This is a genomic window from Flavobacterium sp. H4147 (assembly GCF_029360735.1).
Lineage (GTDB): Bacteria > Bacteroidota > Bacteroidia > Flavobacteriales > Flavobacteriaceae > Flavobacterium > Flavobacterium endoglycinae.
This window is the reverse complement of the sequence record NZ_JARKNB010000002.1, coordinates 576713-692055: the sequence shown is the minus strand read 5'-3', so window position 1 is coordinate 692055 and position 115343 is coordinate 576713. Positions and strand designations below refer to the sequence as shown.

Below are 115343 nucleotides of genomic sequence, written 5' to 3'. Positions count from 1 at the left end.
CGTCATAAATAGAATGAAAATGCAGTGGAATGACGAAAAACGAATTTCTTTAAGCAATTTTGTTATTAATAACAGTAATCTTAAAATTGCTAGAGAAGAAGTTGTTGAAATTCTTAAAATTTTGAAAATAAAACAAAATCAGTCTTAAATGTTAATATTTGGTTAATGTATTATTTAGTATATTGTTAAAATATTAATTTTGTTTCGATGAATAAATTATTTTTTAGAGTACTTGTTTTACTGATGAGTTTATCCTTGATAGGAATAATTCTAGTGCAGGTATATTGGTTCAATTCTTCGTTCAAAAATAACGACGAACAGTTTAAATACCACGTTACACAGGTTATTGGTAATGTTGCCGATAAATTGGAAAAACAAGAATTGTATAACTACTATGTTGATTATAATAATCTAAAAAAAAGTACAGGCAAAGACCCCAAAAAAGAAGACCTGCTTGAAGTTTATTATGTTCAGAGAAATACAAAAACAAATAAAACGATAGTATACTCAAACACCTTATCATCTGAAGATTACGGTATAAATAATTCATTATTTAACAAAAAATTTTCAAGTGACAGGTTTAAAAGCTTCAATTCAAAAAGAGTAACAGAAGTTTACAGTAACAACAATTTAATCGATCAGAACTCTTTAAGTCAAAGTGTTATTCCAGATTTAAAAATCGAAAAATCAGGAAGCTTAGAAATGTTAAGTAAAGTTCAGAGAGAAATTGCAGTAAAAGATTTTACTGATGTACTTCCAATTGAAGAAAGAGTTTCTAGAGACAAATTGCAAAGTTTATTAAAAAAAGAATTAGCTGAATATGGTGTAAAAACCAAATTTGAGTTTGGCGTACTAAATAATGGTTTGCCAACGAAAATTAAATCAGATAATTTCCATTACGATAAAGATGCAAGTTATCAAGTGCCCGTATTCACGGATAACGAAGGAAATAGTAAATATGAATTGTATATTACTTTTCCAAACAAAAAGAAGTTCTTATTGTCTGAATTGTTGAGTATCACTATTTTATCAATAGTTTTTACTTTGATTATAATTGTGGCTTACACAAGTGCATTAAATCAGTTATTACGTCAGAAACATATTTCTGAAATCAAAACCGATTTTATTAATAATATGACGCATGAGTTTAAAACGCCAATTGCTACTATCAACTTAGCGTTAGATGCAATTAGAAGCCCAAAAGTAATTGAAGATAAGGAAAAGGTATATCGTTACCTTCAAATGATAAGAGACGAAAACAAAAGAATGCATGCACAAGTTGAGAATGTACTGCGTATTTCAAAACTTGAAAAAAGAGAACTTGATATAACTAAAGAACCTACAGTAATTACAGATATAATTGACGACGCTATCGAGCACGTAAATTTAATTCTGGAAGACCGACAAGGTACAGTTGTAAAACATTATAACGCAGCAAGAACAACCTGTTTGATTAATGAAGTTCATTTCACAAACGTATTGGTTAATATTTTAGAAAATGCTATAAAATATTCTCCTGATACCCCGGAAATTGAAATTTTTACAGAAAATGTAAAAGACATGATTCTGATAAAAGTAAAAGATCACGGTTTGGGAATGAGTAAGATAGCTCAAAAACGAGTGTTTGAGAAATTTTACAGAGAACATACCGGTGACCTTCATAATGTAAAAGGGCATGGTTTAGGATTAGCTTATGTAAAAAGAATCGTGGAGGACCACAACGGTCAAGTATATGTAGAAAGCGAAAAAGGAAAAGGTAGCACCTTTATAATAAAAATACCATTAATAAATTAAAATATGGAAAATACTAACAAAAGAATACTTTTAGTAGAAGATGACCTAAATTTCGGGGCAGTTCTTAAAGATTATCTAATGTTAAATGACTTTGAAGTTACTTTAGCTAAAAACGGTATGGAAGGTTTCGAAAAATTCAAGAAAGACGTATATGATTTATGTATTCTTGACGTAATGATGCCTTATAAAGATGGTTACACTTTGGCCAAAGAAATTAGAGAGAAGAACAGTGAAGTGCCAATTATCTTTTTAACAGCTAAATCTATGAAAGAAGATGTGTTAAAAGGATACAAAGCTGGTGCAGACGATTATTTAAATAAACCTTTTGATTCAGAAGTTCTTTTAATGAAAATTAAAGCAATCATCCAAAGAAAATCTGCTGATACAAAAGCTGAACAAGTACAATTTGAATTTAATATTGGTAAATTCCACTTAAATTCAAAACTAAGATTCTTGACTTTCCAAGATGAAGAGCCAATTAAATTATCTCCAAAAGAAAATGAATTGCTTAAAATGCTTATTCTTCATGAAAATGACTTAATGCCGAGAGAATTAGCTTTAACAAAAATCTGGAGAGATGACAACTACTTTACTTCAAGAAGTATGGATGTGTACATCGCTAAATTAAGAAAATACCTTAAATCTGATGAAGATGTTGAAATTTTAAACATTCACGGAGAAGGTTTCAGATTAGTGGTAAAAAGCAAAGTTTCTGAATAATTATTCACCGAAAAATATATAAGCCCTGAGAAATCAGGGCTTTTTTTATGCCATTAACTGAAAATATTTTTTGAACTTTTTTTGATTTAATGTGTTGATTTTTAAAATCTTACTGTTGATTATGAGAACGGTTTAGCTATGCTGGAATTTTATTTTGATGAATTTTCTTAAAAATAATTTGGAAAATCAAAAAAGTATTTTGAATATTTGCACACGAAAAAATTAGTAACCCTTTAAAACGAAGAAATAGTGTTTGTACTTACATTGACATCTCAGAGCTTTACACCAAACGGATTTGGTGAAGCAATTCTTCGTGGCTTATTTCAATCTTAGAAATATACTTTTAGATATATAAAAAAGCCCGAAGACATACGTTTCGGGCTTTTTTTTATTCTAGACTCTTCAAAATTTTCCCGAACATCGATTTTTAGTATTTATCCGTCAGGATAAAATGGTATGCCTTTTTGGCTATTAATTTAATGCACGATAATTTTTTATGGAAAATTATACGGTAGATGAGTATGCTTTGTGCACTCGTTTTAAAAGTAAAAGAAAAAAGAAAAGATTAGTAAAGGAAGATTTTGATAAACAATTAATTCAGTTAAGAAAACTTGAAAAAGAACTTTGGAACAAACGACGTGATTTGCCGTTAGTTCCTCTCGAAGTACCCTATCAAAAAGGTTGGCAGCGAAATTTCAAATTAAGAGATGATATTGTTAGATCAAGTGAGGCTCCATTTTACATAGAATTATTGGAAAAAATAAATACATGGCAGTTTTCATCTGAAAAAGCTTTTAAAAGAAAGAAAAAGAGAAAAAGAAAATATGTTTATATTGAAAAATTCCAAACTGTAAAAGAATTTTCAGAATGGGAATGGAAAAGTTCAAAGTTAGAATTGACCGAAAAAGAAAAAGCGCATTTTTATAGAAGAGAGCGCTGGTGTAGTAACTGGAAACAATATAGAATTCATTATGTATTTAATGAGCCTTGGCGATATGTACTTCGTGTTAGTCCATATATGATAACACACACCAAAATGGTCGATTCGGATTTAGAAAGTCAAATGCAACTTATTGAAAATTATATTGTGAATCATCATTTAAGAGAAAAAATAAACAGATTAGTTAATGGATATTCTAATACTTGGAAATTTTATAGAAAAGAAAACCCAAAAGAGAAAAATCCAATTAAAAATAAAAGTCTGCATGCTTTATATGAGCAGTATGCAGATGAAATGATAGAAAATCATGGGAAATAAACTAACTGGAAAAGACCTGATTAAATTAGGTTTTCCAAAGAACAATTCAATAAATATCGCCTTAGGGCAGATAAACAGATATAGAAAAAGAGAAAAAAAAGAATCTATTCTAACAGAAGCAAAAGACGTGCTGTTAAATCCTGAAAAATATGAAGGAAACGGAACGTGGGGAAAAGTTGCCGAAGGCTTAATCAAACCTGTTCAGGTAAGAATGCATCAGCTGAAAACAACGAGATCGCCTTTTACCATTTTCGGTGAAAATGAAATCGACCAGCAGGCAAAATTTCAATTGTATGATTCTTTGAAACTGCCAATTTCGGTTGCTGGAGCTTTAATGCCAGATGCGCATTCGGGTTACGGTTTGCCAATTGGCGGTGTGTTAGCTACTGATAATGCTGTTATTCCATATGGAGTTGGTGTTGATATTGGATGCCGAATGAGCCTTTCAATTTTTGATTTACCAGCTTCTCATTTTAAAGGAAGAGAACATCAACTAGAAGCCATTTTAAGAGATAATACAAAGTTCGGAATGAACGAAGTACAATCGTCTAGAGTAGATCATGAGGTTTTTCATAAAAGCGAATTTCAAGACATTCCGTTGTTAAAGAATCTTTTACCAAAAGCATATAAGCAATTGGGAAGTTCTGGTGGAGGAAATCATTTCGTAGAGTTCGGAATCGCTAAAATTGACAATCCAGAGAACGAATGGAAACTGGAAAAAGGAGAATATTTTGCCGTTTTATCACACAGCGGTTCTCGTGGATTGGGTGCTAACATAGCCAAACATTACACGTATCTGGCAGCTAAACAATGTCCGTTACCCAAAAATGTGCAGCATTTAGCTTGGCTAGATTTGAATACACACGATGGTCAGGAATATTGGCTGGCAATGAATTTAGCAGGAGAATATGCAAAAGCCTGTCATGATGATATTCACAGACGAATTGCTAAAGCGATTGGAAAAAGAGTAGTGGTTACGATTGAAAACCATCACAATTTTGCATGGAAAGAAATGGTAAACGGTCAAGAATGTATTGTACACAGAAAAGGAGCAACACCTGCAGGCGAAGGCCAGCTTGGGATTATTCCGGGTTCGATGACAGCGCCAGGATTTATTGTGAAAGGAAAAGGAAATGCAGAAAGTTTGAATTCGGCTTCACATGGTGCTGGACGTTTGTTTTCGAGAGCAAAATGTAAAAGCAGTTTTACACAAAGTCAGATTAACAAAGAATTGAAGAAACACGATGTGACTTTAATCGGCGGTAATATTGATGAAGCTCCAATGGCTTACAAAGACATCACAAAAGTAATGGCAAACCAAACGGAATTAGTTGAAGTTTTGGGAACTTTTACACCTAGAATTGTTAGAATGGATCGCTAAAATGAAAAGATTATGGAAAGATTTCAGGATGAAAATAAAATTTTATGGAGTTTTAGTAGTGAAATTTTGGTAAAATGTCCAAAATGTGAATCTAAGGCATCAATTTTAAAAAAGCCTGCAGAAGATTGTAAATGTGGTAAATGTAAAGTAACGTCTTTTGAATGTAAACATTGTTTTACCAAACCTAGGCAGCCAATTATAAAATATGTTGCTTACGGAAAAAGATATTGTATTAATTGCAGAAAATCATATGAGTTTGAGTCACAAGCTTTCAAAAAGAAATCTTTGATTTATAAAACAAGATGCCCACATTGTAATTTTCAGGAAGAAGGAAAAACTAAAATAAAAGAAATTATAGAAGAATCAAAATTTGAGAAAGGATTGATGAGAGAAAGATGGTACAACTTACCACTTTGGTTTCAGAAAGAGTTTGATAACGAGATTTTTTGGGCTTACAATCTGGATCATATTTATTATTTGGAAAGATATATTAATGCAGGTTTAAGAGAACGAAATTCAAAAGTGAATTATACATCAAGTTTAGTGGCTAGATTACCAAAATTTGTAAAAGCAGCAAAAAACAGAGAAAAGCTGCTCAAAATTTTAAAGAAATGGAAAGAATAATTCAAATAACAGCGGGTCGCGGACCTGCAGAATGCACTTGGGTGGTTGCCCAAGTGCTTAAAAAAGTACTCGAAGAAGCGCAGGAACATCGACTAGAAACAGTTTTACTGCAAAGAGAAGCAGGAACTGAAAATGGAACGGTAGAAACAGCTTCGATTGCAGTAAAAGGAAAAAATGCAGATCAGTTTGTGAATTCTTGGATAGGAACCGTTCAATGGATTGGTCAAAGCCAGTTTAGAAAAATGCACAAACGCAAAAATTGGTTTATCGGCATATTTGAAATCGAACATCAAAAAAACAGTTTGTTTTCGGAAAATGATATTCAGTATCAAGCCATGCGAAGCTCGGGTGCAGGAGGTCAGCACGTTAACAAAGTGAGTTCTGCGATTCGAGCGACTCATATTCCAACAGGAATTGCTGTTGTGGCAATGGACAGCCGTTCGCAGCATCAGAACAAAAAACTGGCAACAGAAAGATTAATTAAAAAACTAGAAGACGAGAAATTGCTTCAGCTTAAAAATCATGTGGGAAAACAATGGGAAAATCAGCTTAATGTGCAGCGTGGAAATCCTGTGAGAGTTTTTACTGGAAGTGATTTTAAAAAGAACAAAGTGGAGAAAAGTTACAAAGGAACTCGTCAGAAATTAAAAAATGATTTACGAAATGAAAACAATTGATAAATACCTTTTTCAGGCTTTAGATAATTATCCGTATTCGCTTGAAGAAACTATTGAATCTTTGGATTATGCTTTTTCTTATGATTCGAAAAATACAATGGTTCTGTGTTTGTACGGAAGAATTCAGGCTGAGCATTTGATGAATTATGAAGAAGCTAAATCGTATTTTCAGGAAGCTTTAGCGATTAATATTCATGCTTTTGAAGTTTATCCGCATTATTTGCAGACTTTAATTTTAAACGAAGATTACGAAGAAGCTCAAAAATTAATTGATTTTGCTTTTACTATTAAAGGAATTAATAAGTCGGTAATTTTTGTAAAGAAAGCCATTCTTTTAGAGGTTCAGCATAAATTTAAAGAAGCTTTGAAAGTAATTAAACAAGCAAAGTTATATTCTATTCAGCACGATTATGACACTGGAATTAGCGAAGTTGAAAAGCGAATTAAAGATAAAGTTGATTTGTTGAAAAAGAAGAAGCCTAAAAAAGAGAAGAAAGACTCTAAAAAGAAATCGAAATGATTTTAAATAAAAAACGATGCAATTTGCATCGTTTTTTATTAGGTCCAATTTCCTGCAAGGTTTTTAAAACCTTGTAGGTATTTTTAGTTTTATATTAAAAATTAAATTTGAAGGTCACTATAAAATAATAGACCTACAAGGTTTTTAAAACCTTGTAGGAATCACGTAATTTATTTCCAGTGCAATTCTAATGCAAAGCAATTTTTATCTCCTTTTGTAATACTGAAAGTTGTTGCAGAATGATCTTCATTATCACTTTCGTGAATAACAACTTGATCGTTTAGAGAAAGCTCTTTTAAAAAGTTCATTTCAAAACTTTTTACTTCTTGTTTCAAAATTCTTTTTGCATCAACATGATCGAGACACCATTCTAAGTATTTTACATTATTGGCATGATTTACAATATCTAAATCAGATAAATAAACGGTTTTTTCAAAAACAGATTCTTTTTCAGGATTGATGTTGATTCGAGAAAAACCTTCAATAGTTGCTCTTTGATCTGGGAAAAGTTCAAAATGTTCAAAAGGTAAAGCCAAAGCTTCTGGACGACGTGCTTTGGTATTGAAAACAGCCCAATACGTTTCGCTTCCCACAATCTTTTTGCCGTTTACATACATTTCTAGTGCACGAACAGAACGTGAATTTTCAAGACTGTTAATCCATGTTTTTACCGTTACAACATCCTGCCATTTTGGTAAAGCTGTTATTTCTACACGCATACGGCTTAAAACCCATGCCTGATCAAATTCCTGCATATCTGTAAAACTGATTCCGCCAACTTCAGAATGCGCAGCTGCAGTTAATTGTAAAAGATTGCATAAATCGGTATATTTTAAATAACCGTTTGGTGTACATTGTGTGAAATTGATTTCCCAGTCTTTACTTAAAACGGATGTGAAATTTGGTGATATTGGCATTTCTAAATTTAGATTTTAGATTGTTGATTTTAGATTTTTGGAGGAGAGAACAAAGAATATAGAACAAAGAGAAAAGATTATTTTGTTTTATCTTCAATGTAATTTATGATTTGTTTTCTATCTAACGCATAATCAAACCACTTGGTGTTTTCGTTTCGTTTGAACCAGGTTAATTGTCTTTTTGAAAATCTTCGTGTGTTCTTTTTGATTTCTTCAATTGCGAAAGGCAAGGTGAATTCTCCGTCAAAATAACTAAATAATTCTCTATAACCAACAGTTTGTAAAGCATTTAACTCTTTGTTAGGATAAAGCGTTTCTGCTTCTTTTAGCAAACCTTCATTCATCATGATATCTACACGTTGGTTGATTCTGTTGTAAATTATTTCTCTTTCGGCGTCTAAACCAATTAAAATAGGAGTGAAGTTTCGGTTGTTTTTCTTTAAGTTTAAAAATGAAGAATAAGGTTTTTGCGATCCAATGCAAACTTCTACAAAACGCATCATTCGCTGCGGGTTTTGTAATGTCTGCGGATTTTCAATGGTTATTTTTTGATAATAATCTGGATCTAAACTTTGTAATTGTTCCTGAAGATATTCGATTCCGAATTTTTCGTAGTTGGAATTCACTTCTAAGCGAACTTCTGGTGCTATTTCAGGGAATTCGTCAAAACCTTTTAAAACGGCATCAACATACAAACCTGATCCGCCAATTAGGATAGCAAAATCATTATTTTGGTATAATTCTTCTAGTTTTGAAAGTGCTTCTTTTTCGTAATCACCTACCGTATAGTTTTCAAAAATAGATTTATTTTGAATGAAATGATGTTTTGCAGCATTTAATTCTTCTTGACTTGGAACAGCGGTTCCAATTGTCATTTCTTTAAAAAACTGACGGCTGTCGCAGGAAATAATTTCGCATTTAAAATGTTGTGACAAAGCAATGCTCAGGGCTGTTTTCCCGATAGCTGTTGGTCCGACGATTGTTATTAGGTATTTCATATTTTTTAGCCCAGATGGAAATGGAAACCCCGGACTTATATTTGTTTGTTTTTTTGGAGTAAAAGAGCGACCAGCGGAAGCTCCTTTTATGACTTTAAAAAACAACAAAGATAAGGAGGAGTTGCAATGTACAGCTGGATTAGCTTCATAAATTAATTATTAGATAATTCGGTTCCGCATTCGTGGCAATATTTAGCACTATCGAAGTGTACTTGCGCCTGACATTTTCTACAGGTCTTTTTAGTGTTTACGGAATTGTTATTGAGGCTTTTTTTAGCAAATTCGGCAGTTACTATTCCGGTTGGTACTGCGATAATTCCGTAACCTAAAATCATCACCAATGCTGCAATAAATTGTCCTTGTGGAGTTTGAGGTGAAATGTCTCCGTAACCAACTGTCGTTAAGGTTACAATTGTCCAATAAATTGCCATAGGGATACTTGTAAATCCTGATTCTTTACCTTCCACTAAATACATTATTGATCCAATGATAATGGTACTGATTAAAACGAAGTAAATAAAAACGAGAATTTTTTCTTTGCTGGCATCAATAGCTTCTTTTAATTGTAGTGATTGATGTGAAATTTGAGGAAGATGCAAAATTTTGAATAATCGAAGGAAACGCAATGCTCTGACAATTGATAAAATACTCGCTCCTGGAAAAAATATCGATAAGTACATGGGCAAAACCGCTAATAAATCGATTATTCCGTAAAAGCTGAAAATGTATTTAACGGGTTTTTGGATGGAAATAATTCGCAAAATATATTCGATAGTGAAAAATATCGTAATTACCCATTCGCATATCCACAATTGATAATGATATTTGGAACTTATTCCTTGAACAGTGTCAAGCATTATTAATAAAACGCTCAGTAATATTAAACCTAAAAGAACCAAATCGAACATTCGTCCTAATATAGTATTGGTTCCATATAGAATAATTTTGACCTTTTCTCTGAAGAGTTCGTATTGTGATTTTTTCTTTTTCATATCCTTAAAGATAATGAAAGTTTTGTTTTGTTAAAAGTGAAGTATTTTTAAAGACTTGCTTTTGCGGATATAATTTTGAATGATATTTTTTACATCACGATTGTGCTGCATTGGAATCAAGATGTTTTTTAAAATATCGATATTGGTGATTTGATAATTTAAATCGTAGTAAGCGTATCCTTTATAAGTTCCGTCTTCAATTAAAATTGCGCTTCTTTCGTTCACATTTCGGCCTCTGTCGATTAAGACCATATTTTTGTTTTCGAAACTATTTTCGGCTATGAATTGCTGTACTCTTAAATTGTAAACTTCTGGTGCGATTTCGCCAATGCAGGCTCCATCACATTCTTTAATTTTATATTGAAAACATTCTTTTTTGGTTTCATACAAACCCGTTAATTTTTGGCACAAATGATATTTTGCCGTAAATCGGAAAAGGGTATTTTTGCCTTCCTGTAAAGAAACAAACGATGCGATTTCTTTTCTACGTCCATCTGCTTTTTCAAGCCTTAGATTAATGTATCCATTTGTATCCTTTTCGGCATATAAGGCGAAAGGAAAAACGGTTTTCTTTTGTGAACGATTGTATCTCGGGCGGTTGATTTTTACTTCTTGACTTTCTTTTAAAAGTGCAATTAATTCGCTTCCAGTCTCATCATAGGTTATAGTAAAAACTTCGGCTTGAATTCTTTTACTTTTAGTGGTTATGCCGGTAAAATGCTGATTGATTCTTTTTTTGATGTTTTGGCTTTTGCCAATATAAATTAAAGTACCGCTTTCGTTATAAATGTAATAAACGCCGGTTCTAGTTGGCATTTGAGTTAAAATGTCTAAAAATTTAGGAGCGATTCCTTTTTCAACTTCGAGTTTTATAAAATCTTTTACGATAGTTTTCTCGGTATCTTTTTCTAAAAGCATTTTAAAAAGCTTTGTAGTAGCCATAGCATCTCCGCTGGCGCGATGTCTATCTGCCATTGGAATTCCAAGTGCGCGCACTAGTTTCCCTAAACTGTATGAAGGTTGTTCTGGAATTAGTTTTTTTGCTAATTCTACGGTACAAAGTGTTTTAGCTTCGAAGTCGTAGCCTAAACGTCTGAATTCTGTACGCAGTATTCGGTAATCAAAAGAGGCATTGTGAGCGACAATTACACAATCTGAAGTGATTTCGATAATGCGTTTTGCAACTTCGTAAAATTTTGGAGCAGAACGTAACATAGCATTATTGATTCCGGTTAGTTTTACTACGAAAGGCTGAATCGGAATTTCAGGATTAACAAGGCTGATGAATTGGTCAATTACTTCATGTCCATCAAATTTATAGATGGCGATTTCGGTAATTCCTTCTTCATTAAATTGTCCTCCAGTGGTTTCTATGTCTAGTATCGCGTACAAATTTTAGTGCTCAGTTTTTAGTATTCAGTTTTTGGTGTAGAGGCGCACTGCAGTGCGTCTAACTATTTTTGAATTTTAGCGCCCGCCAAAAATGCTGCTTCCAATTCTCACCATTGTGCTTCCGCATTCTATGGCTAATTGATAATCTCCAGACATTCCCATTGAAATTGTTTTTAAATCAACAATCTGTAGTTTTTGGATAGAGTCAAAAATAGATTTTAAATGTGTGAATTCTTTTTTTATTTGGTTTTGATCTTCGGTAAAAGTAGCCATTCCCATTAAACCTAAGATACGAATATTTTTTAATTCTTTAAATTCCAGAGAAGTTAAAAGTTCATTCAGTTCTTTTTCGTCCAAACCAAATTTGCTTTCTTCTTCAGCGATGTAAATTTGAAGAAGACAATCTATAACTCTCTTGTTTTTTAAAGCTTGCTTGTTGATTTCCTGTAATAATTTCAAACTATCAACACCATGAATCAAACTGACATACGGTGCCATAAATTTTACTTTATTCGACTGAACATGTCCAATCATATGCCATTGAATGTCTTTTGGCATTTGTTCCCATTTTTCAGTCATTTCCTGAATTTTGTTTTCTCCAAATATTCGCTGACCCGCTTCGTAAGCCTGCATCAAGTCGGAAACAGGTTTTGTTTTTGAAACGGCCACAAGAGTTACGTGTTCAGGTAAAGTTGCTTGAATTGTATTTAAATTCGATTGAATCGACATGATATTTCTCTTTTATGAAAGAATAAACTGCTTCGAAATTTTCTCTGCTTTTTTACTTTCGCTATAATCATAAAAACCTTCTCCTGATTTAACGCCTAATTTTCCAGCTCTAACCATATTCACTAAAAGTGGGCAAGGAGCATATTTTGGGTTTTTAAATCCGTCGTACATTACGTTTAAAATAGCTAGACAAACGTCAAGACCGATAAAATCAGCTAATTGAAGTGGTCCCATTGGGTGTCCCATTCCTAGTTTCATAACCGTATCGATTTCGTAAACGCCTGCAACTTTATTATATAACGTTTCGATTGCCTCATTTAGCATAGGCATTAAAATTCTGTTTGCTACAAATCCAGGATAATCGTTTACTTCAACTGGAACTTTACCTAATTTTTCAGATAAGTTCATGATGATTTTAGTTACTTCGTCGCTTGTATTGTACCCACGAATGATTTCAACTAATTTCATAATTGGCACCGGATTCATAAAGTGCATTCCGATAACACGTTCAGGATGTGCTACAACAGCTCCAATTTGTGTAATCGAAATAGAAGAAGTGTTAGTTGCTAAAATGGTATTGTGCGAGCAGTATTCGTTTAATTGTTTAAAGATATTTAGTTTTAGCTCTACATTTTCAGTTGCTGCTTCAACAACTAAATCAACTCCAACAACACCATCTTTTATATCGGTATACGTAATAATATTGGTAATTGTTTTGGTAACATCTTCTTGAGTAATGGTACCTTTAGATAACATTCTATCTAAATTGGCAGCAATAGTTGCCATTCCTTTATCTAATGATTTTTCAGAAACGTCGATTAATTTTACAGTAAATCCGCTTTGTGCAAAAGTATGCGCAATTCCGTTACCCATAGTTCCTGCTCCAATTACAGCTATTGTTTTCATATTTGATAGATATTTTTTTTATGATTTAGCCACGAATTCACTAATTAATTCGTGAATTCGTGGCTAATTTATTTTTTTGAAAATTACTTATTTATTAAAACAATCAATAATTTGATAGGCCACTCGCAATGCGTCAGTTGCCTGTTCAAGCGTTACAACAGGAGTTGTGTTATTATTAATTGCGTCGGCAAATGAATTTAACTCGTCCAAAATTGCATTATTTTGCTCTACATCTGGATTAGTAAAATAGATTTGTTTTTTTACACCTTCGGCATTTTGAAGAATCATATCAAAATCTCCAGGTACTTCTGGTGCATCTTTCATACGTACGACTTCACATTTCTTTTCTAAAAAGTCAACAGAAATGTAAGCGTCTTTTTGAAAGAAACGTGACTTACGCATGTTTTTTAATGAAATTCTGCTTGCAGTTAAATTGGCTACGCATCCGTTTTCGAATTCTATTCTAGCGTTGGCAATATCGGGAGTATCGCTAATTACTGATACACCACTTGCGTGAATGTCTTTTACTTTTGAATTTACAACACTTAAAATGGCATCAATATCATGAATCATCAAATCTAAAACCACAGGAACGTCTGTACCACGCGGATTAAATTCGGCTAAACGATGTGTTTCTATAAACATCGGATTTTCGATCATGTTTTTTGTAGCAATAAAAGCAGGATTAAAGCGCTCTACGTGACCTACTTGTCCTTTTACATTGTATTCTTTGGCCAAAGCAATGATTTCTTCAGCTTCTTCTACAGTGTTGGCAATTGGTTTTTCAATAAAGATATGTTTTCCAGATTTGATTGCCACTTTTGCACATTTATAATGTGAAAGTGTTGGAGTAACAATGTCAATCACGTCAACAGCGTGAATGAGTTTTGCAATTGTGCTGAAGTTTTTATAGCCAAACTCTTTTGATATTCTTTCGGCATTTTCTTGATTTTCGTCGTAAAATCCAACTAGTTCGTATTTGTCAGATTGTTGTAATAAGCGTAAATGTATTTTACCAAGATGACCAGCACCTAAAACTCCTACTTTTAACATGAGAATGTATTTTAAACAAAAATATAATTTATTTGTTTAACGTGAAAATGAATTTAGGTAATTGTGAATTGTGATTTGTGAAATGTTAGTTGTTAGTTGTGTGTTATTGGTCGTTATTTGTTTGTCGTTGGTCGTAAATTTTATCTTCATCTTAAGACTTGTCAGGCTGAGCGAAGTCGAAGGGCGTATAGTTAAAACACAAAGGGCTTTGACTTCGCTCAGCCTGACAATTTATGGCTTTTGACTTTTGACTTCGGACTTTACACTTTATTATTTAAAAATCAATATTTGAAATCCTGTTTTGTTTCTTATTTTTGCGAAAATAAAACCTACTTATTTTGAAAGATACTGCCAAACATCAAGGACTTCGTAATCAATTAGTAACCACTTTAGAGCAGAAAGGAATTACTGATAGAGCGGTTTTGGATGCGATAAAAAAAATCCCGAGACACCTTTTTTTGAATTCAAGTTTTGAAGATTTCGCTTATCAGGACAAAGCATTTCCTATTGGCGCAGGGCAGACGATTTCACAACCCTATACGGTTGCCTTTCAATCACAATTGCTTGAGGTTAAAAAAGATCATAAAGTTTTGGAGATTGGAACGGGTTCTGGCTATCAAACGGCTGTTTTGTTTGCTTTAGGTGCTAAAGTATATACAGTTGAAAGACAAAATGAATTATTTAAAACAACGTCAAATCTTTTTCCAAAATTAAACATTCGTCCAAAGCACGTTACTTTTGGCGATGGATATAAAGGACTTCCAAATTTTGCTCCTTTTGATAGCATTATAGTTACAGCAGGGGCGCCTTTCATTCCGCAGCCTTTAATGGCGCAATTGAAAATAGGAGGAAGGTTGGTTATTCCGTTAGGAGAAGATGTTCAGATTATGACTTTATTAATCAGAAAGAATGAAACTCAATTTGAAAAACATGAGTTTGGAGAATTTAGATTTGTTCCTTTATTAGAAGATAAAAATTAAATAAAAAAGCCCGTTCATAAGGGCTTTTTTATTTTGCATTCAATTGTATTGCATTTATAAGGTTTTCTTTTTCGATTTTAAGAATATAATTTATGAAAACAGATTTGTCATTTTTGATTAAATATTCATCTAAAGCAGAAAAATATTCATTGGGTCTATTTTTATCATTTTGAGCCACAGAATAAATATAATTATTTTGAAGTAAAATCCAGTTCATTATTATGTTTGCAATTTGAAGATTTCCTTTTTCGAAAGGATTAATGTCTAGGATTTTTAAATATATTTCAGACGCCAGAATTATTGGGTTAAGATTGTTTTTATGCGTTTCATACCAATTAAAAAGTAAATTCATTTCTCGTGAAACCAGCGGATCATTTTTGTATTTTCCTGCATTTTCGAATTTAATCCCTTTGAAAATTAAATTATGAATCGAAAGAAACTCTTTTTCACTTAAACCAGTTTTCTTTTGACTTAAATCTTTTATATAAGTCGTTATTTCTTGAAAATTAATTGCTTCGAGATGTTCTTGCATGCTTTTTCCAGAAATGGTAGTTCCTTCATTAATGACTGATTTAGTTTCTTCTAATGTTAGAGCGTTTCCATTTGAATGAATGCTTTTAAAGATAAATTCCAATTCTAAGGTTTTGGAGATTTGACGTAATTCAAAATGATTAAAAGATTGAAACTGATTTTTTAATGTTTCTATTTCATCTAAAATAATTTGATTAGAAGATAGTATTGCAGAATCAATTTCTTTTTTGTTTTTCTGAATTTCTTGTTCCGCAAGAAGCAGAGCCTTCAAAGCAAACTCATCATCACCAATTTCATAAAGAATCTTTTCTTTAAGCCAGGCTACCATCAAAGTTTCATAATCAATTTCTAAAAGCTGAGAAAGTTTCGTAACCTGATCTTTAGTTGGTTTTCTAGTTCCAGATTCAAATTTACTAATCAACGCCTGATCGATTCCTGCAAGCTGTGCTAACTCACGAGTTTTTAAACCTTTTTGTTCTCTGGCATTTTTTAAAAGTGTTTTCATTATGAAAAATTAAGTCTTGACAAAATTAGTCATTTTGAAAATAAGGAAAAGTCAGCATTGCTGCTTTACGATATTTTTATTTTGGAGGAAGTGAACCGTCTTTTCTCATTTCTTTAACAACGGCTTGCATTATGGCATCAACAGTTTGGCCTATATCTGTTACATAATCGGATTTTGTAGTTCCTGTCCAGATTAATTTGTTTTCTTTCAATGAAAAAACATTGGTTTCAACCATATAATACGTGGTTTCCTGATAGTATCCCGGATCGTAGAAATTAGGAGCATACATTCCGTACCAATTTCCAAAACCATATCCATACACACCTGTATCTAATCCGTCGAAGCCTCCGTAATACATTCCTGTGTAAGTACCAGGAACGTATGTGGTTTCTTTTTCGGTGCTTACTAAACGCATAGTAACGACTCCATCAAAATTTTCATCCTGCAGGATTTTTAATTTCTGCTCTTTTGTAAGCTGTTTAGCTTCGTTTAGATACTGATAAGAAGTTTTAAATACAGGATTACTGGCTGCAATTCTGTTTTCGGCAATTCTACGTGAAGCTTCGTCTTTAACCAGCACTACCACTAAAACTTTTTTGAAGTGTTCTTGAGCTACGGTTAATTTTGGATCTCGCCAGCTGTTAACTATAGCAGTATTACTGCCACAATTTGAAAATGACAGAATTACAAGTAAGGAAATTAAGTACTTTTTCATATTTACAGTTATTATTTGTAGTAAAAATAACTATAAAATATTGATTAATAGAGATTTGGAAAGATTTAAATAAACTTAATTATATGCTTTTTTAATTCGGTCCAAATCACGTTTCGTGTCTTGTTCTTTCAAAGATTCACGTTTATCGTAGTTTTTCTTTCCTTTACAAAGACCAATCTGAAGTTTGGCAAGACCTTTTTCGTTAGTAAATAACTTTAAAGGAATAATCGTAAGACCTTTTGCCTGAACACTTCTGGCAAGAGTTTTTAATTCTCTTTTGTTTAAAAGCAATTTACGTTCGCTTCGTGAACTGTGATTGAATTGATTTCCAAAAGAATATTCTTCTATGTAAGTGTTAATAGCAAAAAGTTCATTGTTACTAAACTCGCAGAAACTTTCGGTAATATTAGCTTTTCCTAAACGGATAGATTTAATTTCGGTTCCTGCCAAAACAATACCGGCAGTATAAGTGTCGATAATCTCGTAATCAAAACGAGCTCTCTTATTAAGTATATTGACTGATTTTAACATGTTACAAAAGTAAGGAAAATTGCAAAACTTTAACGTGCTTAAATATAATTAAAGATTTTTTTTAATCTATGATTTTAATCATCCTCGCCGGAAAAGCTTCCTCATAAGTTTGTCGTATAATTTCAAAAACAAATTTATAATGAAAAAAATTGTAACATTAGTCAGCATGGTATTAATGGGTTTAACCGCTAAAGCCCAAGATTCAACACAAGGACTAAAAGGAGCTTGGTTCGCCACTTCTCAATTCGGTTATCAGCAGACTAAAAGCGGAGAGATTAAAGGAACAAGCATATCGGTATTGCCAATAGTTGGTACGTTTGTTACGCCATCTGTTGCCGTTGGAGCCGGAATTGGTTATATTAATATTAAATCAGATGGGTATTCAACAGGAAGTCCAGATATTAAAACACTAGCAAAAACAGATTTATTTGTTTTTCAACCTTTAGTTAGGAAATATTGGAATGTGGCTGGTTCATTGTATTTCTTCGGACAGGCAGCAATACCAGTTATAACTGGAAAAGAAAAGGAAAGTAACTTAAAAGTGAACCAAGTTGGTTTATCTGTTTCTGGTGGTCTTGATTATTTTGTTACAAAGAATTTCTCTGTCGAGTTTTCTTATGATTTAGCAAACTTCACATCTACAACTTTAAAGCCAGAGAATGGTGAGAAAACAACTGTTACAAATTTTGGATTAGCGCACGTTGCTAATGTGGATTCTTATTATAATACAGCATTAGGTGGAAGCAATCCAAACTTAACTTCTCCAATTTCAGTTGGATTTAAGTTTATATTCTAATTCATTTTTTATTTGATTACAGTAAAATTCTATTTTAGTAATTTTGCGAAAAAGAAGACCGTATTGAAAAATACGGTCTTTTACTATTATTTAAAAAATAAAAATATGCAAAATCAATCGAAAGATCCCTTACATGGAATTACACTTCAGAAAATTGTAGAAACTCTCGTTGAATATTATGGGTTTGATACTTTGGGAGAATTAATTCCAATAAAATGTTTTAATTCAAATCCGAGTGTGAAATCAAGTTTAACCTTTCTAAGAAAAACAGACTGGGCGCGCAAAAAAGTTGAAAATCTGTACATTAAAACACTTCCTAAACTGAATACTAATTAATTCAATTTATAAGAAAGCATTACCCCGCCACGATACGGAAGCCATTCACCGCTTTTGTTCCAGTTTGGTGCTGTTTCATATCTTCCTGGTGTTCCATCATTATATTTGCCATGATAAAAGCCTTGGTGCCAGCCACCGCCAACAAATATATCAAGTAAAAATTTATCGTTTATTTTTAAATTATAACCCACAGTGGCACCAATTCTGTATCCAAAACCGTCTTCGTATTTGTTGGTGTCCCAATAGTTCCATTTTTGAATTTCATATTTATCAGCGCCAATGTGTGCTCCAGCATAAAATCCATTATATTTTTCCTTAAAATGGTAACGGATTTCAGGAGTCACAGTGATGAATTTCATTGGATTATTTCCATTAAAGCTTTCCCAAAATGAAGCCATTACATCTGCACTAAAAGTTGTTTTTTCACCAATACTCGTTTCTATTCCAATATTAGGAATTAAAATTGCAGCAGTAGCGCCATTAAATTTTACGAAAGTCTGGCTTTGTAATTGAATCGATATAAAAAGAACAATTAAGGCGGATAGTTTTTTCATGGTATTTTTATGCTGAGGATAATTTATTTCGGTTGCAAATATAACGCAACGAAGCCTTTTACTATTGTTTAATACTTCTTTTAACAGGAAAAAAAATATTTTTAAGTAAAATAATTAATCTAACTATTTAATAGCGAGTAAACTACTTTGTCAAGAAATTTTCCTTCCCAAAACTCAGATTCTTTAAAATGCGCTTCTTTCACAAATCCACATTTTTGTAAAACCTTTTCTGAGGCCTGATTTTCAGGATCGATTACAGCTTCAATAGAATGCAATTTTAAATCTTTAAAACCATATTGTATTAATAAGCGAACAGCTTCAGGAATAATACCTTTTCCATGAAAATCAGGATTAAGCATATATCCAATTTCGGCACGGTAATTCTCTGGCTGCATTCTGTAAAAACCAATAATGCCCAAAAGTTTCGAATCGCCTTTTAGTGTAATTCCCCAGTTGATACCAATGTTTGAATTTATTTTTTCTTCAATCATTTCAATATGCGCTAAGGCATCATCGTTGTTTTTGACTAATGGTCTTGGAATGTATTTCATGGTTTCAGGATTCGAACGTAATTCGAAAACTTCATTTACATCATCATTCGTAATTCTTCTTAAAAGCAATCTTTCTGATTCGATGACAGGAAATGGGTGAAAGTTGAATTCTAGCATTTTATAAAATTTTGATACTGAATTGTGAGTGAAATGTTTGATCTGCTTCTAGAGTAAGAATACCTTCTTTTTGAAATAAATCTCCCGAATTATCAGCAGTGTCAGAATATCCAAACCAAGGTTCTATACAAATAAAAGGAGCCTGATCTTTTGTCCAGATTCCTAAACTCGGAAAATCTTCAAAATCAACCTGAACATACGGTTTTGAATTTTCAAGAATTGTCAATGAATTCGATTCTAATGTTTTAAAAACAAGAGCATCATTTTCGAAAAGTTTATAATGTAAGGGAACTACATTTTCGGTTGTTTTCAGCGTTTCGGTCTTATTCGAAATCAAATCATTTTCCAGTAAATTATATTTTAAAGATTCCTCTTTTTCGAATTTAAAAGAATAGCTTTCAAAACTTTCCGGAAGTGCTATTGCCGGATGCGCACCAATTGAAAAAGGCATTTTACTATCACCTTTATTAATTACTACGTATTCTATTTTTAATGAAGTATTTTCTAAAGTATAAATAAGCTGCAATTCAAATTTGAATGGATATTTTTTTAATGTTTCTTCATTTGATTGTAAAGAAAAAACAGCGCTGTTTTCTGTTTTTTCAACCAATTGAAATTCCATATCCCTTGCAAAACCATGTCTTGACAGCTCATATTCATTGCCATTAGCGGTGTAGGTATTGTTTTTTAAAGTACCCACAATAGGAAAAAGAATAGGAGAGTGTTTGCCCCAAAAATCGGGATTTCCTTCCCAAATATATTCCTTGTTTTGATTGTCTTTTAAAGAAAATAATTCAGCTCCTGCCGATTTGATTGAAGCTTTAAGTGTTGAATTTGATATTGTTGTGTTCAAAATAATAGAATTGAAGAGAATTGTTTTTTAAGTGATGTAAAGATATTTTAATAATTTTTAATTTTTTAAGAAAAACGCTTAATTTATTTTATTGGTAAAATTTTGCTAAAATTAAATTTAAGCTTAGATATTTCTCTGCTGATAGCTTTTTTTTTCATTAATTTGCTACATAAATAGCTAAAAAATATGAAAAAGCATTCTGTAAAAGCCATTTTAACCGCGGCTTTATTTTTTGGGATTTTATCTGTTTCGGCGCAGCAAACTCCGTCGGCTACAGCATCAAATCCAGTTAATAATTACAATTACCATGATGCATTTGGTCCGCATTTTTACACTAAAAACGGAACTTCTACGCGCACAGCAAGCGGTCAGCCAGGAGTAGAATACTGGCAGAACAGAGCTGATTATCAGATTACGGCAAAATTAAATGCTGTAACAAATGAAATTGTGGGGACAGACGAAATTACCTATACCAATAACAGTCCAGATAAATTAGGTTTTCTTTGGCTGAATTTAGATCAAAACCTGTTTAAAGACGATTCAAGAGGAAATGCGGTTGTGCCTTTGACAGGAAGCCGTAATGGAGCGCAAGGACAAGTTTTTGATGGTGGAAACAAAATTAAGTCTGTAAAAGTTATTTCTGGTGCAAAAAACAAAACAGAAGTTGAAGCAAAATATATTATTACAGATACTAGAATGCAGATTTTCCTTCCACAGGAATTAGCGGCAAAAGGAGGTTCTGTAAAAGTTAAAATCGAATTCTCTTTCATAGCGCCGTTTGAAGGATCAGACAGAATGGGAGTTTTGGAAACTAAAAATGGAAAAATCTTCACAATTGCACAATGGTACCCGCGCATGTGTGTGTATGATGATGTAAGAGGCTGGAATACTCCACCGTATTTAGGAGCTTCTGAGTTTTATTTAGAATATGGTGATTTTGATGTAAAATTAACCGTTCCTGCTAATCAATTTGTAGTAGCTTCAGGTGAATTGGTAAATGGTCAGGAAGTGCTTTCTGCAGATCATTTCAAAAAATATAAAGAGGCTTCTAATAGTGATCAAACGGTAACAATTCGCTCTGAACAAGAAGTTGCTTCAACCGCTAACGCAAATTCAGGGACAGAGAAAACATGGCATTATAAAATTAAAAACGCACGTGATTTTTCTTGGGCATCATCAGCTGCTTTTATCTTAGATGGAGCCAAAATTAACCTTCCAAGCGGTAAAAAAGCATTAGCCTTGTCAGCTTATCCAGTTGAAAGTGCTGGACGCGGCGCTTATGGGCGTTCTACTGAATACGTAAAAGCTTCAATCGAGCATTATTCTAAACAATGGTTCGAATATCCTTATCCTGTAGCAACAAACGTAGCAGGAAATGAAGGCGGAATGGAATATCCTGGAATTGTTTTCTGCGGATGGAAATCTAAAGGACAAGACCTTTGGGGAGTTACAGATCATGAATTTGGACATATCTGGTTCCCAATGATTGTGGGTTCAAACGAAAGATTATTTGGCTGGATGGATGAAGGATTTAATACTTTCATCAACTCATTAAGTACTGCGGCATTTAATAATGGTGAATATAGAGAAGAACCAACAAATTTACATGAGCAGGCAGAACCATTTACAAGACCTGATTTAGAAACCATTATGAGTTCTCCTGATAATATGAAGGAAGCTAATATTGGTATGTTATGTTACTTTAAACCAAGTGCAGGTTTAATCATTTTAAGAGAACAAATTTTAGGAAAAGAGCGTTTTGATAATGCTTTTAGAACTTATATTCAGCGTTGGGCATACAAACATCCACAACCAGATGACTTTTTCAGAAGTATGGAAAACGTTGCTGGAGAAGATTTAAGCTGGTTCTGGAGAAGTTGGTTTGTAAACAACTGGCGTTTTGACCAAGGAATCAATTCTATTAAATATGTGAAAAATGACCCAGCAAAAGGAGTTATTATTACTGTTGAAAATTTTGATAAAATGCCTATGCCGATTGTTTTGGATGTAAAAACAAAAAGCGGAAAAGTTACAAGAGTTAATCTTCCTGTAGAAATCTGGCAGCGCAATACAGAATGGTCTTTCAAGCATAATTCAACGGAAGAAATTGAAAGTATTACATTAGATCCAGATCATGCTTTCCCAGATAATAACGAATCAAATAATGTTTGGACAGCTGGAAAAGGTAAAATTGAAAAAGACGTTATTTTAGATGGTTATGTGGGAACATTTGTAACCAACAGAGCACCATTAACCATTGAAGTTACAGAGAAAAACAGTACTTTAAGTGTTGAAATTACTGATTTTCCTAAGTTTGCTGTAAAAGCAGTTCCAAATGAAAAAGATACTTTTGAATCTAAAGGAGCTGGTTTAAAATTCAAATACAATGAAGCTAAAACTGGTTTCGATATGATTATTTTAGGAAATGGACAAACAATTCCATTCACTAAGAAATAAGAATTAAAATACAATATTGAAAATCCCAAATTCCAACTTTTGTTGGGTTTGGGATTTTTTTGTTTATATTTTAAGTTTCAGGTTTCAGGTTTCAGGTTTCAAGTTTAATGTTTTAGATTTTTAGGTTTGCATTTTTTAGTCATACACAAACCTTAGAACCTTAGATACTTAGAATCTTAGCCTCTTCAAAAACAAACATTCCATTAAAAAAATGTTAGAATTTTATTTTTTTGTTTTGTAAATTAAAAAAAGGTGTACTTTTGCACCGATGAATAAAATAAGTTTACATATAACTTCTTTGTCACGGACAAACTCACCGATTACTTCTCCCGAAGTACGGACACTATCTCTATAGTATCCACTGAGTTTTATAACCGTATATTTATTCATATCCATTTTTCATTTTGAAATCACATAATTTGTCCATTGGACAAACATATCCTAAAAGTATTTATTATTTTGTAATTTTTCTTTATCAATTATTTGATTTTAAGAATGTTACTTCTTTTGTGTTACATTTTATTGGATTCAATTCTGGATTTCAAACTAAACAACATTCTTTAATTTTTAACTCTAACTTCAATAATTGAAATGAAGATATCTATTGTTGTTACCCAGGAAGAACACTTCAAATTCGCACAAGAAATCTGCGATACGATAGAATCATCTGCCTTACTAAGAGGTACGGGGATTGCTAAAAGAACTCCTGAGTACATTCAGAAAAAAATGTCGAATGGTGATGCGATGATTGCTCTGGCCGATGGAAAATTTGCAGGTTTTTGTTATATCGAAAGCTGGGAACACGGAAAATTCGTGGCACATTCTGGTTTAATTGTACACCCAGATTATAGAAGTCTAGGTTTGGCAAAAAAGATAAAATCGAAAGTTTTTGAATACTCGTTGAAGAGATATCCAGATGCTAAAATATTCGGAATTACAACTGGTTTAGCGGTTATGAAAATCAACTCTGAATTAGGCTATAAACCAGTTCCTTTCTCAGAATTGACAACCGATCCAAGTTTTTGGGCTGGCTGTAAAACGTGTACCAATTTCCCAATTTTACAAAGCAAAGAAAATAAAATGTGCCTTTGTACAGGGATGTTATACGATCCAAAAGAAAAACAAAAAAATCCGCCGAGACATCCTTTTAACGAGGCTGTTTTAAGCAGATTGAAGAAAATCAAACAAGCTTTATTCTTAAACAAAATATTGTCATTTGTTTTTTTATTCAAAATTTAATCAAAAGAAATCTCAAACTGCTACATACGAAAGTATTAGCCTAAATTATAAAAAATGAAAAAAGTAGTATTAGCTTATAGCGGAGGATTAGATACCTCGTATTGTTTGAAATATTTAAAAAATGAAAAAGGATACGAAGTTCACACTGTTCTTGTTGACACAGGAGGATTTTCTGCTGAAGAATTAACAGCTATTGAAAAAAGAGCTTACGAGTTAGGAAGTGCACAGCACGCAAACTTGACAATCGTAGATAAATATTATGATAAAGCTATAAAATATTTGATTTTCGGAAACGTATTAAAAAACAATACGTACCCATTATCAGTAAGTGCAGAGCGTGTTTTCCAAGCTATTGAAGCCATAAAATATGCTAAAAAAGTAGGAGCAAGCGCAATCGCACACGGAAGCACAGGTGCAGGAAACGACCAAATTCGTTTTGATTTGATTTTCCAAACTATTGCTCCAGAAATCGAAATCATTACACCAATTAGAGATTTAAAACTTTCTAGACAAGAAGAAGTTGATTATTTATCTCAAAACGGAGTTCATTATTCTTGGGAAAAAGCACAATATTCTATCAATAAAGGACTTTGGGGAACAAGTGTTGGAGGAAAAGAAACTTTAACTTCAGGACAACCATTGCCAAGTGAAGCTTATCCTTCGCAATTGCAAAAAGAAGGTGAAGAGAAAGTAACGCTTCATTTCGAACAGGGAGAATTAGTTGGTTTAAACGGAAAAACAGATAAACCTTCAAATAATATTGTAGCGCTTGAAAAATTAGCAAATGCGTACGCAATTGGAAGAGATATTCACGTTGGAGATACGATTATCGGAATTAAAGGAAGAGTTGGTTTTGAAGCTGCTGCACCATTAATCATCATCAAAGCACACCATTTATTAGAGAAACATACTTTAGGAAAATGGCAGCAATATTGGAAAGAACAGTTAGGAAACTGGTACGGAATGTTATTTCATGAAGGTCAGTTTTTAGATCCTGTAATGAGAAACATTGAGACTTTCTTGCAAGACACTCAAAAAACAGTAAATGGAACGGTTACAGTTTCATTAAAACCATATCATTTTTCGCTTGACGGAATCGAATCTGAAAATGATTTGATGAATACAGGTTTCGGTCAGTATGGCGAAATGAACAATGCTTGGACATCTGAAGATGCAAAAGGATTTATTAAGATTTTAGGAAATGCTCAAAATATTTTCTCATCTGTAAACAAATTAGACCATGATTAATGTCGGAATTATTGGTGGTTCGGGCTACACAGCCGGAGAACTCATCAGAATTTTAATGTATCATCCAAAAGTAAACATCGATTTTGTTTACAGTACAACAAACGCCGGAAAACCACTGTCTGTAGCACACCACGATTTGATGGGCGATATTGAAATGAATTTCACAGCCGAAATCAATCCAAATGTGAATGTTGTTTTCTTGTGTTTAGGTCACGGAAAATCGATTTCATTTTTGAAAGAAAATCAGTTTGCAAGTCATACTAAAATTATTGATTTAGGAAATGATTTCAGATTGAACAAAGATGCGCATTTCGAAGGAAAAGATTTCATTTACGGATTGCCAGAAATCAACAAAGCAGAAATTAAAAAAGCAAATTATATTGCCAATCCAGGTTGTTTTGCAACAGCTATTCAGTTGGCTTTGTTGCCTTTAGCAGAACACAATTTGTTGAATAACGATGTTCATATTAATGCAACAACAGGAAGCACAGGAGCAGGCGTAGGTCTTTCCGAAACTTCTCATTTTAGTTGGAGAAATAACAATTTTTCGCATTATAAAGCTTTTGAACACCAGCATTTAGGCGAAATTTCAGAAAGTTTGGTTCAGTTGCAGGATGATTTTGACAGCGAATTGCTTTTTATTCCGAATAGAGGAGATTTTCCAAGAGGAATTTTTGCAACGCTTTACACATTATGCGATGATAGTTTGGAGCAATTAGTTGAAAAATACGAAGAATTCTATAAAAATGAGCCTTTCGTAACCGTTACAACAACCAACATCAACATGAAACAGGTTGTGCAAACGAACAAATGTATTATTAGTTTATTGAAAAAAGGAAACCGGGTTCTCATAACATCAATTATAGATAACTTAACCAAAGGTGCTTCAGGACAAGCAATCCAAAACATGAATTTAATGTTCGGATTGGAAGAAACCACAGGTTTACATTTGAAACCAAGCGGATTTTAGTGGAAGTATGAAGTTAAAAGTTAGATGTTAAACGTCTAGATCTACACTTCATAAAACTTTTACAAATAATTTTAAGTTAAAGTTTTTAGTTGACATTTATCGCATTGTATTTGAACTTCTAACTTTTAACAAATAACATTTAACTTTTTTCAAAAAATGAACTTATTCAACGTTTACCCATTATACGACATCACTCCAGTAAAAGCAATTGATTGTACCATTATAGACGATAAAGGAGTAGAATATTTAGATTTATACAGCGGACATGGTGTAATTTCTATCGGACACACGCAGCCAGATTATGTAGCAAAACTTAAAAATCAATTAGATCATTTAGGTTTTTATTCAAATGCAATTCAGAACCCTTTGCAGGTTGAATTAGCGCAGAAATTAGGAAAGCTTTCAGGATTAGAAGATTATGAGTTATTTTTATGCAGTTCTGGTGCCGAGGCGAATGAAAATGCTTTAAAATTAGCTTCTTTCCATAATGGAAAATCAAGAGTTGTGGCTTTTCATAATTCTTTCCACGGAAGAACTTCTGCAGCAGTTGCGGTTACAGATAATAAAAAGATTGTTGCACCAATAAATGCACAGCAAGAAGTAACGTTTTTACCTTTAAACCAAATTGAATTGGTTGAAGCGGAATTAGCAAAAGGAGATGTTACTGCCGTAATTATTGAAGGAATTCAAGGAGTTGGAGGTTTAGACCAAGGAACAACAGAATTTTTTCAAGCTTTAGAACAAGCATGTAAAAAACACGATGTGGTTTTAATCTTAGATGAAGTACAATCAGGATATGGAAGAAGCGGGAAATTTTTCGCTTTCCAACACCACGGAATCAACGCTGATATTATTTCAGTTGCAAAAGGAATGGGTAACGGTTTTCCAGTTGGAGCGATTTTGATTTCTCCAAAATTCGAAGCAAGTTTCGGATTATTAGGAACTACTTTCGGCGGAAGCCACTTGTCTTGTGCAGCAGGAATTGCAGTTTTGGATGTAATTGAAAAGCTTGATTTACAAAAGAATGTAAATGAAGTTTACGAATATTTCTTAGAAAAAATCAAAGAAGTTGAAGGGATCAAACAAGTGAAAGGAAAAGGCTTGATGCTTGGAGTGGAGTTTGATTTTGACGTAGCTGCTTTGAGAAAGAAATTAATTATCGAAAAACACATTTTTACAGGAAGCGCAAATAATAAAAATCTATTGAGAATTTTACCGCCTCTTACAGTGAAAAAAGCGGATATCGATACGTTTGTAAAAGCGTTGAAAGAAAGTTTGGAAGAACTTAAAAACTAAGTTTGACTTGCACCGTTAAATTCGTTTAATCTATTAACCAGTTAAACGATTAAACGAATTGACGATTAACCAATTAAACCAAAAAAATGAAACCATTATCAATTGAAATACGCAATGCGGTTTTGCGGACTATGGCAAAGCTCGTCGAACAGGAGCGGAATCAGATCATTTTGACCAATCAAGAAGATCTCAGCGATTACGGCGGTTCAGATTTAGCGATGGAAGAACGCCTGAAAGTAGATGATAAAAAAGTTGATGAAATGATTTTATCGCTTAATCAGTTAGCTTCACAGGAAGATCCCATCGGCATTGAGCGTTTTCATTTTACTCATGATAATGGAATCAAAGTAGTGAATAAAACCGCAGCTTTCGGAACCATTTTGATTATTTACGAATCTCGCCCTGACGTTACAATTGAAGCCGGTGGAATCGCTTTTAAATCTGGAAATAAGATTTTATTAAAAGGAGGAAAAGAATCTCTAAAATCAAATTTAAAGATCGTGAGTCTTTGGCATAAAGCTTTAGAGGAAAATGGAGTTTCTAAAGATTGGGTAGAATATCTGAATTATAACAGAACTGAAACTCAGGCATTTTTAGAAAAACCAACTCAAAAAGTAGATTTAATTGTTCCGAGAGGAGGAGAAAAATTAATTGAGTTTGTAAAAGCTCATGCAACTTGTCCGGTAATTGTAAGCGGACGAGGAAATAATTTTGTTTACGTTCACGAAGATGCTGATACAGATTTGGCTTTAAAAGTAATTTTAAATGCTAAAACGGCTAAAATCTCAGCTTGTAATGCTTTAGATAAAGTTTTGATAAGTACTAAACTTCCCAATTTTGAAGGTTTTACAGCAATGTTAATCGAAACTTTAATCGAGTCAAAAGTTGAGGTTATTGTGGATAAATCATTAGAGAATTTCGAGAATACGAAAACCATTCAAAACGAAGATATTTGGTACGAAGAGTTTTTAGATTATAAAATCGTAATCGGAACTATTGATTCTCAAGATCATGCTATTGATATGATTAATAAATACTGCGGCGGACATTCTGCAGCAATTATTACAAGAGATAATGAAGTTGCTCAGCAGTTTATGGAATCAATAGATGCCGCAGCAGTTTACCAAAATGCATCAACCCGATTCACAGACGGCGGACAATTTGGCCTTGGTGGAGAATTGGCAATCAGTACAGATAAACTCCATCAAAGAGGACCAATTGGTTTACAGCATCTGGTAACCAATAAATGGTACGTGTATGGAGAGGGACAGATTAGATAATGTGTCAATTAGATAATTTTAGATTGCAGATTTCAGATTTTAGATTGTGAATTAGTGATTTTTGAATTTGATATTGTCATTGATATTCAATTGGAATTTGGGATTTAATTTTTGGAATTTAATTATAGACAAAGCTTTGCGAACTTAGCGTTTATATAGACAAACAAAATCAAAAAACCTTGCACCCTTTGCGGTTAAAAAACAAAACATGGGTAAAAAGAGAATTTTATTAAAAATAGGAAGTAATACTTTAACCAAAGAAACCAATCATATTTCGCGGGGAAAGATTGAAGATCTTGGAGTGCAGATTGCGGCTTTAAACGACGAATATGAATTTATCATCGTAAGTTCAGGAGCAATTGCAGCGGCAAAGCAATTTGTAAAGCTGGATAATCAAGATAAAGATGTTTTTGTAAAACAGGCTTTAGCTTCAATCGGACAGCCTCATTTAATGCGGATTTACAATGAGAATTTTAAGGATTTAGGATTAAATACCTCACAGTGTTTGCTTTCTTATTCTGATTTTGAAAAAGAACAGACCAAAAAAAACATTGTAAACACGATTAATGTTTTGGTTAAAAACAATTACATTCCGATTATCAATGAAAATGATACCGTGGCGACAGATGAGATTCGGTTTGGAGATAACGACAAATTAGCGGCTTTAACAGCGGTGCTGCTAAATGTTGACATTCTGATAATTGCAACCAATACAAACGGAATTTATACCAAAGAATCTATTCATAACGAAGTTCCGGAAACCATAAAATTGGTAAATGATTTAAAATCGCTCGAAAAAGAAATCGGAGATTCAAAATCATCGCACGGAACAGGAGGAATGCAATCTAAAATCGAAGCAGCAGGAATTGCAAAAGCAGCGAAAATAGAAACCTGGATTGTGAACGGATTAAATGACAATTTTATTCTGAATGCATTAAAAGACGAAATTCCATTTACTAAAATTTTATAGCCACCAATTCACGAATTGTTCTTTTTATTATCTAAACGAAATATTAATTCGAATTCATTCGAAAAAAAATAATCGCAAAGATTGAAAAAAATAATTCGTGAATTCGTGGCGGAAAAAACAACTAAAAAAGCAAAAAACAAATGAACTATATCTCAATAAAAGAAATCAACTCATTATCAAAATGGGTAAAACAAGCGATCAAAATCAAAAAGAATCCGCTTAAAAATCAAGATTTAGGAAAAAATAAAACTTTAGGAATGCTATTCTTCAATCCGAGTTTAAGAACGCGTTTGAGTACTCAAAAAGCGGCTATGAACTTAGGAATGAACGTTATGGTAATGAATTTTACTAACGAAGGCTGGACATTAGAATTTGAAGACGGAGCGGTAATGAATTCTGGCGCTTCAGAACATATTAAAGAAGCGGCAGAAGTCGTTTCTCAATATTGTGATATTATCGCAATCCGTGCTTTTGCAGGATTAGTGGATAAAGAAAAAGACTATGCTGAGACAGTAATTTCAGGATTTTTGAAATATGCTACAGTGCCAATTGTAAACATGGAAAGCGCTATACGTCACCCATTACAATCGCTGGCAGATGCAATTACAATGGAAGAGTTCAAACCTAGACATAAAAACAAACAAAAAGTAGTGCTTTCGTGGGCGCCGCATCCAAAAGCTTTGCCGCAGGCAGTTGCCAATTCATTTGTAGAAATGATGCAGATGCAAAAAGATATGGATTTTGTGATCACACATCCTGAAGGATATGAATTAAGTCCGGAAATTACAAAAGACTGTAAAATCGAATACGATCAAGATAAAGCTTTCGAAAACGCTGATTTCGTTTACGTTAAAAACTGGAGTAATTTCAACGATTACGGAAAAGTAACCAACAGCGATCCAAATTGGACAATTACAGCCGAAAAAATGGCTTTAACCAACAACGGAAAATTCATGCACTGTCTTCCAGTTCGTCGTAACGTAATTGTTACTGATGAAGTTTTAGATGGAGAAAATTCAATCGTAATCGAACAAGCAAATAATAGAACATATTCTGCACAATTAGTGTTGCAGAAGATTCTTAAAAAAATATAATTTTATAGGTGCAAAGGTTCAAAGTTGCAAAGGTTCAGAGGTTTTCATGCTGAACTTAAACTTTGTCCCTTTGTTCCTCTGAAATCTTTGAACCTCATGAAGCAAGTTACTGTAATAAAAATTGGTGGAAACATCATTGACAATCCAACAGAATTAGAACAATTTTTAACTGATTTTTCTAAAATTGAAGGACATAAAGTTTTAGTTCACGGCGGTGGAAAATCGGCTACGAAGATGGCGCAGAGTATTGGATTGGTTCCGCAGATGATTGACGGACGCCGAATTACAGATGCTCCAATGCTGGATGTTGTGGTAATGATTTATGCAGGTCAGATCAACAAGCATATTGTGGCGCAATTGCAGTCAAAAGATAATAATGCAGTTGGTTTTTCTGGAGCTGATGGGAATTTAATTCAATCAACAAAAAGAAATCACCCAACAATTGATTACGGATTTGTAGGTGATGTAAAACAAGTCAACACCAAATTAATGGCTACTTTATTACAAGCTGGAATTGTACCCGTTTTCTGTGCGATTACACACGATAAAAACGGACAATTATTAAACACAAACGCAGATACGATTGCAAGCGAATTGTCAATTGCATTATCTGAAGTTTTTGATGTAACGCTAACATATTGTTTTGAAAAACAAGGTGTTTTGATGGATTCAGAAGATGATTCTTCTGTGATTACAGAAATCAACGAAGTATTGTACAATAAGCTAAAAGAAGAAAAAATAATCCATTCTGGAATGATTCCGAAATTGGATAACTGTTTCAATAGCTTATCTCGAGGTGTTCAGAAAATCAAAATTGGGCACCATAGAATGCTTCAAAATTCAGATGTTCTACATACGACGATTACACTATAAAAAATGTTGCCAAAATTGACATTAATTTCTGCTGTTAAAAGAGAAAATAATTTTAGTAACGCATTAAAAAGTTATTTTGATTTTAAATCTGAGACAAAAAAACAATTTGCGAAAAGTCGTGTAATTAGTGGCAAAAAAATAGAGCGCACAAGGTATTTTAAATAAATTTGCGCAAGTAAAAATGGTCATAGGAAAGCTCAAAAACTTTGTTGCTTTGTCCCTTTGAGCCTTTGAACCTTATTAAAATGAAAAATATAGATACGCTTACCCAAGAAGCAATTAGTTTATTAAAGAGCCTTATTGAAAACCCTTCATTTTCAAGCGAAGAAGATCAAACAGCCCTTTTAATAGAAAATTGGTTCAATCAGAATGAAATTCCATTCAAGAGAGAAAACAACAATGTGTGGGCTTTCAATAAATATTTCGACGAAAACAAACCAACACTTTTATTAAACTCACATCACGATACCGTAAGACCAAATCAAGCTTACACCAACGATCCGTTTAAGGCAATTGAAAAAGACGGGAAATTATTCGGTTTAGGAAGTAATGATGCAGGAGGGTGTCTAGTGTCTCTATTGGCTACATTTGTACATTTTTACGAAAACCAAAACTTATCACATAATATTGTTATAGTTGCTTCGGCAGAAGAAGAAAGCAGCGGAAAAAATGGTTTAAACAGCGTTTTAAAACACTTGCCAGAATTGGATTGCGCAATTGTGGGTGAACCCACCTTAATGCAATTAGCAGTTGCAGAAAAAGGTCTTTTGGTTTTAGATGTAAAAGTAAAAGGAACTGCAAGCCATGCGGCGCATCAAAACGATGATAATGCTTTATATAAATCAATTCCGGTAATGGAATGGTTTAAAAACTATAAATTCGATAAAATTTCAGATGTTTTAGGTCCTGTAAAAATGACCGTAACGCAAATAAATGCAGGAAAACAACATAATGTAGTTCCGTCAGAATGTGATTTGGTTGTCGATATTCGTGTAACAGATCGCTACACAAATGCTGAAATTCTAGAAGTCGTAAAAGCAAATGTAAATGCCGAAGTTACGCCAAGATCAATGCACTTAAATGCTTCGTCTATTCCAGTTGAACACGGTTTAGTTCAAGCAGGAATTGCTTTAGGAAGAACGACTTACGGATCTCCAACGCTTTCAGATCAATCGGTTTTAAGCTGTCAGTCTTTAAAATTAGGACCAGGAGAAACATTACGTTCACATTCAGCAGACGAATTTATTTTTGTAAACGAAATTGTAGAAGGAGTCGATTTGTATATTAAAATACTAACCGGTTTCTTCAAATTATAAGAAAAGAAAACTGCCACGAATTCACGAATTGTTTTTTCAAATCTTTGCGATTATTTTTTTCGAATTAATTCGATTAATATTTCGTCTAGATAGTAACAAAATAATTCGTGAATTGCTTCGCCAGTTCGCTGTCGCTCGTGTCGTGGCAAAAAAAAATAGAACTATGAAACTTTGGGAAAAAGGAATACCAACAGATAAACAAATCGAGCAATTCACCGTTGGAAACGATCGTGAATTGGATTTGGTTTTAGCAAAATACGATGCTTTAGGTTCAATCGCTCACGCTAAAATGCTTGGGCAAATTGGTTTATTGACTGAGGAAGAAACAACTTCTTTGGTTGATGCTTTAAACGAAATCATTGCAGATATTGTAGTAGGTAATTTCGAAATCGAAGACAGTTTTGAAGACGTTCACTCTAAAATCGAATATTTGCTAACGGTAAAATTGGGAGATGCCGGAAAGAAAATCCACACGGCGCGTTCTCGTAATGATCAGGTTTTAGTAGATGTTCATTTGTATTTAAAAGACGAATTAAAAGCAATAAAAGAACAAGTAAAAACACTTTTTGATTTGTTGATGGAATCAGCAGAGAAACATCAAAATGTATTATTACCAGGTTATACACATTTGCAAATTGCGATGCCATCTTCATTCGGAATGTGGTTTTCGGCTTATGCAGAAAGTCTGATTGATGATATTACAATGCTGAACGCTGCTTCAAAAATTGTAGATCAGAATCCGTTAGGGTCTGCTGCGGGTTACGGAAGTTCATTTCCAATCAACAGAACTTTTACCACTCAGGAATTAGGTTTTGAAACTCTAAAATACAATGCCGTTGCAGCACAAATGAGCCGTGGAAAAGCAGAAAAAACAGTTGCCTTTGCGATGACAAGTGTTGCGGGAACATTATCAAAATTTGCAATGGATGTTTGTTTGTATATGAGTCAGAACTTTGATTTTATTGGCCTTCCAGCACATCTTACAACAGGATCGAGTATTATGCCTCATAAGAAAAACCCTGATGTTTTCGAATTAATCAGAGGAAAATGCAATAAGATTCAGGCGCTTCCATACGAAATCACTTTAATTACCAATAACCTGCCAAGCGGTTATCATAGAGATTTACAGCTTTTAAAAGAAGGTTTGTTTCCAGCGATTCAAAACTTGAAAGCTTGTCTGGATATTGCGATTTTCTCAATAAAAGACATCACCGTAAAAGATCATATTTTAGAAGATAAAAAATACGATTATCTATTTACAGTTGATACATTGAACGAAATGGTAGTGGCTGGAATGCCATTTAGAGATGCGTACAAAGCCGTTGCTGAACAATTGGAAGCTGGAACGTATAAATCTCCAAAAGAAACCAAGCACACGCATGAAGGCAGTATTAATAATTTATGCCTTGATGCAATTAAAGATAAAATGAAAGCTGCTTTTTAAAGCTTTTACATTCAATTTTATAAAACCGATTTGTACAGATGATGCAAATCGGTTTTTTATTTCTCTAAAATAAGTATTTATACTTTAAGAAAATTCGACCTAATTCTATACATTTGAGAAATGGTTATTTTTAAGTTAAGAAAATATGACGCAATTTGACGAACAGTTAACTCAAGATCTTTTCGATAAAAAAATGATTACTGAAAATCAACTTCAGGAAATTAAAAACTATCGGAGTTTAAATATCTTTTCATTAAATGTAGAATTAAAACTATTGCTTTCAATTTCAGTTTTAATGTTTACTTCAGGAGTCGGAATTCTTATTTACGATAATATTGACAGTATTGGGCACATCGCTTTACTTGCGATTTTGTTTGTAATAACCTGTGGTTGTTTTTATTACTGTTTTAAAAATTCGCAGGGTTTTCAAAAAACAGAAACAAAATTTGAAAGTCCGTTTTTAGAATATCTGGTTTTAATTGCCAATGTTTTAACGTGTATTTTTATTGGGTACTTACAGGTTCAATACGAGGTTTTTGGAACGCATTACGGTCTGGCAACTTTGGTACCTACTATAGTTAGTTTCTTTTGCGCTTATTATTTCGATAACAAAAGCGTTTTAACTATTGCCATAACGGGTTTAGCGGCCTACATAGGTTTTTCTGTAACGCCTCAGGAAATATTTCAAGGAAATAATGATTTCTATGCCAATCCAAGTTTAAGTTATTCAGCCATAATGCTGGGAGTTTTGCTTATTTTATGGACGGTTTATAGTTTTAAAATTGAGCTAAAAACACATTTTACCTTAGTCTATCTCACTTTTGCTTTGCATATTATAAGTATTGCTTCGATAAGTAATATGTACAGAGACGAATTGATATGGATTCTTTTTGCTCTCATTTTAGCGGGATCATCTTATTATTTTTATAAAGTAAGTTATGAGCTTAAAGCAATTTCTTTATACGTTTTTATGATTATTTATGCGTATATCGGAATTAATATTTTCTTGTTTAGAATTTTCGAGCATGCCGATTTTGATGAGATATGGGTGCTGTTCTTCATGCTGCTGCCAATCTATTTTATAGGATCGATTGTAATGTTTATTAAACTGATTAAAAACTTCAATAAAGAAATAGCCAAATGATAGTACACGATAAAAATTTATTGAATAATCTGGCTTTAATTGAAGAAGCTGATTCTCTTGAAAGTGCAGGTTTTATAAGTAAAGAGCAAAAGAAAATAATTAAAAAAGAACTCCCTTCTTTTAAAGTTCAGAATAATATATTGGTGCGTTTGGGCTTCTTTCTACTAGGATCATTTTTGTATTCTTCAATTTGTGGAACAGTTTCCATGATTGGATTAATTGGCAGCACTTCCTTTTCAGAAAGATTTTTCTTTAGTATTTCTTGTTTTATTTTTTTAGGAATTGGTATTGCAGGAGCAGAAATGTTAGCCAAGAATAAATATTACCGCCATGGTTTAGATGATGCGTTTATTCTTGGTATTATTTTAAATGCTGGCGGAGCATATATGATTACTACCGAAAGTTACAACGACACGCCGCTTGGGCTGGCTGTTGTAGTAGCTGTTACTTCTTTTTTGGTTTATTACAGATATTTGCATTTAATGTCGATACTAGTTTTTTGTTTGGCCTCAACTGCAGTATTGTTTTTCGCTTTATATGAAATTGGTGATATAGGAAAAACGATTATTCCTTTCGCAGTAATGCTATTCGCTGGAGGATTTTATTTTTTTACTAAAAAGAAAATTAAAAATCTGACTGAAATTTATCATTATAACGCATTTGTATTAGCTAACAGTTTCTGCCTGGTTTTATTTTATCTTTCTTGTAATTATTTGGTAGTGAGAGAACTTTCGGCAGAACTTTTGAGTGTTGATATTAAACCGGGACAAGATATCCCGTTTGCTTATTTCTTTTATGCTTTTACATGTATTGTTCCTGTGCTTTATTTAGTTCAAGCTATTAGAACAAAAGACAGAATAATGCTTTGGATTAGTTTTGGTGCGATTGCATTTACGGTTTTTACCATCCGTTTTTATTATTCTGTTTTACCTGCAGAAGCAGCTTTGACCATTGGTGGACTTGTAATGTTTGGAATTGCTTATGTATCCATTCAAAAATTAAAAAACAAAGAAAGCGGATTAACTTTCAAACCAGATAGAATACATCATTCGAATACTTTCTTAAATGCAGAAACACTAATTGTTGCCTCAACATTAGGTTTAAAACCAGAAATTAAAACGAATTCTCCAATGGAGTTTGGTGATGGCGGATTTAGTGGTGGTGGTTCTGGAGGAAGTTATTAGACTATTGAGATTTTGAGAAGAGAGAGGAGAGATAAAAGAGGAGAGATAAAAGAAGAAAGAAGAAAGAGGTAAAAAGTGAAAAGTAAGAAAGTTTGAATGATTACAAACCACATTTTACATCTTACTTTTCACATTTCACAAAAATAAATTAGTCGAGATATTGTTCGTATTCGTCAATTTTTGCTTTTAGTCGGTTTTCTAAATAGTCGTTGCCGCCTTTTAACTTTTCAAGAATAACTTTAGCTTCTTCTTTGTATTTTCTTATTTTGAGATCATCCCAGCTTTTAGGTGGTTTTTGAAGATTGGTAATTCGGTCTGCTAATTTTACGGCCCAGACTTCTTTTCTAAGTTTTGAAATTCGGTTTAAACTGTCGATCATTTTTTCCTCTTTCGGTAAATCTTCTCTTTTGGTTAAAGCCGAAACACCTTCAGCGATTTCAATTCCAAATTCACGCTCTAACTCTTCAAAAGAAGTATTGGTGTCTTCCAAAGTATCATGCAACAAAGCAACCTGAGTAGCAAAAAGCAAATCAAAGTGTGTTGTATTATGCGATGCAATCAAAATTTCCATAGTAACATTACTCAAATGAATAACATAAGGAAGTTCTGAATCTGCAATAGTCTGATTATTTTCTAAATGCTTAAGAGTCGCAAAAATGATTGTTTTTTGATAAGCCGTTTGAACGTCCATAAAGTTTTTTTTAATTACGCTACTTTTTCTTTTAATGCTTCAGCATCAATATCACTGTGCGAAACATTATAAATGGCTTTTCCATTTTTAATCAAGATCAATTGAGGTGATTCATGATGTACATTAAAACGATTGGCAATTTCGTTAGAAATATCGCGATGTTGAATCAAATCTAAAAAATAAGCATCTACAACACCTTCAAGGTCATATTCTCTTTCAAATTGTTTTAAAGCCATACGACTGATACTGCATCTTGTACTGTGCTTAAAGATTACAACTGGCTTTTCGTTGGAAATAGCTTCAATTTCCATTAACTGAAGAATATCTGTTAATTCTGTCCAGTTTACCTTACTTTTTGATGCTTCTGAGTTCTCTGAACTTCCGAAGATTGAATTTAAAAAACTCATATTTGGCTTGTTTTGTGACTTTTTGACATTTCTAAATAGCTAGAAAACTGTTTTTAATGCCGTTTTGTCTGATTTTATACTGTGGAATATAATTTGTCTTATTGCAATACAAAGTTAAATGATTTGGGTTAAAAATGTATCTCAATAAATCCTAACTTTAATCTTATAAAACAACAAAGAACAAGATCAATCATAAATCGAAAAAATATGAATATAAATAAATTTACTATTAAATCGCAGGAAGCCATTCAGTTGTCGCAGCAATTAGCACAGCGAAATGGACAACAGCAAATTGAAAATGAACACATTTTCAAAGCTATTTTTGAAGTTGATGAAAACGTCGCGCCATTTATTTTGAAAAAATTAAACGTAAATGTGCCGTTGTTTTTACAGCTTTTAGATGCCACAATTCAGAATTTTCCAAAAGTTTCTGGTGGTGAAATTATGCTTTCAAGAGACGCTAATAAAGCTTTAAATGAAGCTGAAATTATTGCACAAAAAATGAACGATGAATACGTTTCGATTGAACATTTAATTTTAGCCATTTTTGACTCAAAAAGTAAAGTTTCTCAAATCTTAAAAGATCAAGGAGTTACAGGAAAAGGTCTTAAAGCGGCAATTGAAGAATTACGTAAAGGCGAAAGAGTAACTTCAGCTTCTGCAGAAGAAACATACAATTCGTTAAATAAATATGCTAAAAACTTAAACGAATTAGCGCGTACAGGAAAATTAGATCCAGTTATCGGCCGTGATGAAGAAATCCGTCGTGTGCTGCAAATCTTAACACGTAGAACGAAAAATAATCCAATGCTTATTGGGGAACCTGGAGTAGGTAAAACAGCGATCGCAGAAGGTTTAGCACATAGAATTGTAGATGGTGACGTTCCAGAAAATTTAAAAGAAAAAATTGTTTTCTCATTAGATATGGGAGCGTTGATTGCTGGAGCAAAATACAAAGGAGAATTTGAGGAGCGTTTAAAATCGGTTGTCAAAGAAGTTACAGCTGCAGAAGGTGATATCGTTTTGTTCATTGATGAAATTCATACGCTTGTTGGAGCGGGTGGAGGCGAAGGCGCAATGGACGCGGCGAACATTTTAAAACCAGCTTTGGCTCGTGGAGAATTAAGAGCGATTGGAGCAACAACTTTAGATGAATATCAAAAATATTTTGAGAAAGATAAAGCGCTTGAAAGACGTTTCCAGAAAGTTTTAATCGACGAACCTGATACAGAAAGTGCGATTTCGATTCTTCGTGGAATCAAGGAAAAATACGAAACGCATCATAAAGTTCAAATTAAAGACGAAGCCATTATTGCTGCAGTTGAGCTTTCGCAAAGATATATTACGAATCGTTTCTTACCAGATAAAGCGATTGACTTAATGGACGAAGCGGCTTCTAAACTTCGCATGGAAATCAATTCAAAACCAGAAGAATTAGATGTTTTGGATCGTAAAATCATGCAGTTGGAAATCGAAATCGAAGCCATTAAACGTGAGAAAGAAGAAAGCAAGCTTAAGATTTTAGGTATGGAATTGGCCAACCTGAAAGAAGAACGAAACGAAATCTTTGCAAAATGGAAATCTGAAAAAGATATTGTTGACGGAATTCAAGCAGTAAAACATGAAATTGAAGACTTTAAGTATGAAGCAGAACGTGCAGAACGTGATGGTGATTATGGAAAAGTAGCCGAAATTCGTTACGGAAAAATAAAAGAAGCGCAGGAACGTCAGGAAACATTGCAAAAACAATTGCAGGAATTCCAATCTGGAAACTCTTTAATAAAAGAAGAAGTAACTAGAGAAGACATTGCAGAAGTGGTTGCAAAATGGACTGGAATTCCAGTAACCAAAATGCTTCAGACAGAAAGAGAAAAACTATTGCATCTGGAAGACGAATTGCACAAACGTGTAGTGGGTCAGGAAGAAGCGATAGAAGCAGTGAGTGACGCCGTTCGCAGAAGCCGTGCCGGTTTGCAGGATATGAAAAAACCTGTTGGAACATTCTTATTCTTAGGAACAACCGGAGTGGGTAAAACCGAATTGGCAAAAGCATTGGCAGAATATCTTTTTGATGATGAAAATGCCATGACTCGTATCGATATGAGTGAGTACCAAGAACGCCATAGTGTGAGCCGTTTAGTGGGTGCGCCTCCAGGATATGTAGGTTATGATGAAGGCGGACAATTAACGGAAGCGGTTCGTAGAAAACCATATTCTGTGATTTTGTTAGACGAGATCGAAAAAGCGCATCCAGATACATTCAATATTTTATTGCAAGTTCTTGATGAAGGACGTTTAACTGATAATAAAGGACGTTTGGCGGATTTCAAAAATACGATTATCATTATGACTTCTAATATGGGAAGCCAGATAATTCAGGAGAAATTCGAAAACCTAAAAGGTGGTGTGGAAGCAGCAACAGAAGCAGCGAAAAACGAAGTTTTAGGATTGTTGAAACAAACAGTTCGTCCGGAATTCATAAACCGTATCGACGAAATCGTGATGTTTACACCGCTTACAGTAGATAATATTTCAAGAATTGTAGGCTTACAGTTAAAAGGTGTTACCAAAATGCTGACACAGCAAGGCATAACAATGGATGCAACTCCAGAAGCAATTGCCTACTTGTCTGATAAAGGATTTGATCCTCAGTTTGGTGCAAGACCTGTAAAACGTGTAGTGCAGAGAGAAGTTCTAAATCAGTTGTCAAAAGAAATCTTGGCGGGAAACATCACAACAGACAGCATTATTTTGTTAGATGCTTTTGATGGAAAATTGGTTTTTAGAAATCAAACACAAATAGTAGGGGAATAAACTGATATACATCTTATTTAAAAAAAGAAACACTGGCAGAAATGCCGGTGTTTTTTTATGTATACCCGTGAATAATGAAAGATTTTCGAAAAGTATTATAAATCAAATTATCGGCTTAATTCTCAAATTTACAGTAACATTAAAACAAACTATTATGAATAATATATTTAGAGGATTACTGGCCGGTTACGGTGCTAAAAAATTAGGAGGAGGATGTTTCGGAACGATTATCGTTTTTATTATTTTATGGGTTCTTTTAGGACAATGTAATTAGAAACCTCATTTCTAGAATTAGAGATAAAAGAGAAATTTAGCCATGATATTATTGGGAAGATTAACGCAAAATGTCTAGATTCGCATCACTAAAAAAAATTAAAAATGGGTTCAGGTTTTTTCGCTCTATTAGACGATATCGCAGCAATTATGGATGATGTTGCAGTAATGAGTAAAGTTGCTGCAAAAAAGACAGCCGGAATTTTGGGCGATGACTTAGCAGTAAATGCCGAAAAAGCTTCAGGTTTTGCTTCTTCAAGAGAATTGCCGGTTTTATGGGCAATTAGTAAAGGTTCTTTATTAAATAAAATCATTATCCTGCCCATTGCATTTTTGTTAAGTGCATTTTTTCCAATTGCTATTATGGTAATTTTGGTTTTAGGAGGATTGTTTTTAGCCTACGAAGGAGCTGAAAAAATCTACGAGTTCTTTTTTCCTCATGCACACGAAGAATCTGAAGGGATTACAGAAGAAGTTCTTACAGAAGAAGAAATTTTGCTTGTAGAGAAAGAAAAAGTAAAATCTGCAATCATAACCGATTTTATTCTTTCTGTAGAGATTGTGATCATCGCTTTAGGAACCGTTATCGGAAAGCCATTAGTTTCTCAAATAATTACTGTTTCAATCATTGCCATCATTGCTACAATTGGAGTTTATGGAATTGTAGCGCTTATTGTGCGTATGGATGAAGTTGGTTTTAAAATGATCCAACGCAGTAAAAAAGAGAAAAGCCTTTTGAAAAGTATTGGAAATGTATTAGTTCAAGCACTTCCAAAAGTGATTAAAGCTTTAACTGTTATTGGAACTATTGCTTTAATTTTAGTTGCCGGCGGATTATTCGTTCACAACATAGAATTTTTCCATCATCTTTTACCAAATTTTCCTTCGATTATCAAAGAGTTTGCAATAGGACTTATCATTGGCTTTATTGTCTTAGCTCTGGTTAATCTCTTTAAAAAGATTTTCAAAAAGAAAGAACCGGCAGTATAAACCTTCAGCCGTATAATAATACAAAACACTAGTCGAGAGGCTGGTGTTTTTTTTTTGTAGCAGATTTAATTGTTTCCAAAATTACCATTTGTCCCGCTATTCACTATATCTTTTGCGGCTTTCTTGCCGTAATCTATAGGCCGCAAAAGGATGCCGTTTCTATCGGGGCTAAGTAAGGAAATTTATTTTTTTTATAAGAAATATCGCTATTTATAAAATTTATTTTAAAAAATAAACTTTTGATTTACAATTGGTTGAGATTTTTGTAAAACTATTTAACATTTCATAAAAGCAACCTTTACAAATTGACTGCATCTTCATAGTAATTAACAATTAATTATTATTTTATATGAAAAGTTTTAAATTAAAATCAATTTTGGTAGTATTATTTTTATCAATTTCAATTGTGTCATGCAGTAATGACGATGATGAGAAGCCAGTTGTTCCAAATGTAAAAGCTGCATTAGTAACAGAAATTAAAGGACCAGCAACTGGAAAAGTGAACGATGAATTAAGTTATGAAGTAACTTTTGTGGTTGACAATGCATGTGGAGAATTTGACAAAATTTCTGAAGTAACCATTGGTGCCGTAAAAGGATTACAAGTAATAGCAAAATACCCAAGCGAAGTTTGTACACAACAAGTTCCAGATCCAAAAAAGACCGTTTACAAATTTAAAGCGACAGCAAAAGGAACTTATGACATTAAATTCAAAAAGTCAGAAACAGAATTCCTTACTCAAAAAGTAGTGATTGAATAAAGTTTATTGAGTTGATTTGTTTTTTATAAACCATTTTACAGAGATTTTAATTGATGTAAAATGGTTTTGATTTTAAAAGCAAAGTGAAAAAAATATATGAAATTATTTGTGTTTTGTTACGCAACCTTTGTAATTTAGCCTCATCTTTATAATAATGAACTTAATAAATTTATATGAAAACCTTTAGATTACAATCAGTTTTAACAATACTGTTTTTAGCAGTTTCTTTGCTTTCATGCAGTAGTGATGACAATGGAAAAGAAACACCTCAAACCATTTCAAGAGCGGCAAATGTTACAGCAATCAGCGGACCAGAAACTGGAAAAGTAGGAGTTGATATTAATTATGACATATCGTTTATTGTAGACAATGCATGTGGTAAATTTGATAGAATTGGAAATATATCAATTGGAAAAGAAGAAGGATTTCAGATAGAAGTAACTTATCCTACAACTTGTGGTAATGAGACACCAACGGCTCTACATACAGTTTATACATTTTCACCACAGTCAAAAGGAACTTTTGAAATTAAATTTAAAAAATCTGAAACTGAATTTTTAGTAAAGAAACTTGTTATTCAGTAATTTTTTTAAGACATACTTTATAAAACATTTTATAGAAATTTATTTCTGTAAAATGTTTTTTTGTTTTGAAAGATATTTGACTAGCTTTTAGAAGCATAAATTCTTTACAAACTTTTTGTAAACTATGCTTTTAAAAGTTATTTGGATTGAATAGCGTTGGCTTTGTCATTCCTCTAAAAATTACTATTTTTGCACTCTAAATTTTATGTCATGGCGAAAAGAAAATATAAAATATCGGTTATTCAGTTAAACCTGAATGATGTTGCCGAAAATAATCTTAAAAAATGTATCAGCTGGGTAAGAGATGCTGCAAGTCAAGGGGCAGAAGTGATCTTACTTCCTGAATTATATAGCAGTCATTATTTCTGCCAAAGCGAGGATGTAGATAATTTTGCATTAGCAGAACCGCTTTATAGTACTTCATTTATTGCATTCAGTGAATTGGCAAAAGAATTAGGAGTAGTTATTATCGTTCCTTTCTTCGAAAAAAGAATGGCAGGAATCTATCATAATAGTGCTTATATTATTGATGCTGATGGAACCGAAGCTGGTTTATACCGTAAAATGCATATTCCAGACGATCCGCATTTCTATGAAAAATTCTATTTTACTCCAGGTGATTTAGGTTTTCAGGCAATTGAAACTAAAAAAGGAACGGTTGGAACTTTAATCTGTTGGGATCAATGGTATCCAGAAGCAGCTCGTATTACAGCGCTTAAAGGTGCAGAAGTTTTATTCTACCCAACAGCAATTGGATGGCATCCAAAAGAAAAAGAACAATACGGAGAAAACCAATATGGAGCTTGGATGAACGTTATGAAAGGTCATGCTGTAGCAAATGGAGTTTTCGTAGCGGCAGCTAACAGAATTGGTCTTGAAAAATACATCGATGGAACCGAAGGAATTCAATTCTGGGGAGCTTCTTTCATCGCTGGCCCACAAGGTGAAATTTTAGCTCAAGCTTCTCATGATAAAGAAGAAATCCTAATCGCTGAGGTTGATTTGGATTTACAAGAAAATGTCCGTCAAAACTGGCCATTCTTCAGAGACAGAAGAATTGATGCCTTTGGTGATATTACAAAAAGAGCAATCGATAAATAATTTAGATTTATCATAATTTTTAAAAGAGCTGTCTAAAAAAGACAGCTCTCTTTGTAAGCTTCTCTGAAGCTCTTTAGTAGTTTATATTAAAACAAAAAAGAACTGCCTCATTATTGAAACAGTTCTTTTTATTATTTTTAGCTTTATATCTATATTACTTCACTTGGAAAGTAACTCTTCTCACGATTTGACGTGCCTCTTTAGAATTTTTGTTAACCGAAGTATCCTCTCCGTTAGCAATTACATTCAGTCTCGATGCATCAATTCCCGCATTTATTGCTACTTTTTTCACAGCTTCAGCTCTTTTTCTTGACAATTCAGCATTGTAGTTTGAACTTCCAATTTCATCAGCATATCCAATAATGTCAGCAGATTTTCCTGGGTTATTTTTTAGGTATTTTACTAAGAAATCAACCCCAGATAAAGAAGCGTTTGTTGGTTTAGAAGAATTGAAATCAAAGTACACGTTTACATAACCTCCGTTGATTAATTCTTCAACAGTATTGTTTGTAGCTGATCCAGCGCCTTTCTTTTCATATGTTTTATCCAAATAGCTTTCTAACTCATCTGGCACACCATTTTGATTGTTATCAATTGATTGTCCTTTTGTATTAACTGCAACACCTGCAATTGTGTTTGGTTCTAAATCGTATAAATCAGCAACACCATCTTTATCTGAATCAATAAGACCAGTTTCGATTAAGTCCACTCTTTTTTCCAATTCACCAATTCTATCTTCTTCGCCAACCCAGTCAGCATGTTTTTCGTGTTTACCTAAGTAGAAGGTTAAACCAACAGAAGCATTTAAAAGAATACCATCAAAAGAACCTGTAGTAGTATTACCCATTCCGTCAAAATTCCAGTTTTGTCTTCCGTTAATAATTCCCGTAAGGTCACCAGTCAAAGCTACTCGGTTGCTTAATTTAATCTGTCCGGTAATACCAGCGATTCCGTGTGCCATGTAATCTTGACCTCCAAAACCAGTTTCAGTACTAATTTGTGAAACTCCAAAACCACCATGTGCTAAAATACCGATAGTGTTTGTCCAAGTTTCAAAATTTAAGGCACGTCCTACGTTAATAACTCCTTGTAAGCTGGCTCTAACATAACGGCTTTCAAAATCAGGAGTATTTTTTTTCTCTTTAAACTGGTCGTAACCTACATCTAATTTTACTCCAAATTTTGGATTAAACATATATCGAACACCTAAATCTCCGTGAAAGAAATTTAAAGATTCTGTAGCATAACCTGTAGTCATTGCTCTAGTTGGTTTGTTTACACCTCCATTTAATTCAATAGACCATTTATTATATTCAGGTTGATCAACAATTGTTTTTGCTGATGTAGTCGCCATATTTTGAGCACCTGCAGTAAGCGCTAATAGAAGAAGGGATACTGATACTAATTTCTTTTTCATGATATCAAAATTTATTCATTTTTATTTAACTCAGACAAAAGTAGACCCCCTATTTTGGAAATGTGTTGTAACCTCGTTTACATAATTTCCACTATTTTGCTTACAATTCTGAAAATGTGGTGATTAAAATTTGATTTTTTGCAAAAAAAAGGGTAAAATTTAAATCTTACCCTTTCTGAATTTGTGAAATAATGGTTATTTCAAATCTGGCTGATAAATTTTTACAGAGCCGTCGCCTTCGCTGCTTACCACTAATAAACTTCTTTTAGTTGGACTTTTTGAAGCTGGAATAAATAAAACTCCTTCTGGCGCATCACCCGTTTTAACAGTTTGTAAATATTGTGGAGAAACCGGATTAGTAACATCATAAACCATAAAAGCATCTGATCTTTCAAGTCCTACAAATAAAATATTCTGATTGCCCATTTTTACAGAAACTACGGCTTCTGGTTCAGAACCTTTATCGTCACTTCTCTTATCATCATAAGTTCCTAATTCATTAGTTTTTTTGTCAACATCATTTTTACTGTCGTAAACAATTTTTCCTGTGTTTCCATTCCAGATTGAGAATGATCTTCCTCCAAAGCTTATCGTTTGGTCTAAATCTCCATCTCCATCAGTATCTCCCATATCGGCAACAAGATTTAATCTTCCCAAATTAGCATCTAATTTTAAGGTTGCTGCATCAGGGAAAACAGTTGCATCAAGAGTCATGTTTTTCATACGTTTTACATCAGAAAAAGCGTTGTATTCTCTTGCATCACCTTCGTTAGCAGTAACAAAATAAGGAGTATTGTTTACAGTAAAATGACTGATAGCATCTGGCATATAAAGACCTTTTACTTTCCAAGGATTAAATGCAATTTTGTTATCGCTGTCGCTTACATCAATAGCATTTTCAGCCGTATTGTAATCTTTTAGACCTAAAGGGTAAATAGCAGTAATCGTTTTGGAAGTCAAATCAACTTTTGCAACACCGTTATTTTCTTGTAAAGTGACCCAAGCTGTTTTAGAATCATCAGAAATAGTAATATATTCTGGCTCGATATCTTGAGCAAAACTAGTTTTGGCAAATTTTGAAATTCTGAACCCATCTTTTTTTAACGCTTCTGCTTGACTTGCAAACGAACTAAAATCTAAAGTTGTAACGCTGTAAGTGCTTGTTTCAATGATTGAAATTGTTCCATTTGGATCTTGTGAATAATCGGTATTTGGTTCACCTTCATTAGCAGTCATGATGTATTTTCCATCTGGAGAAAAAGTAACCATATCTGGCAATGCACCTACGGTTACCTGCTTAATTAAACTGTAGTCTGAAGTATTGAAAACTACTACTTTACCATTTCCTTGTTTGTTACTAGTAGATTCTAATGCAACCGCGAGTTTTCCGTCAAAAATCGAAACACTGTTTGCGGCACCTTCATAAGCTGCTAAATCAATTTTACCAATTTTAATTGGTTTTGTTGGATCAGCAATATCAATAACATCAATTTGGTTTACACCGCTGTTATTTACTGTAAATAATCTTTTTGTTTTTTCACAGTAAGCCGAAATTTCGGCGGCGGCTTCACCACCAATTGTAATAGAACCGATTTCTTTAAAAGTTCCCGGATTTTCGTTTACAACTGCTTCTGGTTGTTCGTCATTTTTAGAATTGTCATCATTATTACAGCTTGCCATAATTAATAATGCGGCAAATAATGAAATGCTTAATTTCTTCATTTTGATTGTGTTTTAGTTTTTGCCAAAAGTAATTATGGGATTTGGGTGTAATATTAAGGCTGTATTATCTAATCTTTAACTTAAATTTTATAAGATATTTTGGGTGAAATGTTATATCTTTTTATAGAGCTGTTTTATAATCCTGCCGAATGACTATCTTTGCACTTTCTAAATCAGAACGTATTTATGTCAACAAATAATAGAAGATTTCCAGCAGAATGGGAAAAGCAGCAAGGAATTGTTTTGTGTTTTCCGCACAATGGTAACGACTGGCCTGGAAAATACGAAGCCGTTCAATGGGCTTTTGTAGAATTTATAAAAAAAGTAGCCACTTTTGAAACTGTTTTCTTGGTAGTTGCCGATGAAAAACTAAAAGAGAAAGTAAACGATATGCTTGAAAGAGCTCGTGTAAATCTTAAAAATGTTTCTTATATCATTCATAAAACCAACAGAAGCTGGATGCGCGACTCTGGACCAATCATTGTAAAAAATGGTTCAAAAAGAGAAGCTTTAAATTTTAATTTCAACGGATGGGCAAAATATAAAAACTATCAATTAGATAAATTTGTTCCGGGTAAAGTAGCTGATTTTATCGATGTTCCTTTAACTCAGGTAACGTATAAAGGAAAACCGGTAATTGTAGAAGGTGGAGCGATTGATGTAAACGGAAAAGGTACGTTATTGACTTCTGAAGAATGCTTGATGCACCCAACCATTCAGGTAAGAAATCAAGGTTTTACCAAAGAAGATTACGAAGCTGTTTTTAAAGAATATCTTGGAGTTACCAATGTAATTTGGTTAGGAGACGGAATTGAAGGTGATGATACACACGGACATATCGACGATTTATGCCGATTCGTAAACGAAGATACAATTGTTACGATTGTTGAAACTGATAAAAACGATTCAAACTACAAACCTTTACAAGACAATTTGAAACGCTTACAAAATGCAAAATTAGAAAATGGAAAATCTCCTGTAATTGTAGCATTGCCAATGCCTAAGCGTGTTGATTTTGAAGATTTACGTTTACCGGCAAGTTATGCTAATTTCTTGATTTTGAATAATTGTGTTTTAGTACCAACATTTAATGACAGTAATGATCGTGTGGCTTTAAATATTTTAGCAGAATGTTTCCCTGATCGTGAAGTAATTGGAATAAGCTGTATTGATTTTATCTGGGGATTTGGGACTTTACACTGTTTGAGTCAGCAGATTCCTGCATAATTAAAAAAAATAAAACCATATAAGTGATATGAGTTCATTTAATTCAAACTTAAATTTTCTTGTATCACTTATATGGTTTTAAAAAAATGCGTCTCTGCGACTTTGCGAGATTCAAATAAAATATAAAAAAACCTTGGCGATGACCAAGGTTTTTTTATTTCTATATCTCTTCAGAAGATTTATCTTCACTTCATTGTCTGATAAAAGGAGGTAATAATTGACTTGAAACTTCTCCAAAACCAATTCTTACTTCGGCATTTTCGCAGAAACCACGAATAATAACAGTGTCGTTATCTTCAATAAATTTACGTTCACTTCCATCTTTTAACGTAATAGGATTTTTTCCGCCCCACGTTAATTCCAGCATAGAACCAAAGCTATCTGGAGTCGGTCCTGAAATAGTTCCTGATCCCATCATATCACCAGAATTCACACGGCATCCATTTGAAGTATGATGTGCCAATTGCTGGCTCATTGACCAATATAAATATTTGAAGTTGGATCGTGAAATCACAGTTTCTTCATCTTGATTTTCCGGTTTTAATGAAACTTCTAAGTGAATATCAAAAGCTTTCTTTCCTTTTGTCTGTAAATAAGGCAGCGGAGATGGATCCTGTTTAGGTCCTTTTGTTCTAAAAGGCTCTAAAGCATCCATAGTTACGATCCAAGGAGAAATTGAAGTGGCAAAGTTTTTAGCTAAGAATGGACCAAGAGGCACATATTCCCATTTTTGAATATCACGCGCGCTCCAGTCATTTAACAAAACCATTCCAAAAATATAATCTTCAGCTTCGTAAGTTGGAATGTTTTCTCCCATTACATTTACATCGGTTGTGATAAAAGCAGTTTCCAATTCGAAATCTACTAAACGTGAAGCACCAAAAACAGGTGTGTCATGTCCAGCAGGTAAAGTTTGTCCCATAGGTCTGTGAACCGGAATTCCAGATGGCACAATTGTAGAACTTCTTCCGTGGTATCCAACCGGAATGTGCAGCCAGTTTGGCAATAAAGCATTTTCTGGATCGCGGAACATTTTACCTACGTTTGTAGCGTGTTCTTTACTAGAATAAAAGTCCGTATAATCACCAATTAAAACTGGAAGCTGCATTTCTACATCTTCAATTTTAAATATCACAATATCTCGGTGTTTTGTTGTATCTCTTAACTGCGGATTGTTCTCATCAAAAATCTCAGCGATACGATTTCGAACCAAACGCCATGTTTTTTTTCCGTCAGAAATAAAATCATTCAGCGTATCCTGCATAAACATATCATCGGTTAATTCGATTCCTTCAAAATAGTTTAATTGCTGTAAAGCCCCTAAATCTATAGCATAATCGCCAATTCTCGTTCCTACAGTCACGACATTTTCTTTGGTAAGAAATACACCGAAAGGAATATTTTGAATAGGGAAGTCACTATTTTGAGGTACTTCTAACCATGATTTTCTACTGGTATCGTTGGCGGTTATTGGCATGTTTAATGTTAATTATTTGTTGAAAAATTACATGTCAAATATATCATAATCTAGCAGTTTGACAAACGTTTTTTTGTATTTTTGCAGGAAATTAACGAAAAACGAAAAAATGCAACGCGACGAACAAATTTTTGATCTTATACAAGAAGAAAAAGAAAGACAAATTCACGGATTAGAGCTTATTGCTTCAGAAAACTTTGTAAGTGATGAGGTAATGGAGGCAGCTGGTTCTGTTTTAACTAATAAATATGCTGAAGGTTATCCAGGCAAAAGATATTACGGAGGCTGCGAAGTAGTTGACGTTATTGAACAGATCGCTATTGATAGAGCAAAAGAATTGTTTGGTGCTGAATATGCAAACGTACAGCCTCACTCAGGTTCTCAGGCAAACACTGCTGTTTACCATGCATGTTTAAATCCTGGTGATACTATTTTAGGTTTCGATTTATCTCACGGGGGGCACTTAACTCATGGTTCTCCAGTAAACTTTTCAGGACGTTTATACCGTCCAGTTTTCTACGGTGTAGATGCTGAAACGGGTCGTTTAGATTACGATAAAATTCAAGAAATTGCAACTAAAGAACAGCCAAAATTAATTATCGCAGGAGCTTCTGCTTATTCTCGTGATATGGATTTTGCTCGTTTCAGACAAATTGCTGACAGTGTAGGAGCGATCTTATTTGCTGATATTTCTCATCCAGCAGGTCTTATCGCAAAAGGATTATTAAGTGATCCAATTCCACATTGCCATATTGTTTCTACCACAACTCACAAAACATTAAGAGGACCACGTGGAGGTCTTATTTTAATGGGGAAAGATTTCCCAAACCCACAAGGATTAACAACTCCAAAAGGAGAAATCAGAATGATGTCATCCTTATTAGATTTAGCTGTTTTCCCAGGAAATCAAGGTGGACCTTTAATGCACATTATTGCTGCTAAAGCAGTTGCTTTTGGTGAAGCGCTTAAAGATGAGTTCTTTACTTACGCAATGCAATTGCAGAAAAATGCAAATTCAATGGCTGATGCTTTCGTAAAAAGAGGTTACAACATTATCTCTGGCGGAACTGATAACCACATGATGCTTATTGACCTAAGAAACAAAAACATTTCTGGTAAAGAAGCTGAAAATGCATTAGTAAAAGCTGAAATTACAGTAAACAAAAACATGGTTCCTTTTGACGATAAATCTCCATTTATCACTTCTGGAATTCGTGTTGGAACAGCTGCAATCACAACTCGTGGTTTAGTTGAAAAAGATATGGAAACTATCGTAGCTTTAATCGATAAAGTTTTATCTAATCACACAAATGAAGATATTATCGAAGAAGTTGCTGAAGAAGTAAACGAATTAATGAGCGAAAGACCAATTTTTGCGTATTAATTAGTTTAAAGTTTAAGGTTTCAAGTTTAAAGTTTTGTAACGCGAAAATAAACGTGTTACAAGACTTTAAACTTTTTTAGCTTTAAGAGTAACTTGAAACAAAATAAACCTGAAACAAAACAAACAAAAAATTAAAAGATGGGCGTATTAAGATTACAATTGCCAACCGACCCAAGATGGGTAAATATTGTTGAGAAAAACATCGAAGAAATCTTGACAGACCACGCTTGGTGCGAGCAAAAAGCAGCAACAAACGCAATTACAATTATTACCAATAACTCTGAACATCAGGATTTGGTAAAAGATTTATTGGCTCTCGCCAAAGAAGAAATCGATCATTTTGAGCAAGTTCACAATATCATTATCAAAAGAGGATTGAAACTAGGACGCGAACGTAAAGACGATTACGTAAACGAACTCTACCAATACATGAAAAGAAGCGGAGACGGAAGCCGTGTTTCTGGTCTGGTTGAACGATTGCTTTTTTCTGCAATGATTGAAGCTAGAAGTTGTGAACGTTTTAAAGTGCTTTCAGAAAATATTAAAGACGAAGAATTAGCACTTTTCTACAGAGAATTAATGGAAAGCGAAGCAGGGCATTATACTACCTTCATTACGTACGCACGTAAATACGGAACAGGAATCGACGTTGAAAAACGCTGGAGAGAATGGCTGGCTTTTGAAGAATCAATCATTACCAATTACGGAAAAGGAGAGACGATTCACGGGTAGTTTTTAGTGTCCAGTCGCAGTCGCAGTTTTCAGTTTTTTTGATTGTTCTGTTTCAAGTTTCAAGTTTGTCAGGCTGAGCGAAGTCGAAGCCCGTACAAAGTATATCAAATTTTAAAAATAAAAATCCTTTTTAATCCGCGCTTTCGCGAAAGTGAATCGGTATTATTAGCGTTCAAAATCTGAAGTTTCAAGTTTGTCACTTTTATCAGCGTTCAAATTGTTTAAAAGTTCAGCTTTTTGTTAATCTAAAATCCACAATCTAAAATCTAAAATTCCGTAAATTTGAGAGTAACCAAAATCTCGAACTATGAGAATTGAAATGGATTTAAAATTAGGATTTAAAGATGTAATGTTTAGACCTAAAAGATCAACACTTAAAAGCAGGTCGGAAGTGTCCTTAGAACAGAATTTCAAATTTTTGCACAGCACTGCAAGTTGGACAGGAATCCCGATTATGGCAGCCAATATGGATACTGTAGGAACTTTTGAAATGGCTAAGGTTTTGGCAGGAGAAAAACTTTTTACAGCGATTCATAAACATTACACTTTAGAAGAATGGAACAATTTCCTTAAAGATGTTAATGCAGATTTCTATAATTATATTGCAGTAAGTACTGGAACCGGAAAAGAAGATTCTGAAAAAATCGGACAGATTATTACAGCAAATCCACAACTGAAATTTATTTGCATTGATGTAGCAAACGGCTATTCAGAACATTTTGTGCAGTTTTTACAGCAAACCCGAAAACAATATCCAGATAAAATTATCATTGCCGGAAATGTTGTGACAGGAGAAATGACAGAAGAACTTTTATTAGCTGGCGCTGATATCGTAAAAGTTGGAATTGGACCAGGTTCTGTTTGTACAACGCGTGTAAAAACAGGTGTAGGTTATCCGCAGCTTTCTGCTATTATAGAATGTGCCGATGCCGCGCACGGATTAGGCGGACACATCATAAGCGACGGGGGCTGTACAACTCCTGGCGATGTTGCCAAAGCTTTTGGCGCTGCTGCCGATTTTGTAATGTTAGGTGGAATGCTGGCAGGACATACCGAAAGCGGAGGAGAACTGATTGAAGTAAATGGAGAAAAATTCAAACAATTTTACGGAATGAGTTCGAAAACTGCTATGGACAAACACGCTGGCGGCGTTGCAGAATACAGAGCAAGCGAAGGAAAAACAGTTCAAGTTCCGTTTAAAGGTGATGTCATTCATACTGTTTTAGATATTTTAGGAGGCATTAGAAGCACTTGTACGTATGTTGGAGCTTCAAGATTAAAAGAATTGACTAAACGAACCACTTTCATCCGCGTAAGCGAACAAGAAAATCAAGTTTTTACAAAATAATATGATTCAAATTACCGAAGCAGCTCTTAAAGATATTGCCAAAATTCAAGAGATCGCACATATAACATGGCCCATTACGTACGGAGAAATCCTAACGAAAGAACAATTGGAGTATATGTTAGATTTAATTTATTCTAATGAAACACTTTCGAATCAGATTCAGAATAAAGAGCAGTTGTTTTATTTAATCTCAGATGCTGATTCCGTAATTGGTTTTATCGGGATTGAGCATAATTATAAAAATGAAGCGATAACTAAAATTCATAAAATCTATCTTCTGCCAGAAACACAAGGGAAGGGTTTCGGTAAAATGGTTTTTGATGAAATCGGTAAAATGGCTTTAGAAAACAATTCTGCAACGCTTTTACTAAACGTGAATCGCTTCAATACCGCTTTGAACTTCTATAAAAAATTAGGTTTCGAAATTAAAGAAACAGTTGATATAGAAATTGGAAATGGTTATTTGATGGAGGATTATGTGATGGGGAAGCAGATTTAATTTATTGGGCAAGCTATTTTACAATTACATCATACTTAAATAACAATCCTTTCACTTCATTCAAAGAAAAAACGGCTTTCTTCAATTTAGTTTTTGATGGATCAATAGTATAATTATAACTTGTTTTAAAATCGGTTTTGTTGGCAATGGCTTTCGAGAATTCGGAGCGGTATAAATCGCAATTATCGAATATAACGCCTGTAAGATCGGCAGCCATGAAATCGACTGCAATAATACTGCAATTGGTAAAGATTGTTCCTTTTAGTTTTAAAGCATAAAACTTCGAAAAATCCAGAATACAATCGTTAAAACCAATTTCAAAAATCAATTTATCGCACATGGCAAAATTAACGTCTTTAATTTCGCATCGGTTAAAAGCTGCAGTTCTAAAAGCAACGTAATTAATTTTGGCTTCGTTGAAAATACAATCATTAAAAACGCAGTCAATAAAAGTAACCGCCAGAAAAGTACACGCAGAGAAATTGCAACGATTAAAAACGCAGCCTTCAAAATCTTTAAAATTCAGATCTTCTTTTGCGTAAATAATGCTATTGTATTCTTTATCAAGAAAATATTCGTGCTGTTTCTTCAAGTTTAAAATGATAAATATTTGAGACCGAAAAGGTAATACTTTACCATAAAATATTCCTCTTAAAATCATAAATCATTTTGATTTCATTCACATTTTTTATGCATAAAATGCTGTAGCTTTACACTTATTTTTAAGTTTAAAATACATCATTATCGATATGGAACCAACAAGAAAGGAGCATGATTTTTTAGGAGAACTAGAAATTCCCAATCATCTGTACTACGGAATCCAAACTTTTAGAGCGGTAGAAAATTTCAATATTACTGGAATTCCGATTTCAAAAGAACCTTTGTTTATTAAGGCTTTAGGTTATGTGAAAAAAGCGGCTGCTCTAGCCAATAAAGATTGCAATGCGATCGATCCAAAATTGGCAGAAGCCATTTGTTACGGAAGCGATCAGGTAATTGCAGGTAAATTTGATCAGGAATTTGTAAGCGATTTGATTCAAGGCGGCGCAGGGACTTCTGTAAACATGAATGCCAATGAAGTTATTGCCAATATCGGACTGGAATATTTAGGTCATAAAAAAGGAGAATACAATTTTCTTCATCCCAATAATCATGTAAACTGTTCTCAGTCTACAAACGATGCTTATCCATCGGCATTTAGAATTGCTTTGTATTTAAAAATGGAAAGTTTTATTAAAACTTTTGCAGGCTTAGAAGTAGCTTTTGCTAAAAAAGGCGAGGAGTTTAAGGAAGTTTTAAAAATGGGAAGAACGCAATTGCAAGATGCAGTTCCTATGACTTTAGGACAGGAATTTAAAGCGTATGCCACAACAATTGGCGAAGATATTCAGCGTTTAAAAAATGCTCAGGAATTATTGCTGGAAATTAACATGGGCGCAACTGCAATTGGAACCAAAGTAAATGCTCCTGAAGGTTATCCTGAACTTTGTGTAAAATATCTGGCTGAAGAAGTTGGAATTCCGTTAACGCTTTCTCCAGATTTAATTGAAGCAACAGTCGACACGGGGGCTTACGTACAGATTATGGGAACTTTAAAACGTTCTGCGGTTAAAATTTCGAAAATTTGCAACGATTTACGATTGTTAAGTTCTGGACCAAGAACAGGATTTAATGAAATTAACCTTCCACCACGTCAGCCAGGTTCATCTATTATGCCGGGTAAAGTAAATCCAGTAATTCCAGAAGTCGTAAATCAAACCTGTTTTTATGTAATCGGTCAGGATTTAACGGTAACAATGGCGGCAGAAGCAGGACAATTGCAATTAAATGTAATGGAGCCGGTTATTGCTTTTGCCATGTTCACTTCATTGGACTATCTTTCAAATGCCATTCAAACTTTAATTGATAAATGCATCAACGGTATTACAGCAAATGTTGATCATTGTTACAATATGGTTATGAATAGTATTGGAATCGTAACCCAATTAAATCCAATTATTGGTTATGAAGAAAGTGCCAGCATAGCCGGAGAAGCTTTAAAAACAAACAAAAGTGTACATCAAATTGCGGTGGTTGAAAGAAAACTGATTACTCAGGAAAAATGGGATGAAATTTATTCTTTAGAAAATTTGATCCATCCTAAATTTATTACAAAGTAAAATGTGCTATAATTTGTATTATATCATTCTATAGACTCCTGATGATCTGTTTACGTTTTTATGAGATTCTATTTTGTTTATAAGTTATTGATTATGTGAAAATTATATGGTTATAAATGATTTATTTGAAAGAAAATACTTAAATTTGGTTTACCATTTAACTTTCAAACAAATCAATTTATGAAACAGTACAGTTTATTAGTCGCTTTATTCCTGTCGGTGATGGGAATGCAGGCTCAAGATGCAAGGTCTTTTTCACTTAATTTGTATGGTGGATATAATTTTTCAGACGACCTTGATTATGATGGTTATCGTGCAACAGTAGAAGATGGTTTTCAATACGGTGCAGGATTTGAGTACTTCTTTTCAACAAACAATTCGGTTGAGGTAAAATATCTAAGGGCAGATACCAAAATACCCTTTTATGGTCCTGCTGGAAATCAGCTTAATGCAGGTGATGACAAAGGTGCTTTTAATTATGTTTTAGCTGATTATACGCATTATTTTAATACAGGATCAAATTTGCTTCCTTATTTAGGTGCAGGTGCGGGTATCGGAATTGTTGAAACACCTCAAAGTGGTAGTGGAACTTATTTTGCCTGGGATGTAAAAGGCGGAGTTAAAATCAAAACTGCTTCAATAGTTTCTGTAAATATAAATGCTTATCTCGAATCGCTGTCGGCTGCGGTTGGAAATAGTTATTATTGGACATATTGGGGGCCGGTTGGAATAGAAGATTATGTGTCAACTTTTCAGTTTGGTTTAGGAGCCGTTTTGAGCTTTAATTTTAAGAATTAGAAATTTTTCACAGATAATATTTGAAAGCAGCTATTTGGCTGCTTTTTTTATTGTGGATGTCGCAATTGTTCATAATTAAATCATAATTTATAACGAATTAGAATACTATTTTTCGAGTCAATCGTTATTTTTGTTGTATATACAAATTAAAATGAAGTTACTAATAGTCGAAGACGAGCCAAATCTTTTGTCGATTTTACGTAAAGGATTTGCAGAAAATAATAACGAAGTAAGCGTGGCACTCGATGGCAAAACTGCCCTTGAGATGATCCACAATTATAACTTTGATGTTGTCGTTTTAGACGTTATGTTACCAGATATTAACGGAATCGAAATTTGCAGAAGACTTCGCGCCAGCAAGAATTTTGTTCCTATTTTGCTTTTAACCGCTTTAGGAACTTCAGAAAATATTGTAACCGGTCTAAATTCTGGCGCTGATGATTATCTTGTAAAGCCCTTTAAATTTGGCGAACTTGACGCAAGAGTTAATGCCTTACACCGAAGAGCACATCAGGAAACCGATAAAATTGACGTTATCACTATTGGTGATTTAGAAATAAACGGACGTGCCAAAACTGTAAAAAGAGACGGCGAACCTATTATTTTAACGGCAAAAGAGTTCAAATTACTGTATTATCTCGGAAAAAACGCCGGAAGAATTGTTTCAAGAGATCAGATTTTGGATAATGTCTGGGATATTAATTTTGATATGAACACCAATGTGGTCGATGTTTATATCACTTACCTAAGAAAAAAAATAGATAAACCGTATACCACCAAACTTATTCATACCATGAAAGGTTTAGGTTATGTTATAAAACAATAAAATGGATATTAGAAAAAGAATTACTTTCACTTATGTAGCATTATCTACCTTTAGTACCTTGCTATTGAGTGTGATTGTATTCGTTTTATTTAGAGAAAATAACCGTTACCATTTCTTAAAAAGACTCGAAGACCGAGCGAAAATTGTGGCCTCTATTCATTTTCAGAATGATCCTGAAAAAATAAAATACTACAGTAATCTTAAGAAAAACGGACTTGAAGAACTTATCGAGGAAGAAGAATATGTGCTGAAAATCAACAGCGCCAATAGTTTTGATTACAATACAAAACTTAACCTTCCGAATGAATTCTATACCAATATTCTAAAAACTGGAAAGGATTATTTCGAAGTCAACAGCAAATATTATCTGGGTCAGGTTTTTACAGAAAGCAACCAGAAATATATTGTAATTGTTGGTGCCCGAGACCGAAGAGGGAAGACGACAACCGTTTATATTGTAAAAATATTGCTATTTGGAGGAATTGGATTTATACTGCTCGCTTTTTTCTTAGGACGTTTTCTAGCCAAACGTGTGATTAATCCAGTTGCCAGAATTACAAAAGAAGTAAACCGAATCAGTGCTTCAAATCTGCATAACCGACTTCCAGAAGTAAAAAATGCCGATGAAATTTCGGATTTAACCGAGACGTTTAATGATATGCTTGACCGACTTGAAACTTCATTTGAGATTCAGGCCAATTTTATCAATAATGCTTCACACGAGTTAAAAACGCCTATAACCACGATTATTGCCGAAGCTGAAATTATGCTTTTAAAAGAACGTGAAAAAGAAGAATATGTAGAATCTCTTCAGAATATTTACAGCCAAGCATCAAGATTAGGGAATTTGACAGAAAGTTTATTAAAACTGACCCAAACCGGTTATGATGGAAATAAACAAGTTCTCGACATTGCCCGAATTGATGAACTATTATTGGATGTAAAATCAGATTTGGATAAAATTTTTCCTGATAACCGTGTGAGTATCAAATTGAATTTTGCGCCAAACGATTCTAATCTGCTTTTAATTCCATGCAATAAACCACTTTTAGAACTTGCCATCAATAATATTATTACCAATGGCGTAAAATATTCAGATAACAACGAAGTCTTTGTAACACTTTCGGCGAATCAGGAAGCGATTAAGATTTCTATTAATGATATCGGAATTGGGATTCCACCAGAAGATATTCCGCATTTGTACGAACCTTTCTTTAGAGGGAAAATTGCAGCCAAATATATTGGTTATGGTTTGGGACTTCCATTGGCTTCTAAAATAATTCGCATGCACGATGGTGAAATACAAGTTCAATCCGAACAAAATAAAGGAACGATTGTAACCATTATTTTCAAGAAAACCAGTACCAAGAAAGCCAACATTAAAAATTCTAATGTTTAATTTTAGAAAATTCTAATTTTATATTAATACCCTTCTAATAATCAGGTAGTTATTTTGTATGTATAAACTAAAAGATTATACATATGAAAAATTTCCTGATACCTACAACTTTAAAAGATGATACAATTTCTGCCGTAAAATCAGCGATTAATCAATCCAAAGAATCGGACTGCGAAATTGTTTTAATGATGGTTTCTGAAACACCAGATGCTTTTTCGGCTTCTAATTTCCTTCGTGAAATGCGCACAGGACTTACCAAAAGCCAAGAAGAAGTGTTAGAAACCTGCAGATATATGATTAATCATACTAAAAACTGCAGAATTAAAATTCATAATCAATACGGACTTTCATCGCCTATTTTTAGAGGAATAATCGAACACTTCTCTGTAAAATTGGTAATCCTGACGCATTCTTATAAAAAAGAAACCAAGCGCATTCATCAATATTTGGTGCAATTGGCTGGAAATCAAAAATGCCCGATCCTACATTTAGGAAGCGAACATTTCAAAGAACACTTTACAAAAGCACTTTACATCGAGAACAGCAGTGCCAATATGCACGTAAAAGATGTTCAGCAGTTTTTAAATGAGAATTTCTCATACGAAATTGTAAGCCAGACTTCTAAAATTGATGATAATTACGAAACCTTAGCGCCTTATTTATCCGAAGCGATTTCTAAATATGAAATTGACCTTTTAGTAGAAACCCGTAAAGGAGAAAAAATCAAATTCAAAAAAGTTAAAAAAGAAAATATCAATGAAAAACTCGGACTTCCGGTTCTTTCATTGTATGAAGAAATGGCTTAGTCTTTTAGTGAATAGTAAAAAGTAAAAAGTGAATAGTAAAAAGTAAAAAGTGGAAAAGTGAATATACCGCATAGCGATATTCTGTTTTTTGATTTTTTAAGTAAAAAACTAATTACGAATCACTAACAGCTAACAACTAATCACTAACAACTAACAACTAATCACTCAAACAGCAATATTAATTTAATTTAAAACCGATAATATGTTATTAAAGAAAAGAATACCAATGAAGTACGTTCTCGGGAAAATTAAAGTAGAAATAGTACTTGTATTAGCTTATACCTTAGTGTTTGAAATTTTTCATCACTATTTTATCACTCTTCCTGTTGATATTCCAATTGCGATTCCCACTATAATTGGAACCATTATATCGCTATTGTTAGCCTTTAAATCCAATCAGGCTTATGACAGATGGTGGGAAGCCCGAATTGTTTGGGGAGCAGTCGTAAACGATTCAAGAACATTAATTCGTCAGGTATTGACCTTTTATAAAGACCCTGATTTTTCTTTGGAAGCCAGTGAATTCAAAGAAAATTTTGCCAAAAGACAAATTGCATGGTGTTATAGTTTAGGTCAATCTCTTCGAAATAAAAATGCTGTAGAACCTCTATATGGTTTGATGAGTGAAGAAGAAATCAAATACATTAAAAATCATCAAAACGTGCCAAATGCTATTTTAATGCTGCACGCCAGAGATTTACGAAATGCATTAAATGATAAACGCATCAATACTTACCAGCAGGTAGAAATTGACAATACACTATCAAGATTGTGTGATGAAATGGGAAAATGTGAGCGAATTAAAAACACGATTTTTCCAACCACATACAGCATGTATATTCGATTAACATTGTGTCTGTTTATCCTTTTACTGCCTTTTGGATTAACAAGTGTGTTGAGCTGGTTTGCCATTCCGTTGATTACTGCCATTGGAGGTGCTTTCTTTTTGATCGAGAGAATGGCGATTCATTTGCAAGATCCGTTTGAAAACCGACCAACCGATACGCCTGTAACTGCTATAGCAAATACAATAGAGAAAAACATCAAACAAATGCTTAACGAGTATCAAAGTGAGTTTGATATTCTGAAAGAATTTGATTTGAAAGAGGAACCTAAAAAAGTCGAAAAAGATGCCTATTTCGTCTTATAATTGTTAGTTTGGTCTCTTTAATTGTTGGCTGGACAGTAAGTAGTTGTACTGTCCAGTTTTTTATTTATAATTGTTTTTCAGCCAGTTTCCCTAAAGTCTGAATGGACTTTCTTAATTCGTTTGTCCACGGAAGACCAAAACTCAAACGCATACAATTTGAAAATTGATTTTGAAAAGAAAAAATCCTTCCAGGCGCAATACTAATATTGTGTTTCATAGCCAAATGATACAATGAAGCCGTATCGATTTTCTGATCTAATTCAACCCAAAGGAAAAAACCGCCCTGCGGCTGGCTTACCTTTGTTCCTGCCGGAAAAGATTCTAAAACAGTATTGATATAATTATTACAATTTCGATTTAAAATCTGCCGGATTCTTCGGAGATGATTTTCGTAACGTCCGTTTTTCAAAAAATCACCCACAACTTCATGCGTAATAGTAGGAGAGGAGATCGTATGATACAATTTGGTTCTCAAAATCTCTTTTTTAAATTTTCCCGCAGAAACCCATCCCACGCGATATCCCGGAGCCAGCGTTTTAGAAACCGAACTACAGCAAAGTACAATGCCGCTTTCATCATACGTTTTACAATTCGTCGGACGGCTGGTGCCAAAATACAAATCCCCGTGAATATCATCTTCAATTAAAGGCACATTGTAAAATTCCATCAATCGTACAATTTCCTTTTTATGCTCATTTGGCAGCATACTCCCTGATGGATTGCTGAAATTACTCATCAAAACGCAGGCTTTTACTTTGTTAGAAGCCAGCGTTTTTTTAACCGCTTCCAATTCAATTCCTGTGGTCATATTGGTTGGAAGTTCCATCACATATAATCCCAGAGATCGGGCTAATTGAAGAATACCAAAATACACCGGACTTTCGGTAATAATCGTATCTCCCGGTTTGGTTAAAGTCAGCAGACAATCGGAAATTGCAGAAATACAGCCTGGAGTAGTGATAATATCTTCTTCCGTTAAAGAACCGCCCCAAGTAAATGACCAGCGCGCAATTTCTTTTCTAAGATTACTATTTCCTTGAATTTCCTCATAACTCGTACCGCTGTTGGGCAGCTGACGCATAGCTTGAACCATTCCTTTATTCAACTTTGCAATGGGAAGTAATTCATTAGAAGGAAAACCAAGCGAAAGCATTGTAACATCTTTGGCGCGCATATCGCCGTAAACCAAATCAATTAAATCTTCTCTTTCAATGTTTTCAACGCTCAAAACAGGCGAACTCGCAGAAGGTTCTGTAATAATTCGCGCCGAAATATTACTCACATAATAACCAGATTGCGGACGAGATTCTATCAGCGATCTGCTTTCTACCTCATAATAGGCCTTGCTTACAGTACTCATACTGTAACCCGTTTCGGCACATACTTCTCTAATAGAAGGCAGTTTGTCACCAACATTTAAAAGTCCTGATTTTATCTGCTTCTCAATAACATCAGCAAACTGCAAATACAAATAAGTCGAATTCTTCATAAAAAATAAAACTGTTACGCTGCAATTTACAAAAACTGTATCTGTATTGCTATTTTATTTTTTAGAAATTTGTCACATCAAAAAGAGATACAAATCGTGAAAACAACAAAATACTATATAGCCGCTATTGCCGCCTTTACAACTTGGGGATTTTTCAGTCTGGTTTTACGACCAATTCATGATTATGCGTCAATTGATATTTTGTTTTACAGAGTTTTTAGCTGCAGTATTTTAATGCTCTTGATCGCTTTGTTATTCAAAAGAAACAAAATAAAAGAAACAGTAGTTTTGTTCAAATCACTTTCTGCTCCTGAAAAGAAAAAAGCAGTTTTGCTAAACATTGGCGGAAGCTTCTTTTTGATGGCAAACTGGTTTACGTTTATTTATGCTATGAATCACGTAACCGTAAAAGCTGCATCGCTGGCGTATTTGGTCTGCCCGATTTTAACAACTCTATTAGCCTTTTTTATATTAAAAGAAAAATTAGTGAAAACACAATGGCTTGCGGTAAGTCTAAGTATATTGGGTATTCTGCTTTTGTCGTATGCTGATATTATGGATATGTTTTTCGGAATCATTATCGGACTTACATATGCGTGTTATTTGGTGAGCCAGCGTATAAATAAAGGTTTTGATAAATTCATCATGCTGACTTTTCACATTACCTTGTCAGCTTTGGTTTTATTGCCTTTTTATCCAACATACAGCGGACCAGTGCCAACTGAATTCAGGTTTTATTTCTTCATTGAAACGATTGCCATTGTCTTTACTATAATTCCGTTATTTCTCAATTTGTATGCACTTTCAGGAATCAATTCTTCAACTGTGGGCATGTTGTTGAATATCAATCCGATGATTGCTTTTATGCTGGCTGCTTTTTTCTTTAAAGAAAATATAAGTCCGTTACAAATTGCAGCTTATGCATTAGTATTTATTGCCGTGTTAATTTTTAATTCACATCATCTTTTTGCCATAAAGCAAAAATATATCCTGTCGTCTAAAGATTCTCAATAGCTAATCTTGTATTTTTTATTGGTTTAAGGTATAAAATTACGAGAATCTTAACAGGGTTTTAAAACAGGAATGAGTATTTTTCATTCCTGTTTTTTTATTCAGTAAAATGAATAAAGCCACAGATTATACAGATTAAAAGAATTAATTTCTTTGTCTTAAGATTCGCCACGAATTCACGAATTTTTTCAATTTAAAATTTAAAATAATTCGTGAATTCGTGGCGAAAAATCTGTAGCAGATAAAAATTATCCAAATCAAATATTTATGAAAAATACCAAACTTCAAGCCTTTACTCCGTTATTTTATTTAGTGTGGTCAGATGATTTACTGACGCATAAGGAATTTGTCACTCTAAAAGGATTTATCAACTCATTGCCAGCTTTGTCTGATGATGAAAAAGAATTTCTGCTTTCAAAAGTAGATATTGCAAATCCGCCTTCGCGAAATGAACTGACACAATGGAAACAGGATATTGAAAAAAGTATTGCAGATAAATCCTCTATAAAATCCATTTTCGATATTGCAAACGCACTTTCGGGAGATGATTTGGATTTAGGGCCAATTGAAGCCGATTTTAGAAAATTAGAAAATGATCTTGGGATTTTAGGCGAAGAAGCACTTCAGAATTTCAAAACAAAAGCAAGTTCGTTTACAGCCAATTCACAGACTTCTAAGAACTTCGATATAAAAAAAATCACCGAATTTCTGGATGGAAAAGAAGCGCCAATTATTAAAAAAGTAAAATCGGTTATTTCCCGACCAGAATTTGCATATGAAACGTCTACAGATATTAATGTATTTCGTGAAACAGTTTACAAATGGTGTAAAATTCTAGCCGATGAAAATTTGGGAAATATGGCTTATCCTAAAGAATACGGCGGAGGAGGAAATGTAGAAGATTATTTTGCCATTATGGAAACGCTGAGTTACCACGATCTGAGTTTAGTGATTAAATTTGGAGTACAATTTGGACTTTGGGGAATGAGCGTTCAGTCGCTTGGAACCGAAAAACATTATGCAAAATATCTAAAAGATATTGGTTCATTAAAACTTCCGGGTTGTTTTGCCATGACCGAAACTCATCACGGATCGAACGTAAAAGGTCTGGAAACCACGGCGACTTATAATCATAAGGATCAAACGTTTGTCATTCACACGCCAAATAAAAATGCCCAGAAAGAATATATTGGAAACGCTGCAGTTCACGGACAAATGGCAACTGTTTTCGCAAAACTTATTATTGACGGTCATGATTATGGGGTAAATGCCTTTGTAGTGCCGTTACGTGATACTGAAGGAAATGTTCTAAACGGAGTTACGATTGGAGATTGCGGTCATAAAATGGGATTAAACGGTGTTGATAACGGAACCATAAGTTTTAACAAAGTTGTAATTCCAAAAGAAAATATGCTGGATCGTTTTGCTTCAGTAAATGAAAAAGGAGAATTCGAAAGTCCGATTCCGAGTGATAATCGAAGATTTTTCACGATGTTAGGAACTTTGGTGGGAGGAAGAATCGGAATACCGAGATCAGCTTTGGCTGCAGCCAAATCAGGCTTAACAATTGCCATTCGCTACAGTGATCAAAGAAGACAATTCGGACCTGAAGGCGGATCAGAAGTTCCGATTTTAAACTACAGAATGCATCAGCGAAGATTATTGCCACATTTGGCGAAAACCTATGCAGTACATTTTGCGCTTCAATACTTAACCAATAGATTTCTGAACAGAACCGAAGCAGAAATGCAGGAAATCGAAGCTTTGGCAGCCGGAATGAAATCATATTCAACTTGGAGCACAAGAGATATTTTGCAGGAATGCCGTGAAGCGTGCGGAGGAAAAGGATATTTATCTGAAAACCGAATCGACGCCTTGAAAAATGATACTGAAATTTACACCACTTTTGAAGGTGATAATACTGTTTTAATGCAATTGGTAGCAAAAAACCGTTTGTCTGAATTTAGAAAATCATTTGGAGAAATGGGATCTTTAGGCATTATTAACTATGTGTATGAAAATGCTAAAACGGCTCTTGCCGAAAAAAATCCAATTGCAACCAGAAGAACAGAAGACGAACATTTACTGGACAGTGAATTTCACTTGCAGGCATTCGTACATAGAGAAAAAACAATATTAGCTTCTGCTGCCAGACGTATCAAAAAATTAGTTGATGGCGGATTAGAAGCTTATGATGCGTTCAATGTTGTACAGCATCAAATGATTGATGTGGCGCAGGCCTATTTGGAACGTATTGTTTTAGAACAGTTTCAGGAAGCTTTAAAAGCTATTGAAGACGAAAATTCAAAACAAATCCTAACCCGATTATATCAATTATTTGCTCTTTCTCAACTGGAAAAAAATAAAGCTTGGTATTTGGAAGATGGTTATATGGAAGCCGTAAAAACAAAAGCAATCCGAAAAATGGTTAATCAGCTATGTTGGGACATCCGCCCGGATGCGGTTGCTCTTGTAAATGCTTTTGATATTCCCGAAAGCTGTTTAGCGGCGCCAATTGCTAATTGCTAAAAAGTTTTTTTTGCCACGAATTGCACTAATTCTCACTAATTTAAGATTTTAAAAAATTGTGTTCATTGGTGTAATTCGTGGTAAAAAGAAAAACTGAATCCCATCACTATCGGGATAGTAACTTAGAACCACAGAACCTTTTTTATATATTTGCTCAAAAACTATCTATCTTTTTTCCAGTGAAGAACCACCTTTTACTGCTTTGTGCTTTTTTATGCTGCTTTCCAGTTTTTGCATTGGATAGCGAAGATGTTATTTTGGATAAATTAAACAATGCTATTAAAAACAAACAGCATTACGTTAAACTCAAAGAAGAACGTATTTTAAACTTTAAAAAAATAAAATCTGAAACTTTAACCAAAGAGCAGGAGTACAATTACAACAAAACCTTATACTTAGAATATCAGAAATTCAATTCAGATTCGGCGATTCGATATGTAAAAAAAAATATCAATATTGCTGAACAACTTCAGAATAAAGACCTTTTAACTTTGGCTCGGCTGCAATTAGTCACCTTATATTCATCTTCAGGAAAATACCGCGAATCTGAAGCCATTCTGAAAAGCATCAATAAAAAAACACTTTCTGCACAATTACTGCCAACCTATTATATTTCATACAGAGAGTTTTTTGAACATTATGCGGCTAATAGTTACAATGAAGAATACCGCCAGCAAATCATCAAATACAGAGATTCACTGCTTACTATTCTGGACCCTAAGTCTCTAGATTATAAAATAAACCGCATTCAACAGGATATATTCCATAAAAAATTTAATAACACTCAGAAGAAATTACAAGATCTATTGCAAGTTACTCCCGAAGAAAATCCGCAATATGCGATGATTACCTATTTGCTGGGAAAAATTAATGAAGCGACTAATAATCTGGAACTTAGAAAGAAATATTACGCACTTTCGGCCACTTCAGATCTTAAAAATGCCAATAAAGATAATGCCTCATTACAGGAATTAGCGTTGGTTTTTTACGAAATTGGAGATGTTGATATGGCGTATAAGCTTACACAGTCGGCAATTGAAGATGCTTTGTATTGTAATGTGCAGTTTCGAACCCTTTTAATGTCGGAAGTTTATTCGATTATCAATACCGTTTATTTAGAAAAGGAAGCCAAGCGAAAAACCGAATTACAGCTTTATTTGCTGTGTATCAGTTTATTGTCGGTTTTTTTAGTAGCTGCGGTAATTTATGTTTACAAGCAAATGAAAAAGGTTTCAAGAATTCGTGCCGAATTATATGAAACTAGCCAGAAACTAGCTGAATTGAACAAAGACATTACCCAAACGAACGAGCAGCTTCAGGAAACTAATTCACAATTATCTGAATCTAATCATGTTAAAGAAGAATACATTGCGCATTTTTTCAGTCTTTGCTCGACTTACATCAACAAACTAGAGAATTACCGTATCATTTTAAATAAAAAAGCGACGGCAAAACAGTTTGATGAGATTTATAAAATATTAAAATCAACCACTTTAGTAGATAATGAACTCGAAGAACTTTACAAAAACTTCGATATTATCTTTTTGAATTTGTATCCCACTTTTGTAAAAGATTTTAATGCCCTTTTAATTCCCGAAGAGCAGATTGTTTTAAAACAAGGTGAGTTGCTGAATACCGAACTTCGAATTTTTGCCTTAATCCGACTTGGAATTACAGACAGCGTTAAGATAGCGGCATTTCTCCGTTATTCTTTAAGTACAATTTACAATTATAGAACACGAGGTCGAAATAAAGCCGCAGTTTCGCGAAATGATTTCGAAGAAATGGTCATGAAAATAGGTTCTATGGCATTGAAATCCTAGAAAAATATTTTAAAAGCACTACTTTTTTTAGTGCTTTTTTTTATTTATGTAATTGTAAATCAATATTTTAATTTTTTAAATCACTACTTTTTTGCGTTCAAAAATGTAACATGTACGATAACGTTTTAGTTTTACAATATTATAAAAAGGTACTTCTGACCACTAGTACTTTTATCGATATTGAATGCTTAAAATAAATAATAATAGTTATGTTTAAAAACGTTAAAACAATCGTTGTTTTAGTTTTATTAAGTTCATTCGGATTGAATGCACAAAATAAAGTTCCGGTTTATCTTGATGATAAAAAGCCAATTAGTGAGCGTGTAGAGGATGCGCTTAAGCGAATGACAACCGAAGAAAAAATTGCCATGATTCATGCGCAGTCTAAATTTAGTTCTCCGGGTGTAAAACGTCTTGGAATTCCAGAAAACTGGATGACAGATGGTCCTCACGGAATTCGTACTGAAGTAAAATGGGACGAATGGGATCAGGCAGGATGGACAAACGATTCTTGTATTGCTTTCCCAGCTCTTACAGCACTTTCTTCAACTTGGAACAAAGAATTGTCTTCTTTATATGGTAAATCTATTGGTGAAGAAGCGCGTTACCGTAACAAAAACGTACTATTAGGACCTGGTGTAAATATCTACAGAAGCCCATTAAATGGACGTAACTTCGAATATATGGGAGAAGATCCGTTCCTGGCTGCCAAAATGGTAGTTCCTTATATTAAAGGTGTACAATCAAACGGTGTTGCTGCCTGTGTAAAACACTTTGCATTAAACAATCAAGAAACAAACCGTAACTCTGTAAACGTAATCGTAGACGATCGTGCTTTATACGAAATCTATCTTCCGGCTTTTAAAGCAGCGGTTCAAGAAGGTGAAGTTTGGTCAATCATGGGTTCATACAATAAATATAAAGGTCAGCAATGCTGCCACAACGAATATTTGTTGAACGATATTCTTCGTGGAGAATGGGGTTTCAAAGGAGTTGTGGTTTCTGACTGGGGTGGAGTAAACGATACGAAACAAGCTATTCACAATGGTTTGGATATGGAATTTGGTTCTTGGACAAATGGTCTTTCATGGGGAACAAGCAATGCTTATGACAACTATTATTTAGCAAAACCATATTCTGAAATGATTAAAAAAGGAGAAGTTGGAACTAAAGAATTAGATGAAAAAGTACGTCGCATTCTTCGTTTGGCTTTCTTAACTACAATGGACAGAAACCGTCCGTTTGGATCTTTTGGAACAGAAGAACACGCTTTAGCAGGTCGTAAAATTGCAGAAGAAGGAATTGTATTATTACAAAACAACAATAACATTCTGCCAATCAATCTTTCTAAAACGAAAAAGATTGCTGTAATTGGTGAAAATGCTATCAAAATGATGACTGTTGGAGGAGGAAGTTCTTCTTTAAAAGCAAGATACGAAATCACACCTCTTGAAGGATTAAAGAAAAGAATTGGAAATCAAGCTGAAATTGTTTACGCAAGAGGGTATGTAGGAGATCCTACGAGTAACTATAATGGAGTTGTGGCAAAAGTAAGTTTAGAAGAAAAACGTCCACAGGCTGAATTAACTGCAGAAGCTTTAAAAATTGCCAAAGATGCTGATATCGTTCTTTTCATTGGAGGTTTGAACAAAAGTCCAAATCAGGATGACGAAGGTCACGATCGTAAAGAATTAAACCTGCCTTATGGTCAAGATAAATTAATCAGCGAATTAGCAAAGGTTAACAAAAATATTGTCTTTATAAATATCTCTGGAAATGCTGTTGCAATGCCTTGGATTAAAGAAGTTCCAGGAGTTGTTCAAGGATGGTTTTTAGGAACTGAAGCTGGAAACGCTTTAGCAAATGTTTTAGTTGGAGATGTGAATCCTTCTGGAAAATTATCTTTCACTTTCCCAGTAAAATTAAACGATAACGGAGCTCACGCTTTAGGAGAATTTCCAGGTGGAGATGACGTAAAATACAACGAAGGAATTTTTGTTGGATACCGTTGGGCAGACAAAAACAAAATCAAACCATTATTTCCATTTGGTCACGGTTTAAGCTACACGACTTTTGCTTATGGAAAAGTAACGGCTGATAAAAAACAAATAACAGCGGGAGATAAAATTACATTCTCAGTTTCTGTTAAAAATACAGGAAGCCGTGACGGATCAGAAGTTGTTCAGTTGTATATCAGTGATTTAAAATCTTCATTGCCACGTCCGATAAAAGAATTAAAAGGTTTCGAAAAAGTAGCTCTTAAAGCAGGAGAAGAAAAAACAGTAACCTTTACAATCGATAAAACAGCTTTAAGTTTCTTCGATGACAAAAAACACGACTGGGTTGCTGAACCGGGAGCTTTTGAAGCAGTAATCGGAGCATCTTCTGCAGACATAAAATCTAAAGTGGGATTCTCACTTCAATAAATTTCATTATTTCTAAATTTGGTTGGTTGTAAAGCTGCAAGTGTAAAATTTGCAGCTTTGCTTTATCGTGTAATTTAGAAGTAAAATATTTTTAATATCATCAATCTCAAAAAAAACATATCATGAAACGAATACTATTACTGAGTACAATCTTTATTTTATTTCAAAATCTTTCAGCGCAGACATTAAGTAAAATGCAGTGGTTCAATGAACCTGAAAAATGGGAAATTAAAAACAATGCCCTAATTATGAATGTTACGGCAAATAGTGATTACTGGAGAATTTCGCATTATGGTTTTACAGTAGACGATGCTCCGTTTTATTATGCGAATTATGGTGGTGAATTTGAAGCAAAAGTAAAACTAACCGGAAATTATATTGCTCGTTTTGACCAGATGGGTTTAATGATTCGTACAGATGAAAAAAACTACATTAAAACAGGAGTAGAGTTTGTTGACGGAAAATTCAATGTGAGCACAGTTGTAACACATGAAAAAAGCGATTGGAGCGTTACTACTTTAGAAAAAGCACCTCCATTTATCTGGATTAAAGTAGTTAGAAGATTAGATGCTATTGAGGTCTTTTATTCTTTGGATGATAAAAACTACATTTTGACGAGAAATGCACCTTTAGAAGATAATAAACCAGTAATGGTAGGATTAATGGCTGCTTCTCCTGACGGAAAAGGTTTTGAAGCAAAATTCGAAAACTTCACCGTAAAACATTTACCAGACCAAAGAAGATTAGAATGGCTTAAAAATCATCAGTAATTGTTTTAATTAAAAGTTAAAAATTAAAAATTAAAAATTAAAAATTAAAAATTGCTTGACTAACCATCAACAATAAACCATCAACTATCAACAATAAAACATCAACAATAAAACATCAACAATAAAACATCAACCATCAACAATAAACTATCAACCCAAAATGAATATTCAACCTAAAAAACATTACGAGATTCTAGACGGTCTGCGCGGAGTTGCGGCTATTTTAGTAGTGGCGTTTCATATTTTTGAAGCTTTTGGCGGCGGAAACCGTTTTATACAAATTATCAATCACGGATATCTGGCTGTCGATTTCTTTTTTCTTTTATCGGGATTTGTGGTGGCGTATGCCTATGATGACCGCTGGGGAAACATGACACAATGGGAATTCTACAAACGCCGATTGATTCGTTTACAACCAATGGTGATCCTTGGAATGATCATTGGGGCTCTCTTTTACTATTTTCAAGCATCAGACATATTATTCCCTCAGATTGCTGCAATGCCGGTATGGAAAGTAATTTTAACCATGATTATTGGTTTTACTTTACTGCCAATTCCGCCTTCTATGGAAATTAGAGGCTGGGGCGAAATGCATCCTTTAAATGGTCCGGCATGGTCACTTTTTTTCGAATATATTGCAAACATCTTGTACGCCCTGTTTTTCCGTAAATTTTCGAACAAAGTATTATCAGTTTTTGTGCTGATATTTGCCGGACTGTTAATTAACTATACAGTTTTTGGACCCAAAGGAGATGTGATAGGAGGCTGGTCGCTGAACCTAGCGCAAATGAATGTTGGCTTTACCCGATTATTATTTCCCTTTTTTGCTGGAGTTTTATTATCTCGTTTAGGAAAATTGATTCATATAAAAGGCGCATTCTGGGTTTGTAGTATATTAATCACGATTGTTTTGGCACTTCCTAGATTTGGAGATGAAAATACTTTGTGGATGAATGGTCTATACGAATCATTCTGCATTATTCTAGTATTTCCTATTATTGTGGCAATTGGAGCAGGCGGTCAGATTAAAAGCCAATTCTCAAACAAAGTATGTAAACTTTTAGGCGACATTTCGTACCCAATTTACATTACACATTATCCACTTATTTATTGGTTTACGGCTTGGGTTGTAGATAATAAAGTAACTATAAATCAAGGATACGGAGTAGGAATTGGTGTTTTAGTTGCCAGTATTGTTCTTGCTTATTTATGTTTAAAATTATATGACGAACCAGTTCGTAAATGGCTTCAGAATAAATTTCAAAAAAGAGTTAATTAAAGGGACAAAGAGGCAAAGGAACAAAGATTCACAGGTAACCTCTGCAACTCTGAACCTTAATAAAAATATTGAATTTCTAATTTTGTTAGTTATAGATATTCAAAAAAAAGGGATAAACAATTAAGTTTATCCCTTTACTTTTTAAAGCCCATGTAGAAACTTTGTCCCTTTGAACCTTTATAACTTTGTATCTTAAAAAAATTATTCCAAAACCAATTGTCCTAAAGCTTCTTTGCTGAAACCTTTTAATTCATCAGTTTTTCCAGCTTTGATTTTTGCCACCCAATTTGGATCAGATAAAAGAGGTCTTCCCACAGCAACCAAATCAAAATCGCCTCTGTCGAAACGTCTGTTTAATTCGTCTAATGAAGTAGGTTGAGAGCTTTCTCCTGCAAATGCACCAAAGAAATCACCAGATAGTCCAACAGAACCAACTGTAATAGTTGGTGCACCTGTTACTTTTTTAGCCCATCCAGCAAAGTTCAAATCAGAATCTTCAAATTCTGGTTCCCAGAAACGACGTTGTGAAGCGTGAATAATATCAACACCCGCATCAACAAGAGGAGTAAGCCAAGCTTCTAATTCCTGTGGATTTTTAGCCAGTTTATAATTGTAATCTGAAGGTTTAAATTGAGAAAAACGCATGATCACGGCGAAATCATTTCCTACTTGTTTTCGGATTTCTTTTATGACTTCAATAGCAAAACGATTACGTTCCGGAAGTGTTTTTCCTCCGTAAATATCGTCTCGTAAATTCGTTTCGGCTCTAAAGAACTGGTCGATTAAATAACCGTGCGCTCCGTGAATTTCGATAGTATCAAAACCTAATCTTTTTGCATCAGCAGCAGCTTTTCCGAAAGCCAAAATAGTATTTTCAATATCTTTTTCAGACATAGCAATACCATTTCTAAAATCAGGTCGGTTTAAACCAGACGGACCTTCAAATGGAACAGGCGGCACCCATCCAGAATGGTGATTGTCCATAATTCCCATATGCCAGATCTGCGGTCCCATTTTTCCGCCCGCAGCATGAACTCCATCAATTACTTTTTTCCATCCGCTTAAAGCTAAGTCGCCATAAAAGTGAGGAACATTCGCATCATTAGAAGAAGATTTTCTGTCAATAACAGTTCCTTCAGATAAAATTAATCCAACTTCGCCTTCCGCTCTTTTTTGGTAGTAAGCGGCTACATCATCAGTTGGAACTCCGTTAGGAGAAAAAGAGCGCGTCATTGGCGCCATTACGATTCGGTTTTTCAGATTTAACGTTTTTAAGTTAAATGGTGAAAACAGGTTGTTTGTACTCATAGTAATTTTACAAATTAGATTGAATTAATTTACTGAGTGCTTCAAAGGCACCTTCGTTACGTTTATAATACGTCCATTGTCCAACACGTTTGGCTTCGATAAAACCAGCGCGCTGTAAAATAGAGAGATATTCAGATACTGTGGATTGTGTTAAACCGGCTTTGGCTTGAATTTGTCCAACACACACACCATGTTCAAATCCGGCATGTTCAAGCTGCCCCGGAAAGTTTAATTCAGGCTCTTTTAGCCATTCCAGCATTTGCAGTCTGGACTTATTAGATAATGCTTTAAAAATTTCTATCGGTTCCATGAAGCAAATATATCGACTTTTCCCGATATATCAATTAAGAGAAAAATATTTAGGATAATTTTAAGAGTAAAGAGTAAAGAGTGAAGAGTGAAGAGTAAAGAGTGAAGATTAAAGAGTGAAGAGTAAAGAAGAAAGAAGAAAGAAGAAAGTTTTCGCAGGTCAAGGAATTCTGTCAAAGAAAATTTTATATTTGTTTTAGAATAATCTCGCAAAGACGCAGAGTCGCGAAGTTTTTATGAATTGCCTTCTGCTTTAGCTGGAGGTTTAAAAAAGAGTAAAAGAGGAAGGCTTTAGCCGAATAATTCAAACTTAAAAATAAAACTTAACGACTCTGCGCTTTGCGAGAGATAAATTTCAGCCCTAAATCTAATTTTAAACTTAATTATGAAAAAAACTTTACTTATCGTAGCATTCTTATGTTGTGTGATTACCAGTTCAAAAGCACAGGTTGTAGGTGTCGATGTTGGTGATATTGCTCCAGAAATCGATCTTCCAAATACAAAGGGAGAAAATGTAGCGCTTTCTTCTTTAAGAGGTTCGCTGGTTTTAGTTGATTTTTGGGCTTCATGGTGCGGACCTTGCATCAAAGAACAACCCTTATTATTAAAACTGCACAATGCTTATCCTGACAAATTATCGATTTATGGGGTTTCTATGGATACAAAAAAGCCGCTTTGGTTAGCTGCAATTGCAAAAGGGAAACTGCCTTGGACAAATGTAAGTGATTTAAAATACTGGACTTCACCAGTTGTGGGAGATTATATGCTGCAGTCAGTTCCTTTGAATTTCCTGATAGATAAAAACGGAATCATCCTGGCAAAGAATATCCATGGGAAAGCTTTAGAAGATATGATTCAAAATCAATTAGCACAATAATTAAGAACTAAATGAAATTTCACAATTTGTATATACATACTAACGGTTCTTCTGAAATTTACCAGAAAATAACTGATTTATTAGCTGTTATGCCTCAGGAGGAGGGGGAATTTGATATATGGACTTATCAAATTGTGACTCATGAAGAAGATGATTATTTTGATTTTATAAATGCTTTTTTAGATTTATTAGAGCCAAATTTTGAAAAATTAGAGAATTTAAATATTGGTAAAGAAGATATAACTATTTGGCTTTTTTATGAATATGATCAGCAATGCTCGATGTCATTTAATTCTCAAGAAATGAAACGATTGGGAGAAAGCGGGATTGCATTTAATGTAGATTGTATTCAAAAGAAGAATTAAAATTTGTTGTAAGTTTGGGTTTTTACTTATTCTATTTGTTAGCTAATGCTTTATATTTTTAAAATATGAAAAAATCTTATGAACACTTAAATTAAGATATTATGATTCAAAAAGCACTTTTAGTATTGTTGGTATTTATTTCATTGAAATCAAATTCACAGACGCTTGAAACTATTTATAAATTAAAATCAAAATACCAAAAGTGTCTGGATAAAGGTAACAATATGCGAAATTGCGCTCTTGAGTATTACAATCAATCTGATAGTTTGTTGAATGTATCGTATAAAAATCTTAAAGCTAAGATGAGTTCGAAAGAACAATCAAAGCTAAAGAAAGAACAATTAGCATGGCTTAAAAAACGAGATCAGTTTTTTCAAAAAGTATATGCAGATACCAAAAAGGAAGGAAATTTTATTGAAGGAACACAAGATTTTGATATGATTATTTATGATGAGCAGGCAAAATTTGTTTTTGGCAGAGTAAAAGAGCTTATTCAAAAAGGTTAGTTTTAGGATTAACGAGAAAATAGAAAAGCCCAAATCAATAAAGAAATGGGCCTTTAATTTTTTAAATTTAGTTACTTGTTTCTGTGTTCGTTTCCTAAATCCGCCAAAATTGTCTTCAACATTTTCTAATTTGAAATTCGGGGAATTTAAAAAGCGATCCCAAATTGAAAACCAACTGTAAACGAAGTTGGATGATCATTGCCAAAACGCACTGGAAGCGGAATCGCCGCATAATAACTGCAGCTTTCACTTTTGATAATAGTTTTATTAAACACAGGCGTTACTCCATACCTTCCGCCGCTTTCAAAAGCAGCTCTTCCAGCAAAGGTATAACCATTTCCCAATGCCACTAAAACACCTGGGTGAAATAACAAGTTGGTTACTTTATCGCTGTCGCCTTGAACTTTAATATTGGGAACTACTTCAAATGAAAATCCTATTTTTTGATTTTTCCAAATATTAATTCCCGTTGGAAAACCTACAGCATAATAATCTCGAAAATTTACATTGGTTTGTTCACTGCTAACGGTCACAATAGGATGCATAATGCCAAAATATCCCGTTATTTTAGGATAAACTGTTTGAGAATAGATATTTGCTGAAACAAATAAGATCAATAAATAAAAAAGTCTGGTAGTCATAAATAGTTTTGTTTAGTAAAACAAAGCTATATATTTACAACTTCAGTAAATAGAACACTATTTACCTTTTGTATCTGGTTTACTTTTTGAAGCGTTTTTTCTGTATGAAGAAGGATTTTTTCCAGTATGCAGTTTAAATATTCGGGTAAAATGACTTTGATCTGAAAATCCTGTCATATAAGCAATTTCAGTTAAAGTAAGATCCGAATTTTGAATTAAATTGATCGCCTTTTCAATTCGTAATTTACGAACATATTCACCAAAATTTAAATCTTCAAAATACTTTGAAAACTCTCTTGATAAATAAGATGGGTTTAATTCTAAATCATTTGAAATCTTTTTCAGATCAAAATTAAACTGGGTATCGATTTGATCCTGTATAATTTCCTTGAGATCTTTGACCCACGAAGGTGTTTTTTTACTGGATTTCTTTTCAGAAAGAAACTTTTTGTATACTTCCTGAAGCAGACTTTCGAAAGGACTATTTTCAAGATGATTTTGATGGTATAAATAAGAAGCCCAGCTGTAAAGTCCATCATAAAGCTTTAATCCAGTTTCAAGAAGTTCTTGATCATCAGTTATATTATGAGCTAATCCGGCTGAAATTGCCCAAAGTCCTGCAGCTTCTTTTGCAAGATCATGACGATCTGTATCGGCGCCACGAACAATTTTTGCCATTATTAAAACAGCAGGATCTGTAATTTGATGTTTTTTTACAATATAGTCAAAGGTGCACTCTTCGTTGTAATGACTGTATTCTACATTTGGAATATCAAACGGAACGGCATTTAGTTCCTTTGCTTTATTGAGAACATCATCGAAAGGAACATACAGGAATTCAGCCTCAGAATCGATAAATTTTTTAATAAGCCAAGGGCACGCAATTCTGTCAATTTTGGGCCTTTCCCGTGTGATCCATTTCATGATAATAATTTGATTTAGTCTTGATCTTTGGATAGGTTTTTCACACCGCCAAAATTCGTCTTCATCATTTCCCTAATTTGAAATTGAGTTTTATTTCGCGTAACGCTTTTCCATTGGTCAAAATCATAAATATGAATCTTGTCGGCATAAGGATTGGTTACGAAAAAAAGTCGTGATATAGAGAATTTATAATATTTTAGTTCATGCGAAATGTGGCGGTCGGGAACGACAATAAGAATCGTTTCCCAGTCCAGAAAATTCTTGGGAACGTCCTCTCTTTCTGTTAATCCAAGAGATTCAAAAAAGGCAACTATCTTTTGATCATTAATCTTATCGATCTTTTCATCGATTCGTTTAATGGTGTTCAGAAGCTTTTTTTCATCTTTAATAACACTCATATTCTCTCTGCTTTTAAAAATTTAATATAAAATTACACCAAAAGAAAATTATTTTAAAAAGTATAGCCAATAGAATGATTCTAAATTTTTGCCCTTCATTTTTGCCCCTTAAAATTAAGTAAGTGTGAGTGTTTTGACAAAATACTATTAATTTAAACCGGCTTTATAGCTTAATTTTATCTTTTTAAACATTCTAACTGACCAACCACTTTTATGAAAATTATAGTTTCTAAAATCTTTACGCTGTTTTTTATTGTCATGTACAACCTGACTTTTGCCCAAAACAAATCAGATCGGGAATGGATTGTAATTGATAAAGACTGGCGTTTTTCATTTGGACATTTATACGATACCAAAAAAGATTTTGGACACGCTGAAGGATATTTTTCTTATTTGACGAAAACTGGTTTTGGAGACGGACCTGCGTCAAAAGATTTTGATGACCGCGCATGGCGAAAGCTTGATCTCCCTCACGATTGGGCAGTAGAACAGCCTTTTGGCGAAAACGGCAGTTTCAGCCACGGATTTAAAATGGCTGGAAAAGGTTTTCCTGAAAAAAGCATTGGCTGGTACCGAAAAAAAATCACAATTCCAGAAACTGATAAAGGAAAAATAATCTCTCTGCAATTTGATGGCGTTTTTAGAAATTCAAAAGTTTTCTTCAACGGTTATTACCTTGGGACAGAACAAAGCGGTTATAACGGATTTGAATATGATGTAACGGCTTATGTTAATTATGGAGGAGAAAATACAATTGTGGTCCGTGCCGATGCTTCTTTGGAAGAAGGCTGGTTTTATGAAGGTGCTGGAATTTACAGACACGTATATTTAAAGAAAACAAATCCAGTTCATATTGCTTTAAACGGAACGTATGTAACTTCTGAAGTTAAAGCTTATAATGCTGAAGTTACAGCCGAAATTACAATTGAAAATAAAGGAAATTACAAAGGTTCAGTCGAAGTGATTCAGACTATTTTTGATGCTTCTGATTCATCAATTACAAATACTTCTGAAAGTATAACGGTTCCTGAGTTTTATAAATCAGCCAATTACAAATCAAAATTGATTGTTCACAATCCGAAGTTGTGGGATATTGATTCGCCAAATTTGTATCGATTAGTGACGGAATTAAAGCAAAATGGAAAAATAATAGACCGTTACGAAACTTCTTTTGGCATTAGAACAATTAAATTTGATGCTGAAAAAGGATTTTTTCTCAATGGAAAATCTTTAAAATTAAAAGGAACCAACAATCATCAAGACCATGCCGGAATTGGAACGGCTCTGCCTGATGAAATTCAATATTACAGAATCCAGAAACTAAAAGAAATGGGTTCGAATGCGTATCGTTGTTCGCATCATCCGCCAACACCCGAATTGTTGGAAGCCTGCGATAAACTGGGAATGCTGGTTATTGACGAAACGCGCTTAATGGGAATTAACGATTATCATTTGAATGATTTGGAGCGAATGATGAAACGCGATCGAAATCATCCAAGTATTTTCTGCTGGTCAGTTGGAAACGAAGAATGGAATATAGAAGGTAACATTGTGGGCGAAAGAATTACAAATGTTATGCAGGATTTTGCCAAAAGCATTGATTCAACAAGACCTGTAACGGTTGGAATCAGCAGCGGGTTTAAAAGTGGCATTTCATCTGTGGTTGAAATTATGGGATATAATTATCTCGGAAACGGAGATATTGATGCCCATAGAAATGAATTTAAAAATCAGCCGGGAATGGGAACCGAAGAAGGTTCGACTTTTGCTACAAGAGGCATTTATTTTACAGATGATGCCAAACATTATCAAAGTGCGTATGATCGAAAACCACGTCCGACATTTTATAGTATAGAAGGAGGCTGGAAGTTTTATGCCGAAAGACCTTACCTGGCAGGAATGTTCATTTGGACAGGATTTGATTATCGAGGCGAACCCACTCCGTACGGCTGGCCGTCGGTTACGTCTTATTTTGGAATGATGGATGTCTGCGGATTCCCGAAAGACAACGTATTTTATTTGAAATCGTGGTGGGGAAACAAACCGGTTTTGCATATCATGCCGCATTGGAACTGGAACGGAATGGAAGGCAAAGAAATTGAGGTCTGGGTGCATTCGAATTGTGATGAAGTGGAACTTTTATTAAACAAAAAAAGTCTGGGTAAGAAGAAAATGGAAATCAACAGTCATTTAGAATGGAAAGTAAAGTATGTGCCCGGAACTTTAGAAGCTGTTGGATATAAAAACGGAAGAAAGATTTTAACCGAAGTTCAAAAAACAACTGGAAAAGCTGAAAACATAAAACTATCAACAGACCAAGAAAATCTTTCAGAAGGAAATGTTACGGTTGTTACGGTTGAGGTTACCGATAAAAACGGTTTACATGTTCCTACTGCAAATGATGAAATCACATTTTCAATAAAAGGAGGAAAGATTTTAGGAGTAGGAAATGGCGATCCAACTTCTTTAGAAAAAGATCAGTTTCTAGATGATGTTGAATTGGTTTCTATAACGCATTTTCAGGAACAGAAAGGTACATCGGCATCTTTGCCAAATGAATTATCTAGCTATCCAGAAAATGAATGGATTACAGCTTTTCAAGACCGTGATTATAAAAAACAAGCGCCATCGTATATTTATAGAGGAGAATTTGATTTAAAGCAGTATTCGGCTTCAAATACGGTGAGTTTCTTTTATAAGAAAATAGGAATTGAAACAGTAGTTTTTGTCAACGGACACCAAATAAATCCAAGTGCTGAAGATTCTCAGAAATATGTTTTGGATTTTACAGTTTTAAAAGAAGGTAAAAACGCAATTTATATTGCCGCAACACCTTTACAAAAAATAAAAGACTGGGACGTTATGAATACAGATCCTGGAATTATTCAAGTTATAACGCCTGCCGAACCTTGGAAAAGAAAGCTCTTTAATGGATATGCTCAGATTATTATCCAAAAAGAAGAAAATGCAAAAGAGGTTATTCTTTCGGCTTTCGCTAACGGTTTAAAAACGGGAACTTTAAATATGGATTTGAAGAAATAATAAAAAAGCAGTAATCTCAAAATGCCAGATTACTGCTTTTTGATTTTAATGATCCGAAAGCACCAGATTGGTCTGCGGTTTTTTGGATTTGCTGAGCACAAATAATAGTAACGGCAGCGCCGCAATAAAAAACAAACCTACAAAGAAAAACGCATCGCGATAACTGAGCAGAGAAGACTGTTTCAGAATAATGTTTTCCATAAGTTTTAAAGCTTTAGCGCGTGCTTCATTATACGTAAATCCTCTGTATTGAAAATACGTTATATAAGCGTTCAGTCGATCCATAGCTTTGATATTGCTTGGATTTACATTTGAAACTAATACATTCCGATGTTCGGCAAATCTATGCGCGACGTATGTATTGATAATCGATACACCAAACGAACCACCCAGCTGACGCATCATATTATTAAGTGCGGCGCCTTGTCCGACATCTTTATCTTCAAGAGAAGAAACCGCAAGCATGGTTAAAGGAACCGTTAGTAAAGCCATCCCAATTGCTCTGAAAATAAGCGAAGCAGCCACTTCTGCACCGCTGGTATTTAAGGTTATTCCCGACATTCGCCAGTTGAAGTAAATAAAAATGATAAATCCCATAGCAATAACAATTGCAGGAGAAACGCCTTTTTGAAGTAAAGTACCGCATACTTTTAGGGCAACTAAAGCCAATATAGCTCCAGGAAGAAGTAACAATCCTGTTTGATACGGAGAAAAACTCAAAAGACGCTGTGCCACTACTGGACTTATATAAATAGAAATAAACATTCCAAAACCGGTTACAAAAGTCAGAACGGCTGCGATACTTAAGGATTTACTTTTAAGAACCCGAAGATTTACAACGGGATTTTCAATTGATAATTCCCAATAAATAAAGAAGAGCAGGGTAGTGACAGCAATTACGGTTAATACAACAATATATCGGGTTTCGAACCAGTCTTCGACTTCGCCTCGTTCTAAAACCGTTTGTAAAGCACCTACGCCAACAGCCAGTAAACCAATTCCTGTCCAGTCGACTTTTGCAGTTGGTGGTTTTGTTTCTGGTTCGCGAAGCAAAAAGTAACACGAAATAGCAACAAAAATCCCAATTGGAATGTTGATTAAGAAAATCCAAGGCCAGTCGTAGTTTTCAGTTATATATCCGCCAAGTGTAGGGCCAATCGTTGGACCTATAAAAACTCCTGCACCAAATAATGCTCCAGCTGTTGACTGTTTTTCTTTTGGAAACTGCTCGAAAACAACTACCTGCGAAATTGATAATAAAGCGCCTCCGCCGATTCCCTGCAAAAATCGGAAGAAAACCAGCATCCAGATATTAGACGAATGTCCGCACATAAAAGAACAGAAAGTGAATAAAACAATCGAACCAATATAATAATTACGCCTTCCGAGTTTACCGCTCAAAAAACTTGTAATGGGAATAATAATTACATTGGCAATGGCATACGCTGTGATTACCCAAGAAGTATCTTCGAGAGTTGCACCAAGATTACCGCTCATGTGCGAAAGCGCCACATTTACAATCGAAATATCGATTAATTCCATAATCGCAGCAAGGATTACAGTAAATATGAGTAGTTTACGAATTAATGGTGTCATAATTTTAATTTATACCAATCGGTATATTTTTAGGGTAAAAAAAGGGATTCTGGTAAACAGTTGTAAAAATTATTGAAGCGTTTTTTTTACCAAATTGGTTTTTAAAAGATTAGAAGTAGCCCTGGCGATCAAACGGGTTTCATTATGATTCCAGATTTCACATTGTGCATTCACCATTTGTTTCCCTTTTCGCACCATAGAACTTCTGGCAATAATAGTATCACCAACAAAAGCAGGAGTAAAATAATCCATCACAAGATTTATCGTGGTATAAAAAGTTTCTTCATCCAGCGAAAACATCATCGCACCAATGCAGTCGTCAGCAATAGCGGCCGTTACGCCACCGTGAAGACTTTTCACCGGATTCGACATTTCTTCACGGATTATATACTGAAATGCGACACCATTTTCCTTTGCTTCGAGAACAATCGGGTTCATCCAAAGCATAAAAGGTGATGGTGAAACCGTAAATTCACGGCCTATGTAATCTTGTAATACTTGTAATCTTGTTTTTGTTTCCATGTAATGTGATATTTAGATTTTAATTATTATACCAATCGGTATATTTTTAGGAATAATAAAAAAATTAAAGATTACTCTATGCTAAGTCTTCTATAGTTTTAGATACAGCAATCATAATGGAAGATAAGTGAGATAAATTACCGGTTACCTTGGCAATCATGATGGCGCCTTCGATAGTAGCAATAATAGATAAAGCTGTCCTTTCGGGATTGATGTTTTTTGCTTTGAATTCTCCAGAAGCAATTCCACCTTCAATTAAAGCAATCAATTTGTCTTTCCAGGCTAGAATGGTTCTTTCCACTTTATTCTTCAAAACTGGATGTGTGTCGTCGGCCTCAGTTGCAGTATTAATAATCGGACATCCTCCTGTAGTGACCCTCAAATTATAATAATCAGAATACAGTCTTGGATATACTAAAAGCTTGTCTTTAAAAGTTTTTTGTTTGTCGATTTCAGTATCAAAAATTGCAATAAGTTTTTTGATGTTAAATCTGAAAGCGGCGATCGCTACTTCATCTTTGTTTTCGAAATTACCGTAAATACTTCCTTTTGAAAGTCCAGTTGCTTCCATAATATCACTCATAGAAGTACCGCTGTACCCTTTAGTATTGAAAATAGGGGCTGTTTTTTCGATAATAAACTGTCGGGTTCTTTCTGCTTTACTCATGATGGATCTTATTGATATTGCAAATATATACCGATTGGTATATATTTGCAAGTTTTCTTCTTTCAAATTAAAAACACGTTAAAACAAAAAATAAAAAGTATTGTTTGATTTTCATAACTTTGCCAAATGAATAATCAAATGGATAATCAGAACTGCGATTTTAATTCCTCAGATTTAATGCTGAAAGGTTTTAAAGTTTATAAATTGAATGATGATATTAGTAAAATTCCGGTGTACAGCAGAAGGGATTTTTACAAAATCTGCATCAATACCAGCCAAAGCCGTATACATTATGCGGATCGCGGAATAGAAACGGACGGAACAATTCTCTTTTTCGGTAATCCAATAATTCCGTATTCATGGGAAACTATTTCTCAGGAATATGAAGGGTATGCCTGTGTTTTTACAGAAGAATTCTTAAAAGCCAAAGATCGCTCCGAAACGCTTCACGAATCGCCGTTATTTAAAATAGGAGGAACGCCAATCTTTTCATTAACTCCTGAACAAAAGGTATTTATCGATTCACTTTTTCAGAAAATGATCAAAGAATACGAAACTGATTATGTATTCAAAGACGATTTGATGCGCAATTACATCAATTTGATTATTCATGAATCCATGAAAATGCAGCCGTCAGAAAATTTCTTCAGACATAAAAATGCTTCATCTCGCATAACATCTTTGTTTTTAGAACTGCTGGAAAGACAATTTCCAATTGAAACCAAAGATCAGCCGCTTTGTTTAAAAACGCCGCAGGATTATGCGCAGAGCCTTTCGGTTCACGTAAATCATTTAAATCGTTCTGTAAAAGAAGTAACAGGAAGACCCACAACTGCTCATATTACGGATCGAATTATTACAGAAGCCAAAGCCTTATTGCAGCACACTGATTGGAGTATTTCGGATATTGGGTATTCATTGGGGTTTGAATATCCAAGTTACTTTAATAATTACTTTAAAAGACTTACAGGAACGGTTCCAAAATCGCTCAGAATGTAAATTGTTTCAATTTCATAATTTTTTGTTTGAATATTGTTATTTCTGGATTGGAGTATTGCACTACATTTGTTCCCGAAATAAACAATAAAATTCCTTGTATCAGTTTTTAAAAGACTAAACAACAACTTCACAAAAGCGATGTTCAGCTTTATAGTTTGGTTTTAAATTCTGTTTACAGAAAAAATAGAGATCATTTTAAGAATCAATTAAATAGAAATCCCTTTATTAAAAGAGATTCGACGTTCTGATTATTATATCGAAAAAAATTACAAAAAGCTTATAAATAAATTATTAACCTTAAAAACTACAAATTATGTCGACACATAACACCGCCGTGACCGAAGAAGGAAGAATTCCAAACACTTATATGACAGGTGAAGTGTCATATAAAAAGCAGACCAGTGATATTCATCCTGAAAATACTGTAATTAAAGAAGTTTCCTTTGAACCGGGCTCTAGAAGCAACTGGCACATTAATGCAAGCCTTCAGTTAATTATTGTTACTGATGGAGTTGGCTATTATCAGGAAAGAGGAGGACAGATTAATCTTATTGAAAAAGGAAAAGTAATTACCGTTCTGCCTGGAATTGAACATTGGTATGGGGCAACACCAAAAACAAAATACTCGCATATCACTATTGTTACAGAAGTAAACAAAGGTCATGGAACATGGCTTGGAAGTGTAACCGATGAGGAGTATTTACAGAATCTAGAAGCTTTACGATTCTAAGCTGCAAATTTAGTAATAACTCTTAAAGTATATAAAAACGAAACCCCTCAAGCAATTCAACTCTTGAGGGGTTTCTTAAAAATAAATAATAACCAATTAAATTTATTTTACTTTTTGTCCAGATTTTGTTTCAACAGTTTAGCATGTTCTAGATGCGCTGTTAAATTGGCGATATTGTTAGAAGCCCAAGTTCTTACATCTTGATCTGTTGCATCTTTTGAAGCTTTTTCAAGTTTGTTAATCGCTTTTTCATGTCCGTCGATCATCATATCGGCGAATTTTTTGTCAAAATCTGTACCTGATTTTTCATTTAATTTTTTATACTCATCTTGACCTTCTTCGGTTAATGAAGTTGGTAAAGTAAAGTTTTTAGCTTTTGCTAAAGCACTTACTTCCGAAGCTGATTTTGTATGCTCATCAACAAGCATTTTACCAAACTTTTTCACTTCAGGATCTGTACCTTTCTGCTGTGCTAATTTCCCGATTTCGATTTCAGCTAAATTAATTTCAGCCTGATCTACCAAGAATTCAGAGTCATCTTCTTTACTGTCAATAGTGTCAAATTTAGCCTCATTAGCATCTTCTGCTACTTCTTTTGGATCTTCTTGTTTCGTTTCATTTTTACAAGAATTCAGGAATATAATAATAAGTCCTGCTCCTAAAATCGCTTTACCGGCTAATAATATCTTTTTCATGATTGTAATAGTTTAATGTTATAAGTGTAAAATTATTTAGAAGCTGTAAGAATATCTTACAGGATTATTACAGATTGTTATATGATTTGTATCTGGATTTCACTTTTAAATTATTTAGCAATTATTTACTATTTATATATAGTAATGAAATTGGGCTGACTTAGTATTCAGTAAATAGTATTCAATAATTAGTTTTCAGTCGCAGTATTCAGTGTGCAGTCGCAGTATTCAGTATGTTGGAAAACAAACACTAAAAACTGAATACTTAATATCTAACAATACACCCCTGAAAACCGCCAACTAAAAACTATGAAAGTTATAAGCAAAATTCTATAACAGGAAAATACTTCTTTTTGAGGAATTTTGGTATATCAAGATTTCTGAATGTCAAACTAAATTAAAATGTCATGCCAGATCCAAGAATCAAGAATGAGGAACAATATGAAGCATTGGTAAAAAAAGGATACAGCAAAGAGAAATCAGCTCGTATTGCTAATACTCCAGATGCTGGAAAGAAAGGCGGAAAAGCGAAGCCTTATGAAGAATGGACAAAAGACGAACTTTTAAAACAAGCTAGCAAAGTAGGTATAAAAGGACGTTCTTACATGAACAAAAAAGGACTTATAGAATCGTTACGAAAAAATTAGAATTTAAATTGTATAAAACCATGCAGGCAAAACTATCTCATGATAAACTAGCGCAACAGCTTATTAAAACACCACATTTGGTGCTTAAAAAACTGGAATTAGTTTATGTAAACAATCAAAACTTACCCATCGAAAGATGTAAAAGTGAAGATGGTTTTGTCTACAAAAAAAACGGACGATGTATTAAACAGAAAAGTGAATTGAAACGTTTCAACAGTTTGGTATTGCCTCCAGCATGGGAGAATGTAAGGATTTCAGATTTGGCAAACGGTCATTTACAAGCAGTTGGACTTGATGTTAAAAACAGAAAGCAATACCGTTATCATCCAAAATGGAATTTAATCCGCAATCAAACTAAATTCTATAAAATCGCCGAATTTGGACAAAAACTGCCTTCAATAAGGAAACAAGTCGATTTGGATTTAGAACAAAAGGAGTGGACTAAAAATAAGGTTATAGCGCTTGTTATCCGATTAATGGAAGAAACGCATATCAGAATCGGAAACGAAAAGTATGCAAAAAGCAACAAGTCGTACGGACTATCAACACTTCGTAAACGTCATATCAATATCAATAAAAACACACTTCGATTTGAGTTTATTGGTAAAAAAGGGAAACAGCATACGATTACCACACGAAATAAACAATTAATCAAACTGGTGAGCCGCTGTGAAGAAATTCCAGGCTGGGAAGTTTTTAAATATTACGATGCAAACGGCGAGCGAAAAGTACTCGACAGCCACATGGTCAATGTATATCTTCATGAAATTTCAGGAGAATATTTCAGCGCCAAAGATTTTAGAACGTGGGCTGCATCGATTGTCTTTTTTGAAAATCTGATGGAGTTAGGAACTACATCAGACGAAAAAGAAATCAAAAAGAACATTCTAACCGCTTACGACGCCACAGCTGAAGCACTCGGAAATACTCGAAATGTCTGCAAGAATTATTATGTACACCCTTTATTGGTTACAACTTATGAAGATGGTTCCATTCAGCAGTATTTCGATAAAGTAAAAAGAAGCCGGAGCACCAAAAAGTATTTTTCGCCAAGCGAAAGTGCTTTTGCAGAACTAATTCAGAATTATCAAATCAGTTTGGTTTAAATATATAAGAGTTCATGCATCTCTTTAAAAGCATGAAATGAGCAAACAAAATCATTATTTAATTAAAAATCATTTATTATGTTACGTTGGACAGTCATATTTATTATTCTGGCAATTATTGCAGGAATATTTGGTTTTGGTGGAATTGCTGCCGGAGCCGCTAGTATAGCAAAAATTTTATTCTTTATTTTCTTAGTGTTATTTATTATTTCACTTATCAGTGGAAGAAGAAGCGTATAACACAGAAAATCAATACATAAAAACAAATTAAACGACACATCTATCTCGGTAAATGTGTCGTTTATATTTTAAAAAATTACAAAATTATGGGAACAAAAAGTGGCGCTTATCAAGATATTTATGTCAAAAGAGATGAGGTTATGGTAAGCTTAAAAGAGGATGTTACAGATTTTTGTGAAAAGTACATAAAACCCGTTCATCCAGATAATTGGGATTGGTCAGTTAGAGATTTTGAAAATCCTGAAAATGATCCCACAACTGCAGAAGCCACAGCAATTGCCAATGTGGTTTACAAAGATTTACTGGATTCTAGAGAAACTGATGTTGATCTTTCGACAATGAATAATGTCGAAGCCATAAAAGCGTATTTAAATCCAGATAGCAGACACAGGGCTTTTAATATGGAAGAATTTGCTTTTGCCTTAAAAATTGAATTGGAACATGGAAAAATAAAAGATGTGAATGTTACCAACAATCATCCGTTTTTGACGGCAATGATTGCCTTGGCACATATGACAGAAAGCCTTACTTATTACAAACGTTTGAAAGTAATGGAAGCTGAAGGAGAAATTTATGAAATCGTTCGAAAGCTTGAAAATTCGCCAACCGGAAATGAAGAATGGTACAAAGAATTAGGTCGAGCCGAAATCGAATTGCAAAAGGCGAGGGCAGGCTTGGCAGAACGTTTGAAAAAAATGGACGACATTCCAGCATTAAGTATTATTGGAGACTAAAAACAATAAAAAAACCGTTAAGCAATTAACGGTTTTTTTATTTTAGAATTTTCTAGGATCATTATCTGGATAATCCTCTTCTTCCTGAACATCATCTTCGACATAATCGTTGTTTTCTTCCTCTTCCTCGATTTCTTCTTCATCGTAATCTTCCTCTTCCTCTTCATCATCGATGTCTTCTAAGGCATCTTCAGTTTCGTTAAAATCATTGGCAAAGGTGTCAGAAGGATTGTCAAATTCGTCATTATCTAAATCCTCGTCAAGGTCTTCTTCGATATATTCATCTTCATCATCTAAGTCGTTTTCATCCTCAAGTTCAACTTCGTAAATATCATTATCATTGTCTTCAAGATCTTTTTCAGAATGAAAATCATCACTTAAATCATCCAAATCATCTTCATAACGCACGGAATCCTCTTCAGGGTTAGGTTTGTTCGGATTATGGCCATTTCGTACTGTATAACCACGATTCATGGCTTCTTCGTTACTATCGGTTTCCTTCATGTCATTAATATCATAAAATTCCTCATTCATATTGGTGTTTCTATCAGTATCTGGATTTTTCGGATCTCTAATAAAAGTTCTGTTTTTATTATCGGTAGTATTCATGACGTTTAGTTTTAATGTTTATATAGTTACAAATCTACTTCTGAAAGTTACAGTTTCTCTTATAGAATTATTTCATGTAATTCTATAATTAACAGATGTTTAGAATGCAATTTAATTGACAAATCCTATAACGGTTTCGGTTTGTTATAGAAGTAATTTTGAGAATATTAATCATAAAAATTATTACCATGAAAACTACTGATAGTAAAAAAGAAACCACACCGAAACAAACGGTAAAAAGAGGAGTTACAAAACCAAAATCAAATGCTGCGGCAGGTTTAACCGAATTATTTGAAGAAAGCCTAAAAGATATTTATTGGGCAGAAAAAGCATTGACAAAAGCATTGCCGACAATGGCTAAAAACGCGACTTCAGAAGAATTAATTGATGCCATCAACAATCATTTAACCGAAACTGAAGAACACGTAACCCGTTTAGAAAAGGTTTTTGAAATTATTGGGAAAAAACCAACTGCAAAAAAATGTGATGCCATGGAAGGTTTAATTGAAGAAGGAAAAGGTATTCTGGAAGAAACTGAAATTGGAGTAGTGCGAGATGCCGGAATTATTGCGGCCAGCCAAAAAATCGAACATTACGAAATTGCTACTTATGGAACATTGCGACAATTTGCTGAAACACTTGGATTAGAAGATGTGGCTACTTTATTGGAACAAACTCTTGACGAAGAAAAAGGAGCTGACAAATTATTGACCGAAGTTGCTGTAAATGCCGTAAACCTTGAGGCTGCAGAAGCAGAGTAAAGAAAAATAAATCCCGGAAAAAGTGCAGTTTGAAGCTGCACTTTTTTCATTTAAAAATTAAAATAAAAAACTATGCCCGAAGGTCCATCAATATTGATATTAAAAGAAGAAGTACAGCAGTTTGCAGGTAAAAAAGTAATTGAAGTTTCTGGAAACAGTTCGATAGAATTAGAACGTTTGAAAGATAAAAAAATCCTATCATTTAAAACCTGGGGAAAACATTTTCTGATTTGTTTTGAAGATTTTACTGTAAAAATCCATCTTCTAATGTTTGGAACTTACCGAATTAACGAGCAAAAAAACAATATTGCACCAAGGTTGCATTTAGGCTTTTCTAGTGGTGAAATTAATTTTTATACTTGTTCCGTTAAGATTCTGGAGGGCCCTATTAATCAATATTATGACTGGAGCGAGGATGTTTTAAACGAAAATTGGAATCCCAAAAAAGCAAAATTAAGCCTTGAAAAGATTCCAAAAGAAATGATTTGCGATGCTATTTTAGATCAGAATATTTTTTCTGGAGCAGGGAATATTATCAAAAACGAAGTTTTGTATAGATGTTATGTGCATCCTGAATCTTTAGTTGGTAAAATCCCGCCCGAAAAGTTAGACGAAATTATAGCCGAATGTTCGATTTACAGTTTTGAATTTTTATACTGGAAAAAGAAAAACGAACTTAAAAAACACTGGCTCGCTCATACCAAAAAAGAGTGTAAACGATGCCAATTACCACTCATTAAAAAACAGACAGGGAAGAAAAAGCGACGTAGTTTTTTCTGTACCAACTGTCAGCAGCTTCACATATGAAAAATAAAATTTTAATAGGATGTTCCAGCTATAATAATCGCTATTGGAAGGGAATTTTCTATCCTGACAACATGGCAGGTAAGGATATGTTTAAGTTTTATTACCAGTACTTTAACACCTATGAGTTCAACGGAAGCTTTTATAAGTTTCCGACCATCAGAATTTTTGAAAATTGGTATAATAAAGCGCCTGAAAATTTTATTTTTTCGGTAAAAGCGCCCAAAGAAATTACCCATATTAAGAAATTTATGGATTGCAGAAACCTGCTTTCAGAATTTTATCAAGTATGCGAATTGGGCTTAAAAGAAAAACTGGGATGTGTATTATTTCAATTTCCGCCAAGCTATACTTTTACTCCAGAACGATTGCATACTATCGTGCAAAGCCTGGACTTAAAATTTAAAAATGTAATTGAATTCCGCCATGAAAGCTGGTGGAATGAGGAAGTCTGGGAGATTTTCTTAAAAAACGGCATTACCTTCTGCAGTGTAAGTTATCCGAACTTACCACAAACAATTTTCACACAATTTCCGTTAATTTATATTCGTTTACATGGAACCCCAAAGCTGTTTTACTCTAGTTATTCATCTAAAGAATTACTTCAAATAAAAAATGCAATTTGTTTAAAATCAGGATTTTTGTATTTTAATAATACTGCAAGCGAAGCTGGAATTCTGAATGCATTGGAGATGAAGAAGTTAATGATTTAACGTAGAGTTTAAATAAAAACGTAGCGAACATTGCGTAAAACTTAGTGTTCTTTTGCGGTTAATAAAAAAAATAACCGCAGAATCAACAGCGAAATGACCGCACAGCACCTAGAAAAATCCCAGCGCACCATGCGTAAACCATTGCTGATTTTGCGGTTACAAAAAGTGGTAAGTATTATAATTTTAAATTTCCTTCAATTCCGTCATCCATAGTATGTCCGGTTACAAAGGCAGCGGTCATTTTTGCAATGGCAACCATTTTTCCGTGTTTGTTGTTCCAGTAATAACCATCTTCTGGAATTACTTTGATTACGCTCAAATTTGGGTCATCTATTCCGCCTGGCATCCAGACTTTTACAATAGGGTCGTATAATTTCTCAATTGTAGCTCTATCGTATGAAATCGAAGCCGTTCCGTGTAGCGTTAAAAACTTGTCGTGTGGCTCAGCAAAAAATAATTCTACCTGAGGATTCATGGTAATTTCAGCATTTTGACCACTATTTCGGTCAGATAAAAACCATAATTGTCCCAGTTCGTCAACTTCTTGGATAGACATTGGTCTAGACTGCAGTTTGTTTTCGTTATTGTAGGTACAAAACATGCATATTTTAATTTTTTCAGCCAGTTCTTTTACTTTGCTGACTGCTAATTCTTCTGTAAGGTCTTTATGATCTCCCATGACTTTATCTTTTTAAAAATATTGTGATATAAATATTTGATTTCTATAGGTTTGAAAATCTTCTTTTACAAAGTTTGCATTTTTTAAATAAAATGAATTATAGAATTATAATTAGAAATTATTAGATTTCAATTTATGAGTTTGTCAGAATTTTTAAACAAAATGTATTGTTTGAGCCCTGTTTTAGACTATCTTTACAGAAAAACAAGTTTAACCCCACTATTTCATGAAAAAATTAACAATATTCTACACAGATGATGATGAGGATGATTTAAGCATTTTTTCAGATGCGGTCGAATTGTTGTCGCAGCAGGTTGATCTACAAACCTATTCGGGAGGTGAAAAACTTTTAAATGCCGTTAATTATTCGCCCAGGCCTAATTTGATCTTTTTAGATTTGAATATGCCCGGAAAAAATGGTTTTGATGTGCTGCACGAACTCAAAGGTTCAGAAGAAAATAAAGACATCCCAGTGGTTATTTTTTCAACCTCAAACGAACCCGGAATAATAGCAAAATGTCTAGCGCTGGGGGCGAATTATTTTATTACCAAACCCGTTTTAATGAAGGATATTATAAAGTCGATAGAATATGCTATCGCCATAAACTGGAAAGAATTTATTCCAGACAGCAGAACTTTTGTATATAAAACATAACTACGCGAAATTGTAGAAAAAACACCAGATTTATTGCTGAAAATAAATCTGGTGTTTTTTTTATAATTCTGGCAGAAAGATCTTAAAAGTAGCACCTTGGCCTTTTTCGCTGTGCGCTTTAATAATGCCTTTGTGGTTTTCTACAATCTTTTTTACGATCGCAAGTCCAATTCCAGTACCTGAGAATTCACTTTCAGTGTTTAAACGCTGGAACACTTCAAAAATGCGTTCTTTGTATTCATCATCAAACCCAATCCCGTTATCGGAAATACGCAGACAGAAATATATTTTTTCGGGATACTGAACTTTAAAACCCAGTTTTTTACCCAAAACTCTTCGCGCTTTTATTTCAACCCTCGGCGGAACATCTTTCCTTGAAAATTTCAAGGCATTTCCAATTAAATTATGCATTAATTGTCTGAATTGAAAAGGCATAACGGTACCTTCTCCTAAAGGATGATGGTCGATTATGGCTTTTTTTTCTTCGATTCTTTCAGAGAAATCCATAATCACTTCTTCGACAATTTCATCCAGATTGGTTTTTGCAAAAATTCTTTCGGCCGAATTGGTTCTAGAATAGGTAAGAAGGTCTTGAATAAGCGTCTGCATTCTTTTGGCAGAAACTTCGATGCGTTCCAGATATGATTTGGCTTTTTCTGAAATATTTTTGTCATCTAGTTCGGCCAGACGACTTGCGAAGGTTTGAATTTTACGCAGAGGTTCCTGCAAGTCATGACTCGAAATATATGCAAATGACTGCAGTTCTATATTCATATCAATCAAATCCTTGTTCTTCTGTTCCAGTTCTTCAGTACGATCATGAACTTGTCTTTCCAGCTGATTTGTAAAATCTCTTTGATTCTGAATATCAGAGCTTGTACCTACCCACATTTGAATGATTCCTTCAGCATCTTTTTGCGGCATTGCCCTGCTGAATTGCCATCGGTATTGACCATCATAACGGCGGAATCTATGCTCAAACATAAACTCATTTCCAGTTTTTATCGATTCCATCCAGCGGTTAATATTTTCCTCGCGGTCATCAGGATGTACAATTTGCAGCCAGCCATTCTTTTCAATATCTGCTTTGGTATGTCCGCAGAAATCATAAAGTGATTGGCTGAAATAATTCAGATTTCCCATAGCATCACTTGTCCATACAAACTGAGGCATCGAATCAGCCAGAAGGCGGAATTTTTCTTCGCTTTTCTTTAAAATCTCCTGACTGATTTTTTCATCGGTAATATCAATTACAGTTCCCAGCATTTTGACAGGATTCTTCATTTCATCAAAGAATATTTTACCATGCACCCTGATCCATGTTGGAGTTCCATCGTCTTTTATAACACGTGCTTCGTATTTGTAAATATGCGTTTTTAATGCTTCTTCATAAGCTTTTTCAATTACAGCGAGATCTTCTAAATAAATGTGCTCAAGAATCTGCGGACGAGATAATCGCTGGCCTTTTTTAAAACCAAAAAGAGCCGGCAGATTTTCCGAATAAATCAATTCTTGGGTTGGAATATTTAGATCCCATGTAACAATATCGGCAACTTCTGAGGCTAAACGGGATCTTTCTTCGGCTTCTTCTACTTTTTTTCGATCCAAAACCTTATTGGTAACATCTGTAACCGTAATCATAATGCCTGAAATTTCCCCATTTTGCTCGAACAAAGGGGTGTATTGATAATCCAGATAATATTTTTTTAATTTTCCTCGAATATCAATATAGGCTAAAGCTTCGTTTTCCTGAATGATTTTGCCTTCAGATAACACTTGGTCTAGCAGCTGGGGATATTTTTGATTTAAAAGCTCCGGAAACACTTCTAAAGCAGGTTTGCCAATTACTTCGCTTTTCTTTTTCTGCCAAATATCATTTAGCATGGTTTTATTTGCGAGTTCAATGATATATTCTTTTCCTTTAAAGATGGTCATAGCAATAGGAGACTGCAGGACAAGATTCCTAAACGCTTTTTCGCTTTCGGTTAAAAAATGTTTTGCTTTTACAGGTTCTGTAACTTCATACGCTACTACCATAACGCCTTCGATAGCATTTTCATTTCGAAGCGGATGAAAAGCCAGATTAAAATAGCAGTCTTCATATTGTCCAAAGCGGTTTAAAGTCACTAACAGTTCGTTTGAAAAGTATGGCGTTCCTTCATGATAGACTTTAGAAAGCAGTGGATAAACAATATTTTTGGTTTCGGGAACAGAATCAAATAAAGGTTTGTAAAGGGTTTCTTCTTCGGTTTTGTCTACAATTTGATAGTAGGTTTCATTGGCCATTTCAACAACCAAATCTTCTCCTTTCAAGATTACAATGCCCAGCGGAACCTGTTTTACAATGTTTTTGAATTTTTTTTCGCTTTCTTCTAAATTTTTCCGAATAGTTACCTTGTCTGTTGTTTCGGTACAAACCACCAAAACCCCGTTAATTTTTCCATCGTCGTTAATTACGGGACTGTAACTGAATGTCCAGTAAACATCTTCTAATTTTCCATTTCTATAAATGGGTACTAATTGGTCTTCGTGCCAGTTGGGTTCGCCGGTATCCATTACATTTTGAATAAGCGGTCCAATAAAATCCCAGATTTCCGGCCAGCATTGAGCGCCATTTTTTCCTAATATATCGGGGTGTTTACCATCTTTTCCCAGACTTGGGCGGTAAGCATCGTTGTAAAAACAAGTATGTTCAGGTCCCCAGAATAGAAACATAGGGAACTTCGAATTTAGAAGAATTCCCAGCGTGGTGCGAAGACTTTGTGACCAGCTTTCGACTGGCCCAACAGAAGTTTCGCTCCAATTTTTGGCACGGGTTAATTCACCCATTTCGCCTCCTTTAGCTAAGAAATCGTGATTAGTATTGTTCATTAAAATTTGTTTTTCTTTCTGATTGAAACTGAAATTTGTAATAAATATAGGACTTGTAAGTGAAGTTTTCAACCGAAGATTAAAATTAATAAAAAATAAATTTTGTATTCTCAGCCTTTTTTGAATGAGGTAACATTTAAATCTATTGAGTTAATTTTATAAAGCTCATATGAAGAACTTTGAATAAACAAAGATTCTAACCTACTAAAAGCAACCGAATCATGAAGAAAGAACAAAAACACGAAACAGATTATATAAAGAAATATCAAGATGAAGGGTATACTGGAAATTACTTATTTGAAGATGGATGCCTGATAGATTCTGAAACAAAATATAGGTATAAACCTGACGAAATCTATATTGTAGCCCATCATCGATATGAAGGCATGAGCAACCCTGATGATATGTCGATTTTATACGTAATTGAAACTAAAGATCAGCAGAAGGGAACTCATTTATTAGGATATGGCCCAACAGCAGACCTAGAAGAAGCCGAATTCTTTAAAGATATACCAAAGAAAAATTATTCAAAAAATGCAGACATTAATGAACTTACTTAAAATAAAATAGATAAGTATTTTTATTTTGCTGAGGAGCAGTTGTTTCAGATTTATCTGGAGCAGCTGTTTTTCCTTTTTATTAGGTTACAGAGTTGCAAAGGTTCAGAGGTTCAAAGGTTGTTTTAATGGCTTTTGAGCCTTTTTTGATTATTCATAATAAACGTACTGAATAAAAAACTCTGAACCTTGCAGCGTTGAACCTCTATTTCTCATCAAATAAAAATTATGAAATTTCTGATTGAAATTGTATAAGGTTTTGGTTTGCAAGAAGTACGAAATTTGACTTATACAAAATGAGGATAAAACCAATGTTGATTTTGTATACAAAATAAGAAGTAACACTTTTTAAAAACTCGAAGCAAAATGAAAAAACTTTACATAAATACAGGCGGATTTGATGCTGTCTTTAACGATCTTAAAGAAAACTTCAGCGGTACGCTTACCACTAGGAGTAACGAATACAAATTGGATATTCAGTCAAAATGGACAAAAGGTTCTATTAAAGGAACTCGCTTTGATGACAAAGTGCTTTTTATGCATTTTGATCTTGAATTTCATCAAGAAGTGAGTTTAAGCATTGAATCAAATCATAATTCTCCTGTATTTTTTGTGTATTGTGAAAACGGAAACGTAAGCCATAGTTTTGGAGCAAACGGCGACAGAAAAATGTTAAGCAAAAATCAGTCGGCAGTTTTAAATAACTCATCTGTAATTAATAGTGTTTTGTATTTTGAAAGTCACAAACGTATTCAATTTACTTTATTGGGAATGCCAACCATGGAAAGTAAAAATACAGAACTGGTTTCTCAAATCAAACAAAGATTTACTAACGATTCAGGAAACTACATTTATGTGGGGAAAGGAAATCCAAAAATAAATGAAAAGCTTCAGGAATATAATGCCGTACCCAATAAAGGAAACAAAGGAACTTTGTTAAGAAAAAACATTTTGAACAACATTGTCGAAATGGAAATTGAACAGCACAGTTTTAATTATTTGAAAACCTTTACGCCTGTAATCAATATCGCTAGAAAACAAATCGATGAAATTAAAAAATTGTCAACAATGAATTTTGCAGAAGTAGTAGCCGCAGCAGGATATGCCGGACGTAATCTGCCAAAATTATTGAAATCAAAATACCACTGGACATTAAAACCATACAATCAAAAATTAGCTAGCTAAGAAGCACAATATATAACTACTATTACGAAAAAAACAGCTTTTCCTAAAGAAGCTGTTTTTTTTATTGTTTAAAGTTTGAATATGAAAATCAGTAACCGAAGTCTTAGCCAATTCAATTCAATCTTAGCATCTTAGAACCTCAGAACCTCAGAACCTCAGAACCTGAGACCCTTACTCAAGACTCTTTCTCGTAATAAATAATAAAATAAATCATCAGCAGATTTAAACAGAGTGAAACACTATTGGTAATAATAATTGGAAGGTCATTTTTTAAAATACCATAAATGATCCATACCAAAATTCCAAATGTAAGGATACTAAATGTTTTAAGCGAAATATCTTTCACTTTTTTAGTTCTCCAAACTTTTAAAATCTGTGGAATTGTTGATAGTGTTATGCATGTTCCAGCAAATAAACCGATGATGTCTATGTAATTCATTTTTTAAAGTTGCTAAGGTTCTGGGGTTCTAAGAGGCTAAGTTTTTTAGTTTATAATTTACTTTGCGACTCTGTGAAACATAAATGTTTAAATGAAATTGTATGTGTCTGTGTGGCAAATCAAAATTAACCGCCAACCAATTCGCCGCCGTTTACATGAATAAACTGTCCTGTAATGTAACTGCTGTCTTCGCAGGCCAGAAATACATACGCAGGAGCAACTTCAGAAGGTTGTCCGGCTCTTCCCATTGGATTGTCTTTTCCAAATTCAGAAATTTTATCAAAGCTGGCAACAATCAATGGCGTCCAGATAGGACCAGGAGCTACACCATTTACACGAATCTTTCTTTTGGATAACATCGACGACAATGATCTTGTAAAACTTACAATAGCACCTTTTGTACTGGCATAATCTGCTAGATGTTCACTGCCTCTAAATGCAGTTACAGAACTTGTATTGATAATTGCATCGCCTTCATTTAAATAAGGAAGTGCCGCTTTGGTGATATAAAAAAACGGGTAAATATTGGTTTCAAATGTTTTGTGCAATTGGGTTGCAGTTATTTTCTCAAGATCATTTTGTGGGACATGCATGGCGGCATTGTTTACCAGAATGTTTATGGTTTTAAAAGTAGTAATACATTTTTTTATGGCGCTTTTACAGAATTTCTCATCTTTCAAATCGCCGCTTATTATCAAACATTGCTGTCCTTCTTTTTCAACCATTTCTTTGGTATCGCGGGCATCTTTATCTTCTTTAAAATATATAATGGCAATATTAGCACCTTCACGGGCAAAATGAACTGCAACACTACGCCCAATTCCGCTGTCGCCTCCGGTTATAAAAGCTGTTTTACCAAAAAGTTTACCGCTTCCAGCATAATTCTCACGAATAATTTCTGGTTCTGGATTCATTTTATATTCGTTTCCCGGAAGTTCTTGTTTCTGTTCCGGAAATGTCTTTCTTTTTTCCATGACATTTCAATTTTTAGCATTTAGTGGATTATTAAAATTAAGATAAGTCTTATAGAAAAAGGAGCCGGAATAAATTTAAGATTAGCTCAATAAAACGAAAAGAAAGAAAAAGGCTATGTTTTGTTAACAAAATTGTAAAACCCAGATTTTACAATAAGCTGACTTTCATTCATTCCACCTAATTTTAAGGCATGACATGGGAATTATGTAATAAATTTTGCTTTTCGTTAAAAAGCGTCTCTACCTTTTTTTTATAAATTTGAAAGTTTGTCCGACATTTTTTAATAAAAAATTAATAAAAAAAGGAGAGATATTTATTCATTAAAAAATTATCCCAAAACCAAAAAATGGTATTAATTGTAGATGATATAAAGGCCAATATTATTGCCCTAAAGAAAACATTGGAACTGCATAACATAGATGTAGATACTGCCGAATCGGGAGAAGAAGCTCTGAAAAAGATTTTAAAGACAAACTACTGTCTTATTATCATGGATGTGCAGATGCCAGGATTAGACGGTTTTGAAGTGGTTAAAATTCTTTCGGGTAATAAAAGAACAAAGGATATTCCTGTAATTTTTCTTTCGGCTTTAAATATTGAGAAAAAATATATTTTCAAAGGTTACGAAACCGGAGCGGTCGAATACATCACCAAACCTGTTGATACCGATTTACTGATGCTGAAAGTAAAAACCTTTATTAAAATTTACGAACAGCAAAATGAATTAAAAGGGATAAAAGATCTGCTTTCTAAAGAAATTAAAATTAGAAAAGAAGCACAAGACAATCTTGAAATCAAAATTGCAGAAAGAACTAAAGAACTGGTTTTAAAAAATGAAGAACTAGAATTAAAAAATCACGAGCTTCAGCAATTTGCCTGGGTAGTTTCTCATGATTTAAATGAACCCATTCGGAAAATTCAAATTTTTATTAAAATAATCAAAGACCTTTATCTTACCGCAGATGCAAAAGGAGTTGATTATGTAAACCGAACCATCAAATCGGCAGAAAGAATGCAGACGCTGATAACGGATCTTCTGGCGTATTCCAGACTTTCGGCGCAGGTAAAACCCGAAGTTACAGATTTAAATATCGTTTTACAGGAAGTTCTTTCGGATTTTGATTATTTAATCGAAAGAAAAAATGCAATTGTAAAAACTACAGAACTTCCTACGATAGATAGTATTCCGAGTCAGTTGCGACAAGTTTTTCAGAATTTGATAGGAAACGCGTTAAAATTTTCTGGTGCAGACGAACCTCCAATAATTGAAATTACTTCAGAGTTAATAGTCGACAAATCGTTTGACAGTCCCACTTCCCCGGAAGGGAAATATTGCAGAATTATTGTAAAAGACAACGGAATTGGTTTTGATGAAATCTATCTCGACCGAATTTTTGTTATTTTTCAAAGCCTTAATGACCGCCAGACTTACGAAGGAACCGGAATTGGACTTGCCATCGCTAAAAAAATCATTGAAAAACACAACGGATTAATAACAGCCAAAAGCGAGGTTGGCAAAGGCGCCAGCTTTATTATCGTTCTCCCATTAAAATATGAATAAAAATTTACTTAACCAATTATGAATAATAATTTTAAAAGAAACCTTCTGATTAGTTCATTAGTTTCACTGCTGGTGCTTACGATTAGTTCGATCGCTTCGTATATCAGTATTAAAAGTTTATTAAATAGTAACTTCTGGGTCAATCACACCCAAGATGTTATTTATAATTTAAATGAAGGTTCTTCAATCATTACCGAGGCGCAAACCAGCATGCGGGGATATTTATTGACTGGCGATGAGCAATTTGCGGATAGATTTACAGAATCTCAGGCTAAAACCGAAACGTATTTTGACAAACTTGAAGAACTTACTTCAGATAATCCTGCACAGCAAAAACTACTGGAGGAACTTAGAGATATGCGTTCCGGATTCTTTAAATATCTTAATAACCAAATTGTTAAAAAAAGATTAAGCAAAGAAACATTGATCTTTGATTTGAATGAAGGCCGAAGAATGATGAACGAAATGCGTGTCATTATTAAAAGAATTGAAGCTACCGAACAAAATCTTCTTTCAGAACGAAATGCCAATTCAGAGCGTTACGGAACGTACAGTTTGGTTTTAATTGCTGTAGCATTTTTTATAGCTTTTGTTATTTCGATAATATTCTTAACCAGAATCTTAAAGGACTATAACGAAAGAGTCGTTTTACAGCACGAACTAGAGAAAAAAGATATAGAAACAGCGCAGAGAATTGAAGCAATAAGTTCAATTGCACTTAATATTTCAAAAGGAAACTACGATATACGTGTAGACGATACAAAATCGGATGCTCTTGGAAGTGTGGCAGAATCACTCAACACGATGGGAGTTTCACTAAAAAGCTCTTTCGAACTGCTTTCGCAGAAAGAATGGCTTCAAAAAGGAGTTGCAGAACTCAACAATGCCATGCTGGGCGATAAAACACTTCAAAAGCTTTCCAAAGATGTTATTGAATTTTTGTGCAATTATACTAACAGCAGTGCGGGAATTTTATATGTACTGGATGGCGATGAACTTTTAGCAGCAGGAGGTTACAGTTATATACCAAGCAAAACCAGAGAACGTATTAAAAAAGGCGATGGTTTAATTGGCCAGGCCATTAGTTCTGCAAAATTATTAGAATTAAAAACACTTACTTCAGACGATATTCAGATCAATTATGCTTTGGGTCAGGTAAAACCAACTCATATTGTTGCATTTCCATTATTAGATAATAGAATTGAAGGTGCGGTTGAATTGGCTAGCATTTACGGATTTTCAGATCTTCATTTAGAGTTTTTACAAACAGTATCCAACAATATTGGGATCGCTATTAGATCTACTCAAAATAGAAAACGTGTTATGGAACTTCTTGAAGAAACCAAATCACAATCTGAAGAACTTAAAATACAACACAGTGAACTAGAAGCTATAAATGCAGAATTAGAAGCGCAGACCGAAAAATTACAAGCTTCTGAAGAAGAATTACGCGTACAACAGGAAGAACTGGAGCAAACGAATGAAGAATTGTCTGAAAGAAGCGTTTTACTGGAAGAAAAAAACAACGAAATCCAGAAAAAATCAGAAGCTTTGGAATTGACAACCCGTTATAAATCAGAGTTTTTGGCGAATATGTCGCACGAATTAAGAACACCTTTAAATTCTATCTTACTTTTAAGCCGATTGTTATCTGAAAATAACAACCAAAGCATGAACAACGAAGAAATTGAATTTGCCAAAGTGATTCAAAGTTCAGGAAACAGTTTATTAGGCTTAATTGATGAAATTTTAGATTTATCTAAAATCGAAGCCGGTAAAATGGAACTGGAATACTTGGATGTTTCGACCAAAGAAATTACAGAAACACTCTGGAACTTATTCAATCTTGTTGCCAAAGAAAAAGGAATTGAATTTGAAATCATTACGAAAGAAGCGCCAATTGTTATTAAAACAGACAAAATGCGTTTGGAACAGATTCTCAAAAACCTGATTTCGAATGCTATTAAATTTACCGAAAAAGGAAAAGTTTCTTTAGAAATAAAAGTAAATTCAGACGATGATAAAATTATTTGTTTCATTGTAAAAGATACCGGAATCGGAATCCCGCTGGAAAAACAACCGCTGGTTTTCGAAGCTTTCCAGCAAGCCGATGGTTCAACCAAACGTAAATACGGAGGAACGGGATTAGGACTTTCAATCAGCAGGGAATTAGCAAAACTTCTTAAAGGAGAAATTGAACTGCATAGTAAAGTAAATGAAGGAAGTACATTTACATTATGTCTGCCGGTTTATGGAACTGCACTGGCAAAAGCCAACTATGAAAAAATTCCTCCAACAGATTTCACAGAAGTAGAACCTGAAAAAGAACCAGAAGTAAAAGAAACTAAAAAATACATAAGCGCTGTAATTCCTGATGAAATTGAAGATGACCGAAATGTAATAAAAGCTGGTGACAAAGTTATTTTAATTGTAGAAGACGATATTAATTTCGCCAAATCACTTTTGGCATTTACACAAAAGAAAGGATATAAAGGAATTGTTGCCGTGCGAGGCGACCACGCTTTAAATTTTGCCCTATTGTACAAACCTGTTGGTGTTTTACTCGATATAGAACTTCCTGTAAAAAGTGGCTGGGAAGTATTGGAAGAACTTAAAAATAATGCTGAAACCAAACATATTCCGGTTCACATTATGTCATCACACAAATTGAAACAGGAAAGTTTGTTAAAAGGAGCTGTAGATTTCTTAGACAAACCAGTGGCTTTCGATAAAATTCCAGATGTGTTTTTACGAATCGAACACATTATAAATAAAGAGGCACAAAAAGTACTGATTATAGAAGACAACCCAAAACACGCAAAAGCGCTGGCTTTCTTCTTAGAAACGTATAATATTAACTCTGAAATTAGAAGTGAAGTTTCAGAAGGTCTGGAATCTCTAAACAAAACAGATGTTGACTGTGTAATTCTCGATATGGGAATTCCAGATAAACATGCGTACCAGATTCTCGATGGCGTTAAGAAAAGTCCAGGACTTGAAAACCTTCCCGTAATTGTCTTTACAGGAAAAAGTTTATCCTTGAAAGAAGAAGTGAAAATTAAAAAATATGCCGATTCTATTATTGTAAAAACTGCTCATTCGTACCAAAGAATGTTAGACGAGGTTTCTCTGTTCCTGCACTTAGTTGAAAATAAAAAAGAAGGAAAAGATAAAATAGACGGACATAAAAAACTGAATCTGTTAAACAACATTCTTTTCGAGAAAAAAGTATTGATTGTTGATGATGATGTTCGTAATATTTATTCGCTAACCAAAGCTTTAGAAGTATTTAAAATGAATATCATTACCGCTTTTGATGGAAAAGAAGCCATTAAAGTTTTAAATGATAATGAAGATACTGATATTGTTCTGCTCGATATGATGATGCCTAATATGGACGGATATGAAACAGCTGAGAAAATAAGAGCTAATCCTAAATTTTTAAACTTACCGTTAATTGCCGTAACCGCAAAAGCAATGACCGGAGACAGGGAAAAATGTATAAAAGCAGGAGCTTCAGATTATATTACCAAACCAGTAGATGTTGACCAGTTATTGTCGTTGTTGCGAGTGTGGCTGTATGACAAAGTATAGTACAGAAACAAACAATAGATAGTAAAAAATAGCCACAGGTTATCGCGATTTTAATCCGTTAATCTGTGGCAAAATAAGACTAAATTAATAAGTCTCATTATGGAAAAAAAGAAGATTTTAATTGTAGATGATGATTCCAGAAACATCTTCGCATTAGAAAACACCTTACGTGTAAAATCGTACGATTGTTTGTCTTGTATAAGTGCTGAAGAAGCCCTTAAAATATTGAATTCTAATGAACAGATCGATGCTGTATTGTTAGATATGATGATGCCCGAAATGGATGGCTACGAAGCCATTCCGTTAATAAAAGAAATTCCTTCAAGAGAATCAACAATGGTAGTTGCAGTAACGGCTCAAGCCATGGCGGGCGATAAAGAAAAATGCCTGGAAGCCGGAGCTGATGAATACATCTCCAAACCGGTTGATGTTGATAAATTACTGCTTATTTTAAGTAAAATTTAAATACACTATGATTGAGGATATTGAGCTTGAAACGCTTATTAATGAGGTTTACGAATATTACGGTTTTGATTTTGGAAGTTATTCCAGAGCTTCACTCAAAAGGCGTGTAAACAGAGTTTATCATTTAGATGGATTTACCCATTTTCATGAATTCCTGTCAAAAGTCCGTTCTGACCAAGAATATTATAAAAAAATGATTGACGAAATTACGGTTAATGTAACCGAAATGTTTCGCGATCCATCATTTTATGCCATTCTCAGAAATGAAATTTTGCCGCTATTAGGAACCAAGCCTTTTATACGATTATGGCATGCTGGCTGTTCGACAGGCGAAGAAGTCTATTCGATGGCCATAATGCTTAAAGAAGCAGGATTACTGCATAAATCCATAATTTATGCAACCGATATTAATGCAACGGTTTTAGAAACCGCCAAAAAAGGAATCTTCCCGCTCAGAATGATGAAGGAATATTCACAAAACTATCGCGATGCAGGCGGTCAGGAAGACTTCTCTTCCTATTATACCGCCAATTATGGCATTGCAAAATTTAATGAAGAACTGGCCGAAAAAATGGTCTTTTCGCAGCACAATTTAGTATCAGATACATCGTTTAATGAATTTGATATGATCTTATGCCGTAATGTTTTAATTTATTTTGATAATGACCTTCAAAAAAGAGTCATTAATTTGTTTGATGAAAGTTTAGCTGTTTTAGGGTTTCTGGCCTTAGGCACAAAAGAAACCATAAAGTATTCTATTTCTCCAGCCAAATACAAACAATTTGAAAAAGAGAAAATATGGAGGAAAATAAAATAAAAAACTGCAGATTAGTTATAATAGGAGGATCTGCAGGAAGTTTAAATGCCTTAATGCAGATTTTACCAGGGTTAAAAAAATTAAACGATTTTGCCATTGTAATCGTTCTGCACCGCAAAAGTACAGACGACCAGACTTTAGAAGAATTACTTATTTTAAAATCTAAAGTGGCTGTAAAACCAATAGAAGACAAAACACTGCTTATTGCAGGTTTTGTCTATATAGCGCCCTCAAATTATCATTTATTATTTGAAAAAGATGAAACAATGGCGCTTGATATTTCAGAAAAAATAAACTACAGCCGTCCAAGTATAGACGTTTCGTTTGAATCGGCTGCGGAAGTATATGGCAGCAGTTTAGTTGGAATTTTATTTTCAGGATCAAATACCGATGGTACAGAAGGTTTAAAGGCGATTCAGGCAAACGGAGGAAAAATTATAGTCCAGAATCCCCTTGTGGCAGACATGCCTTTTATGCCCAATAACGCCATTTTGTTTACAACACCTGATTTTATTCTAAACAACAATGAAATATTGAATCTCCTGAATTCTATCAATCACTAAAATCAGTTTTTAGGCTTCAGATCTTCATCTTCTGGGAGAATGGTTTTGTTTAATTCAGCCTCTTTTTCAGCTCTTCTTTGTGCAGCTTTTCCTTTTCCAATAGGAATTCCAGCGGTTAAATAAAGAGATCTGTTGTATACATTTGGTCCGTCGCCTTTCATTACCGGAACCAATCCGTAATAATATTGAACTGTAATGTTTAATCCGTTGCCCACATTCATATGATATCCAGTTCCAAAAGCAACTCCGGCATCAATAACACGAATTTGATCTCGGATGTTTTTTTTGTACACTACATCATCTTTGTCAACTTCGACTTTAAATTCATCAAAGGCCCTTGCAAGAAGTCCAACTTGAGGACCTGCTTTTACAAAAACACCGCTTTTAAACTGATGCTTGATTAAAATAGGAACATTAAAATACCGAATTTCTCTGTTGACAGTTCCTCCGGCAAACGTATTGTCCAAATTCGTGTTATCTAAAGAATACATCGGAATATGACGTGCTCCCATTGGCGATTTTACAATAACACCCGTATTAATCATCCAGGCAGGATCTTGTTTAGAACGAATGTCAAAATAAAAACCAAGATTAAATCCTGGATTACTGCCGGAACTTTCCATATCATAAATATCAGAGAAATTAACACCGCCTTCCAGTCCGAATTCTAAAAAAGGCGAATTCAATTTATCTCCAAAGATCAAAGAAATCAAAACCTGCGATTGGGCTTGATTCAAACCAAACAGAAAAATCAAAACCAGTAGACCTTTTTTCATCTTTCAAAATTTATAATCCAAATCGATATTGAATACCGCCTAAAGCCTGAGTACGTGTTCCAAGAAAACCAGCTTCAACCCTGAACATAAGATGTTTGTTAAACTGATATTGCGATCCAATAATAAAATTCCACATGTCTTTCGGGCGTTTTTGAAGCGAATATTGTACCGATGAAGAATTAGCAGTACTTAAAGCACCATCTAAAGTAGACAGAAAATTTCCGGCACTTTCCAAAGCACGGTTAGCCGTATTGTGTTTCGCAACATTGGCGGGATTTTTTTGTTCTGCAGGCGTTAATCCGTCCCACCAAGTATCGACTTTTTGCTGGTTTTCAGAAACTTTCGCCAGACCATTATCTACTTTTGCCTGAGCAGTAGATAAATCCACCAAATCAGAAAGATTGATATTTCCATTCGTATTCCCCGAAATATGAACTCTAAAACCACCAACCCATAAAGCAACATTTTGATCTGGTTTACGGAGTTTAAAAGTTTTTCCTAATCTTGGACCAAATACATACGAAAACGCTGGTTTATCTAAAGCATCAACGTCTGTCCAAGCCATATTCATGTCAAGTGCAAGCCATCCGCCGCCAATTCCTATGGTAGGCGTCATTCCAAGACCAAATGTAGTAGCGCTGAAATTAGCTTTTGTGCTGAAATTGGCAATTTCAGACCAATTATTATCAGCATCAGGAATATAGATTCCTGCATTAATTTTGGTAGATGGATTCGACTTTCCAAAAACACCATAAATATTTAAAAAAGGAAGCAGCCAGATATCTGGACGAATAGTAAGGGCTCCCGCCTCAACAGAAGATTTATCAAAACGAACAATTTCGTCTAAATTATGCATAGGACCATTGTTGAAACCCACCTGCAGATTACTGATTACAATTTCAGAATCCTGCCAGAAATAATTTAACGAAAGACCAGCAGAGTAGGGAAGTTTATATCCTTTTTTGGCCACTTTTTCGCCCCAAATGGGAAGTGCGTATGGATAATCGGCGACTTTGAGACTGTCTTTGAGCTGTTTATTTTTTTCTCCCACAATTTTCTCGGTGTAGACTTGTGCTGAGATTTGAAAACTGTATAAGAATAAAAAGGCTGATATTAGTGGTTTACATTTCATTTGTCTGAGTGTTTTTAAAATTAATTAATCGGACTGCGTAAAATAAATGTGTACTAATTTTTCTGAGGGAATGTCGGCTTATTCTTGCTTTACAGGTGTATAAAAATTTGATTTTAAAATTAAAACTGAAGAAATAATGAGTTTATTAGTGTTAAAGTTAAGTAAAAAATCTTAACATTTAAGATTTTTTTTCAGAAACTAAACATATAACAAAAAGAAAATCAGGTAGTTTTATTTAATAATGTCCTCTTTTAAGAAAAATCATTTTATTGTCGATTTCTATTTTGTAAAAGAATATGTAGTATTTTTGTTTTTGTGAAATGGATAACAATCATATTATCAATTTACTTATTGGCACTTTCCAATATGCCTTGTGCAGATATGGAAGTAAACAGCGCTATGCATAAAACCGCTCAGTTTGCTTCAGAAGACAATCACTCGCATGATAAAACCAGTGATTTATGTTCTCCATTTTGTGTGTGCAATTGTTGCGGAGCGCAGGTTTTAAGTTATCAAACTCCTTTAAGTTTTGAATTTCCTAAAACATACAATCAAATTTCAATTTCGTTACCCAATTACAATTCTGTTTTTATTTCCAATTTCTACGGAAGTATTTGGCAGCCCCCTCAAATAGTATAATGATTAAGCCTGTTCGATAAAGATCGAAAACGGGCTAGAGAGTTGTGGACTTTCCACACGTTTACAGGCAATTTAATTGTCTAATTTCTCACGTCATTATAGATTCAAATGTTAGATAAAATCATTCAGTTTAGTATCCGAAATAAATTCGTCATACTATTGTTTACCCTTGCGCTTATTGCCTGGGGAAGCTATTCACTTAAAAAATTACCACTTGATGCACTGCCAGATGTAACCAATAATCAAGTACAGATTATTACGACTGCACCTACATTGGCCAGTCAGGAAGTCGAACAATTAATTACCTATCCTTTAGAAAGAGCTGTAAAAACAGTTCCAAATGTCATAGAACTCCGCAGTATTTCTCGTTTCGGATTATCAGTTGTAACCGTTGTTTTTGAAGACAATGTAGATATTTACTGGGCGCGCGAGCAGATATTCCAACGCTTAAAGCAAGCCGAAGAAAACATTCCAGATTATGTAAATTCTCCCGAATTAGCACCCATTTCTACAGGACTTGGAGAAATTTACCAATATGACGTATATGCCAAGAAAGGCTACGAAAACAAATACAGCGCAATTGAACTGCGGACCATTCAAGATTGGATTATTATTCCGCAATTGCAGGGAATAAAAGGCGTTGCCGAAGTAAGTTCTTGGGGCGGAAAACTCAAGCAATTCGAAATCGCCGTAAATCCCAATATGCTGAATAGTTTAGGCGTTACGATTACCGAAATTTTTGATGCTTTAGAAAAAAACAATCAAAATACGGGAGGCGCTTATATTGAAAAAGATCAATACACGTATTTCATTCGCGGTGTAGGAATGGCAAAAGGCGTAAAAGATCTTGAAAATGTAGTAGTCAAAAACCGAAACGGTTCGCCGGTTTTGGTTCGGAATGTAGCGCAGGTGCGCGAAGGCATAGCATTGCGTTACGGAGCATCAACAAAAGACGGAAAAGGCGAAATCGTTTCTGGATTGGTTTTGATGCTGAAAGGAGAAAACTCCAGCGCCGTTGTAAATCGTGTTCACGAAAAAATGGCACAAATCAATAAAAGCCTTCCCGAAGGAGTGGTAGCAGAAGCCTTTATTGACAGAGGAAAACTGGTAGACAATTCCATTAAAACAGTTGCTAAGAATTTGCTAGAAGGAGCATTAATCGTAATTTTTGTCCTGATTCTGTTTTTAGGAAATCTTCGTGCAGGATTAATCGTAGCTTCAGTTATTCCGTTAGCGATGCTGTTTGCCGTGATTTTAATGAATGCCTTTGGCGTAAGCGGCAACCTAATGAGTCTTGGCGCGATAGATTTCGGAATTATTGTCGATGGAGCTGTTATTATTGTTGAAGCCACGATGCATCATCTGCAGAAATTCAAAAACAAAAAAGAATTGACGCAGGAAGAAATGGATGTTGAGGTTTACAATTCAGCGTCAAAAATTAGGAATAGTGCCGCTTTTGGTGAGATTATTATATTAATAGTATATCTGCCAATCCTAGCTTTAATTGGAACCGAAGGAAAAATGTTTAAACCAATGGCTATGACAGTTGGTTTTGCCATTATCGGTGCCTTTATTCTTTCTCTGACCTATATTCCGATGATGAGCGCTTTGTTTCTTTCGAAAAAAACAGAACACAAAGAAAATTTCAGCGACCGTATGATTGCCTGGTTAGAACGTCACTATACGCCGTTACTAAAAAAAGCTTTAGAATTTAAAAAAGTCGTGCTTTCTGTTGCCATTGGATTATTCGCTTTAGCGTTTTTCATTTTTCAAAATATGGGAGGCGAATTTATTCCCACAATCGAAGAAGGCGATTTAGCAATTAACGCCACCATTATGACAGGAAGTTCGCTTTCGCAGATGGTTGAAACCACCACCAAATACGAACAGATTCTGAAAGCTAAATTTCCCGAAATAAAAACCATTGTAACCAAAATAGGAAGTGGTGAAATTCCGACCGATCCAATGCCTCTTGAAAGCGGGGATTTGATTATTGTTCTAAAAGACAAAAAAGAATGGAAAGGTAAATACCGCAATTGGGAAGAGATTGCCAATGCCATGAAAAAAGAAATGGAAATTATTCCGGGAGCGAATATCGAAATCTCACAGCCTATCCAAATGCGTTTTAACGAATTAATGACAGGAAGCCGATCTGATATTGCGATTAAGATTTTTGGTGATGATTTGGAGATTTTAGATGCAAAAGCCACGGAATTAATTTCGAAAATAAAAGGAATCGACGGAATTGGTGATTTAAAAGCCGACAAAGTAACAGGATTACCGCAGATTACTATCAAATACGATTATGATAAAATTGCGCTTTACGGACTGAATATCTCAGACATCAACCAGATTATCCGTTCGTCTTTTGCAGGTGAAGTTGCTGGAAAGATTTACGACGAAAGCAAACGATTTGATGTGGTGGTGAGAATGGATGAAAACAATCGAGGCGATATTACCGATGTAAGCAATTTGTTTATTCCGCTTCCGAGTGGTCAGCAAGTGCCGCTTTCGCAGGTTGCTTCTGTCGAATATGAGCAAGGTCCTGTACAGGTTATCCGCGAAGACGGAAAAAGAAGAATCACCGTTGGATTAAACGTCCGTGGAAGAGACATTAAAAGTGTGGTAGAAGAAATTCAGGCAAAACTGGACAAAAGTTTTAAACTTCCTGCGGGTTATTACGTAACCTATGGCGGACAGTTTCAGAATCTGATTGAAGCTTCACAAAGACTTTCGGTTGCCTTACCAATTGCTTTAGGATTGATTTTAGTTTTGTTATATTTCACTTTTAAAAGCGTCAAACAAGCATTGCTTATTTTTAGTGCGATTCCATTATCGGCCATTGGAGGTGTTTTTGCGCTTTCGCTGAGAGGAATGCCGTTTAGTATTTCGGCCGGAATTGGTTTTATCGCCTTATTCGGAATCGCTGTTTTAAACGGAATTGTACTGATTTCGTATTTCAATCAATTAAAAACAGAAGGCATTTCAGATGCGTTTCAAAGAGTTATTATCGGAACCAAGACACGTTTACGTCCTGTTTTAATGACCGCTGCTGTAGCTTCATTAGGATTTATGCCAATGGCATTGTCAACAAGCGGCGGAGCAGAAGTGCAGAAGCCATTAGCCACAGTAGTTATCGGCGGATTACTCTCAGCGACATTATTGACCTTAATCGTTTTACCGATTTTGTATTTATTGTTAGAGAAATTGAACCGCAAGGGGAAATTAGTAAACGAGAAAATATGATAATTAGATAATTTATTACTACGTGTAAAAAATAATTTCTCTCGCAGATTTAGCAGATTAATTAAAAAAAAATCTGTTTAATCTGCAAGATCTGCGGGAGACAAAAAATAAATGGAATGACAATACAATATAAAACCTTTGCGAACTTTGCGAAAAGAACCTTGCGAACTTTGCGGTTAAATGCGTGGTTAAGTGCATTTCTATTAGCAAGCACTATAACATTTGCCCAGCAATCCATCAGCTTACAAAAAGCAATAGAACTGGCCAAATCAAACAACATCGACTTAAAAATAGCCGATAAAGAAATCGAAAAACAAACCATTCTTAAAAAAGCCGCTTTTCAGCCCGATCCGTTGCAAGTGCAGTATCAAGGCGGTCAGTTCAATAGCGCCGATTACGATCATAATGTTTCGGTACAGCAGTTTTTTCCGTTAGGAAATATCACAAAAGCCAACCGACAATTACAGGAAGAACTGGCAAAATTGGCTGAAAAACGAAAAGCTTTGTCTTCGTATGAAATCGAAAAAGCGGTGACATTGGCCTATTATCAATATTTGTATGGCGTTTCGATTCAGAAACTCAATTCAGAATTGAATGATATTTACACGAAATTCTTAAAGAATGCCGAACTGCGTTTTAAAACCGGAGAAAGCGGTAACATTGAAGTGATCAGCGCCAAAGCCAAAGTAAAGGAAATTGAAACACAGAAAGCGCAGTTAGAATATGATTTGGCCATTTATCAAAAACAATTGCAGTTTTTTATTCAGACCGATGAAAATATTGTTCCTGATTCTAATACCGCTTTACAATATACTTTTATAGAAAATCAAAACACAAATGCCGAGACTTTAATAACCGATTTGTATCAGCAGCAGATTTTGGTTTATCAAAAAGAAGCGGGAACTTTTAAAGCGTTGCGTACACCGAAAGTCGGTTTAGGTTATTTTGCTCAAACCATTAATACAGAATCTTTATTTCAAGGTTTTACAGCAGGATTGCAGATTCCACTTTTTGGAGGTGTGAATACAACCAAAGCCAAAGCGGCAGAAATTAGTGTTTCACAATCACAATTGGCTTTAGATAAGAACAAAATGATGTTGAATCTGCAAAAGGAAGAATTGAAAAATAATTTCGAAAAACAGCAGCAAAATTTGGCTTATTTTCAAAATGAAGGATCTCAATATGCCAATCAGATTATTGAAACGGCCCAAAAAAGTTATGCCAATGGCGATATGAGTTATTGGTCGTATATCAGTTTTCTAAATCAGGCAATTGATATTAAAAAGCAATTTGCAGAGGCAACGCACAGCTATAATCAAAGTGCAATCGAACTTCAATTTCCAACCATTAAGAGCAATTAAAAATAAAAAATGAAAAATGAAAAATATATCTAAATATTTAACCGCAAAGAGCACAAAGGAAAAGCGCAAAGAGCGCAAGGGAATAAAACTTGGCGTGCTTTGCGTATTCTTAGCGCTCTTTGCGGTTACCTCTCAAAGCTGTAATGAAAAGAAAACCGAAGAGCCGCAAGAAGAAAAAGAAACAACAGAAGTTGCTTTGACTGTTTCTCAATACAAAACTGTAGGTATTGAAACGGGAATTGTAGAAAACCGAAATTTGAATAAAATCATCAAGGCAAATGGCTATACTACAGTTCCTCCGCAAAATTCGGCTGAAGTTTCGACTTTGATTGGCGGAACGGTAAAAGACATTTTTGTTTTGGAAGGAACCTATGTCAACAAAGGAAAAGTTTTGGCAACCATTCAAAATCTAGAAGTTATCGGAATGCAGGAAGATTACCAATCGGCTGTGGCGAATGTGGAATATCTGCAATTGGAATACAATCGTCAGAAAACGCTGAGCGACGAAAATGTGAATCCGAGAAAGACTTTTCAAGAAGTAAAAGCCAAACTAGCAGCAGAAAGAGCCCGTGCGCAGGCAGCAAAAAATAAGCTGGATGCTTTGCATGTCAATACAAAAGGAACCACTTCGGTAGTGCCAATTGTTTCGCCAATAAACGGTTATGTGGGGAAAATCAATATAGCGAAAGGCGCTTTTGCAGATACAGGAGTTTCGCTTTTTGAAGTAGTCGACAACAGCCAGATGCATTTGGATTTGAATGTGTACGAGAAAGATTTAGGATCGATTTCGATTGGTCAGGTAATTGACTTTGTGTTAACGAATCAGTCCAATAAATCGATTAAAGGAAAGATTTTCGGAATTAATAAATCTTTTTCTAACGAAAGTAAAACCGTTGCTGTTCATGCTAAAATTGATCCAGCTGATGCCAAAGGATTGATTCCGGGAATGTACGTTTCGGCAAATATTAATATTGTGAATGCGACCGTTCCGGCGTTGCCAAAAGACGCCGTAGTAAGAAATGCTGATAAATATTTCGTTTTCATGCAGGAACAGGGACATGCTGAAGAAAAACACGATCACAAAGCGGGAGAAAAAGAAGAAGCCCACGAAGAGGAAATTCATTTTAAAGCAATAGAAGTAATTCCAGGAACAACTGATTTAGGTTTTACCGAAGTTAAGTTTGTAAATGATGTTCCCCTCAATGCTAAAATTGTGACGAAAGGTGCTTTTTATCTGCTTTCTGCAATGAAGGGCGGAGGAGAGCATACGCATTGATTTTTTTTGAAGATGCTGAGGTTCTGAGATACTAAGATGCTTAGTTTTTTTGCTGGAGTCAAATATGCTCGCAAAGACGCAAAGACGCAAAGTTTTTGAATTGCCTCCAGCTAAAGCTGGAGGCAATTCAAAAAGAAATTTTGTACACTTCAAAAATTATCAGGATAGAAAGTTTGAAAAGATTTTATTTCACGCAGATTTTGCAAATTTTAGCAGATTTAATTTAAAATTATCTGCATAATCAGCTTAAATCTTTTTTAATCTGCGTGAAACAAAAAAAACTTAGAGTCTTTGTGTCTTCGTGGCAAAAAAATCGACAGAAATTGATTAAATTTAGGACATAATTTTTAATGAAGTTTCAGAGACTTTAAACCTGAAATTTTAAACTTGAAATTCAAAATGATACATCAAGATAAAGAAGTAAAAAACACAAAAAGTAAAGCCAAACCTACCTGTTGCTGCTCTCATGACGAACCTGCACATTCTGATAATGATGGACACGATCACGGAGGACACGACCACG

109 protein-coding genes (2 of these 109 running past the window's edge) are annotated in these 115343 nt (G+C 34.1%); 72 read left to right on the top strand and 37 right to left on the bottom strand.

Annotated elements, in window-relative coordinates; genetic code table 11:
• The 8 genes from coaE to P2W75_RS10745 all read left to right on the top strand — a co-directional run.
• Positions 1-148 carry the end of a dephospho-CoA kinase gene (coaE, locus tag P2W75_RS10780; RefSeq protein ID WP_207296694.1) on the top strand. The gene continues 449 nt to the left of window position 1, outside the view, so the window shows 148 of its 597 coding nt (coding positions 450-597); the start codon falls outside the window, past its left edge; it ends in the stop codon at positions 146-148.
• Between the two features lie 59 nt (positions 149-207).
• Positions 208-1794, top strand: coding sequence for a sensor histidine kinase KdpD (locus P2W75_RS10775; RefSeq protein ID WP_207296693.1), 1587 nt, complete (start codon positions 208-210; stop codon positions 1792-1794).
• Positions 1795-1797: 3 nt separating this feature from the next.
• Positions 1798-2514, top strand: a complete 717-nt coding sequence (locus tag P2W75_RS10770) for a response regulator transcription factor (protein ID WP_012025443.1) — start codon at positions 1798-1800, stop codon at positions 2512-2514.
• Between the two features lie 496 nt (positions 2515-3010).
• Complete coding sequence (locus P2W75_RS10765; protein WP_276380446.1) at positions 3011-3772, top strand: hypothetical protein; 762 nt, start codon at positions 3011-3013, stop codon at positions 3770-3772.
• Positions 3762-5153 (top strand): RtcB family protein, encoded by a 1392-nt coding sequence (locus tag P2W75_RS10760; RefSeq protein ID WP_207296691.1) that lies wholly within the window; start codon positions 3762-3764, stop codon positions 5151-5153. The genes P2W75_RS10765 and P2W75_RS10760 overlap by 11 nt, the downstream gene beginning before the upstream one ends.
• Positions 5154-5165: 12 nt before the next feature.
• Positions 5166-5777 (top strand): hypothetical protein, encoded by a 612-nt coding sequence (locus P2W75_RS10755; protein ID WP_276380445.1) that lies wholly within the window; start codon positions 5166-5168, stop codon positions 5775-5777.
• Entirely contained in the window at positions 5765-6454 is a 690-nt protein-coding gene (prfH, locus tag P2W75_RS10750; protein ID WP_276380444.1) for a peptide chain release factor H, read from the top strand. Before P2W75_RS10755 ends, prfH begins: the two co-directional genes overlap by 13 nt.
• Positions 6441-6974: a hypothetical protein gene (locus P2W75_RS10745; protein WP_276380443.1), complete on the top strand. Its 534-nt coding sequence runs from the start codon at positions 6441-6443 to the stop codon at positions 6972-6974. The genes prfH and P2W75_RS10745 overlap by 14 nt, the downstream gene beginning before the upstream one ends.
• 170 nt (positions 6975-7144) lie before the next feature.
• Here the strand turns inward: P2W75_RS10745 and P2W75_RS10740 are convergent, their stop codons facing one another.
• The 7 genes from P2W75_RS10740 to P2W75_RS10710 all read right to left on the bottom strand — a co-directional run bounded on the left by P2W75_RS10740 (position 7145) and on the right by P2W75_RS10710 (position 13961).
• Complete coding sequence (locus P2W75_RS10740; RefSeq protein ID WP_207296687.1) at positions 7145-7891, bottom strand: acyl-[acyl-carrier-protein] thioesterase; 747 nt, start codon at positions 7889-7891, stop codon at positions 7145-7147.
• Between the two features lie 77 nt (positions 7892-7968).
• Complete coding sequence (gene miaA / locus P2W75_RS10735) at positions 7969-8889, bottom strand: tRNA (adenosine(37)-N6)-dimethylallyltransferase MiaA (RefSeq protein ID WP_276380442.1); 921 nt, start codon at positions 8887-8889, stop codon at positions 7969-7971.
• Between the two features lie 152 nt (positions 8890-9041).
• Positions 9042-9881 (bottom strand): ion transporter, encoded by an 840-nt coding sequence (locus tag P2W75_RS10730; RefSeq protein WP_276380441.1) that lies wholly within the window; start codon positions 9879-9881, stop codon positions 9042-9044.
• 30 nt (positions 9882-9911) lie between these two features.
• Positions 9912-11273 (bottom strand): exonuclease domain-containing protein, encoded by a 1362-nt coding sequence (locus P2W75_RS10725; protein ID WP_276380439.1) that lies wholly within the window; start codon positions 11271-11273, stop codon positions 9912-9914.
• Positions 11274-11348: 75 nt separating this feature from the next.
• The gene (locus tag P2W75_RS10720; protein ID WP_207296683.1) at positions 11349-12002 is read right to left on the bottom strand and encodes a YggS family pyridoxal phosphate-dependent enzyme; all 654 of its coding nucleotides are present in this window, start codon (positions 12000-12002) and stop codon (positions 11349-11351) included.
• A gap of 12 nt (positions 12003-12014) precedes the next feature.
• The gene (locus P2W75_RS10715; RefSeq protein WP_207296682.1) at positions 12015-12908 is read right to left on the bottom strand and encodes a 3-hydroxyacyl-CoA dehydrogenase family protein; all 894 of its coding nucleotides are present in this window, start codon (positions 12906-12908) and stop codon (positions 12015-12017) included.
• Between the two features lie 87 nt (positions 12909-12995).
• Complete coding sequence (locus P2W75_RS10710; RefSeq protein WP_207296681.1) at positions 12996-13961, bottom strand: Gfo/Idh/MocA family protein; 966 nt, start codon at positions 13959-13961, stop codon at positions 12996-12998.
• Positions 13962-14299: 338 nt separating this feature from the next.
• Between P2W75_RS10710 and P2W75_RS10705 the strand changes: the two genes are divergently transcribed.
• The gene (locus tag P2W75_RS10705) at positions 14300-14941 is read left to right on the top strand and encodes a protein-L-isoaspartate(D-aspartate) O-methyltransferase (protein ID WP_207296680.1); all 642 of its coding nucleotides are present in this window, start codon (positions 14300-14302) and stop codon (positions 14939-14941) included.
• Between the two features lie 28 nt (positions 14942-14969).
• On the opposite strand, the gene P2W75_RS10700 is transcribed toward P2W75_RS10705, so the two are convergent.
• From P2W75_RS10700 to smpB, 3 genes are all read right to left on the bottom strand, one after another.
• The gene (locus P2W75_RS10700; protein ID WP_276380434.1) at positions 14970-15977 is read right to left on the bottom strand and encodes a helix-turn-helix domain-containing protein; all 1008 of its coding nucleotides are present in this window, start codon (positions 15975-15977) and stop codon (positions 14970-14972) included.
• A 76-nt stretch (positions 15978-16053) separates the two neighbouring features.
• Positions 16054-16692, bottom strand: a complete 639-nt coding sequence (locus tag P2W75_RS10695) for a hypothetical protein (protein WP_207296678.1) — start codon at positions 16690-16692, stop codon at positions 16054-16056.
• A 75-nt stretch (positions 16693-16767) separates the two neighbouring features.
• Complete coding sequence (gene smpB / locus P2W75_RS10690) at positions 16768-17223, bottom strand: SsrA-binding protein SmpB (RefSeq protein WP_207296677.1); 456 nt, start codon at positions 17221-17223, stop codon at positions 16768-16770.
• Between the two features lie 139 nt (positions 17224-17362).
• On the opposite strand from smpB, the gene P2W75_RS10685 reads away from it, so the two are divergent.
• Complete coding sequence (locus P2W75_RS10685; RefSeq protein WP_276380431.1) at positions 17363-18019, top strand: hypothetical protein; 657 nt, start codon at positions 17363-17365, stop codon at positions 18017-18019.
• Positions 18020-18124: 105 nt separating this feature from the next.
• A complete protein-coding gene (locus P2W75_RS10680; protein ID WP_207296675.1) occupies positions 18125-18355 on the top strand; it encodes a VF530 family DNA-binding protein in 231 nt (76 codons plus the stop codon).
• On the opposite strand, the gene P2W75_RS10675 is transcribed toward P2W75_RS10680, so the two are convergent.
• The 3 genes from P2W75_RS10675 to P2W75_RS10665 all read right to left on the bottom strand — a co-directional run bounded on the left by P2W75_RS10675 (position 18352) and on the right by P2W75_RS10665 (position 20430).
• The gene (locus P2W75_RS10675) at positions 18352-18909 is read right to left on the bottom strand and encodes a DUF3575 domain-containing protein (RefSeq protein ID WP_276380430.1); all 558 of its coding nucleotides are present in this window, start codon (positions 18907-18909) and stop codon (positions 18352-18354) included. The genes P2W75_RS10680 and P2W75_RS10675 overlap by 4 nt on opposite strands.
• Before the next feature lie 119 nt (positions 18910-19028).
• Positions 19029-19577, bottom strand: coding sequence for a GNAT family N-acetyltransferase (locus P2W75_RS10670; RefSeq protein ID WP_276380428.1), 549 nt, complete (start codon positions 19575-19577; stop codon positions 19029-19031).
• Between the two features lies 1 nt (position 19578).
• Positions 19579-20430 (bottom strand): aldose 1-epimerase family protein, encoded by an 852-nt coding sequence (locus tag P2W75_RS10665; RefSeq protein ID WP_276380427.1) that lies wholly within the window; start codon positions 20428-20430, stop codon positions 19579-19581.
• Positions 20431-20616: 186 nt separating this feature from the next.
• Between P2W75_RS10665 and P2W75_RS10660 the strand changes: the two genes are divergently transcribed.
• Complete coding sequence (locus tag P2W75_RS10660) at positions 20617-22887, top strand: M1 family metallopeptidase (protein ID WP_276380425.1); 2271 nt, start codon at positions 20617-20619, stop codon at positions 22885-22887.
• A 222-nt stretch (positions 22888-23109) separates the two neighbouring features.
• Here the strand turns inward: P2W75_RS10660 and P2W75_RS10655 are convergent, their stop codons facing one another.
• Positions 23110-23277 (bottom strand): hypothetical protein, encoded by a 168-nt coding sequence (locus P2W75_RS10655; RefSeq protein WP_207296670.1) that lies wholly within the window; start codon positions 23275-23277, stop codon positions 23110-23112.
• A gap of 201 nt (positions 23278-23478) precedes the next feature.
• Here P2W75_RS10655 and P2W75_RS10650 point away from each other — a divergent pair, with 201 nt between their 5' ends.
• The 12 genes from P2W75_RS10650 (at position 23479) to P2W75_RS10595 (ending at position 36945) form a co-directional block, all read left to right on the top strand.
• Complete coding sequence (locus tag P2W75_RS10650) at positions 23479-24126, top strand: GNAT family N-acetyltransferase (RefSeq protein WP_207296669.1); 648 nt, start codon at positions 23479-23481, stop codon at positions 24124-24126.
• A gap of 54 nt (positions 24127-24180) precedes the next feature.
• Positions 24181-25374, top strand: coding sequence for an argininosuccinate synthase (locus P2W75_RS10645; RefSeq protein WP_276380423.1), 1194 nt, complete (start codon positions 24181-24183; stop codon positions 25372-25374).
• Positions 25367-26344 carry an N-acetyl-gamma-glutamyl-phosphate reductase gene (gene argC, locus P2W75_RS10640; protein ID WP_207296667.1) on the top strand — a complete coding sequence of 326 codons (978 nt, stop codon included), beginning with the start codon at positions 25367-25369 and terminating at the stop codon, positions 26342-26344. Before P2W75_RS10645 ends, argC begins: the two co-directional genes overlap by 8 nt.
• 156 nt (positions 26345-26500) lie before the next feature.
• Positions 26501-27640: an aspartate aminotransferase family protein gene (locus tag P2W75_RS10635; RefSeq protein ID WP_276380422.1), complete on the top strand. Its 1140-nt coding sequence runs from the start codon at positions 26501-26503 to the stop codon at positions 27638-27640.
• Between the two features lie 86 nt (positions 27641-27726).
• Positions 27727-28920 (top strand): glutamate-5-semialdehyde dehydrogenase, encoded by a 1194-nt coding sequence (locus tag P2W75_RS10630; protein ID WP_276380421.1) that lies wholly within the window; start codon positions 27727-27729, stop codon positions 28918-28920.
• Positions 28921-29128: 208 nt separating this feature from the next.
• Positions 29129-29890, top strand: a complete 762-nt coding sequence (proB, locus tag P2W75_RS10625) for a glutamate 5-kinase (RefSeq protein ID WP_276380420.1) — start codon at positions 29129-29131, stop codon at positions 29888-29890.
• A 140-nt stretch (positions 29891-30030) separates the two neighbouring features.
• Positions 30031-30984: an N-acetylornithine carbamoyltransferase gene (locus tag P2W75_RS10620; protein WP_276380419.1), complete on the top strand. Its 954-nt coding sequence runs from the start codon at positions 30031-30033 to the stop codon at positions 30982-30984.
• Positions 30985-31080: 96 nt separating this feature from the next.
• Entirely contained in the window at positions 31081-31857 is a 777-nt protein-coding gene (gene argB, locus P2W75_RS10615; protein ID WP_276380417.1) for an acetylglutamate kinase, read from the top strand.
• Between the two features lie 245 nt (positions 31858-32102).
• Positions 32103-33173, top strand: coding sequence for a M20 family metallo-hydrolase (locus P2W75_RS10610; RefSeq protein WP_276380415.1), 1071 nt, complete (start codon positions 32103-32105; stop codon positions 33171-33173).
• A gap of 163 nt (positions 33174-33336) precedes the next feature.
• On the top strand, positions 33337-34617 hold the full coding sequence (argH, locus tag P2W75_RS10605; RefSeq protein ID WP_144213830.1) for an argininosuccinate lyase: 1281 nt from the start codon (positions 33337-33339) through the stop codon (positions 34615-34617).
• A gap of 145 nt (positions 34618-34762) precedes the next feature.
• Positions 34763-35761, top strand: a complete 999-nt coding sequence (locus P2W75_RS10600) for a DUF2157 domain-containing protein (RefSeq protein ID WP_276380414.1) — start codon at positions 34763-34765, stop codon at positions 35759-35761.
• Complete coding sequence (locus tag P2W75_RS10595) at positions 35758-36945, top strand: hypothetical protein (protein WP_276380413.1); 1188 nt, start codon at positions 35758-35760, stop codon at positions 36943-36945. Before P2W75_RS10600 ends, P2W75_RS10595 begins: the two co-directional genes overlap by 4 nt.
• Before the next feature lie 148 nt (positions 36946-37093).
• Here the strand turns inward: P2W75_RS10595 and P2W75_RS10590 are convergent, their stop codons facing one another.
• Positions 37094-37636 (bottom strand): HD domain-containing protein, encoded by a 543-nt coding sequence (locus P2W75_RS10590; RefSeq protein WP_276380412.1) that lies wholly within the window; start codon positions 37634-37636, stop codon positions 37094-37096.
• A gap of 14 nt (positions 37637-37650) precedes the next feature.
• Positions 37651-38043, bottom strand: a complete 393-nt coding sequence (gene ytxJ, locus P2W75_RS10585; RefSeq protein ID WP_276380411.1) for a bacillithiol system redox-active protein YtxJ — start codon at positions 38041-38043, stop codon at positions 37651-37653.
• A 207-nt stretch (positions 38044-38250) separates the two neighbouring features.
• On the opposite strand from ytxJ, the gene clpB reads away from it, so the two are divergent.
• From clpB to P2W75_RS10560, 5 genes are all read left to right on the top strand, one after another.
• Positions 38251-40857: an ATP-dependent chaperone ClpB gene (gene clpB / locus P2W75_RS10580; protein WP_276380410.1), complete on the top strand. Its 2607-nt coding sequence runs from the start codon at positions 38251-38253 to the stop codon at positions 40855-40857.
• Positions 40858-41235: 378 nt separating this feature from the next.
• The gene (locus tag P2W75_RS10575) at positions 41236-42120 is read left to right on the top strand and encodes a DUF808 domain-containing protein (RefSeq protein WP_276380408.1); all 885 of its coding nucleotides are present in this window, start codon (positions 41236-41238) and stop codon (positions 42118-42120) included.
• Between the two features lie 349 nt (positions 42121-42469).
• Positions 42470-42880 (top strand): hypothetical protein, encoded by a 411-nt coding sequence (locus P2W75_RS10570; protein WP_276380407.1) that lies wholly within the window; start codon positions 42470-42472, stop codon positions 42878-42880.
• A gap of 173 nt (positions 42881-43053) precedes the next feature.
• Positions 43054-43464: a hypothetical protein gene (locus P2W75_RS10565; protein WP_207296652.1), complete on the top strand. Its 411-nt coding sequence runs from the start codon at positions 43054-43056 to the stop codon at positions 43462-43464.
• 210 nt (positions 43465-43674) lie between these two features.
• Complete coding sequence (locus P2W75_RS10560) at positions 43675-44565, top strand: carbon-nitrogen hydrolase (RefSeq protein WP_207296651.1); 891 nt, start codon at positions 43675-43677, stop codon at positions 44563-44565.
• Positions 44566-44719: 154 nt separating this feature from the next.
• Here the strand turns inward: P2W75_RS10560 and P2W75_RS10555 are convergent, their stop codons facing one another.
• Complete coding sequence (locus P2W75_RS10555; RefSeq protein ID WP_276380405.1) at positions 44720-45982, bottom strand: OmpA family protein; 1263 nt, start codon at positions 45980-45982, stop codon at positions 44720-44722.
• 195 nt (positions 45983-46177) lie between these two features.
• Positions 46178-47704 carry a choice-of-anchor I family protein gene (locus tag P2W75_RS10550; RefSeq protein WP_276380404.1) on the bottom strand — a complete coding sequence of 509 codons (1527 nt, stop codon included), beginning with the start codon at positions 47702-47704 and terminating at the stop codon, positions 46178-46180.
• A gap of 186 nt (positions 47705-47890) precedes the next feature.
• On the opposite strand from P2W75_RS10550, the gene P2W75_RS10545 reads away from it, so the two are divergent.
• Positions 47891-48931, top strand: a complete 1041-nt coding sequence (locus P2W75_RS10545; RefSeq protein ID WP_276380403.1) for an agmatine/peptidylarginine deiminase — start codon at positions 47891-47893, stop codon at positions 48929-48931.
• Positions 48932-49121: 190 nt separating this feature from the next.
• Here P2W75_RS10545 and fahA read toward each other — a convergent pair whose 3' ends face one another.
• Positions 49122-50408 carry a fumarylacetoacetase gene (fahA, locus tag P2W75_RS10540; RefSeq protein ID WP_207296647.1) on the bottom strand — a complete coding sequence of 429 codons (1287 nt, stop codon included), beginning with the start codon at positions 50406-50408 and terminating at the stop codon, positions 49122-49124.
• A gap of 109 nt (positions 50409-50517) precedes the next feature.
• Here fahA and glyA point away from each other — a divergent pair, with 109 nt between their 5' ends.
• The 4 genes from glyA to P2W75_RS10520 all read left to right on the top strand — a co-directional run bounded on the left by glyA (position 50518) and on the right by P2W75_RS10520 (position 54371).
• Positions 50518-51792, top strand: coding sequence for a serine hydroxymethyltransferase (gene glyA / locus P2W75_RS10535; protein ID WP_276380401.1), 1275 nt, complete (start codon positions 50518-50520; stop codon positions 51790-51792).
• A 138-nt stretch (positions 51793-51930) separates the two neighbouring features.
• A complete protein-coding gene (locus tag P2W75_RS10530) occupies positions 51931-52524 on the top strand; it encodes a tRNA-(ms[2]io[6]A)-hydroxylase (RefSeq protein WP_057122755.1) in 594 nt (197 codons plus the stop codon).
• A 307-nt stretch (positions 52525-52831) separates the two neighbouring features.
• Positions 52832-53872: a GMP reductase gene (locus tag P2W75_RS10525; RefSeq protein ID WP_276380398.1), complete on the top strand. Its 1041-nt coding sequence runs from the start codon at positions 52832-52834 to the stop codon at positions 53870-53872.
• A gap of 1 nt (position 53873) precedes the next feature.
• On the top strand, positions 53874-54371 hold the full coding sequence (locus P2W75_RS10520; RefSeq protein ID WP_276380397.1) for a GNAT family N-acetyltransferase: 498 nt from the start codon (positions 53874-53876) through the stop codon (positions 54369-54371).
• A 13-nt stretch (positions 54372-54384) separates the two neighbouring features.
• Here the strand turns inward: P2W75_RS10520 and P2W75_RS10515 are convergent, their stop codons facing one another.
• Complete coding sequence (locus P2W75_RS10515; protein ID WP_276380395.1) at positions 54385-54963, bottom strand: pentapeptide repeat-containing protein; 579 nt, start codon at positions 54961-54963, stop codon at positions 54385-54387.
• Between the two features lie 157 nt (positions 54964-55120).
• Here P2W75_RS10515 and aspA point away from each other — a divergent pair, with 157 nt between their 5' ends.
• From aspA to P2W75_RS10485, 6 genes are all read left to right on the top strand, one after another.
• A complete protein-coding gene (aspA, locus tag P2W75_RS10510; protein ID WP_207296641.1) occupies positions 55121-56530 on the top strand; it encodes an aspartate ammonia-lyase in 1410 nt (469 codons plus the stop codon).
• A gap of 180 nt (positions 56531-56710) precedes the next feature.
• Positions 56711-57328 (top strand): outer membrane beta-barrel protein, encoded by a 618-nt coding sequence (locus P2W75_RS10505; RefSeq protein ID WP_276380394.1) that lies wholly within the window; start codon positions 56711-56713, stop codon positions 57326-57328.
• 151 nt (positions 57329-57479) lie between these two features.
• The gene (locus P2W75_RS10500) at positions 57480-58154 is read left to right on the top strand and encodes a response regulator transcription factor (protein ID WP_207296639.1); all 675 of its coding nucleotides are present in this window, start codon (positions 57480-57482) and stop codon (positions 58152-58154) included.
• Position 58155: 1 nt separating this feature from the next.
• The gene (locus tag P2W75_RS10495) at positions 58156-59553 is read left to right on the top strand and encodes a HAMP domain-containing sensor histidine kinase (protein ID WP_207296638.1); all 1398 of its coding nucleotides are present in this window, start codon (positions 58156-58158) and stop codon (positions 59551-59553) included.
• Between the two features lie 83 nt (positions 59554-59636).
• Positions 59637-60359, top strand: a complete 723-nt coding sequence (locus P2W75_RS10490) for a hypothetical protein (protein WP_207296637.1) — start codon at positions 59637-59639, stop codon at positions 60357-60359.
• A 202-nt stretch (positions 60360-60561) separates the two neighbouring features.
• The gene (locus P2W75_RS10485; RefSeq protein ID WP_306801525.1) at positions 60562-61509 is read left to right on the top strand and encodes a bestrophin family ion channel; all 948 of its coding nucleotides are present in this window, start codon (positions 60562-60564) and stop codon (positions 61507-61509) included.
• Between the two features lie 64 nt (positions 61510-61573).
• On the opposite strand, the gene P2W75_RS10480 is transcribed toward P2W75_RS10485, so the two are convergent.
• Positions 61574-62998, bottom strand: a complete 1425-nt coding sequence (locus P2W75_RS10480; RefSeq protein WP_207296635.1) for a PLP-dependent aminotransferase family protein — start codon at positions 62996-62998, stop codon at positions 61574-61576.
• 96 nt (positions 62999-63094) lie between these two features.
• On the opposite strand from P2W75_RS10480, the gene P2W75_RS10475 reads away from it, so the two are divergent.
• The 6 genes from P2W75_RS10475 to P2W75_RS10450 all read left to right on the top strand — a co-directional run bounded on the left by P2W75_RS10475 (position 63095) and on the right by P2W75_RS10450 (position 72836).
• Positions 63095-64012, top strand: a complete 918-nt coding sequence (locus P2W75_RS10475) for an EamA family transporter (protein WP_207296634.1) — start codon at positions 63095-63097, stop codon at positions 64010-64012.
• Between the two features lie 264 nt (positions 64013-64276).
• Complete coding sequence (locus tag P2W75_RS10470) at positions 64277-66538, top strand: acyl-CoA dehydrogenase (protein ID WP_276380390.1); 2262 nt, start codon at positions 64277-64279, stop codon at positions 66536-66538.
• Positions 66539-66717: 179 nt separating this feature from the next.
• Complete coding sequence (locus P2W75_RS10465) at positions 66718-68361, top strand: DUF6377 domain-containing protein (RefSeq protein WP_276380389.1); 1644 nt, start codon at positions 66718-66720, stop codon at positions 68359-68361.
• 209 nt (positions 68362-68570) lie between these two features.
• A complete protein-coding gene (locus P2W75_RS10460; RefSeq protein ID WP_276380388.1) occupies positions 68571-70787 on the top strand; it encodes a glycoside hydrolase family 3 C-terminal domain-containing protein in 2217 nt (738 codons plus the stop codon).
• Between the two features lie 122 nt (positions 70788-70909).
• Positions 70910-71557: a DUF1349 domain-containing protein gene (locus P2W75_RS10455; RefSeq protein ID WP_207296630.1), complete on the top strand. Its 648-nt coding sequence runs from the start codon at positions 70910-70912 to the stop codon at positions 71555-71557.
• A gap of 160 nt (positions 71558-71717) precedes the next feature.
• A complete protein-coding gene (locus P2W75_RS10450) occupies positions 71718-72836 on the top strand; it encodes an acyltransferase (RefSeq protein WP_276380386.1) in 1119 nt (372 codons plus the stop codon).
• Between the two features lie 201 nt (positions 72837-73037).
• Here the strand turns inward: P2W75_RS10450 and P2W75_RS10445 are convergent, their stop codons facing one another.
• Complete coding sequence (locus tag P2W75_RS10445) at positions 73038-74144, bottom strand: NADH:flavin oxidoreductase (protein ID WP_276380385.1); 1107 nt, start codon at positions 74142-74144, stop codon at positions 73038-73040.
• 7 nt (positions 74145-74151) lie between these two features.
• Positions 74152-74454, bottom strand: a complete 303-nt coding sequence (locus P2W75_RS10440; protein WP_207296627.1) for a helix-turn-helix transcriptional regulator — start codon at positions 74452-74454, stop codon at positions 74152-74154.
• 384 nt (positions 74455-74838) lie between these two features.
• Here P2W75_RS10440 and P2W75_RS10435 point away from each other — a divergent pair, with 384 nt between their 5' ends.
• From P2W75_RS10435 to P2W75_RS10425, 3 genes are all read left to right on the top strand, one after another.
• Entirely contained in the window at positions 74839-75330 is a 492-nt protein-coding gene (locus P2W75_RS10435; protein ID WP_276380384.1) for a TlpA disulfide reductase family protein, read from the top strand.
• Positions 75331-75341: 11 nt separating this feature from the next.
• Positions 75342-75695, top strand: a complete 354-nt coding sequence (locus P2W75_RS10430; RefSeq protein ID WP_276380382.1) for a hypothetical protein — start codon at positions 75342-75344, stop codon at positions 75693-75695.
• A gap of 101 nt (positions 75696-75796) precedes the next feature.
• Positions 75797-76201 carry a lysozyme inhibitor LprI family protein gene (locus tag P2W75_RS10425; protein WP_207296625.1) on the top strand — a complete coding sequence of 135 codons (405 nt, stop codon included), beginning with the start codon at positions 75797-75799 and terminating at the stop codon, positions 76199-76201.
• Between the two features lie 146 nt (positions 76202-76347).
• On the opposite strand, the gene P2W75_RS10420 is transcribed toward P2W75_RS10425, so the two are convergent.
• Genes P2W75_RS10420 through P2W75_RS10410 form a run of 3 tightly spaced genes read right to left on the bottom strand, consistent with a single transcriptional unit; the run spans position 76348 to position 78164 of the window.
• Entirely contained in the window at positions 76348-76842 is a 495-nt protein-coding gene (locus P2W75_RS10420; RefSeq protein ID WP_276380381.1) for a hypothetical protein, read from the bottom strand.
• Positions 76843-76899: 57 nt separating this feature from the next.
• Complete coding sequence (locus P2W75_RS10415; RefSeq protein WP_276380379.1) at positions 76900-77766, bottom strand: chromate resistance protein ChrB domain-containing protein; 867 nt, start codon at positions 77764-77766, stop codon at positions 76900-76902.
• A 14-nt stretch (positions 77767-77780) separates the two neighbouring features.
• Positions 77781-78164, bottom strand: coding sequence for a hypothetical protein (locus P2W75_RS10410; protein WP_276380378.1), 384 nt, complete (start codon positions 78162-78164; stop codon positions 77781-77783).
• Positions 78165-78377: 213 nt separating this feature from the next.
• On the opposite strand from P2W75_RS10410, the gene galA reads away from it, so the two are divergent.
• On the top strand, positions 78378-81206 hold the full coding sequence (galA, locus tag P2W75_RS10405) for a beta-galactosidase GalA (RefSeq protein WP_276380377.1): 2829 nt from the start codon (positions 78378-78380) through the stop codon (positions 81204-81206).
• A gap of 45 nt (positions 81207-81251) precedes the next feature.
• Here the strand turns inward: galA and P2W75_RS10400 are convergent, their stop codons facing one another.
• From P2W75_RS10400 to P2W75_RS10390, 3 genes are all read right to left on the bottom strand, one after another.
• On the bottom strand, positions 81252-82802 hold the full coding sequence (locus P2W75_RS10400; protein WP_276380376.1) for a DHA2 family efflux MFS transporter permease subunit: 1551 nt from the start codon (positions 82800-82802) through the stop codon (positions 81252-81254).
• A gap of 69 nt (positions 82803-82871) precedes the next feature.
• Positions 82872-83324: a PaaI family thioesterase gene (locus P2W75_RS10395; RefSeq protein WP_276380375.1), complete on the bottom strand. Its 453-nt coding sequence runs from the start codon at positions 83322-83324 to the stop codon at positions 82872-82874.
• A gap of 76 nt (positions 83325-83400) precedes the next feature.
• Positions 83401-83991 carry a TetR/AcrR family transcriptional regulator gene (locus tag P2W75_RS10390; RefSeq protein WP_276380374.1) on the bottom strand — a complete coding sequence of 197 codons (591 nt, stop codon included), beginning with the start codon at positions 83989-83991 and terminating at the stop codon, positions 83401-83403.
• Positions 83992-84117: 126 nt separating this feature from the next.
• Between P2W75_RS10390 and P2W75_RS10385 the strand changes: the two genes are divergently transcribed.
• Positions 84118-84990 carry an AraC family transcriptional regulator gene (locus tag P2W75_RS10385; RefSeq protein ID WP_207296618.1) on the top strand — a complete coding sequence of 291 codons (873 nt, stop codon included), beginning with the start codon at positions 84118-84120 and terminating at the stop codon, positions 84988-84990.
• Positions 84991-85303: 313 nt separating this feature from the next.
• Positions 85304-85720: a cupin domain-containing protein gene (locus tag P2W75_RS10380; RefSeq protein ID WP_276380373.1), complete on the top strand. Its 417-nt coding sequence runs from the start codon at positions 85304-85306 to the stop codon at positions 85718-85720.
• A gap of 107 nt (positions 85721-85827) precedes the next feature.
• On the opposite strand, the gene P2W75_RS10375 is transcribed toward P2W75_RS10380, so the two are convergent.
• Complete coding sequence (locus tag P2W75_RS10375; RefSeq protein WP_207296616.1) at positions 85828-86415, bottom strand: DUF4142 domain-containing protein; 588 nt, start codon at positions 86413-86415, stop codon at positions 85828-85830.
• 407 nt (positions 86416-86822) lie between these two features.
• Between P2W75_RS10375 and P2W75_RS10370 the strand changes: the two genes are divergently transcribed.
• From P2W75_RS10370 to P2W75_RS10355, 4 genes are all read left to right on the top strand, one after another.
• Complete coding sequence (locus P2W75_RS10370; protein ID WP_207296613.1) at positions 86823-87062, top strand: Rho termination factor; 240 nt, start codon at positions 86823-86825, stop codon at positions 87060-87062.
• A gap of 20 nt (positions 87063-87082) precedes the next feature.
• Positions 87083-88168, top strand: a complete 1086-nt coding sequence (locus tag P2W75_RS10365; protein WP_207296612.1) for a DNA topoisomerase IB — start codon at positions 87083-87085, stop codon at positions 88166-88168.
• 78 nt (positions 88169-88246) lie between these two features.
• Positions 88247-88408, top strand: a complete 162-nt coding sequence (locus P2W75_RS10360; protein WP_035644678.1) for a DUF1328 family protein — start codon at positions 88247-88249, stop codon at positions 88406-88408.
• A gap of 86 nt (positions 88409-88494) precedes the next feature.
• Positions 88495-89142, top strand: a complete 648-nt coding sequence (locus P2W75_RS10355) for a DUF5661 family protein (protein WP_276380368.1) — start codon at positions 88495-88497, stop codon at positions 89140-89142.
• A gap of 42 nt (positions 89143-89184) precedes the next feature.
• Here P2W75_RS10355 and P2W75_RS10350 read toward each other — a convergent pair whose 3' ends face one another.
• Positions 89185-89751 carry a hypothetical protein gene (locus P2W75_RS10350; RefSeq protein WP_276380366.1) on the bottom strand — a complete coding sequence of 189 codons (567 nt, stop codon included), beginning with the start codon at positions 89749-89751 and terminating at the stop codon, positions 89185-89187.
• A 188-nt stretch (positions 89752-89939) separates the two neighbouring features.
• Here P2W75_RS10350 and P2W75_RS10345 point away from each other — a divergent pair, with 188 nt between their 5' ends.
• The 3 genes from P2W75_RS10345 (at position 89940) to P2W75_RS10335 (ending at position 92029) form a co-directional block, all read left to right on the top strand.
• Complete coding sequence (locus tag P2W75_RS10345; RefSeq protein WP_207296609.1) at positions 89940-90512, top strand: ferritin-like domain-containing protein; 573 nt, start codon at positions 89940-89942, stop codon at positions 90510-90512.
• A gap of 72 nt (positions 90513-90584) precedes the next feature.
• Entirely contained in the window at positions 90585-91319 is a 735-nt protein-coding gene (locus P2W75_RS10340) for a DNA-formamidopyrimidine glycosylase family protein (RefSeq protein ID WP_276380365.1), read from the top strand.
• The gene (locus tag P2W75_RS10335) at positions 91316-92029 is read left to right on the top strand and encodes a DUF72 domain-containing protein (RefSeq protein ID WP_276380363.1); all 714 of its coding nucleotides are present in this window, start codon (positions 91316-91318) and stop codon (positions 92027-92029) included. The genes P2W75_RS10340 and P2W75_RS10335 overlap by 4 nt, the downstream gene beginning before the upstream one ends.
• Before the next feature lie 175 nt (positions 92030-92204).
• Here P2W75_RS10335 and P2W75_RS10330 read toward each other — a convergent pair whose 3' ends face one another.
• Complete coding sequence (locus tag P2W75_RS10330) at positions 92205-92708, bottom strand: pyridoxamine 5'-phosphate oxidase family protein (protein WP_207296606.1); 504 nt, start codon at positions 92706-92708, stop codon at positions 92205-92207.
• Positions 92709-92934: 226 nt separating this feature from the next.
• On the opposite strand from P2W75_RS10330, the gene P2W75_RS10325 reads away from it, so the two are divergent.
• Positions 92935-93363 carry a response regulator gene (locus tag P2W75_RS10325; RefSeq protein ID WP_207296605.1) on the top strand — a complete coding sequence of 143 codons (429 nt, stop codon included), beginning with the start codon at positions 92935-92937 and terminating at the stop codon, positions 93361-93363.
• 60 nt (positions 93364-93423) lie between these two features.
• On the opposite strand, the gene P2W75_RS10320 is transcribed toward P2W75_RS10325, so the two are convergent.
• Complete coding sequence (locus P2W75_RS10320; RefSeq protein WP_276380362.1) at positions 93424-96234, bottom strand: PAS domain S-box protein; 2811 nt, start codon at positions 96232-96234, stop codon at positions 93424-93426.
• Positions 96235-96455: 221 nt separating this feature from the next.
• Between P2W75_RS10320 and P2W75_RS10315 the strand changes: the two genes are divergently transcribed.
• Entirely contained in the window at positions 96456-96794 is a 339-nt protein-coding gene (locus P2W75_RS10315) for a hypothetical protein (protein ID WP_207296603.1), read from the top strand.
• 363 nt (positions 96795-97157) lie between these two features.
• Positions 97158-97976: a hypothetical protein gene (locus P2W75_RS10310; RefSeq protein WP_276380360.1), complete on the top strand. Its 819-nt coding sequence runs from the start codon at positions 97158-97160 to the stop codon at positions 97974-97976.
• 175 nt (positions 97977-98151) lie between these two features.
• On the opposite strand, the gene P2W75_RS10305 is transcribed toward P2W75_RS10310, so the two are convergent.
• Both P2W75_RS10305 and P2W75_RS10300 read right to left on the bottom strand, forming a co-directional pair.
• A complete protein-coding gene (locus P2W75_RS10305; RefSeq protein WP_207296601.1) occupies positions 98152-98415 on the bottom strand; it encodes a SemiSWEET family sugar transporter in 264 nt (87 codons plus the stop codon).
• Positions 98416-98540: 125 nt separating this feature from the next.
• Positions 98541-99389 carry an SDR family oxidoreductase gene (locus P2W75_RS10300; protein ID WP_276380358.1) on the bottom strand — a complete coding sequence of 283 codons (849 nt, stop codon included), beginning with the start codon at positions 99387-99389 and terminating at the stop codon, positions 98541-98543.
• Positions 99390-99736: 347 nt separating this feature from the next.
• Here P2W75_RS10300 and P2W75_RS10295 point away from each other — a divergent pair, with 347 nt between their 5' ends.
• From P2W75_RS10295 to P2W75_RS10275, 5 genes are all read left to right on the top strand, one after another.
• Positions 99737-100951 carry a response regulator gene (locus P2W75_RS10295; RefSeq protein WP_276380357.1) on the top strand — a complete coding sequence of 405 codons (1215 nt, stop codon included), beginning with the start codon at positions 99737-99739 and terminating at the stop codon, positions 100949-100951.
• Between the two features lie 18 nt (positions 100952-100969).
• The gene (locus tag P2W75_RS10290; protein ID WP_276380355.1) at positions 100970-104545 is read left to right on the top strand and encodes a response regulator; all 3576 of its coding nucleotides are present in this window, start codon (positions 100970-100972) and stop codon (positions 104543-104545) included.
• Positions 104546-104644: 99 nt separating this feature from the next.
• The gene (locus P2W75_RS10285) at positions 104645-105010 is read left to right on the top strand and encodes a response regulator (protein WP_207296597.1); all 366 of its coding nucleotides are present in this window, start codon (positions 104645-104647) and stop codon (positions 105008-105010) included.
• Between the two features lie 7 nt (positions 105011-105017).
• Positions 105018-105827, top strand: a complete 810-nt coding sequence (locus P2W75_RS10280; protein WP_207296596.1) for a protein-glutamate O-methyltransferase CheR — start codon at positions 105018-105020, stop codon at positions 105825-105827.
• Complete coding sequence (locus P2W75_RS10275; RefSeq protein ID WP_276380354.1) at positions 105809-106390, top strand: chemotaxis protein CheB; 582 nt, start codon at positions 105809-105811, stop codon at positions 106388-106390. The genes P2W75_RS10280 and P2W75_RS10275 overlap by 19 nt, the downstream gene beginning before the upstream one ends.
• A gap of 2 nt (positions 106391-106392) precedes the next feature.
• Here the strand turns inward: P2W75_RS10275 and P2W75_RS10270 are convergent, their stop codons facing one another.
• Entirely contained in the window at positions 106393-107166 is a 774-nt protein-coding gene (locus P2W75_RS10270) for a porin family protein (protein ID WP_276380353.1), read from the bottom strand.
• 10 nt (positions 107167-107176) lie between these two features.
• Positions 107177-108298 (bottom strand): hypothetical protein, encoded by a 1122-nt coding sequence (locus tag P2W75_RS10265; RefSeq protein ID WP_276380352.1) that lies wholly within the window; start codon positions 108296-108298, stop codon positions 107177-107179.
• Between the two features lie 315 nt (positions 108299-108613).
• Here P2W75_RS10265 and P2W75_RS10260 point away from each other — a divergent pair, with 315 nt between their 5' ends.
• The 5 genes from P2W75_RS10260 to P2W75_RS10240 all read left to right on the top strand — a co-directional run.
• Positions 108614-108937, top strand: a complete 324-nt coding sequence (locus P2W75_RS10260) for a DUF6660 family protein (RefSeq protein WP_276380351.1) — start codon at positions 108614-108616, stop codon at positions 108935-108937.
• Between the two features lie 108 nt (positions 108938-109045).
• Positions 109046-112183 (top strand): efflux RND transporter permease subunit, encoded by a 3138-nt coding sequence (locus P2W75_RS10255; RefSeq protein ID WP_276380350.1) that lies wholly within the window; start codon positions 109046-109048, stop codon positions 112181-112183.
• A 116-nt stretch (positions 112184-112299) separates the two neighbouring features.
• Positions 112300-113544, top strand: a complete 1245-nt coding sequence (locus P2W75_RS10250) for a TolC family protein (protein ID WP_276380348.1) — start codon at positions 112300-112302, stop codon at positions 113542-113544.
• Between the two features lie 16 nt (positions 113545-113560).
• A complete protein-coding gene (locus tag P2W75_RS10245) occupies positions 113561-114820 on the top strand; it encodes an efflux RND transporter periplasmic adaptor subunit (protein WP_276380347.1) in 1260 nt (419 codons plus the stop codon).
• Positions 114821-115219: 399 nt separating this feature from the next.
• On the top strand, positions 115220-115343 hold the beginning of the coding sequence (locus P2W75_RS10240; RefSeq protein WP_276380346.1) for a heavy metal translocating P-type ATPase. 1877 nt of this gene lie beyond the right edge of the window; the window shows 124 of its 2001 coding nt (coding positions 1-124); the start codon lies at positions 115220-115222; the stop codon falls past the right edge of the window.

What these genes read in the sequence shown, in the direction of transcription:
- P2W75_RS10775 (WP_207296693.1), top strand. Translation starts at nt 208, where the DNA reads ATGAATAAATTATTTTTTAGAGTACTTGTTTTACTGATGAGTTTATCC.
- P2W75_RS10770 (WP_012025443.1), top strand. Translation starts at nt 1,798, where the DNA reads ATGGAAAATACTAACAAAAGAATACTTTTAGTAGAAGATGACCTAAAT.
- P2W75_RS10765 (WP_276380446.1), top strand. Translation starts at nt 3,011, where the DNA reads ATGGAAAATTATACGGTAGATGAGTATGCTTTGTGCACTCGTTTTAAA.
- P2W75_RS10760 (WP_207296691.1), top strand. Translation starts at nt 3,762, where the DNA reads ATGGGAAATAAACTAACTGGAAAAGACCTGATTAAATTAGGTTTTCCA.
- P2W75_RS10755 (WP_276380445.1), top strand. Translation starts at nt 5,166, where the DNA reads ATGGAAAGATTTCAGGATGAAAATAAAATTTTATGGAGTTTTAGTAGT.
- prfH (WP_276380444.1), top strand. Translation starts at nt 5,765, where the DNA reads ATGGAAAGAATAATTCAAATAACAGCGGGTCGCGGACCTGCAGAATGC.
- P2W75_RS10745 (WP_276380443.1), top strand. Translation starts at nt 6,441, where the DNA reads ATGAAAACAATTGATAAATACCTTTTTCAGGCTTTAGATAATTATCCG.
- P2W75_RS10740 (WP_207296687.1), bottom strand. Translation starts at nt 7,891, where the DNA reads ATGCCAATATCACCAAATTTCACATCCGTTTTAAGTAAAGACTGGGAA.
- miaA (WP_276380442.1), bottom strand. Translation starts at nt 8,889, where the DNA reads ATGAAATACCTAATAACAATCGTCGGACCAACAGCTATCGGGAAAACA.
- P2W75_RS10730 (WP_276380441.1), bottom strand. Translation starts at nt 9,881, where the DNA reads ATGAAAAAGAAAAAATCACAATACGAACTCTTCAGAGAAAAGGTCAAA.
- P2W75_RS10720 (WP_207296683.1), bottom strand. Translation starts at nt 12,002, where the DNA reads ATGTCGATTCAATCGAATTTAAATACAATTCAAGCAACTTTACCTGAA.
- P2W75_RS10715 (WP_207296682.1), bottom strand. Translation starts at nt 12,908, where the DNA reads ATGAAAACAATAGCTGTAATTGGAGCAGGAACTATGGGTAACGGAATT.
- P2W75_RS10710 (WP_207296681.1), bottom strand. Translation starts at nt 13,961, where the DNA reads ATGTTAAAAGTAGGAGTTTTAGGTGCTGGTCATCTTGGTAAAATACAT.
- P2W75_RS10700 (WP_276380434.1), bottom strand. Translation starts at nt 15,977, where the DNA reads ATGAAAACACTTTTAAAAAATGCCAGAGAACAAAAAGGTTTAAAAACT.
- P2W75_RS10695 (WP_207296678.1), bottom strand. Translation starts at nt 16,692, where the DNA reads ATGAAAAAGTACTTAATTTCCTTACTTGTAATTCTGTCATTTTCAAAT.
- smpB (WP_207296677.1), bottom strand. Translation starts at nt 17,223, where the DNA reads ATGTTAAAATCAGTCAATATACTTAATAAGAGAGCTCGTTTTGATTAC.
- P2W75_RS10685 (WP_276380431.1), top strand. Translation starts at nt 17,363, where the DNA reads ATGAAAAAAATTGTAACATTAGTCAGCATGGTATTAATGGGTTTAACC.
- P2W75_RS10680 (WP_207296675.1), top strand. Translation starts at nt 18,125, where the DNA reads ATGCAAAATCAATCGAAAGATCCCTTACATGGAATTACACTTCAGAAA.
- P2W75_RS10675 (WP_276380430.1), bottom strand. Translation starts at nt 18,909, where the DNA reads ATGAAAAAACTATCCGCCTTAATTGTTCTTTTTATATCGATTCAATTA.
- P2W75_RS10670 (WP_276380428.1), bottom strand. Translation starts at nt 19,577, where the DNA reads ATGCTAGAATTCAACTTTCACCCATTTCCTGTCATCGAATCAGAAAGA.
- P2W75_RS10660 (WP_276380425.1), top strand. Translation starts at nt 20,617, where the DNA reads ATGAAAAAGCATTCTGTAAAAGCCATTTTAACCGCGGCTTTATTTTTT.
- P2W75_RS10655 (WP_207296670.1), bottom strand. Translation starts at nt 23,277, where the DNA reads ATGAATAAATATACGGTTATAAAACTCAGTGGATACTATAGAGATAGT.
- P2W75_RS10650 (WP_207296669.1), top strand. Translation starts at nt 23,479, where the DNA reads ATGAAGATATCTATTGTTGTTACCCAGGAAGAACACTTCAAATTCGCA.
- P2W75_RS10645 (WP_276380423.1), top strand. Translation starts at nt 24,181, where the DNA reads ATGAAAAAAGTAGTATTAGCTTATAGCGGAGGATTAGATACCTCGTAT.
- argC (WP_207296667.1), top strand. Translation starts at nt 25,367, where the DNA reads ATGATTAATGTCGGAATTATTGGTGGTTCGGGCTACACAGCCGGAGAA.
- P2W75_RS10635 (WP_276380422.1), top strand. Translation starts at nt 26,501, where the DNA reads ATGAACTTATTCAACGTTTACCCATTATACGACATCACTCCAGTAAAA.
- P2W75_RS10630 (WP_276380421.1), top strand. Translation starts at nt 27,727, where the DNA reads ATGAAACCATTATCAATTGAAATACGCAATGCGGTTTTGCGGACTATG.
- proB (WP_276380420.1), top strand. Translation starts at nt 29,129, where the DNA reads ATGGGTAAAAAGAGAATTTTATTAAAAATAGGAAGTAATACTTTAACC.
- P2W75_RS10620 (WP_276380419.1), top strand. Translation starts at nt 30,031, where the DNA reads ATGAACTATATCTCAATAAAAGAAATCAACTCATTATCAAAATGGGTA.
- argB (WP_276380417.1), top strand. Translation starts at nt 31,081, where the DNA reads ATGAAGCAAGTTACTGTAATAAAAATTGGTGGAAACATCATTGACAAT.
- P2W75_RS10610 (WP_276380415.1), top strand. Translation starts at nt 32,103, where the DNA reads ATGAAAAATATAGATACGCTTACCCAAGAAGCAATTAGTTTATTAAAG.
- argH (WP_144213830.1), top strand. Translation starts at nt 33,337, where the DNA reads ATGAAACTTTGGGAAAAAGGAATACCAACAGATAAACAAATCGAGCAA.
- P2W75_RS10600 (WP_276380414.1), top strand. Translation starts at nt 34,763, where the DNA reads ATGACGCAATTTGACGAACAGTTAACTCAAGATCTTTTCGATAAAAAA.
- P2W75_RS10595 (WP_276380413.1), top strand. Translation starts at nt 35,758, where the DNA reads ATGATAGTACACGATAAAAATTTATTGAATAATCTGGCTTTAATTGAA.
- P2W75_RS10590 (WP_276380412.1), bottom strand. Translation starts at nt 37,636, where the DNA reads ATGGACGTTCAAACGGCTTATCAAAAAACAATCATTTTTGCGACTCTT.
- ytxJ (WP_276380411.1), bottom strand. Translation starts at nt 38,043, where the DNA reads ATGAGTTTTTTAAATTCAATCTTCGGAAGTTCAGAGAACTCAGAAGCA.
- clpB (WP_276380410.1), top strand. Translation starts at nt 38,251, where the DNA reads ATGAATATAAATAAATTTACTATTAAATCGCAGGAAGCCATTCAGTTG.
- P2W75_RS10575 (WP_276380408.1), top strand. Translation starts at nt 41,236, where the DNA reads ATGGGTTCAGGTTTTTTCGCTCTATTAGACGATATCGCAGCAATTATG.
- P2W75_RS10570 (WP_276380407.1), top strand. Translation starts at nt 42,470, where the DNA reads ATGAAAAGTTTTAAATTAAAATCAATTTTGGTAGTATTATTTTTATCA.
- P2W75_RS10565 (WP_207296652.1), top strand. Translation starts at nt 43,054, where the DNA reads ATGAAAACCTTTAGATTACAATCAGTTTTAACAATACTGTTTTTAGCA.
- P2W75_RS10560 (WP_207296651.1), top strand. Translation starts at nt 43,675, where the DNA reads ATGGCGAAAAGAAAATATAAAATATCGGTTATTCAGTTAAACCTGAAT.
- P2W75_RS10555 (WP_276380405.1), bottom strand. Translation starts at nt 45,982, where the DNA reads ATGAAAAAGAAATTAGTATCAGTATCCCTTCTTCTATTAGCGCTTACT.
- P2W75_RS10550 (WP_276380404.1), bottom strand. Translation starts at nt 47,704, where the DNA reads ATGAAGAAATTAAGCATTTCATTATTTGCCGCATTATTAATTATGGCA.
- P2W75_RS10545 (WP_276380403.1), top strand. Translation starts at nt 47,891, where the DNA reads ATGTCAACAAATAATAGAAGATTTCCAGCAGAATGGGAAAAGCAGCAA.
- fahA (WP_207296647.1), bottom strand. Translation starts at nt 50,408, where the DNA reads ATGCCAATAACCGCCAACGATACCAGTAGAAAATCATGGTTAGAAGTA.
- glyA (WP_276380401.1), top strand. Translation starts at nt 50,518, where the DNA reads ATGCAACGCGACGAACAAATTTTTGATCTTATACAAGAAGAAAAAGAA.
- P2W75_RS10530 (WP_057122755.1), top strand. Translation starts at nt 51,931, where the DNA reads ATGGGCGTATTAAGATTACAATTGCCAACCGACCCAAGATGGGTAAAT.
- P2W75_RS10525 (WP_276380398.1), top strand. Translation starts at nt 52,832, where the DNA reads ATGAGAATTGAAATGGATTTAAAATTAGGATTTAAAGATGTAATGTTT.
- P2W75_RS10520 (WP_276380397.1), top strand. Translation starts at nt 53,874, where the DNA reads ATGATTCAAATTACCGAAGCAGCTCTTAAAGATATTGCCAAAATTCAA.
- aspA (WP_207296641.1), top strand. Translation starts at nt 55,121, where the DNA reads ATGGAACCAACAAGAAAGGAGCATGATTTTTTAGGAGAACTAGAAATT.
- P2W75_RS10505 (WP_276380394.1), top strand. Translation starts at nt 56,711, where the DNA reads ATGAAACAGTACAGTTTATTAGTCGCTTTATTCCTGTCGGTGATGGGA.
- P2W75_RS10500 (WP_207296639.1), top strand. Translation starts at nt 57,480, where the DNA reads ATGAAGTTACTAATAGTCGAAGACGAGCCAAATCTTTTGTCGATTTTA.
- P2W75_RS10495 (WP_207296638.1), top strand. Translation starts at nt 58,156, where the DNA reads ATGGATATTAGAAAAAGAATTACTTTCACTTATGTAGCATTATCTACC.
- P2W75_RS10490 (WP_207296637.1), top strand. Translation starts at nt 59,637, where the DNA reads ATGAAAAATTTCCTGATACCTACAACTTTAAAAGATGATACAATTTCT.
- P2W75_RS10485 (WP_306801525.1), top strand. Translation starts at nt 60,562, where the DNA reads ATGTTATTAAAGAAAAGAATACCAATGAAGTACGTTCTCGGGAAAATT.
- P2W75_RS10480 (WP_207296635.1), bottom strand. Translation starts at nt 62,998, where the DNA reads ATGAAGAATTCGACTTATTTGTATTTGCAGTTTGCTGATGTTATTGAG.
- P2W75_RS10470 (WP_276380390.1), top strand. Translation starts at nt 64,277, where the DNA reads ATGAAAAATACCAAACTTCAAGCCTTTACTCCGTTATTTTATTTAGTG.
- P2W75_RS10460 (WP_276380388.1), top strand. Translation starts at nt 68,571, where the DNA reads ATGTTTAAAAACGTTAAAACAATCGTTGTTTTAGTTTTATTAAGTTCA.
- P2W75_RS10455 (WP_207296630.1), top strand. Translation starts at nt 70,910, where the DNA reads ATGAAACGAATACTATTACTGAGTACAATCTTTATTTTATTTCAAAAT.
- P2W75_RS10450 (WP_276380386.1), top strand. Translation starts at nt 71,718, where the DNA reads ATGAATATTCAACCTAAAAAACATTACGAGATTCTAGACGGTCTGCGC.
- P2W75_RS10445 (WP_276380385.1), bottom strand. Translation starts at nt 74,144, where the DNA reads ATGAGTACAAACAACCTGTTTTCACCATTTAACTTAAAAACGTTAAAT.
- P2W75_RS10440 (WP_207296627.1), bottom strand. Translation starts at nt 74,454, where the DNA reads ATGGAACCGATAGAAATTTTTAAAGCATTATCTAATAAGTCCAGACTG.
- P2W75_RS10435 (WP_276380384.1), top strand. Translation starts at nt 74,839, where the DNA reads ATGAAAAAAACTTTACTTATCGTAGCATTCTTATGTTGTGTGATTACC.
- P2W75_RS10430 (WP_276380382.1), top strand. Translation starts at nt 75,342, where the DNA reads ATGAAATTTCACAATTTGTATATACATACTAACGGTTCTTCTGAAATT.
- P2W75_RS10425 (WP_207296625.1), top strand. Translation starts at nt 75,797, where the DNA reads ATGATTCAAAAAGCACTTTTAGTATTGTTGGTATTTATTTCATTGAAA.
- P2W75_RS10420 (WP_276380381.1), bottom strand. Translation starts at nt 76,842, where the DNA reads ATGACTACCAGACTTTTTTATTTATTGATCTTATTTGTTTCAGCAAAT.
- P2W75_RS10415 (WP_276380379.1), bottom strand. Translation starts at nt 77,766, where the DNA reads ATGAAATGGATCACACGGGAAAGGCCCAAAATTGACAGAATTGCGTGC.
- P2W75_RS10410 (WP_276380378.1), bottom strand. Translation starts at nt 78,164, where the DNA reads ATGAGTGTTATTAAAGATGAAAAAAAGCTTCTGAACACCATTAAACGA.
- galA (WP_276380377.1), top strand. Translation starts at nt 78,378, where the DNA reads ATGAAAATTATAGTTTCTAAAATCTTTACGCTGTTTTTTATTGTCATG.
- P2W75_RS10400 (WP_276380376.1), bottom strand. Translation starts at nt 82,802, where the DNA reads ATGACACCATTAATTCGTAAACTACTCATATTTACTGTAATCCTTGCT.
- P2W75_RS10395 (WP_276380375.1), bottom strand. Translation starts at nt 83,324, where the DNA reads ATGGAAACAAAAACAAGATTACAAGTATTACAAGATTACATAGGCCGT.
- P2W75_RS10390 (WP_276380374.1), bottom strand. Translation starts at nt 83,991, where the DNA reads ATGAGTAAAGCAGAAAGAACCCGACAGTTTATTATCGAAAAAACAGCC.
- P2W75_RS10385 (WP_207296618.1), top strand. Translation starts at nt 84,118, where the DNA reads ATGAATAATCAAATGGATAATCAGAACTGCGATTTTAATTCCTCAGAT.
- P2W75_RS10380 (WP_276380373.1), top strand. Translation starts at nt 85,304, where the DNA reads ATGTCGACACATAACACCGCCGTGACCGAAGAAGGAAGAATTCCAAAC.
- P2W75_RS10375 (WP_207296616.1), bottom strand. Translation starts at nt 86,415, where the DNA reads ATGAAAAAGATATTATTAGCCGGTAAAGCGATTTTAGGAGCAGGACTT.
- P2W75_RS10370 (WP_207296613.1), top strand. Translation starts at nt 86,823, where the DNA reads ATGCCAGATCCAAGAATCAAGAATGAGGAACAATATGAAGCATTGGTA.
- P2W75_RS10365 (WP_207296612.1), top strand. Translation starts at nt 87,083, where the DNA reads ATGCAGGCAAAACTATCTCATGATAAACTAGCGCAACAGCTTATTAAA.
- P2W75_RS10360 (WP_035644678.1), top strand. Translation starts at nt 88,247, where the DNA reads ATGTTACGTTGGACAGTCATATTTATTATTCTGGCAATTATTGCAGGA.
- P2W75_RS10355 (WP_276380368.1), top strand. Translation starts at nt 88,495, where the DNA reads ATGGGAACAAAAAGTGGCGCTTATCAAGATATTTATGTCAAAAGAGAT.
- P2W75_RS10350 (WP_276380366.1), bottom strand. Translation starts at nt 89,751, where the DNA reads ATGAATACTACCGATAATAAAAACAGAACTTTTATTAGAGATCCGAAA.
- P2W75_RS10345 (WP_207296609.1), top strand. Translation starts at nt 89,940, where the DNA reads ATGAAAACTACTGATAGTAAAAAAGAAACCACACCGAAACAAACGGTA.
- P2W75_RS10340 (WP_276380365.1), top strand. Translation starts at nt 90,585, where the DNA reads ATGCCCGAAGGTCCATCAATATTGATATTAAAAGAAGAAGTACAGCAG.
- P2W75_RS10335 (WP_276380363.1), top strand. Translation starts at nt 91,316, where the DNA reads ATGAAAAATAAAATTTTAATAGGATGTTCCAGCTATAATAATCGCTAT.
- P2W75_RS10330 (WP_207296606.1), bottom strand. Translation starts at nt 92,708, where the DNA reads ATGGGAGATCATAAAGACCTTACAGAAGAATTAGCAGTCAGCAAAGTA.
- P2W75_RS10325 (WP_207296605.1), top strand. Translation starts at nt 92,935, where the DNA reads ATGAAAAAATTAACAATATTCTACACAGATGATGATGAGGATGATTTA.
- P2W75_RS10320 (WP_276380362.1), bottom strand. Translation starts at nt 96,234, where the DNA reads ATGAACAATACTAATCACGATTTCTTAGCTAAAGGAGGCGAAATGGGT.
- P2W75_RS10315 (WP_207296603.1), top strand. Translation starts at nt 96,456, where the DNA reads ATGAAGAAAGAACAAAAACACGAAACAGATTATATAAAGAAATATCAA.
- P2W75_RS10310 (WP_276380360.1), top strand. Translation starts at nt 97,158, where the DNA reads ATGAAAAAACTTTACATAAATACAGGCGGATTTGATGCTGTCTTTAAC.
- P2W75_RS10305 (WP_207296601.1), bottom strand. Translation starts at nt 98,415, where the DNA reads ATGAATTACATAGACATCATCGGTTTATTTGCTGGAACATGCATAACA.
- P2W75_RS10300 (WP_276380358.1), bottom strand. Translation starts at nt 99,389, where the DNA reads ATGGAAAAAAGAAAGACATTTCCGGAACAGAAACAAGAACTTCCGGGA.
- P2W75_RS10295 (WP_276380357.1), top strand. Translation starts at nt 99,737, where the DNA reads ATGGTATTAATTGTAGATGATATAAAGGCCAATATTATTGCCCTAAAG.
- P2W75_RS10290 (WP_276380355.1), top strand. Translation starts at nt 100,970, where the DNA reads ATGAATAATAATTTTAAAAGAAACCTTCTGATTAGTTCATTAGTTTCA.
- P2W75_RS10285 (WP_207296597.1), top strand. Translation starts at nt 104,645, where the DNA reads ATGGAAAAAAAGAAGATTTTAATTGTAGATGATGATTCCAGAAACATC.
- P2W75_RS10280 (WP_207296596.1), top strand. Translation starts at nt 105,018, where the DNA reads ATGATTGAGGATATTGAGCTTGAAACGCTTATTAATGAGGTTTACGAA.
- P2W75_RS10275 (WP_276380354.1), top strand. Translation starts at nt 105,809, where the DNA reads ATGGAGGAAAATAAAATAAAAAACTGCAGATTAGTTATAATAGGAGGA.
- P2W75_RS10270 (WP_276380353.1), bottom strand. Translation starts at nt 107,166, where the DNA reads ATGAAAAAAGGTCTACTGGTTTTGATTTTTCTGTTTGGTTTGAATCAA.
- P2W75_RS10265 (WP_276380352.1), bottom strand. Translation starts at nt 108,298, where the DNA reads ATGAAATGTAAACCACTAATATCAGCCTTTTTATTCTTATACAGTTTT.
- P2W75_RS10255 (WP_276380350.1), top strand. Translation starts at nt 109,046, where the DNA reads ATGTTAGATAAAATCATTCAGTTTAGTATCCGAAATAAATTCGTCATA.
- P2W75_RS10250 (WP_276380348.1), top strand. Translation starts at nt 112,300, where the DNA reads ATGACAATACAATATAAAACCTTTGCGAACTTTGCGAAAAGAACCTTG.
- P2W75_RS10245 (WP_276380347.1), top strand. Translation starts at nt 113,561, where the DNA reads ATGAAAAATATATCTAAATATTTAACCGCAAAGAGCACAAAGGAAAAG.